Source organism: Actinoplanes sp. NPDC051411 (assembly GCF_040682075.1).
Classification (GTDB): domain Bacteria; phylum Actinomycetota; class Actinomycetes; order Mycobacteriales; family Micromonosporaceae; genus Actinoplanes.
This window is the reverse complement of sequence record NZ_JBFBAD010000035.1, coordinates 1-86947: the sequence shown is the minus strand read 5'-3', so window position 1 is coordinate 86947 and position 86947 is coordinate 1. Positions and strand designations below refer to the sequence as shown.

Annotated in this window: 84 protein-coding genes, 2 tRNA genes and 1 pseudogene; 38 read left to right on the top strand and 49 right to left on the bottom strand. The window is 70.7% G+C overall.

Going from position 1 to position 86947, the window contains the following annotated elements; translation table 11 throughout:
• Window positions 1–73 precede the first annotated feature (73 nt).
• From AB0M88_RS20995 to AB0M88_RS20975, 5 genes are all read right to left on the bottom strand, one after another.
• On the bottom strand, window positions 74–1684 hold the full coding sequence (locus AB0M88_RS20995) for a trypsin-like peptidase domain-containing protein (RefSeq protein WP_364104445.1): 1611 nt from the start codon (window positions 1682–1684) through the stop codon (window positions 74–76).
• A 39-nt stretch (window positions 1685–1723) separates the two neighbouring features.
• Window positions 1724–3298 (bottom strand): HAMP domain-containing sensor histidine kinase, encoded by a 1575-nt coding sequence (locus tag AB0M88_RS20990; RefSeq protein ID WP_364104442.1) that lies wholly within the window; start codon window positions 3296–3298, stop codon window positions 1724–1726.
• A 10-nt stretch (window positions 3299–3308) separates the two neighbouring features.
• The gene (locus AB0M88_RS20985) at window positions 3309–4022 is read right to left on the bottom strand and encodes a response regulator transcription factor (RefSeq protein ID WP_364104439.1); all 714 of its coding nucleotides are present in this window, start codon (window positions 4020–4022) and stop codon (window positions 3309–3311) included.
• A gap of 90 nt (window positions 4023–4112) precedes the next feature.
• A complete protein-coding gene (locus AB0M88_RS20980; RefSeq protein WP_364104436.1) occupies window positions 4113–4820 on the bottom strand; it encodes a lysophospholipid acyltransferase family protein in 708 nt (235 codons plus the stop codon).
• Window positions 4821–4870: 50 nt separating this feature from the next.
• Window positions 4871–5632 (bottom strand): GNAT family N-acyltransferase, encoded by a 762-nt coding sequence (locus AB0M88_RS20975; RefSeq protein WP_364104434.1) that lies wholly within the window; start codon window positions 5630–5632, stop codon window positions 4871–4873.
• A 269-nt stretch (window positions 5633–5901) separates the two neighbouring features.
• Here AB0M88_RS20975 and AB0M88_RS20970 point away from each other — a divergent pair, with 269 nt between their 5' ends.
• From AB0M88_RS20970 to AB0M88_RS20950, 5 genes are all read left to right on the top strand, one after another.
• The gene (locus AB0M88_RS20970; RefSeq protein WP_364104431.1) at window positions 5902–6819 is read left to right on the top strand and encodes an ABC transporter ATP-binding protein; all 918 of its coding nucleotides are present in this window, start codon (window positions 5902–5904) and stop codon (window positions 6817–6819) included.
• Window positions 6816–7622 (top strand): ABC transporter permease, encoded by an 807-nt coding sequence (locus tag AB0M88_RS20965; protein WP_364104428.1) that lies wholly within the window; start codon window positions 6816–6818, stop codon window positions 7620–7622. Before AB0M88_RS20970 ends, AB0M88_RS20965 begins: the two co-directional genes overlap by 4 nt.
• Window positions 7623–7759: 137 nt before the next feature.
• Window positions 7760–11491 (top strand): multifunctional oxoglutarate decarboxylase/oxoglutarate dehydrogenase thiamine pyrophosphate-binding subunit/dihydrolipoyllysine-residue succinyltransferase subunit, encoded by a 3732-nt coding sequence (locus AB0M88_RS20960; RefSeq protein WP_364104467.1) that lies wholly within the window; start codon window positions 7760–7762, stop codon window positions 11489–11491.
• 52 nt (window positions 11492–11543) lie between these two features.
• Window positions 11544–11723: a DUF6104 family protein gene (locus AB0M88_RS20955; RefSeq protein WP_364104425.1), complete on the top strand. Its 180-nt coding sequence runs from the start codon at window positions 11544–11546 to the stop codon at window positions 11721–11723.
• The gene (locus AB0M88_RS20950; protein WP_364104422.1) at window positions 11713–12441 is read left to right on the top strand and encodes an AAA family ATPase; all 729 of its coding nucleotides are present in this window, start codon (window positions 11713–11715) and stop codon (window positions 12439–12441) included. The genes AB0M88_RS20955 and AB0M88_RS20950 overlap by 11 nt, the downstream gene beginning before the upstream one ends.
• Before the next feature lie 37 nt (window positions 12442–12478).
• Here the strand turns inward: AB0M88_RS20950 and AB0M88_RS20945 are convergent, their stop codons facing one another.
• On the bottom strand, window positions 12479–12883 hold the full coding sequence (locus AB0M88_RS20945; RefSeq protein WP_364104419.1) for a hypothetical protein: 405 nt from the start codon (window positions 12881–12883) through the stop codon (window positions 12479–12481).
• Between the two features lie 338 nt (window positions 12884–13221).
• Here AB0M88_RS20945 and pta point away from each other — a divergent pair, with 338 nt between their 5' ends.
• Window positions 13222–15393 (top strand): phosphate acetyltransferase, encoded by a 2172-nt coding sequence (gene pta, locus AB0M88_RS20940; protein WP_364104416.1) that lies wholly within the window; start codon window positions 13222–13224, stop codon window positions 15391–15393.
• A complete protein-coding gene (locus AB0M88_RS20935; protein WP_364104413.1) occupies window positions 15390–16496 on the top strand; it encodes an acetate kinase in 1107 nt (368 codons plus the stop codon). The genes pta and AB0M88_RS20935 overlap by 4 nt, the downstream gene beginning before the upstream one ends.
• Here the strand turns inward: AB0M88_RS20935 and AB0M88_RS20930 are convergent.
• Window positions 16493–16657, bottom strand: a complete 165-nt coding sequence (locus AB0M88_RS20930; protein WP_364104410.1) for a hypothetical protein — start codon at window positions 16655–16657, stop codon at window positions 16493–16495. The two genes, AB0M88_RS20935 and AB0M88_RS20930, sit on opposite strands and share 4 nt — an antisense overlap.
• Before the next feature lie 122 nt (window positions 16658–16779).
• Here AB0M88_RS20930 and AB0M88_RS20925 point away from each other — a divergent pair, with 122 nt between their 5' ends.
• Entirely contained in the window at window positions 16780–17667 is an 888-nt protein-coding gene (locus tag AB0M88_RS20925; RefSeq protein ID WP_364104407.1) for an alpha/beta hydrolase, read from the top strand.
• 805 nt (window positions 17668–18472) lie between these two features.
• Here the strand turns inward: AB0M88_RS20925 and AB0M88_RS20920 are convergent.
• The 3 genes from AB0M88_RS20920 to AB0M88_RS20910 all read right to left on the bottom strand — a co-directional run bounded on the left by AB0M88_RS20920 (window position 18473) and on the right by AB0M88_RS20910 (window position 21210).
• Entirely contained in the window at window positions 18473–19423 is a 951-nt protein-coding gene (locus tag AB0M88_RS20920) for a zinc-binding dehydrogenase (RefSeq protein ID WP_364104404.1), read from the bottom strand.
• Window positions 19424–19529: 106 nt separating this feature from the next.
• The gene (locus AB0M88_RS20915; protein ID WP_364104401.1) at window positions 19530–20759 is read right to left on the bottom strand and encodes an NADP-dependent malic enzyme; all 1230 of its coding nucleotides are present in this window, start codon (window positions 20757–20759) and stop codon (window positions 19530–19532) included.
• Window positions 20760–20880: 121 nt separating this feature from the next.
• Entirely contained in the window at window positions 20881–21210 is a 330-nt protein-coding gene (locus AB0M88_RS20910) for a S26 family signal peptidase (RefSeq protein ID WP_364104464.1), read from the bottom strand.
• Between the two features lie 53 nt (window positions 21211–21263).
• On the opposite strand from AB0M88_RS20910, the gene sodN reads away from it, so the two are divergent.
• Together sodN and AB0M88_RS20900 are read left to right on the top strand one after the other, a co-directional pair.
• Complete coding sequence (gene sodN / locus AB0M88_RS20905; RefSeq protein ID WP_364104398.1) at window positions 21264–21668, top strand: superoxide dismutase, Ni; 405 nt, start codon at window positions 21264–21266, stop codon at window positions 21666–21668.
• A 78-nt stretch (window positions 21669–21746) separates the two neighbouring features.
• Window positions 21747–22139 (top strand): anti-sigma regulatory factor, encoded by a 393-nt coding sequence (locus AB0M88_RS20900; protein WP_364104396.1) that lies wholly within the window; start codon window positions 21747–21749, stop codon window positions 22137–22139.
• On the opposite strand, the gene AB0M88_RS20895 is transcribed toward AB0M88_RS20900, so the two are convergent.
• Both AB0M88_RS20895 and AB0M88_RS20890 read right to left on the bottom strand, forming a co-directional pair.
• Window positions 22136–22831 (bottom strand): FadR/GntR family transcriptional regulator, encoded by a 696-nt coding sequence (locus AB0M88_RS20895; RefSeq protein WP_364104393.1) that lies wholly within the window; start codon window positions 22829–22831, stop codon window positions 22136–22138. The two genes, AB0M88_RS20900 and AB0M88_RS20895, sit on opposite strands and share 4 nt — an antisense overlap.
• A gap of 16 nt (window positions 22832–22847) precedes the next feature.
• Window positions 22848–23243, bottom strand: coding sequence for a hypothetical protein (locus AB0M88_RS20890; protein ID WP_364104390.1), 396 nt, complete (start codon window positions 23241–23243; stop codon window positions 22848–22850).
• A 52-nt stretch (window positions 23244–23295) separates the two neighbouring features.
• On the opposite strand from AB0M88_RS20890, the gene AB0M88_RS20885 reads away from it, so the two are divergent.
• Window positions 23296–24243 (top strand): diacylglycerol kinase family protein, encoded by a 948-nt coding sequence (locus AB0M88_RS20885; RefSeq protein WP_364104387.1) that lies wholly within the window; start codon window positions 23296–23298, stop codon window positions 24241–24243.
• Window positions 24244–24657: 414 nt separating this feature from the next.
• The gene (locus AB0M88_RS20880; protein WP_364104384.1) at window positions 24658–24912 is read left to right on the top strand and encodes a WhiB family transcriptional regulator; all 255 of its coding nucleotides are present in this window, start codon (window positions 24658–24660) and stop codon (window positions 24910–24912) included.
• 550 nt (window positions 24913–25462) lie between these two features.
• On the opposite strand, the pseudogene AB0M88_RS20875 reads toward AB0M88_RS20880, so the two are convergent.
• The 7 genes and pseudogenes from AB0M88_RS20875 to AB0M88_RS20845 form a co-directional block, all read right to left on the bottom strand.
• Window positions 25463–25869 (bottom strand): annotated as a pseudogene (locus AB0M88_RS20875) (transposase); the annotation flags it as partial.
• Window positions 25870–25923: 54 nt separating this feature from the next.
• Complete coding sequence (locus AB0M88_RS20870; protein ID WP_364104381.1) at window positions 25924–26667, bottom strand: CbiX/SirB N-terminal domain-containing protein; 744 nt, start codon at window positions 26665–26667, stop codon at window positions 25924–25926.
• Window positions 26649–27389, bottom strand: coding sequence for a phosphoadenylyl-sulfate reductase (locus AB0M88_RS20865; RefSeq protein ID WP_364104379.1), 741 nt, complete (start codon window positions 27387–27389; stop codon window positions 26649–26651). The genes AB0M88_RS20870 and AB0M88_RS20865 overlap by 19 nt, the downstream gene beginning before the upstream one ends.
• Window positions 27386–27544, bottom strand: a complete 159-nt coding sequence (locus AB0M88_RS20860; RefSeq protein ID WP_364104376.1) for a hypothetical protein — start codon at window positions 27542–27544, stop codon at window positions 27386–27388. The genes AB0M88_RS20865 and AB0M88_RS20860 overlap by 4 nt, the downstream gene beginning before the upstream one ends.
• The gene (locus AB0M88_RS20855) at window positions 27541–29235 is read right to left on the bottom strand and encodes a nitrite/sulfite reductase (protein WP_364104373.1); all 1695 of its coding nucleotides are present in this window, start codon (window positions 29233–29235) and stop codon (window positions 27541–27543) included. The genes AB0M88_RS20860 and AB0M88_RS20855 overlap by 4 nt, the downstream gene beginning before the upstream one ends.
• Before the next feature lie 303 nt (window positions 29236–29538).
• Window positions 29539–31092 carry a histidine kinase N-terminal domain-containing protein gene (locus AB0M88_RS20850; RefSeq protein ID WP_364104370.1) on the bottom strand — a complete coding sequence of 518 codons (1554 nt, stop codon included), beginning with the start codon at window positions 31090–31092 and terminating at the stop codon, window positions 29539–29541.
• A gap of 9 nt (window positions 31093–31101) precedes the next feature.
• Window positions 31102–32139, bottom strand: a complete 1038-nt coding sequence (locus tag AB0M88_RS20845; RefSeq protein WP_364104461.1) for an SIS domain-containing protein — start codon at window positions 32137–32139, stop codon at window positions 31102–31104.
• Between the two features lie 164 nt (window positions 32140–32303).
• Between AB0M88_RS20845 and AB0M88_RS20840 the strand changes: the two genes are divergently transcribed.
• On the top strand, window positions 32304–33845 hold the full coding sequence (locus AB0M88_RS20840; protein ID WP_364104367.1) for a tetratricopeptide repeat protein: 1542 nt from the start codon (window positions 32304–32306) through the stop codon (window positions 33843–33845).
• A gap of 124 nt (window positions 33846–33969) precedes the next feature.
• Here the strand turns inward: AB0M88_RS20840 and AB0M88_RS20835 are convergent, their stop codons facing one another.
• The 6 genes from AB0M88_RS20835 to AB0M88_RS20810 all read right to left on the bottom strand — a co-directional run bounded on the left by AB0M88_RS20835 (window position 33970) and on the right by AB0M88_RS20810 (window position 37513).
• Entirely contained in the window at window positions 33970–34188 is a 219-nt protein-coding gene (locus AB0M88_RS20835; RefSeq protein WP_364104364.1) for a biotin/lipoyl-binding carrier protein, read from the bottom strand.
• A 260-nt stretch (window positions 34189–34448) separates the two neighbouring features.
• Window positions 34449–34739, bottom strand: coding sequence for a mycothiol system anti-sigma-R factor (gene rsrA / locus AB0M88_RS20830; RefSeq protein ID WP_364104361.1), 291 nt, complete (start codon window positions 34737–34739; stop codon window positions 34449–34451).
• Between the two features lie 4 nt (window positions 34740–34743).
• The gene (locus AB0M88_RS20825) at window positions 34744–35544 is read right to left on the bottom strand and encodes a sigma-70 family RNA polymerase sigma factor (RefSeq protein ID WP_364104459.1); all 801 of its coding nucleotides are present in this window, start codon (window positions 35542–35544) and stop codon (window positions 34744–34746) included.
• Window positions 35545–35615: 71 nt separating this feature from the next.
• Complete coding sequence (locus AB0M88_RS20820) at window positions 35616–36239, bottom strand: alpha/beta family hydrolase (protein WP_364104359.1); 624 nt, start codon at window positions 36237–36239, stop codon at window positions 35616–35618.
• A 13-nt stretch (window positions 36240–36252) separates the two neighbouring features.
• Window positions 36253–36648 carry a WhiB family transcriptional regulator gene (locus AB0M88_RS20815; protein ID WP_364104356.1) on the bottom strand — a complete coding sequence of 132 codons (396 nt, stop codon included), beginning with the start codon at window positions 36646–36648 and terminating at the stop codon, window positions 36253–36255.
• A 178-nt stretch (window positions 36649–36826) separates the two neighbouring features.
• Window positions 36827–37513, bottom strand: a complete 687-nt coding sequence (locus AB0M88_RS20810) for an SOS response-associated peptidase (protein ID WP_364104353.1) — start codon at window positions 37511–37513, stop codon at window positions 36827–36829.
• Between the two features lie 85 nt (window positions 37514–37598).
• Here AB0M88_RS20810 and rsgA point away from each other — a divergent pair, with 85 nt between their 5' ends.
• The 5 genes from rsgA to AB0M88_RS20785 all read left to right on the top strand — a co-directional run bounded on the left by rsgA (window position 37599) and on the right by AB0M88_RS20785 (window position 41523).
• Complete coding sequence (gene rsgA, locus AB0M88_RS20805) at window positions 37599–38690, top strand: ribosome small subunit-dependent GTPase A (RefSeq protein ID WP_364104457.1); 1092 nt, start codon at window positions 37599–37601, stop codon at window positions 38688–38690.
• A 26-nt stretch (window positions 38691–38716) separates the two neighbouring features.
• The gene (gene hisN / locus AB0M88_RS20800; protein WP_364104350.1) at window positions 38717–39511 is read left to right on the top strand and encodes a histidinol-phosphatase; all 795 of its coding nucleotides are present in this window, start codon (window positions 38717–38719) and stop codon (window positions 39509–39511) included.
• A 19-nt stretch (window positions 39512–39530) separates the two neighbouring features.
• Window positions 39531–40424 (top strand): hypothetical protein, encoded by an 894-nt coding sequence (locus AB0M88_RS20795; RefSeq protein ID WP_364104347.1) that lies wholly within the window; start codon window positions 39531–39533, stop codon window positions 40422–40424.
• A 181-nt stretch (window positions 40425–40605) separates the two neighbouring features.
• On the top strand, window positions 40606–41361 hold the full coding sequence (locus AB0M88_RS20790) for an ATP-binding protein (RefSeq protein WP_364104344.1): 756 nt from the start codon (window positions 40606–40608) through the stop codon (window positions 41359–41361).
• 9 nt (window positions 41362–41370) lie between these two features.
• Window positions 41371–41523 (top strand): hypothetical protein, encoded by a 153-nt coding sequence (locus AB0M88_RS20785; protein WP_364104341.1) that lies wholly within the window; start codon window positions 41371–41373, stop codon window positions 41521–41523.
• Between the two features lie 21 nt (window positions 41524–41544).
• Here the strand turns inward: AB0M88_RS20785 and AB0M88_RS20780 are convergent, their stop codons facing one another.
• Together AB0M88_RS20780 and AB0M88_RS20775 are read right to left on the bottom strand one after the other, a co-directional pair.
• Entirely contained in the window at window positions 41545–42177 is a 633-nt protein-coding gene (locus AB0M88_RS20780; RefSeq protein ID WP_364104454.1) for a response regulator transcription factor, read from the bottom strand.
• A 26-nt stretch (window positions 42178–42203) separates the two neighbouring features.
• On the bottom strand, window positions 42204–43310 hold the full coding sequence (locus tag AB0M88_RS20775) for a DUF5931 domain-containing protein (RefSeq protein WP_364104338.1): 1107 nt from the start codon (window positions 43308–43310) through the stop codon (window positions 42204–42206).
• 42 nt (window positions 43311–43352) lie between these two features.
• Here AB0M88_RS20775 and AB0M88_RS20770 point away from each other — a divergent pair, with 42 nt between their 5' ends.
• The gene (locus tag AB0M88_RS20770; protein WP_364104451.1) at window positions 43353–43790 is read left to right on the top strand and encodes an ATP-binding protein; all 438 of its coding nucleotides are present in this window, start codon (window positions 43353–43355) and stop codon (window positions 43788–43790) included.
• 77 nt (window positions 43791–43867) lie between these two features.
• Window positions 43868–44737, top strand: coding sequence for a carbohydrate-binding protein (locus AB0M88_RS20765; protein WP_364104335.1), 870 nt, complete (start codon window positions 43868–43870; stop codon window positions 44735–44737).
• Here AB0M88_RS20765 and AB0M88_RS20760 read toward each other — a convergent pair.
• Together AB0M88_RS20760 and AB0M88_RS20755 are read right to left on the bottom strand one after the other, a co-directional pair.
• Window positions 44730–45986: a chitosanase gene (locus AB0M88_RS20760; protein ID WP_364104332.1), complete on the bottom strand. Its 1257-nt coding sequence runs from the start codon at window positions 45984–45986 to the stop codon at window positions 44730–44732. The genes AB0M88_RS20765 and AB0M88_RS20760 overlap by 8 nt on opposite strands.
• 55 nt (window positions 45987–46041) lie before the next feature.
• Window positions 46042–46299 carry a hypothetical protein gene (locus tag AB0M88_RS20755; RefSeq protein WP_364104329.1) on the bottom strand — a complete coding sequence of 86 codons (258 nt, stop codon included), beginning with the start codon at window positions 46297–46299 and terminating at the stop codon, window positions 46042–46044.
• Between the two features lie 83 nt (window positions 46300–46382).
• On the opposite strand from AB0M88_RS20755, the gene malQ reads away from it, so the two are divergent.
• Both malQ and AB0M88_RS20745 read left to right on the top strand, forming a co-directional pair.
• Window positions 46383–48305, top strand: a complete 1923-nt coding sequence (gene malQ, locus AB0M88_RS20750; RefSeq protein WP_364104327.1) for a 4-alpha-glucanotransferase — start codon at window positions 46383–46385, stop codon at window positions 48303–48305.
• The gene (locus AB0M88_RS20745) at window positions 48302–48469 is read left to right on the top strand and encodes an antitoxin (RefSeq protein WP_364104325.1); all 168 of its coding nucleotides are present in this window, start codon (window positions 48302–48304) and stop codon (window positions 48467–48469) included. Before malQ ends, AB0M88_RS20745 begins: the two co-directional genes overlap by 4 nt.
• A 7-nt stretch (window positions 48470–48476) precedes the next feature.
• On the opposite strand, the gene AB0M88_RS20740 is transcribed toward AB0M88_RS20745, so the two are convergent.
• Entirely contained in the window at window positions 48477–48854 is a 378-nt protein-coding gene (locus AB0M88_RS20740) for a hypothetical protein (RefSeq protein WP_364104322.1), read from the bottom strand.
• 112 nt (window positions 48855–48966) lie between these two features.
• On the opposite strand from AB0M88_RS20740, the gene AB0M88_RS20735 reads away from it, so the two are divergent.
• Both AB0M88_RS20735 and AB0M88_RS20730 read left to right on the top strand, forming a co-directional pair.
• Window positions 48967–49791, top strand: coding sequence for a fused MFS/spermidine synthase (locus AB0M88_RS20735; protein ID WP_364104448.1), 825 nt, complete (start codon window positions 48967–48969; stop codon window positions 49789–49791).
• A 166-nt stretch (window positions 49792–49957) separates the two neighbouring features.
• Entirely contained in the window at window positions 49958–51439 is a 1482-nt protein-coding gene (locus AB0M88_RS20730) for a hypothetical protein (protein WP_364104319.1), read from the top strand.
• A 6-nt stretch (window positions 51440–51445) separates the two neighbouring features.
• Here the strand turns inward: AB0M88_RS20730 and AB0M88_RS20725 are convergent, their stop codons facing one another.
• On the bottom strand, window positions 51446–52750 hold the full coding sequence (locus AB0M88_RS20725; protein WP_364104316.1) for a TerC/Alx family metal homeostasis membrane protein: 1305 nt from the start codon (window positions 52748–52750) through the stop codon (window positions 51446–51448).
• A 41-nt stretch (window positions 52751–52791) separates the two neighbouring features.
• Window positions 52792–53532, bottom strand: coding sequence for a pentapeptide repeat-containing protein (locus AB0M88_RS20720; protein ID WP_364104314.1), 741 nt, complete (start codon window positions 53530–53532; stop codon window positions 52792–52794).
• Window positions 53533–53819: 287 nt separating this feature from the next.
• Here AB0M88_RS20720 and AB0M88_RS20715 point away from each other — a divergent pair, with 287 nt between their 5' ends.
• The 4 genes from AB0M88_RS20715 (at window position 53820) to AB0M88_RS20700 (ending at window position 57554) form a co-directional block, all read left to right on the top strand.
• Entirely contained in the window at window positions 53820–54284 is a 465-nt protein-coding gene (locus tag AB0M88_RS20715) for a hypothetical protein (protein ID WP_364104311.1), read from the top strand.
• An 89-nt stretch (window positions 54285–54373) separates the two neighbouring features.
• Window positions 54374–55942: a signal peptidase I gene (locus AB0M88_RS20710; protein ID WP_364104309.1), complete on the top strand. Its 1569-nt coding sequence runs from the start codon at window positions 54374–54376 to the stop codon at window positions 55940–55942.
• A gap of 64 nt (window positions 55943–56006) precedes the next feature.
• On the top strand, window positions 56007–57014 hold the full coding sequence (locus tag AB0M88_RS20705; protein ID WP_364104306.1) for a lamin tail domain-containing protein: 1008 nt from the start codon (window positions 56007–56009) through the stop codon (window positions 57012–57014).
• Between the two features lie 21 nt (window positions 57015–57035).
• Window positions 57036–57554 (top strand): DUF4231 domain-containing protein, encoded by a 519-nt coding sequence (locus tag AB0M88_RS20700; protein ID WP_364104303.1) that lies wholly within the window; start codon window positions 57036–57038, stop codon window positions 57552–57554.
• On the opposite strand, the gene AB0M88_RS20695 is transcribed toward AB0M88_RS20700, so the two are convergent.
• The gene (locus AB0M88_RS20695) at window positions 57506–57973 is read right to left on the bottom strand and encodes a carbonic anhydrase (RefSeq protein ID WP_364104300.1); all 468 of its coding nucleotides are present in this window, start codon (window positions 57971–57973) and stop codon (window positions 57506–57508) included. The two genes, AB0M88_RS20700 and AB0M88_RS20695, sit on opposite strands and share 49 nt — an antisense overlap.
• A gap of 159 nt (window positions 57974–58132) precedes the next feature.
• Here AB0M88_RS20695 and AB0M88_RS20690 point away from each other — a divergent pair, with 159 nt between their 5' ends.
• Window positions 58133–59074 carry a helix-turn-helix domain-containing protein gene (locus tag AB0M88_RS20690; protein WP_364104297.1) on the top strand — a complete coding sequence of 314 codons (942 nt, stop codon included), beginning with the start codon at window positions 58133–58135 and terminating at the stop codon, window positions 59072–59074.
• A gap of 33 nt (window positions 59075–59107) precedes the next feature.
• Here the strand turns inward: AB0M88_RS20690 and AB0M88_RS20685 are convergent, their stop codons facing one another.
• The 6 genes from AB0M88_RS20685 to AB0M88_RS20660 are packed head-to-tail and all read right to left on the bottom strand — an operon-like array spanning window position 59108 to window position 65070.
• The gene (locus AB0M88_RS20685; RefSeq protein ID WP_364104294.1) at window positions 59108–60118 is read right to left on the bottom strand and encodes a phosphotransferase; all 1011 of its coding nucleotides are present in this window, start codon (window positions 60116–60118) and stop codon (window positions 59108–59110) included.
• Between the two features lie 30 nt (window positions 60119–60148).
• Window positions 60149–61204: an ABC transporter substrate-binding protein gene (locus AB0M88_RS20680; RefSeq protein ID WP_364104292.1), complete on the bottom strand. Its 1056-nt coding sequence runs from the start codon at window positions 61202–61204 to the stop codon at window positions 60149–60151.
• Window positions 61201–62271 (bottom strand): ABC transporter permease, encoded by a 1071-nt coding sequence (locus AB0M88_RS20675; RefSeq protein WP_364104289.1) that lies wholly within the window; start codon window positions 62269–62271, stop codon window positions 61201–61203. Before AB0M88_RS20675 ends, AB0M88_RS20680 begins: the two co-directional genes overlap by 4 nt.
• Window positions 62268–63035, bottom strand: coding sequence for an ATP-binding cassette domain-containing protein (locus AB0M88_RS20670; RefSeq protein WP_364104287.1), 768 nt, complete (start codon window positions 63033–63035; stop codon window positions 62268–62270). Before AB0M88_RS20670 ends, AB0M88_RS20675 begins: the two co-directional genes overlap by 4 nt.
• A gap of 17 nt (window positions 63036–63052) precedes the next feature.
• Window positions 63053–64066: a class I mannose-6-phosphate isomerase gene (locus tag AB0M88_RS20665; RefSeq protein ID WP_364104284.1), complete on the bottom strand. Its 1014-nt coding sequence runs from the start codon at window positions 64064–64066 to the stop codon at window positions 63053–63055.
• A complete protein-coding gene (locus AB0M88_RS20660) occupies window positions 64051–65070 on the bottom strand; it encodes a LacI family DNA-binding transcriptional regulator (RefSeq protein WP_364104281.1) in 1020 nt (339 codons plus the stop codon). The genes AB0M88_RS20665 and AB0M88_RS20660 overlap by 16 nt, the downstream gene beginning before the upstream one ends.
• Window positions 65071–65580: 510 nt before the next feature.
• Here AB0M88_RS20660 and AB0M88_RS20655 point away from each other — a divergent pair.
• Window positions 65581–65654: transfer RNA gene (locus AB0M88_RS20655), tRNA-Met, on the top strand.
• A gap of 148 nt (window positions 65655–65802) precedes the next feature.
• Here AB0M88_RS20655 and AB0M88_RS20650 read toward each other — a convergent pair.
• The gene (locus tag AB0M88_RS20650) at window positions 65803–66189 is read right to left on the bottom strand and encodes a VOC family protein (RefSeq protein WP_364104278.1); all 387 of its coding nucleotides are present in this window, start codon (window positions 66187–66189) and stop codon (window positions 65803–65805) included.
• Between the two features lie 229 nt (window positions 66190–66418).
• Between AB0M88_RS20650 and AB0M88_RS20645 the strand changes: the two genes are divergently transcribed.
• The gene (locus AB0M88_RS20645; RefSeq protein ID WP_364104275.1) at window positions 66419–69067 is read left to right on the top strand and encodes a hypothetical protein; all 2649 of its coding nucleotides are present in this window, start codon (window positions 66419–66421) and stop codon (window positions 69065–69067) included.
• A gap of 21 nt (window positions 69068–69088) precedes the next feature.
• Here the strand turns inward: AB0M88_RS20645 and AB0M88_RS20640 are convergent, their stop codons facing one another.
• The 3 genes from AB0M88_RS20640 to AB0M88_RS20630 form a co-directional block, all read right to left on the bottom strand.
• Complete coding sequence (locus AB0M88_RS20640) at window positions 69089–69733, bottom strand: hypothetical protein (RefSeq protein WP_364104272.1); 645 nt, start codon at window positions 69731–69733, stop codon at window positions 69089–69091.
• Window positions 69734–69951: 218 nt separating this feature from the next.
• Window positions 69952–72744 (bottom strand): AAA family ATPase, encoded by a 2793-nt coding sequence (locus AB0M88_RS20635; protein WP_364104269.1) that lies wholly within the window; start codon window positions 72742–72744, stop codon window positions 69952–69954.
• A 99-nt stretch (window positions 72745–72843) separates the two neighbouring features.
• Window positions 72844–73671, bottom strand: a complete 828-nt coding sequence (locus tag AB0M88_RS20630) for an alpha/beta hydrolase (RefSeq protein WP_364104266.1) — start codon at window positions 73669–73671, stop codon at window positions 72844–72846.
• Window positions 73672–73899: 228 nt separating this feature from the next.
• Between AB0M88_RS20630 and AB0M88_RS20625 the strand changes: the two genes are divergently transcribed.
• Complete coding sequence (locus AB0M88_RS20625; protein ID WP_364104263.1) at window positions 73900–74502, top strand: ABATE domain-containing protein; 603 nt, start codon at window positions 73900–73902, stop codon at window positions 74500–74502.
• Between the two features lie 56 nt (window positions 74503–74558).
• Here AB0M88_RS20625 and AB0M88_RS20620 read toward each other — a convergent pair whose 3' ends face one another.
• A complete protein-coding gene (locus AB0M88_RS20620) occupies window positions 74559–75182 on the bottom strand; it encodes an ABATE domain-containing protein (RefSeq protein WP_364104260.1) in 624 nt (207 codons plus the stop codon).
• 120 nt (window positions 75183–75302) lie between these two features.
• Between AB0M88_RS20620 and AB0M88_RS20615 the strand changes: the two genes are divergently transcribed.
• Both AB0M88_RS20615 and AB0M88_RS20610 read left to right on the top strand, forming a co-directional pair.
• Complete coding sequence (locus tag AB0M88_RS20615) at window positions 75303–75467, top strand: hypothetical protein (RefSeq protein WP_364104257.1); 165 nt, start codon at window positions 75303–75305, stop codon at window positions 75465–75467.
• Between the two features lie 44 nt (window positions 75468–75511).
• A complete protein-coding gene (locus AB0M88_RS20610) occupies window positions 75512–76900 on the top strand; it encodes a mercuric reductase (protein ID WP_364104254.1) in 1389 nt (462 codons plus the stop codon).
• 40 nt (window positions 76901–76940) lie between these two features.
• Here the strand turns inward: AB0M88_RS20610 and AB0M88_RS20605 are convergent, their stop codons facing one another.
• Together AB0M88_RS20605 and AB0M88_RS20600 are read right to left on the bottom strand one after the other, a co-directional pair.
• Window positions 76941–77774, bottom strand: coding sequence for a cysteine/serine endopeptidase inhibitor (locus tag AB0M88_RS20605; RefSeq protein WP_364104251.1), 834 nt, complete (start codon window positions 77772–77774; stop codon window positions 76941–76943).
• Window positions 77775–77910: 136 nt separating this feature from the next.
• Window positions 77911–78450: a GNAT family N-acetyltransferase gene (locus tag AB0M88_RS20600; protein WP_364104248.1), complete on the bottom strand. Its 540-nt coding sequence runs from the start codon at window positions 78448–78450 to the stop codon at window positions 77911–77913.
• A gap of 223 nt (window positions 78451–78673) precedes the next feature.
• On the opposite strand from AB0M88_RS20600, the gene AB0M88_RS20595 reads away from it, so the two are divergent.
• Window positions 78674–79858: a DUF1996 domain-containing protein gene (locus AB0M88_RS20595; RefSeq protein WP_364104245.1), complete on the top strand. Its 1185-nt coding sequence runs from the start codon at window positions 78674–78676 to the stop codon at window positions 79856–79858.
• A gap of 74 nt (window positions 79859–79932) precedes the next feature.
• A complete protein-coding gene (locus AB0M88_RS20590; protein ID WP_364104242.1) occupies window positions 79933–81357 on the top strand; it encodes a GGDEF domain-containing protein in 1425 nt (474 codons plus the stop codon).
• A gap of 45 nt (window positions 81358–81402) precedes the next feature.
• Here the strand turns inward: AB0M88_RS20590 and AB0M88_RS20585 are convergent, their stop codons facing one another.
• Window positions 81403–82845, bottom strand: coding sequence for a hypothetical protein (locus AB0M88_RS20585; protein WP_364104239.1), 1443 nt, complete (start codon window positions 82843–82845; stop codon window positions 81403–81405).
• Between the two features lie 97 nt (window positions 82846–82942).
• Window positions 82943–84604, bottom strand: a complete 1662-nt coding sequence (locus AB0M88_RS20580) for a hypothetical protein (protein ID WP_364104236.1) — start codon at window positions 84602–84604, stop codon at window positions 82943–82945.
• A gap of 319 nt (window positions 84605–84923) precedes the next feature.
• Here AB0M88_RS20580 and AB0M88_RS20575 point away from each other — a divergent pair, with 319 nt between their 5' ends.
• On the top strand, window positions 84924–85391 hold the full coding sequence (locus AB0M88_RS20575) for a hypothetical protein (protein ID WP_364104233.1): 468 nt from the start codon (window positions 84924–84926) through the stop codon (window positions 85389–85391).
• 16 nt (window positions 85392–85407) lie between these two features.
• Complete coding sequence (locus AB0M88_RS20570) at window positions 85408–86286, top strand: hypothetical protein (RefSeq protein ID WP_364104230.1); 879 nt, start codon at window positions 85408–85410, stop codon at window positions 86284–86286.
• Between the two features lie 238 nt (window positions 86287–86524).
• Here the strand turns inward: AB0M88_RS20570 and AB0M88_RS20565 are convergent.
• A tRNA-Leu gene (locus AB0M88_RS20565) sits at window positions 86525–86592 on the bottom strand.
• Window positions 86593–86947 lie beyond the last annotated feature (355 nt).

Sequence of the window (86947 nt, the reverse complement as noted above, 5' to 3'; positions counted from 1 at the left end):
CCCGGGCGGGGGGCGGCTCTCCACCCCCCCACTCCCCCCCCCCCCCCCCCGCACCGGGGAGGAGAAGCTTCTACTACTGCGCCTCGGCGAGGGTCACGCTCACCGTCTTCTTGGCGCCGTTGCGAGTGAAGTCGATCGAGATCTTCTGCCCGACCGAGCCGCTCTGGATGGCCGCGACCAGGTCGTCCGACCCGTTGATCGCCTTGCCGTCGACCGCGGTGATCACGTCGCCCTGCTGCAGGCCGGCCTTGGCGGCGGCGCTGCCCGCGGTGACGGTGCTGACCAGCGCCCCGCCGTTCTCCGCGTCGGCCACGCTGACCCCGAGGGCCGGGTGGGCGGGCTGTTTGCCGGCCATCAGGTCCTTGGCGATCGAGGAGGCCTTGTCGCTCGGGATGGCGAAGCCGAGCCCGATGTTGCCGCTGCCCTGGCCCTGGGTGGCGATCGCCGAGTTGATGCCGATGACCTCGCCGTTGGTGTTGACCAGCGCGCCACCGGAGTTGCCCGGGTTGATCGGGGCGTCGGTCTGCAGCAGACCGGACATCGTGTTGCTGCTGCCCTGCTGCTGCTGTTGCTGCTGGCCGCCGCCGAACGGGTCGCCCTGCGGCTGTTGCTGGTCCTCGCTGCTGGACTGGATGGTGCGGTCCTTGGCGCTGATGATGCCGGCGGTGACCGAGCCCTCCAGGCCGAGCGGGCTGCCGATGGCCAGGACGGTGTCGCCGACCTCCATCTTGGCGCTGCTGCCGAAGGTGGCCGCGTGCAGGCCGCTGACGCCGGACGCCTTGACCACGGCCAGGTCGTCGCGCTGGTCGGTGCCGACGATGTCGGCCGTGACCTTCTTGCCGTCGGAGAAGATGACGGTGACCGTCTTGCCCTGGGCGGTCGCCACCACGTGGTTGTTGGTGACGATGTAGCCGTCGGCCGAGAGGATCACGCCGGAGCCCTCGCCCGACTCGGTGGTGATCGAGACGACGCTGTCCTGCACCGAGGTGGCGATCTGGGCGAGCGAGGAGCGGTCGACGACCCGGCTCACCGACGAGTTGCTGGTCTGGATCGCCGGCGAGTCGCCGTTCTTGTCGAAGGCCAGTGCCGTGGCGGCGCCGACCCCACCCGCGGCGAGAGCGATCAGCACGGCCGCGGCGCCGGCCACGAAGATCCGGCGCGGCCGGCCCGGCGCCTGCGGCGTCTGCGTGTCGGTGCCGACCGGATGGGCCCAGGTCGCCGCGGTGCCCTCAACGCCCGGTTGCTGGCTGCCGGGTTGCTGGCCCGCGGAGGCGGCCTGCTGCTGCGACCAGGCCGCATAAGCCGCCTGCGGCCCATATTGCTGCTGGTAGCCGGGGTGCTGGCCGTATTGCGGCTGCTGGTAGGCGCCGTAGCCGGGGTGCTGCCCGTAGGGCATCGGCACCGTCGGGTGCTGCCCGGCGGCCGGCGGCTGCTGCCACGGCGACTGAGGCGGCTGAGGCGACTGAGGCGGTTGGGACGACGGGGGCGACTGGGGCGGCTGAGGCTGCTGACCTTGTTGCTGGTCCCAGCTTCCGACCGAAAGAGGGGCGCCGGGCTGGGAGGCGGTCGGCTGCTCCGACTCTGCCCGCTCCGGGCTGCTGCCCTGCTCCGGGCCGGTGCTCTCCGGGGTGCTGCTTTCCGGGGCGGCGTCCGCGGGTCGCGGGTCGGTCTCGTTCTCGTTCATGTCACCCACCTTGCCCCGTCGTTCTCGAATCGGCCTGTGTTACCCCTGGACGTTTTCTGTGAAGCCTTTATCGGGATTTAGCGTGGGCAAACTGACCCGGAAGGTGGCACCGTGGCCGGGCTCGCTCAGAACCTCCACGCTGCCCTCGTGGGCCGCCACGATGGCCGCCACGATGGCCAGCCCGAGGCCGGTGCCGGTGGCCTCCCGCTCGGTGTGCCGGGTGCGGGCCTCGTCGGCTCGATAGAACCGTTCGAAGACGCGCGCCCGCTGAACGTCGGTCAGGCCTGGGCCGGTGTCGCTGATCTCCACCACCGCGCGGTCGCCCGGTTCGGCGTACAGGCGGAGGGTGACCGACGCCTCGGGCGGCGTGTGCACCAGGGCGTTCGTCATCAGATTACTGATCACCTGCCGGAGGCGGCCGTCATCGCCGTACGCCACCAGGCGCTCCGGCTCGTCGGCGATCTCCAGCCTGATCGTGCGGTCGGGCGCCGTCGCCTCGGCCGCCTGCACCGCGTCGATCGCCAGCACCGGCAGCTCGACCGGCGCCAGGTTGAGCGGCCGCTCGCGGTCGAGCCGGGCCAGCAGCAGGAGGTCTTCCACCAGCAGGCCCATCCGGGCCGCCTCGTCCTCGATCCGGCGCACCAGCTTGGCCACGTCGTCGGGGTTCTGCACCGCACCCTGGCGATAGAGCTCGGCGAAGCCGCGGATGGTGGTCAGCGGCGTGCGCAACTCGTGCGAGGCATCGGCCACGAACTGCCGCATCTTGGCCTCGGACTGGACGGCCCGGCTCTCCGAGAGTCGTGCCGCCTCGGCCGCCTCCATGGCCGCCGCCTCCGACTGCGCCCGGGCGATGAAGGCAGCCTCGATCTGTACGAGCATCGCGTTGAGCGCGCGGGAGAGCCGGCCGAGCTCGGTCATCGGCGGCCCGGTCGGATCGTTTTCCGGGTCGAGGACCCGCTGACTGAGGTCACCGGCCGCGATCCGGGCCGCGGTGCGCTCGATCGCCAGCAGCGGGACCAGGCTCTGCCGCACGACCGCGGCGCCGAGCGACGCCAGTGCGATCAGCACACCGGCCCCGACCAGCACGTCGACCCAGACCAACCGGGTTGTGGCGTCCTCGACGCCGGTCATCCGCTGGCCGACGCGCAGAATCGAGCCGTTGCTCAGGCGCTCGACGAGGACGCGCCACATGTATTTGCCGTCCTGCGACCGGACCGTGTAGGGCGTGTCGAGGTGCTCGTTGATCTCGTCGACGCCCTTGTCGAGCTGGGGCAGGTCCTGATCGGTGAACATCGCGCTGAAGGCGGTCCAGCCGACCCCGCTGACCGAGCGCACGGACACGAGGTAATCCGGCGGCAGGACGGTCGCCAGCACCGAGAACTGGAGCTGGCTGCCGGTCCAGCCGGCGGCCTGCTGCGCATAGGCGTGCAGCTGGTTGTCCATCCGGCCGATCAGGAAGCTGTGCAGCGCGTAGGTGCTCGCCGCGCTGATCAGCGACAGCGCGGCGAAGACCAGGGCCAGCACCGCCGCGACGAGCTTGGTGCGCAACGGCACCCGGCGCAGCTTGGGTTGCTGATTCGCGACGACATGCCGGATCCGCTCGGTGACGGTCACCGAACGCCGCTCACACTGCGGGCTTGCGTAGCACGTAACCCACACCGCGCAGGGTGTGGATCAGGCGGGGCTGAACGTTGTCGACCTTGCGGCGCAGGTAGGAGATGTAGGACTCGACGATGTTGTCGTCGCCGCGGAAGTCGTATTTCCAGACGTGATCCAGTATCTGCGCCTTGGACAGCACCCGATTGGCGTTGAGCATCAGGTAGCGCAGGAGCTTGAACTCGGTCGGCGAGAGCTGCACCCGGTTGCCGGCCCGGTAGACCTCGTGCGTCTCCTCGTCGAGCTCGAGGTCGGCGAAGACCAGCCGGGACGGCTCCTCGTCGCCCTGGGTGGTGCGCCGGAGCACGGCCCGGATGCGGGCGGTGAGCTCCTCGAGGCTGAACGGCTTGGTGACGTAGTCGTCGCCGCCCAGGGTCAGGCCGCGGATCTTGTCGTCGGTGCCGTCGCGGGCGGTCAGGAAGACCACGGGAGTGCGCTGGCCGCCCTCGCGCATCAGCCGGATGACCTCGAAACCGTCGAGGTCGGGAAGCATGACGTCGAGCACGACGAGGTCGGGCGAGGCGTTCTTCGCGGCGCTGACCGCCGCGCTGCCGCTGGTCGCGGTGCTGACGTCGAAGCCGGCGAAACGCAGGCTGGCGGAGAGCAGCTCGAGGATGTTGGCATCGTCCTCGACGACGAGCAGCTTCGCCTCGCTCGGTTTGGACTGGGTCTGGGCGGCCATGGCGCCATTCTTTATCAGCGCACTGCAGGTCCGCTGCACGCCGCCTGAAAGTTTTCTGTGAGAACTATCAGGCGGCGACTCAGCAAAGGCTCAGGCGGCCAGGCGGTATCCGGCGACGCCGAGCGAGGTCTGCGACGCCCGGGCGAGGCCCCGGCGGTCGGCGCCCGGGGCCGGGCGGAGGGCGGGCGCGGTCACCAGCGTGACCGTCAGCGACCGTAGCGCGGCCACTCGGCGTACGGAATCCCAGAGGGTGTCGTCACCGATGAAGGCCGCCGCGGTCGAGTCGTAGTTGATCGACGCGGGAACCACGGGAGCGCCCGCGTCGATCGCGGCCTGGAACATCGCCGGGCGGAACCGGCCCTGGCTGACCCCGCAGAAGGTCGTGCCCTCGGGGAAGACCGCGACCGACCGGCCGGCCCTCAGCGAGGCGGCGACCTCACCGACCGTGCGCGGCAACTCCTTGGGCCGGGCCCGGTTGAGGAAGATCGCGCCGGACAGGCCGGCCAGCTTGCCGATGCCGGGCCAGCCGCCGACCTCGCCCTTGGCCACCAGCCGCACCGGCGAGGTCGCCAGCAGCACCAGGATGTCGAGCCAGGAGACGTGGTTGGCGACGAGCAGGCTGCCGGGCCGCGGGGTGGGGCCGCGACGCTCGACCCGCACACCCATCGCCGCGAGCATGGTGCGGGCCAGGGTCTGCAGCGCGGCGCCGCGCAGCAGCGGCACCAGAACAAAACCCCCGAGGAGTACGCCGGCCAGAGCCGACAACCGCAGCACGGCGAGCCCCGGCGCCGCGGGCACGTCGGCACCGTCGCGGCAGTGCGGTCCGCATCCGGAGACTGGTTGCCACATCATCGCGTCGCTCCCAGGAAGTGGCGGCGGTAGCGGGGGTCGAGCCGGTCCATCGAGAACAGCACGTAGAAGTCGACGCAGTTGAAGTCCTGGTCGTACGCGGGTTCGCCGCAGATCCAGCTGCCGAGTCGCAGGTAGCCCTTGAGCAGCGCGGGCGGCTGGATCTTGGGGTCACCGACCAGCTCGGTGCGCTCCAGCCACGGGTTGCGCGGCTTCACCCGGAGCGCGGGCGGGGACATGTGCTTGTTCTGCACGCGGGCCCAGACGCCGGCCGCGGTCGCGCCGCCGTCGGCCAGCGGCACCGAGGCGCAGCCGCCGAGCCAGCGGACGTTGTTGAGGTGCAGGTAGCGGGCGATCCCGGCCCACATCAGGTTGACCACGGCACCCGAGCGGTGGTCCGGGTGCACGCAGGAGCGCCCGGCCTCGACCAGCTGGTCGCGCAGTGGGCTCAGGCTGCTCAGGTCGAACTCGCTGTCGCCGTAGCGGCGCCCGGCCCGCTGGGCGGCTTTCGGCGAGAGCATCCGGTAGGTGCCGACCACCGCGCCGCTCGCATCGTCGCGCACGATCAGGTGGTCGCAGAAGTCGTCGAACTCGTCCACGTCACGCCCGTCGGCCGCGCCGGTCAGGCGAGCGCCGAGTTCGCCGGCGAAAACGTCGTGCCGCAGCCGTTGTGCGGCTTCGACCTGACGGGCCTCGTCGGCGATGAGCAGGGTGTAGCCGCTGGTGCCGGTGGGGGCGGCGGCGGTCATGAGAACGGCCATGTGACCTGTGTAAGGGCGACAACTTCCGATGGAATGTCAGCTCAGGTGGGTCTATATGGCCGATGGATGAACGGCTTGTGCGCAGGCCGTCTGGACGCCCGTCTATACATTCGTGGCGATTGTTAACAGGGGGCTCCGGCGCGGCCGGGACGGCCGGCGGCTAGTACGTTGATCGCCTCCGCCCGAGAAACCCCGCCCGAGAAGCCCCGACCGAGAAACCCGCCCGAGAACTCCTCCGGCGAATCCCGCCTGGGAAGGGAGCCCCGCCGATGGACCGGCCCTACACCGACGAGATCGTCGTGGATCACCTGACCAAGCAGTACAAGAAGCTCCGCGCGGTCGACGACCTGTCGTTCCGGGTCCGCGCCGGCCGGGTGACCGGCTTCCTCGGCCCCAACGGCGCCGGCAAGACGACCACCCTGCGCATGCTTCTCGGCCTGGTCACGCCGACCGCCGGGTCGGCGACCTTCGGCGCCAACCGCTACTCCGAGCTGGCCGATCCGATCCGCCGGGTGGGCGCCGTGCTCGAGGCGTCGAGCGCCCACCGCGGCCGCACCGCGCGCAACCACCTGCGCATGATCTGCCGCGCGGCCGGCCTGCCCGACAGCCGGGCCGACGAGATGCTGGCCCTGGTCGGCCTCACCCCGGCGGCCAACCGGCGGTTCAAGGGCTATTCGCTGGGCATGAAGCAGCGGCTGGGCATCGCCGCGGCCATGCTCGGCGACCCGAACGTGCTGATCCTCGACGAGCCGGCCAACGGCCTCGACCCCGAGGGCATCCGCTGGATGCGCGACCTGCTCAAGGCGCTGGCCGGCGAGGGCCGTACGGTCCTGGTCTCCAGCCATCTGCTCGGCGAGATGCAGCAGCTGGCCGACGACGTGGTGATCGTGGCGGCCGGCAAGCTGGTCCAGCAGGGGCCGGTCGATGACGTCCTGGGCTCGATGGGCGCGGCCCAGGTGCGGGTCCGCACCCCGCAGCCCGACCAGCTGACCGCCGCGCTGGGCTCGCTCGGTGCCGCGGTCGTCCGGCAGCCCGACGGCTCGCTGCTGGTCACCGGGGCCGACGCGGCCGCGGTCGGGCACGCCGCCTTCACCGCGTCGGTCGAGCTGCACGAGCTGGCCGGCGAGCGCGGCGATCTGGAACAGGTCTTCCTGCAGCTGACGGCCGGAAAGGCGGGCATCCGATGAGGCTGGTCCAAGCCGAGCTGTTCAAGATCCGAACCACCTCGCTGTGGTGGATCATGGCGATCATCCTGGTCCCGCTCTACGCGGCGAGCATCCTGCTGAACTGGCTGGCCGCCAACGTCGGCGGCGCCGCGGCCGGCGACAACGAGCAGGTCCGGGTCTCGCTCGAGCCGGTCAACGTCGCGACCAACCTCTACACCAGTGGTCAGTACTTCGGCATCCTGATCGTCCTACTGCTCTCGGCGATCGTGGTGACCAGCGAGTTCTTCCACCTCACGGCGACCACCACGTTCCTGGTCACCCCGCGCCGCGAGTCGGTGGTCCTGGCCAAGTTCGGCGCCTCGGTCATCGTCGGGCTCGCCGTGTGGGCGTTCACCACCGTGCTCAACCTGATCTTCGCCCCGCTGATCCTGAGGGACCTCGGCCTCGGTGCCCAGCTCGGCGAGCCGGCGGTGTGGCGGGCGGTCGGGCTCAACGCGCTGGCCTACCTGCTGTGGGCCGTGCTCGGCGTCGGCGCCGGAGTGCTCATCCGCAGCCAGATCGCGGCCACGCTGGTGCTCGCGATCACGTACGTGGTCGGCACCCAGGCCGTCGGGATCGTCTTCATCCTGCTCAGCAACAACGTGGCCAAGTGGTTCGAGAAGCTCCAGGTGATCGTCCCGACGACCGCGTCACAGCTGATGGTTTCCGGAACCGAACTGCCCGGTAACCCTCCGCGCTGGGTCGGCGCGGCCGTCCTGATCGCCTACGCGGTGGTCGGCGGAGTGGTCGGTACCATGATCACGAAATCCCGCGACATCAGCTGACCCGGGGTCCGTTTCACACCCGACGTGCGCACGATTCGCGCGTGCGCACGGCGTAGCCTTGTCTCCGAATCCTTCCCGTCCCATGCGACGAAAACCGTCGCGTGCTGACAAAAATGGTGAAAGAGGCGAACACGAAAGTGTCGACCCAGCAGACTTCGCATGAGAACCCACTCGCGGACTTCGGTCCCAACGAGTGGATCGTCGACGAGATGTACCAGCGATACCTGGCCGACCCCACAAGCGTCGACCCGGCCTGGCACGATTTCTTCGCCGACTACAAGCCGGCGATGGCCACGGGTTCGATCGTAACTCCGGACGAGGCCACCGCCGCCAACGCGAAGGCCAGCGCGGCCCGCGCCGGCACCGACGCGCCCGCCGCGTCGACCGTCGCCCCGGTCAAGCCGACCGTGCCGGCCGCGCCGCCGAAGCCTGCTGCCGCCAAGCCCGCCCCGGCCGAGAAGCCGGCCGCCTCCGCCACCAAGCCGTCGGCCAACGGCGCCGCGCCCTCCACCGAGGGCAAAAAGGTCACCACGCTGCGCGGCGTCGCGGCCAAGATCGTGCAAAACATGGACGCCTCGCTGGAGGTGCCCACCGCCACCTCGGTGCGCGCGGTCCCGGCCAAGCTGATGGTCGACAACCGCATCGTCATCAACAACCACCTCGCCCGCGGGCGCGGCGGGAAGGTCAGCTTCACCCACCTCATCGGCTGGGCCATGGTCCGCGCGGTCCGCGCCCACCCCGAGATGAACAACTCGTTCGCCGAGGTCGACGGCAAGCCGGCCCTCGTGCAGCCCGAGCACATCAACCTCGGCATCGCGATCGACCTGGCCAAGAAGGACGGCTCCCGCAGCCTGGTCGTCCCGTCGATCAAAAACTGCGAGAAGATGGACTTCCGGCAGTTCTGGCAGGCCTACGAAGACGTGGTGCGCCGCGCCCGCCGCAACGAGCTGACCATGGACGACTACTCCGGCACCACGATCTCGCTGACCAACCCGGGCGGCATCGGCACGGTCCACTCGATCCCCCGCCTGATGACCGGGCAGTCCGCGATCATCGGGGTCGGCGCGATGGAATACCCGGCGCCCTATTCCGGCATGAGCGACGAGACGCTCACCGACCACGCCGTCTCCAAGGTCACCACGCTGACCAGCACGTACGACCACCGGGTCATCCAGGGCGCGCAGTCCGGCGAGTTCCTCAAGGCGATGCACGAGTTCCTGCTCGGCGACCACGGGTTCTACGACGACATCTTCACCGCGCTGCGCATTCCGTACGAGCCGGTCCGCTGGGTGCGGGACGTGGCGCGGACCTCCGAGGGCCAGATCGACAAGGCCGCGCGGGTCGTCGAGCTCATCCACGCGTACCGCGTGCGTGGCCATCTGATGGCCGACACCGACCCCCTGGAATTCGAGATCCGCCGGCACCCCGACCTCGACGTGCTCCAGCACGGCCTGACCCTCTGGGACCTCGACCGCACCTTCCCGGTCGGCGGTTTCGCCGGCAAGCAGCGCATGAAGCTGCGCGATGTGCTGGGCGTTCTGCGCGACACGTACTGCCGCCGGGTCGGCATCGAATACATGCACATCCAGGGTCCCGAGGAACGCCGGTGGATCCAGGACCGCATCGAGATCAAGTACGCCAAGCCGGACTCCGAGGAGCAGAAGCACGTCCTCAACCGGCTGAATGCGGCCGAGGCGTTCGAAACCTTCCTGCAGACCAAGTTCGTCGGCCAGAAGCGGTTCTCGCTCGAAGGCGCCGAGTCGCTGATCCCGCTGCTCGACGAGGTGCTGAAGGCGTCGGCCGAGGCCGGGCTCGACGAGATGGTCATCGGCATGGCCCACCGCGGCCGGCTCAACGTGCTGGCCAACATCGTCGGCAAGCCGTACGAGAAGATCTTCAACGAGTTCGAGGGTCAGATGGACCCGAAGTCGGCCCACGGCTCCGGCGATGTCAAATACCACCTCGGCCAGACCGGGAAATACACGACGCCGGACGGTGAGAACTCGACGACGGTCAGCGTGGTCGCCAACCCGTCCCACCTGGAGGCGGTCGACCCGGTGCTCGAGGGCATCGTGCGGGCCAAACAGGACCGCCTCGACCTGGGCCTGCACGGATACACGGTGCTGCCGGTGCTGGTGCACGGCGACGCCGCGTTCGCCGGTCAGGGTGTGGTCGCCGAGACGCTCAACCTCTCCCAGCTGCGCGGTTACCGCACCGGCGGCACGGTGCACGTGATCGTCAACAACCAGGTCGGTTTCACCACGGCGCCGGAATACAGCCGCTCCTCGATGTACTCGACCGACGTGGCCCGGATGATCCAGGCGCCGATCTTCCACGTGAACGGCGACGACCCCGAGGCCGTGGTCCGGGTGGCCAAGCTGGCGTTCGAATACCGGCAGGCGTTCAACAAGGACGTCGTGATCGACATGGTCTGCTACCGCCGCCGCGGGCACAACGAGGGCGACGACCCGTCGATGACCAACCCCCGGATGTACGAGATCATCGACACCAAGCGCTCGGTCCGCAAGCTCTACACCGAAGAGCTGATCGGCCGCGGCGACATCACCGTGGACGACGCCCAGGAGCAGCTGCGCGACTACCAGTCCCAGCTCGAGCACGTCTTCAAGGCAACCCGCGACACGGCCGGCACCGCCCCCCGCCGGATCACCATCATCGAGGAGCCCGACCCCCAGGTCGACACGGCCGTCGACGCCTCGGTGGTGCGCGCGGTCGGCCAGGCCCACGTCGAGCTGCCCGAGGGCTTCACCCCGCACAAGCGGGTCCAGCAGCTGCTCGAACGGCGGGCCAAGATGTCGGCCGACGGCGGCATCGACTGGGGCTTCGGCGAACTGGTCGCCTTCGGCTCGCTGCTCAACCAGGGCGTCACCGTCCGGCTCGCCGGTCAGGACTCCCGCCGCGGCACGTTCGTCTCCCGGCACGCCTCGGTGGTCGACAGCAAGACCGGCAAGGACTTCCTGCCGCTGAGCACGCTCGCCACCGGCAACGCCCGGTTCTTCGTCCACGACTCGCTCCTGAGCGAATACGCGGCGATGGGCTTCGAGTACGGCTACTCGGTGGAGAACCCCGACGCGCTCGTGCTCTGGGAGGCCCAGTTCGGCGACTTCGCCAACGGCGCCCAGTCGATCGTCGACGAGTTCATCTCGGCCGGTGAGGTGAAGTGGGGCCAGCAGTCGTCGCTGGTGCTGCTGCTCCCGCACGGCCAGGAAGGTCAGGGCCCCGACCACTCGTCCGGCCGGCCGGAGCGGTTCCTGCAGCTCTGCGCCCAGGACAACATGCGGGTCGCCAACCCGACCACCCCGGCCAACTACTTCCACCTGCTGCGCCGGCAGGCCCTGTCGACCAAGCGCAAGCCGCTGATCGTCTTCTCGCCGAAGTCGCTGCTCCGGCACAAGCTGGCCACCTCGTCGGTCGCCGACTTCACCTCGGGCCGGTTCCAGCCGGTGATGGGCGACGCCGGCGTCAACGGCACGCCGCTCGACGCGAAGGCGGTCAAGCGGGTGCTGCTCTGCTCCGGCAAGGTCTACTACGACCTGTTCCAGGCCCGGGCCGAGCGCGGCCTCACCGACACGGCGATCATCCGGATGGAGCAGATCTACCCGCTTCCGGTGGCCGAGCTCAAGGCGGTGCTGGCCCAGTTCCCCAACGCGGAAGACTTCGCCTGGGTGCAGGAGGAGCCGGCCAACCAGGGTGCCTGGTCGTTCGTCGCGCTCAACCTGCTCGAGCACCTCGAGGGCGTACGCCTCCGGCGGATCTCCCGCCCGGCCGCCGCCGCCCCGGCGGTCGGCTCGGCCAAGATGCACGAGGCCGAGCAGGCCGCGCTGGTCGAGGCGTCCCTTCCCCGTCCGTAATTTTGTTTGAAAGGGGGCGCTCCGGCGCCCCCTTTTCCATGCTGGAGGGTTCGTGTACTTCACCGATCGTGGCATCGAGGAACTGGTCGACCGGCGCGGCGAGGAGACCGTGACGCTGGAATGGCTGGGCTCGCAACTCCGCACCTTCGTCGACCTCAACCCGGAGTTCGAGACCCCGATCGAGCGCCTCGCCACCTGGCTGGCCCGCGCCGACGAGGACGATGAGGAATAGGCCGGATCGACCCATCCGCCGGGTCGATCTCGACCCGGCGACGTCGTTCGACCGCTCGGCGTGGTGGTCGCGCATTCCGGCCGTACGCGCGGTGCTCGACCACGGCCTCAACCTGCCCGCGGGCGTGACCTTCCTCGTCGGCGAGAACGGCTCCGGCAAGTCCACCCTGATCGAGGGCCTGGCCGCGGCGATCGGCCTCAACCCGGAGGGCGGCTCGCGCGGCGCCCGATACTCGACGCGCCCCTCCGAGTCGCCGCTGGGTGACCTCTTGCGGGTGACCCGGGGCGTGGGCGGCCGCGGCCACTCCTACTTCCTGCGGGCCGAAACCATGCACGGCCTCTACACGTACCTCGAGGACCTTCCCGGCAGCCCGGACCGCGACCTGCACGACCGCAGCCACGGCGAAGGCTTCCTGGAGGTGCTCGACCGCAAGTTGGGCGGCCCCGGCTTCTACCTGATGGACGAGCCGGAGGCACCCCTCTCCTTCGTCTCCACCCTGAGCCTGGTCGCCCGGCTGGCCGACCTGCGCGCGGCCGGCGCCCAGCTGGTCATAGCGACCCACTCCCCAATGCTGACCGCCCTGCCCGGCGCGACGATCCTCGAACTGGGCGACTTCGGCATCCGTAAGGCCCCGTGGGAGCAGCTCACGATCGTCGCCAACTGGCGCCGCTTTCTGGCCGATCCCCCGACCTATCTGGGCCCGCTCCTCAAACCCTGAGGGGGCAGGAGCCGCCAGACCCCTGCCCCCGGCTTCCTCAGTCGATCGCGACCCGGGCGCTGGGCACCACAGGTTCGCCGCGGCCGGTGAGCGCCCGCAAAACCAGGTCCACCTTCTCGTCCATCGCGGTCACCTTCACTTCGAGCCCGACAAACCGCCGCTCGAACTTTTCATCCATCGCGGTGATCTTCTGGTCGAGCACCGTGACCTTCTCGTCGACACCGGCGACCTTCTGGTCGATCCGGTTGAGGGCCCGGCTGTGCGACTCCAGGATCTGATCGTGCCGCTCCAGAGCCTTGGTGTGCGTCTCAAGCGTCCTCAGGACGCCCTTGGTGGTCTCGACGAGCTTGCTCAGGTCTCGGTCCACCACCTCGGCGAAACCCTCGTGAAGTCTCGCCTTGTGTTCGACCCACTTGAGCCGTTCCTCCAGCGTCCTGTTCACAGAATCTCCATGTCCTCGAACCGAAAACCGGAGCCAGCCGGCCACTCCCGCCTTCGGACGATCCATTGTCCCTTGCCTAGTAGACATAGGTCAACCGCCGTTACCCGAGCGGCTCCGGGGCCAGGAGCCGGACCAGCTGGTCGAGCTTCACCTCGATGTCGACGAGCTTTTCGTCCAGCTGCCGACACTCCATGGCGCCTCCCTCGTTTCCGGGCGACCTGTCCGCCCCGAGCCCAGAAAGCTAGCCGTCGCGAACTTCTACTGACAAGCGACTAGTTGGCACACGTCATCAAGCCGACGGGCGGGCGCCGTTCATCCGGGGTCGGTAGGTTGAGGGCGTGGCACGAAGCGTCTACGTCGCCGGGCTCGGCCCGAGCGTCGGCAAGGGGACAGTCGCGCTCGGTCTCGTCGAGCTGCTGTCCCGCCAGGTGGCCCGGATCGGCGTCTTCCGCCCGCTGATCGCCCGTGGCGACGACCCGTCGACCGCCCGCGGCGACGACCCGCTGATCGCCCGCGGCGACGACCCGTCGACCGCCGGCGGCGACCCGCTGCTCAGCCTGCTGACCGCGCGCTACCCGGTGACCGGCGGCCACGGCGTGACCGCCGCCGAGGCGTCCGCCCTGGTCGCCGACGGGCGGTGGGAGGAGCTGATCGGGCGGATCGTCGAGCGCTACCGCGAGCTCGAACGGCAGTGCGGCTCGGTCGTCGTGATCGGCAGCGACTTCGCCGCCGGGCCGGCCGACGGGCACGACGAGATGCCGCGCGAGCTCGGGTTCAACGCACGGCTGGCGACCGAGTTCGGCAGCCTGGTGATCCCGGTCGTCAGCGGGGAGGGCCGCACCGCCGAGTCGCTGACCGCCGCCGCCCGCAGCGCCTACCACTCGCTCGTCGACCTCAACGCGACTGTGCTGGCGGTGGTCGCTAACCGCGTACCGGAAAGCGCCCGCCGCCGGGTGGAGACGGCCGACGACGTACCGGGAAGTGCCGGGAGCCGGCCGGCGACCGATCTGCCGGTCCCGTTCTGGGTGATTCCGGAGGTCGCCGCCGTGGCGGCGCCGACCGTCGCCGAGGTGGCCAAGGCCCTCGACGCCACCGTGATCACCGGAGGGGACGGCACCGACCGCGACGTGCTCGACTACGTGGTCGGCGCCGCGCACGTGCCGGCCGTGCTCGACCACCTGACCGACGGGGCGCTGCTGATCACCCCCGGCGACCGGGCCGACCTGCTGGTCGCGGCCAGCGCGGCCCACGCGGCGGGGCAGGTCACGCTGGCCGGGCTGGTGCTGACGCTGGGCGAGCGGCCCGACGAGCGGGCGGTGAAGCTGATCGAACGGCTCAACACCGGGCTGGCCATGCTGGTCGTCGAGTCCGACAGCTACCACACGATCGCCGCCGCGGGCCGCATCGAGGCCCGGCTGAGCGTCGGCACCCCGCGCAAGGTCGAGGCGGCGCTCGGCGCGTTCGAGGACGGCGTGGACACCGCCGAGCTGACCCGGCTGCTCGACGTGAGCCGGTCGAGCCGGGTGACGCCGCTGATGTTCGAGAACGACCTGATCGACAAGGCCCGGGCCGACCGGCGCCACCTGGTGCTGCCGGAGGGCGCCGAGGAGCGCATCCTGCGGGCCACCGAGACGCTGCTGCGCCGGGGCGTGGCCGACCTGACCCTGCTCGGCGACCCGGCCGAGATCAGCCGGCGGGCCCGCGAGCTGGGGGTCAACATCGGCGGCGCCCGGCTGGTCGACCCGGAGCGCAGCGAGTGGCGCGACGATTTCGCCGAGCGTTACGCCGAGTTGCGCAAGCACCGCGGGGTCACGCTCGACCTGGCGTACGACGTGGTCCGCGACGTCAACTACTTCGGCACCATGATGGTCGCCGCCGGGCTGGCCGACGGGATGGTGTCGGGCGCCGACCACACGACGGCGGCCACGATCCGCCCCGCCTTCGAGATCATCAAGACGGTGCCGGGGCTGTCGGTGGCCTCCAGCGTCTTCTTCATGCTGCTCGCCGACCGGGTGCTGGTCTACGGCGACTGCGCGGTCAACCCCGACCCCGACGCGGCCCAGCTGGCCGACATCGCGCTCTCCTCGGCCCGCACCGCGGCTGCTTTCGGGCTCGAGCCGCGGGTGGCCATGCTGTCCTATTCGACCGGCAGGTCGGGCTCGGGAGCCGACGTCGAGAAGGTCGCGGCGGCCACCGCACTGGTCCGCGAGCGGCGGCCCGACCTGCCGGTCGAGGGCCCGATCCAGTACGACGCGGCGATCGACCCGGCGGTCGCGGCGACCAAGCTGCCGCAGAGCGCGGTCGCCGGCAAGGCCACCGTCTTCGTGTTTCCCGACCTCAACACCGGCAACAACACCTACAAGGCGGTCCAGCGATCGGCCGGCGCGGTCGCGGTCGGCCCGGTCATGCAGGGGCTGCGGCGGCCGGTCAACGACCTGTCCCGCGGCGCGACGGTGAAGGACATCGTGAACACAGTGGCGATCACCGCGATCCAGGCGGCCGTGAAATGAGCCGGGTGCTGGTCATCAACTGCGGCTCCTCCTCCCTCAAATACCGGCTGTTCGACGGCGACGAGACCAAGGCCAAGGGCCTGATCGAGCGCATCGGCGAGGAGGGCGGCGACGCCCCCAGCCACTCGACCGCACTGCGGCAGATCATGGACTCGATCGACCTGACCGGGCTGGCCGCGGTCGGCCACCGCGTGGTGCACGGCGGCCCCCGGTTCAGCGAGCCGGCGGTCATCGACGACGACGTGGTGTCCGACATCGTGGCGCTGGCGCCGCTCGCCCCGCTGCACAACCCGCCCGCCCTGAGCGGAATCGCGGTGGCCCGCCGGATGCTTCCCGACGTGCCGCAGGTCGCGGTCTTCGACACCGCCTTCCACGCCACGATCCCGCCCGAGGGCGTCACCTGGGCGATCGACCGGAAGCTGGCCGAGCGCTGGCAGATCCGGCGCTACGGCTTCCACGGCACCTCCCATGCGTACGTCGCCCGCGAGACCACGCGGCTCCTCGGAAAGAGCACCGCCAACGTGATCACCCTGCACCTGGGCAACGGGGCGAGCGCCTGCGCGGTCGAGGGCGGCCGCAGCGTGGCCACCTCGATGGGCCTGTCGCCCCAGGGCGGCCTGGTGATGGGCACCCGCAGCGGCGACATCGACCCGACCGTGGTCTTCCACCTGCACCGGGTCGCCGGCCTGCCGCTCGACGAGATCGAGGACACGCTGACCCGCCACGCCGGCCTGATCGGCCTGACCGGCGAGAACGATCTACGGGCCGTGCTTCAGCGGCGGCAGGGCGGCGACCCGGCGGCAAAGCTCGCCTTCGACGTCTATTGCCGGCGGATCCGCGAATATGTGGGCGCCTACCTGGCGGTGCTCGGCCGGGTCGACGCGATCACCTTCACCGCCGGCGTGGGCGAGAACTCCCCGGCCGTCCGGGCAGCGTCGCTGGCCGGGCTGGAGAGCCTGGGCATAGTGGTCGACCCGGAACGCAACCAGCGGGCCGAGCGGGTCATCTCGCCCGACGGCATGCCGATCGCGGTCTGCGTGGTGCCGACGGACGAGGAACTGGAGATCGCCAACCAGTCCCGGGCGGCCCTGCGGAGCAGCTAGCTGACCAGGAAAAGGATGAGGCCGATCAGGACGACGGCCACCACGATGCCGCCGACGATCAGCGGGGTCTTGGATGCGGCCGGAGCCTCCGGCGCGGGAATCTCGGTGAAGGCACGAAACGCCTCGGTGTTGCCACTCGGGTCGACGCGGTTGTCAGACATGGCCACGACCATAGCGAAGACATGCCCGCAAGAGCACATCGGCGATCACGTCTACCAGCGCAAACACCCCCGGTCCGGTGAATTCACCCCTTCGTGGGAGTGTTCGGCCGTAGCGTCGCATCATGGTGACCCGGCGGCGAATCGGTGCGGCACTGGCCATGCTCCTGGCCCTCGCCGGCTGCTCCGGCCCGGCTTCTCCGCCACCGCCGGCGGCAACGGAAAACCCTCCGGCCACGACCTTTCCGGTCGGCGTGCGCATTCTGCGTCTTCACCGAGGTTCCGTACGCCCATTGCCCACGCTCGTCCTCTACCCGGCCGCACCGTGGACGCTCGCCGGAACCGGCACACCGGCCGACCAACCCGCCACCGGCCGTTTCCCGCTGGTCGTCTTCAGCCACGGACTCAAGGGCTCACCGGAGCGCTACCAGGCGGCACTCACCGGCTGGGCGGCCGCCGGCTTCGTGGTGGTAGCCCCGACCTTCCCGCACACCAGCCTGTACGCACCCCACTTCCGGCGCTCCGACATCACACACCAGCCGGACGACGTACGCTACGTCGTCGCCCAGATCCGCCGCCTCGACGCGACGCCGGCCGACCCACTGGCCGGCCACATCGACACCACCCGGATCGCCGCGATCGGCCACTCGGCCGGCGGCTACACCACGATGGGCCTCTTCACCGCCGGCCACGACCCGAGCCTCAAAGCCGGAGTGGTCATGGCTGGCTGGCTGGCGCCGGGCGCCTTCGCCGGCCCACCGGCCACCATGCTCTTCCTGCAGGGCACAGCCGACCCGATCGTGCCGGCCGCCCGCAGCCGAGCGGCCTTCAACCGGGTGCCGTGGCCCAAGGCCTACCTGCTGCTGCGCCACAACTCGCACACCACCTACCTGCAGCCAGGCCAGATCGGCTACAACTTGATGGAGTCAACAGTCATCGACTTCCTCCGCTGGACCCTCAACGGCGACCAGGCCGCCCGCGCCCGCCTCCCCCACGGCACCACCGCCCGCTGACCCACCACTGTCCGTTAAGCCGCCACACCGAGCCTCTTTAAGCCGCCACACCGAGCCTCCCACCCCGCCAAACCGCGTCGCGCCGCCCGGCCGAGCCAGACCGCCCACACCGCGACACCGCCAAGCCGGCCTGCGCCGAGTCGCATTGAGCCAGGTCGAACCGGGCCAGATCGAGCCGCACCGGGCCGGGCACGGACGAACCGAGCGGGCCGAACCGGGCCACGCCGGGCCAGACCGGACCGGGCTGAGCCCGCCCCAAGCCAGACACGCCGAGCCAGACCGAACCGGGCTGAGCCGGGCGGAGCCGGACCAAGCCGAGCCAAGCCAAACCGAATCGGGCTGAGCCGGACCGGGCCGCGCTTCGCGCAGTCCGCTCAGCCGGGCCGGTCTCCGCCGGGCCGGTTCGCTCGTAGATTCAAATCGAACCTCACAGCCTTGCCAACTCGAACCGCACTGCCAAGCTAGACCGCACCGCCGCGTGCCCAGGCCGGCTGCAGCGTCAAGCCGAGGCCACCGCAGAGTCAAGCCGAGCCGCACTGCCGAGCCAGCCCACATCGCACCGCGTCGCGGGGTCGATCGCAGCGTGACGCCGAGCCGCTCTGTGCCCGCATCGCCGAGCCAGGCCACATGGCACCGTACTGCGCCGCCGAGCCGATCGCAGGGTGACGCCGAGCCGCGCTATGGCCGCGTCGCCGAGCCAGGCCGCACCGCACGGCGCCGCGTTGCCGCATCGCCCACTTCATGCCGCCGCACCGCCCGGCCGCACCGCCGCGCGGCGGTGAGCGTCCGCGCGGGGTTGGGCGTGTCAGTGCAGGAAGTCGATGGCGACCTTGCCGAAGATATCGCCTGACTCGAGCTTGGCGAACGCGTCGGCCACCGCGGTGAAGCCGTACGTCGAGTCGATCGTCGGCCGCACGTCTCGGGCCACCATGAGGTCGAGCAGTGCGACCAGGTCGTCGCGGGTGCCCATGGTGCTGCCCAGCACGTCGAGGCGCATCGCGAACAGGCGGCGGAGGTCGACCGTGGCCAGGTGGCCGCCGGTTGCCCCGCACACCACGATGCGGGCGCCCGGCGCGCTGCATTTCATCGAGTGGTCGAAGGTCGGGGCGCCCACCGACTCGATGACCACGTCGACGCGTTCGGGCAGGCGGGCGCCGGCCTCGACCGCGGTTGCCCCCAGCTCGGCTATGCGTTCGCGCTTGGTGGCGTCGCGGCTGGTCGCGTACACCCGCTTGCCCATCGCGACCGCGAGCGCGACCGCCGCGGTCGCCACCCCGCCGCCCGCGCCCTGCACGAGGACCGCCGACGCCTCGTCGACCCGGCCGCGGGTGGTCAGCATGTGGAAGGCGGTGAGCCAGGCCGTCGGCAGGCAGGCCGCGTCGAGGAATGACACGCCGGAGGGCTTGGGCACCAGGTTTTCGCGTGGGACGGCGACCCGTTCGGCCAGTGTGCCCGGGAAGTGTTCGGAGAGCAGGGAGAGGCCGCGCGGGTCGTCGGGGTCGGCGACGACCGGGAAGATCACGACCTCGTTGCCCTGGTCGTCGACTCCGGCGGCGTCGCAGCCGAGGATCATCGGCAGGCGGTCGGGGCGCAGGCCGACGCCGCGCAGGGACCAGAGGTCGTGCTGATTGAGCGAGGCCGCCCGCACGTCGACGAGCGCCCACTCGTCGGGCGGGGTGGGCTCGGGGAACTCGCCCACGGTGAGGGCCTGGAGTGGGTGGTCGGGGTCGGCCTTGCTGGCGTAGGCGGCGCGCATAGGACGACCCTAGTGGCCGCGCCGACGGCCGGCAGGTGACTGTGGACAACTCACGGCGTACGGAAAACGCCGCCGGCAGCGAGCCGGCGGCGTCTCAGAGGGTCTTTCAGAGAGTGACGGAAACCGGAGATGTGGCCGGGCGCGCCCGCCGGGCCACTCCGTCACGGATGGCTGCCGCGACGACCGCGGAAGCGACCGCCGGGGCCACCCGCGGGTCGAGGGGCGACGGCACGATCGCGGTGGGGCGCAGGTCGTCGGCGACCACTCCGGCGATCGCCTCGGCCGCCGCCACCTTCATGCCCTCGGTGATCGTGCTGGCGCCGCAGTCGAGGGCCCCGCGGAAGATGCCGGGGAAGGCCAGCACGTTGTTGATCTGGTTGGGGAAGTCGCTGCGGCCGGTCGCGACGATGGCCGCGTATTTGTGCGCGATCGCCGGCGGGACCTCGGGGGTCGGGTTGGCCAGGGCGAAGATGACGCCGTCCGGTGCCATCTGGGACACCGCGCTCTCGGCGATCGCCCCGCCGGACACGCCGATCAGCACGTCGGCGCCGATGAGGGCCTCGGCGATGCCGCCGGTGCGCCCCGAGATGTTGGTCGCCGCCGCCAGCTCGGCCTTGATCGGGGTGAGGTCGCCGCGCTCGGCGTGGATGATGCCGCGGGAGTCGCAGACGATGACGTTGGCGCCCTCGACTCCGGCCGCGATCAGCGCCTGGGTGATCGCCACCCCGGCCGCGCCGGCCCCGCTGATGACCACCCGCAGGTCGCCGAGCCGCCGGCCGAGCAGCTTGGCCGCGTTGCGCAGCGCGGCCAGCGTGACCACCGCGGTGCCGTGCTGGTCGTCGTGGAAGACCGGGATGTCGAGGGCGGCGTCGAGGCGGCGCTCGATCTCGAAGCAGCGGGGGGCGCTGATGTCTTCGAGGTTGATGCCGCCGAACGAGGGGGCCAGCGCCTTGACGGTCGCGATGATGGCCTCGGTGTCCTGGGTGTCGAGGCAGATCGGGATGGAGTCGACCCCGCCGAACTGCTTGAACAGGATCGACTTGCCTTCCATGACCGGCATGGCGGCCTTGGGCCCGATGTTGCCGAGGCCGAGCACGGCCGAGCCGTCGGTGATCACGGCGACCGTGTTGGCGGTCCAGGTGTAGTCGGCGTAGAGCGCGGGGTCTTCGGCGATGGCCTCGCAGACGCGGGCCACGCCGGGGGTGTACGCCAGGGACAGGTCGTCGCGGCTGGCCAGCGGGACCGTCGGCGCGATCGCCATCTTGCCGTGTTTGTGCAGCTCGAAGACGGGGTCGGCGGCCAGGGCGGGATCGAGTTCGAAACTGAAGAAAGACATGGTGACTCCACGGGGCATCGGTCGTCGGCGTTGACTGGGGCACCCGTCCCGGTTCGGATCGCGAGTAGGCGCCGAGCGGGCGGTGCGATGCGGGGATCACCCGAAGAAGTGTTGCGGGACACTAACTTAGCCGACCTGGCTTCGGGTAGTAGCGAATTAACACTCGGCCGATGACATCGGCCACCCCGTACGCTCGCGAGTCGTCCTCGATCAGCGTGTTGTCGCCCTGGATCCACCAGCCGCCGTCCTGGGGCCGGACCGCCCGCTTGACCACCAGCAGTTCGGGGCGCGTACGGAAGCGCGCCACCACGATGTCACCGCTCCTTACCCGCGCGCCTCGCGACACCAGCAGCGCGTCGCCGGACCGCAACGTGGGCACCATGGATGGGCCCTGCACCAGGACCAGTTGCCACTTCACCGCATCCGTCCTCCGTCGCGTTACGCCCGAGATGTAAGGGGTAGTGTCAACCGCGGATCATCGCAAACTCTTATGGAGGAGTCCTGATGCGACTTCCGCGTTTCCTCACCCCGAGCACCGTGGTCAGCGCCCACTGCGACCTGCCCTGCGGTGTGTACGACCCGGCCCAGGCCCGGATCGAGGCTGAGTCGGTTAAGGCCATCCAGGAGAAGTACCAGGCGAACCAGGATCCCGAGTTCCGCACCCGGGCCGTCCTGATCAAGGAGCAGCGCGCCGAGCTGGTCAAGCACCACCTCTGGGTGCTGTGGACCGACTACTTCAAGGCCCCGCACTTCGAGAAGTACCCCAACCTGCACCAGCTGTTCAACGAGGCCACCAAGCTGGCCGGTGCCGCCGGTGCCAAGGGTTCGATGGACCCGGCCGTCGGCGATCAGCTCCTCTCCAAGATCGAGGAGATCTCCAAGATCTTCTGGGAGACCAAGCAGGCCTGATGGCTGGTAACGGCCGGCGCCTTCAGGCGTCGGCCGTTGTCGTCTCCGCTAGGCTCTCCCCGTTGGGAGGATGGCACTGTGACTCAGCTGACGCAATCGGACGACGTCGTACTCCTCACGGTGCCCGCCGACGGTGGCTACCTCGGTGTGCTCCGCACCGCGACCGCCGGCCTCGCCGCGCGGCTGCACTTCGCCCTCGACGAGATCGAGGATCTGCGCATCGCGGTCGACGAGGCGTGCGCCATGCTGCTGGCGATTGCCACCCCGCGAGCTGAGCTCGAGTGCCGCTTCGCGGTCACCGACGATGCGCTGACCGTCGAGGTCTCGGTCGCGACCGTGCGCGGCGCCCGTCTGCCGGCCGAGTCGTCCTTCGCGTGGAAGGTGCTGACCGCGCTGACCACCTCGGCGTCGGCCGAGGCGACCGGCCAGAGCGCGACGATCCGGTTGCTGACCCGCCGGACGGAGAGCTAGCGGCGAGCCACCTCGACCACATAGTCGAGGTGCCGGCTCGAACACTTGGTCGCGCCCTCGGCGTCGCCCGCGCAGAGCAGGTCGAGCAACTGCCGGTGGTCGGCGTCGATCCGCCGCCAGTAGTCGGCGGGCAGGCTCTCGGTGACCGCCTCGCCGTACGAGGCGTGATAGATCGGCCGCCCCACCAGCTCGAACAGCGGGTTGCCACTCGCCTTGACCACCGCCATGTGGAAGGCGGCGTGGGCCAGCATCATCGTGTCGAGGTCGTCGATCAGCGGGTCGAAGAACGTCCCGCGGATCTCCAACAGGTGCTCCTCGGTGCGCCGCGCCGCCGCCAGCCCGGCCGCCGGCACCTCGAAGGCGCGGCGCAGCTCGAGCAGGTCGGCCAGTCCGATCCCGGGCGTGTTGGTGAGCAGCGTGAAGCCGGTGGACAGCCCGTCACCGATCTGCTCGGCGTCGGGATGGGCCACGAAGCTGCCGCCGGTCACCCCGCGCGTGGTGACGATCAGGTGCTGGCTGGCCAGCAGTCGCAGGGCCTCACGCACCGTGCTGCGGCTCACCCCCGTCTTGACGCACAACTCGGGCTCGGGCGGGAGGCGTTCCCCAGGCTGAAGGCGTCCCGACGTGATGTCGGCCCGAAGCTCGTCGGCCAACAATTGGTACGCGGGTGGACGCACCGTAGATCCGGTCACGTCAACAGGGTAGGCCTTAATCGACGCCGAGGGCCCTGGTACTTGGAGGAAGTACGATCAGCAACCCGGTCAATACTCCCAGCGCCATCATCACGACGCCCAGCCAGAGTGGATGCACCTGGATCAGGAAGCCGCCGGCCGCGATGACGAACAGCTGGACGACGATGGCCGGCCCGCGGGCACCGGCCTGGAGCCGGCCGAGCGCGCGCGCGACATAGAAGACCGAGACCGCGGCGAGAGCGGCCAGCACGGTGAGCGCCACCGCCACCCCGATCTGCACGTCGCCGCTGGTCAGGTCGAGGATCACGAGGTAGACGGTGAGCCCGGCCAGCGCGGCGCATTGTAGGTAGAGAAGGCGCACCGCCCACAACAGCGTCGTGGGTTTGTCAACGACAGCTTTCTCACCGGTCACTGCTGCACCATACCGACAGCTCCGAGGCGCTCAGCCGGGTACAGTGCCGCCCATGCGAGCGTTACTGGTGGTTAACCCCAGAGCCACCACCACCAGCGAGCGCAGCCGAGACGTGCTGGTCCGGGCCCTGCGCTCCGCGGTCGAACTGACGGTGGAATACACCACGCGGCGCGGCCACGCGGCCGGTCTCGCCCGCGCGGCGGCGGAGAGCGGCATCGATGTCGTGGTGACCCTGGGCGGCGACGGCACGGTCAACGAGGCGGTCAACGGGCTGATGACCGCGCCGACCGCGCTCGCTCCCCTGTCCGGCCCGCGGGCCCAGCGGCTGCCCGCGCTCGCCGTGGTGCCCGGCGGCTCGACCAACGTCTTCGCCCGCGCGCTCGGCCTGCCCCGCGACTGGGCCGACGGCACCAGCGTGATCCTCGACGGGCTGCGCGACGGCCGGCACCGGGTGATCGGGCTGGGCCGGGCCGACGACCGCTACTTCACCTTCGCCGCCGGGGTCGGGCTCGACGCCGCCGTCGTGCGCCGGGTCGAGCAGGCCCGGCTCCGCGGCCGCACCTCGACCCCCGCGCTCTACTTCCGGTCGATCGCGGGCCAGTTCCTCACCGGCGACGACCGCAACTCGCCACCGCTGTCGATCGAGCGGCCGGGGGAGCCGGCCGAGCTCGAGCTGGGCACGGTGATCGTGCAAAACACCGCACCCTGGACCTATCTGGGCGACCGCGCGATCAACCCGAGCCCGCAGGCCTCCTTCGACCGCGGCCTCGACGTGCTGGCGCTGCGCAAGCTCGCCATGATCAATACCAGCCGCACGATGGCTCAGCTCGCCGCCGGCCGCGCCCCGCAGGGCAAGCAGGTGCTCCAGTTGCACGATCAGGCCGAGTTCACCGTCGTGGCGAGCCGGCCCCAGGCGTTCCAGCTCGACGGGGACTATCTCGGAGAGCGACAGAAGGTGCACTTCGTGTCCGTTCCCGAAGCGCTGCGTGTGATCTGCTGATTACGGGGTACGAAGATTCGGTCGTCGCTCACGATCCGTTACAGAAAGACGGGCAAAAGGGCGGCGAAGGGACCGAGACCGTACTACATTGATGAGTGCGTTCGTCGACCGGCTCTGGCAACCCGCACAGAACCGGACAAAGGGACCGTGAGCCAGCTCACCCGCCCGGAGAAACTTCCGGCGCTACCCTTGACATCGCGAGAGTTCGTGAAAGCATTCACAAGCGATAAGAAGTAACCCGTTGCTGCTTGTGCGCGTTCCTAAAACAGAAGCGCCGAACAGCACCGGAGCAACATAAAAGCTTGCTGACGCACCGGCGAGCCGGCGGGCCCTCCCCGCCCGGCCACCACGCGCATGCATAGGTAAACCGCACCGCAATTCATTACCCCATCCGAAACAAGGAGTGTTGCCGCCATGGACTGGCGCCACGATGCGATCTGCCGCGACGAGGACCCGGAGCTGTTCTTCCCGATCGGGACGTCCGGCCCCGCGCTCCTGCAGGTCGAGCAGGCCAAGGCCGTGTGCCGGCGGTGCCCCGTGACCTCCGATTGCCTCGCGTGGGCACTCGAATCGGGTCAGGACGCCGGCGTCTGGGGCGGGATGAGCGAAGACGAACGACGCGCCGTGAAGCGTCGTGGCGGCCTCCGGGTCGGCGCTCCTACCGCCTGAATCAATCCCCTCACAGCATTTGCGCCCCGGGCCGATCGGCACCGGGGCGTCTTGCTGTTTCCACTCGATTACCCAGCGCTCCGATTCCGGTCCGCGCGAATACGATCACGTTCGGTGCTTCCCCGATTCCCGAAATGATCTCGAAATCGCGCGCTCCGAACCATTAGTCCGCAATCCCTCACCCTCCGCAGTGGACGCCCTCCGGGGTATGCGACCGTCGATTGCCCGGTAACTCTCCGCAACAGGGCTTGTCCGGTCGATCACGCGGGTGGCGATGGCTGACCTCGGCGCGACGCGCCCGCATCCCGGTGTTGAACGTCGGCGTGGCTCGGCCGGCATCAGACGCCGGCTGGACCCTTGCAGCTGCGCGTGATCGACAGGACAGACCTGGATGTCGTGGCGGGGATGGGGTACGGACCGTCGCTCACGCCGAGGGCCCGCCCGGGGCGAGCAGGGCGCTGGCGCGCCCAGAACGCTCACCCCGAACGGGCGACCTGAGTGAGCGGTTGCGCCCAACCCCGCGCGGGCCCACATCGACCGCCGGTGAGGTCGGCCGCTGACGCGGACGTCCTGCCCCGGGCCTGGCTACCCGGACCTGTCGAGCAACGGGATCAGCTGGCGGCTGTCCGCAGCCTGCCCCGGCGTGATCCGGGTGGGCAGCGACCGACCCCGACCGTCGGCACCGGTATGGATTTTCGTGGTCAAGCCGCCGCGGGAACGTCCGATCCCTTCGCGTGCCCGTGTCTCCGGCTGAACCTGCGGTGGGCGCTCTGCCACGGGCCGTAGCGTTCGGGCAGGCCACACCAGGGCGAGCCGGCGCGTTTGACCCAGCAGATCGCGTTGATGACCTGACGATGATCCACCGCGGCCGGGCTGTGCCGGCAGCATGACTGCCAACCCAGCCCATTCGTCATTGCTCACATCACCACGGGCCGCACATCGCCCAACGACCGTCATCCATGATCACTACGCATGATCCGCGAGACAGAACCTAGCCCGCCCCGGCGCGGCTCAGGCGGCCGGCGCGAGCGGGCGGCGTACGGCGGCATCGACCCGGGCCGTGACCAGGCGCACCAGATCGGGCGCGTCGCCCAGCGGCTCGGCGACCGCGACCGCCCCGGCCTCGCGGGCCGACCGCACCGCGTTGTCGTAGAGCAGCCCCGGCGCCAGGAAGTAGGCGGCCACCCCGACCCGGCGGGCGCCCGCGGCCCTCAGACGGCTCACAGCCTCCCCGGCGGCCGGCGGGGCAGCCGAGGCATAGGCGACGGTGCACGGCAGGCGCAAACGGGCGCTCAGGGCGTTTGCCGCGTCTTCGACGGTCGACCGGGCGGCCGCGTCGCGGGTGCCGGCCGCGGCGAGCACGACGGCGTCGAGGTCCGCGTCCGGCAGCCGCCGCACCAGACCCTCGATCAGATGGGGCGAGACCGGCGCCGAGACCGACGGGCCCAGCACCGGCGCCAGCGACACCGACAACGGCAGGGAGGCGGCCTCGGACAGCACCGCCGGCATGTCGACCCGCCCGTGGTAGGCCGACGTCAGCAGAAGTGGCACCACGACCGCCCGCCGCACCGGCAACGCGGCCAGCACGTCGACCGGGCGGGGGCCGGCGTGGTCGAGATAGCCCGCCCGGACAGCCCACGACGGGTGAGCCCGACCGACCGCCCGGGCCAGCGCTGACGTGGCGACGGCCGCGCGCGGGTCACGGCTGCCGTGCGCGACCAGGACGACGCCGAGGTTCAGACGTGCAGGCCGCATTCGGTCTTCTCGAACATGGCCCAGCGTCCGGCCCGCGGGTCTTCCCCGGCCTTGGTGCGCCGGGTGCACGGCCAGCAGCCGATCGACCCGTAGCCCTTCTTGAACAGCTCGTTGACCGGCACGTTCCAGCGCGAGATGTAGCGGTCGACGTCGGCCTGGCTCCAGGCCGCGATCGGGTTGACCTTGACCTTGCCCTTCTTGGCGTCGAAGGCCACGACCGGCGTGTTGGCGCGGGTCGGCGACTCGTCGCGGCGCAGGCCGGTGGCCCAGGCGTCGTAGTCGGCCAGGGCGCGCTCGAGCGGCTCGACCTTGCGCATGAAGCAGCACTCGTCGGGGCTGCGGGCGAACAGCCGGGGACCGTACTCGCCGTCCTGCTGGCCGACCGTCATGCGCGGGCGGATCGACTTGACGTTGACGTTCATGGTCGCGGCGACCGTGTCGCGCACCTTGAGCGTCTCCGGGAAGTGCAGCCCGGTGTCGAGGAAGACCACGTCGACGCCGGGCGCGACGCGGGAGAACAGGTGGGCGACGACGGCGTCGGCCATCGAGCTGGTGACGCAGAAGCGTGCGCCGAAGGTGTCGGTCGCCCACTTGGCGATCTCTTCGGCCGGGGCACCTTCGAGGGCGGCCGCGGCGTCGCGGGCCAGCTTCTCGAAAGGCGAGGTGATCGGGGCCCCACCCAGGGTTATCAGCCCTAGGTTGGCGGCGGTCACGATAGTCATCGGTTCACTCCCTTGGACAGCAACCCGTTGAACTTGACCGTGAAGACTCGGGCGCAGGCGTGGCACTCCCAGGCCCCGTGCGATGCCTCGTTGGGGTAGAGGTCCTCTTCCCCGCAGTAGGGGCAGTAGAGCGGCGTGGACCGGGCGTCGCTCATTTCAGTAGCTCTTCGTCGGCCCGTAGGACCCAGGTCGCGAACGTCTCGTCCCGCGACGTGCGTCCGTCCAGGTAGTGCTGGGCGAGGCGCTCGACGTACCCCGGAAGCTCCTCCGCGGTGGCCTTGAGCCCGCGCAGCTTGCGCCCGAAGCCGGCGGTCTGGCCCTGGGCCATGCCCAGGCCGCCGCCGAGGTGCACCTGGAAGCCTTCGACCTGCTCGCCATGGGAATTCATAACCAGCTGGCCTTTGAGCCCGATGTCGGCGACCTGTGTGCGGGCACAGGCATTGGGGCAGCCGTTGATGTGGATCGAGATGTCGGCGTCGAACTCGCGCATGCGCTCCTCGAGCCGCGCCACGAGCTCCTCGCCGAGGGCCTTGGTCTCGACGATGGCGAGCTTGCAGTATTCGATGCCGGTGCAGGCCATGGTGCCGCGGCGCCAGGCCGACGGACGGGCTTCCAGCCCGATGCCCCGGAGGGCTTCGACGAACGGTTCGACCTTGTCGTCTTCGACGTCAAGGACCAGAAGCTTCTGGTACGGCGTGAGCCGCACCCGCCCCGACCCGACCGTCTCGACGAGGTCCGCGAGTTTGCCCAGTTGCGTCCCGCTCGTGCGGCCGACGATCGGCGCCGCACCGACGTAGTTACGGCCGTCGGTCTGCTTGTGCACCCCGATGTGGTCGATCGGCTTCGCGGGGAGTGCGGGCGCCGGACCGTCGATCATCGCGCGACCGAGGTATTCCTTCTCGAGGACCTCGCGGAACTTGGCCACGCCCCAGTCGGCGAGCAGGAACTTCAGCCGGGCCCGGTTGCGCAGGCGCCGGTAGCCGTAGTCGCGGAAGATCCCGACGACGCCCTCCCAGACCTCCGGGATCTCGTCGAGCGGCACCCAGACGCCGAGCCGTTCGGCCAGGCGCGGGTTGGTCGACAGGCCGCCGCCGACCCACAAGTCGAAGCCGGGCCCGTGGGTGGGGTGCTCGACGCCGATCAGCGCGATGTCGTTCGCCTCGTACGGCACGTCGGCCAGCCAGGCGATCGAGGTCTTGAACTTGCGCGGCAGGTTGGAGTAGCGCGGGTCGCCGATGTAGCGCTTGAGGATCTCGTCGAGGGCCGGCGTCGGGTCGATCACCTCGTCGGGCGAGACGCCGGCGACCGGGCTGCCGAGCACGACGCGGGGGCAGTCGCCGCACGCCTCGGTGGTCTGCAGGCCGACCGACTCGAGCCGCCGCCAGATCTCCGGCACGTCCTCGATGCGGATCCAGTGGAGCTGAATGTTCTGCCGGTCGGTGATGTCGGCCGAGTCGCGGCCGAACTCGGACGAGATGCCGGCGATGACCCGCAGCTGCTCCAGCGTGAGCTCGCCGCCGTCCACACGCACCCGAAGCATGAAGTATTCGTCTTCGAGCTCGTGCGGCTCGAGGACCGCCGTGCGACCGCCGTCGATGCCGGCCCGCCGCTGGGTGTAGAGGCCCCACCAGCGGAAACGGCCGCGCAGGTCGGCCGGGTCGATCGAGGCGAACCCGCCGTGGGCGTAGATGTTCTCGATGCGCGCCCGGACGTTGAGGGGGTTGTCGTCCTTTTTGGTGCGCTCGTTAGGGTTGAGCGGCTCTCGGTGTCCGAGCGCCCACTGGCCTTCGCCGCGCGCCTTGCGGGGGCGGGCGGTCGGCGTTGCTGGGGTGCTGCTGGGCGCCATAACGGCGGTCCTCCGGGTTTCGTGGGCGCGTTATAACGCTCACGGCCACTGGGAGGCTCGTGACATCAATGTCAGGAGAGGCCGGCGCGTCATCCGCGCCCGAAAGAGAAATCGGGCGTCGTCAGGAAGCCGGACACATGGCGCTGCGGACACGGCCGTAGTCGACGTGGCGGCGGGCCACGAAGCGGCGGTCAACTGCAGCGGTCATGCGGCTAGCCTCTCACGGCATGCCCTTCTCGGCCAGTGCGGTCCAGATTCCGGGAGTGTGCTAGCCGTCACCACCGGTTCACAACCGCGCAACAACTATCGCTTGCCGAGCGGCACCACGAGCACGGCCTCGGTGCCGCCGACCGCCCGGTTGCGCAGCTCGATGGTTCCGCGCAGCTCACCGGTCGCCAGCGCGCGCACGATCTGCAGGCCGAGCCGCCCGTTCGAGTCGGCCACGAAGCCTTCGGGCAGCCCCTGCCCGTTGTCGGCCACCGTGACGTGCAACTGCTTGCGGAACCGGTGCGCCGAGACGACGACCTCGCCGACCTCCTCTCGCGGGGTGTCGAGCGCCACCGGCTCGTCCTCGTCCGGCGCCGGGAAGCCGTGCTCGACCGCGTTGATCAGCAGCTCGTTGAGCACCATCACCAGCGACGTGGCGATCTCGGCCGGCAGCACCCCGAACGTGCCCTCGCGCCGCATCTTGACCGTGAAGTTGGTCGCCGCCACCTCGGTCGCCGCCGACGCGACCCGGTCGACGATGCCGTCGAACTCGACCGCCTCCTCGCTCGACATCGAGAGCGTCTCGTGCACCAGCGCGATCGAGGCGACCCGGCGCACCGACTCCTGCAGCGCCATCCGGGCCTCGGGCAGGTCGACCCGGCGGGCCTGCAGGCGCAGCAGCGCGGCCACGGTCTGCAGGTTGTTCTTCACGCGGTGGTGGATCTCGCGGATCGTCGCGTCCTTGGTCATCAGGGCACGGTCGCGGCGGCGGACCTCGGTGACGTCGCGGACCAGCACCAGCGCGCCGATCGGCACGCCGGCCGGCATCAGCGGCAGCGCCCGGGTGAGCACGGTCGCGCCACGGGCGTCGACCTCCTGGCGGGGCGGCGACTCGCCGCGGAGCGAGGCCAGGATGCGTTCGGCCGCGTCGGTGCCCTCGAGCGGGTCGGCGGCCAGCCGGCTGGTCAGGCCGGAGAGCTCCTCGCCGACCAGGTGGGCGTTGAACCCGAGACGGCGATAGGCCGACTGGGCGTTCGGGCTGGCGTAGGTCACCTTGCCGCTGCCGTCGAGCCGGATCAGCCCGTCGCCGACCCGCGGCGCCGAGGTGGTCTCGCCCGGGTGCCGGGGCGGCGGGAACGTGCCGTCGGCGACCATCTGGGCCAGGTCGTCGGCGGTCGTGAGGTAGTTGAGCTCGAGCTGGCTCGGCGTCCGCGCGGTGGACAGGTTGGTGTCCCGCCCGATCACCGCGATCACCTCGGTCGGACACTCGTCGCGGTCGGTCTCGTCGCGCAGCCGCACGGGGATCGCCTCGTGCCGGGCCGGGGTGTCGCCGTACCAGACCGGGTCGCCCTCCCGCCAGATGCGCTCCTGGGTGAACGCGATGTCGAGGTGGGCCACCTCGGGACCGCCGACGATCTTGCCGACCTGGTCGTCCTGGTAGGCGGTCGGGGCGGTCGTCGGCCGCACCTGGGCCACGCAGAGGAACCGCCGCGGCTGCCCGTCCTCGCCCCGCACCGGCACCCACATCAGCAGGTCGGCGAAGGAGAGGTCGGACAGCAGCTGCCAGTCGCCGGCGAGCCGGTGCAGGTGGTCGATATCGGCTTCGCCGAGGCCCGTGTGCTCCTCGACCAGATCCCGCAGGGTAGACACCCCACCAGCCTAGAGAGTGGTCGTGACCTTCTTGAGGCCGCGCGGGGCGTCCGGGTCCTCGCCGCGGGCCAGCGCCAGCGCGAGGGCGAGCCGCTGGAGCGGCAGGATGTCGAGCAGCGGGCCGTACCGCTCGTCGACGCCCGGCACCGCGAGCCGCCCGGAGGCACCCGGCACGTCGGTGGCTCCGATCGTGACCACGTCGGCGCGGCGCTCGGTGCCGAGCCGGTCGACGACGTCGCGCATCGCCCGGCCGCCGGGGCCGTCGCCGACCACGGCCAGCACCGGCACGTCGGGGTCGGTCATGGCGAGCGGGCCGTGCAGCAGGTCGGCCCCGCTGAACGAGAGCGCCGGCAGGTACGACGTCTCCATCAGCTTCAGCGCCGTCTCGCGCGCGGTCGGGTAGGCGTATCCCCGCCCGGTCGTGACCATCCGGGAGGCGAACCGGTAACGCTGGGCCAGGTCGTCGGCCGCCGTGTCGCGCAGCGTGTCCTCGGCCAGCTCGGGCAGCTTGTCGAGCGCCGCCCGCTCGTCGGCCGGCAGCTGCCCGTCGCCCGCGCGCACGCCCTCGATCAGCATCAGCAGCGCGAGCAGCTCGGCCGTGTACGTCTTCGTCGCCGCGACCGCCCGCTCGTGCCCTGCCGTGACGTCGATCGACAGCTCGGCCGCCAGCGCCAGCGGCGACGACGGGTTGTTGGTGACGGCCAGGGTCAGGCCGCCCTGTTCGCGGGCCACCTGGAGCACCCCGGTGAGGTCGGGCGAGCCGCCGCTCTGGCTGACCCCGATGACCAGCGTGCCGGCGAAGTCGGGCCGGGCGCCGTAGAGCGTGATCGCGCTCGGCGAGGCGCTGGCCACCGGCAGCCCGAGACGGATCTCACTGAGGTAGGCGCCGTAGAGGGCGGCGTGATCGGAGGTGCCGCGCGCCACGAAGAGGACGTTGCGGGGCTTGCGCCGGGCGACCTCGGCCGCCACCTCGGCGATCGCGGTGCTGCTGGCGGGCGCGAGCAGCCGGGCGAATCCGCCCGGTTGTTCCGCGATGTCCGCCGCCATTCCCTGACCTCGCTGCGTCACTTCTTCCTCCCCAGTTGACCTGTTGTCCGCGCAATCCGTGCGCAGTCTTGCAAGAAACAGTTTATAGAAGCAAGGTTTCGCGCACTACTGCGCATCCAGCCGGTACTGACAGAAGTGGTCTTTTTCCCCTACTGTTCTCCCTCGTGGAAGCACGCCGCGCCGCCGACCGCGCGCTTGAGCAGGCAAGATCAGCCCTGCTCAGCGGAGAGCTGCAGCATGCCGCAGATCACCTGGCCGGAGCACTCGCCCACGCACCCACCCTGCCGGAAACCCACGAGCTGCTCAGCCGCCTCGCCGCCCGCGCCGACGGCGGCCTCGAGCTCTTCCCGCTCGCCCAGCACTCGTCGGTCGGCCGCCTGGTCGCCCGGGCCCACCTGCTGGCCGCCGCCGGCCGGCCGGAAGACGGCCTGCCGCTGCTCGCCGCGGCCAGCGGCCACTCACCGGCCGCCGACTGGGCCGGCGTGCCCTGGGTCGGCGAGCCCGCGCTCGGCGTGCGCATCGAGCCCGGCGTGCTGGTCCACGTCGTGATGCGGCTGTGCACCTCGGTCGGCGACCCGGCACCCGCGCCGGTGATCACCGCGCTGCAGCCCTATCTCACCGTCGTGCGCCACGCGATCGCCGCCCACCCCGAGCACGCGATGCTGCTCGGCGCCGGCTCCGCCCTGGCCCGCCGGCTGGGCGAGACCGCGCTCGCCGTCGAGTGGGCGGCGCGCGGCGCGCGGGCCCGGCCGACCAAGCTGGCCGAGATCTGGCTGGGCTATGCGTTCCGCAGCGCCGGCCGCCTGCCCGAGGCGCTGGCCGCCCTGCGCCGGGCCGTCGCGCACGACCCCGACGACCTCTCGGTCTATGCCGACATCGCGGGCACCCTGGCCGACCACGGCCGGCTCGACGACGCCCTGGCCTGGGTCGACCGCGCGCTGACCCGCGACCCCGACTACGACTGCGTCGTGCACACCGGGGCCCGCCTGCGCTTCAAGTCCGATGGCGACATCGGCCACCTGGTCGAGCTGGCCGACTTCATCCGCGACCACCCCGACGAGTCGCACGAGCACACCGATCTCGCCGACTGCTGCCGCGACATCCCCTGGCTCGGCGGGGCCCCCGCGGCGGCGCCCCTGCCGCGAGGCTCGGTGCCGCCGGCCACGGCCGGCGATCCCTCACCCGACGCCGTACGCCGTTTGCGCCGCGTGGCGACCCTGAGCTGGGGCCATCCGCCGGCGGCCTACGACGCGGCCGTGCACCTGATGCTGCTGCAGCCGCTCGATCTGCTGTCGCTGCTCGCCCACCCGCCGGCCGACGTGGCGGCGGCCGAGATCTGGGCCTGCCTCGGCCTGCTCCACCACGGCGTCGACGAGCCCTGGCTCGAGTCGACCCGCCGGCGCCTGCTGCTCGACCTGCTCGCCGGCGGCCTCGACCGGGTGACCGAGGCCGCGCTGTTCGCCCTGATCGTCTCGGCCTGGATCGACCCGGCCGCCCGCGACGACGTCGCCGAGGTGGTCACCGGCCGGCTGGCCGAGGTCGCTTCCCGCCCCGGCGCCCGCTCGGTGGCCGAACTGGCGCTGGCGACCCCCGGCCTCGGCCCGGAGACGCGCGCGGCCGCCCTCGCCATGACCCGGATCCCGGCCATCCCGCGCCAGCGCGGCCGCACCCGCACCCGGCTGCTCCTGCGCTGGCGGCGCGATTAAGCGCGGCACGCGACGCGCAGGGCTCACGGCGTACGGAAAGGCTCACGGCGTACGGAAAAGAGCGCGGCGAGAAGCCGTGCCGCGGGCGCGGCAGAGAGCCCCGGGGAAGGCCCGCGCCGCGGGCTCAGGCGTCGATGACGGCGATCAGGTCGCCCTCCTGGACGACGTCGCCCTCGTTGACCGCGAGCTGGGAGACCGTGCCGTCGGTCTCGGCCACCACCGGGATCTCCATCTTCATCGACTCGAGGATCACCAGGGTGTCGCCCTCGGCCACCGTGTCGCCGGTCGAGGCCACGACCTTCCACACATTGGCCACCATCTCGGCCCGGATTTCGTCGGACATCCCGGACGCCTCCTTGAGTCACCGCTCGTCGGTCGACGCCATCAAATCATGGATCCGTCGCGGGTGAGTCGCGCCCGGCCGTCTACCATCGGCGTTCGGAAACGTGTCAGGAACAGGAGCTCACGACATGGCGAAGAAGTCGCGCAAGAAGAAGGCCCGCAAGAAGAGCGCCGCCAACCACGGCAAGCGCCCCAACAGCTGAGGGCACACATACGAAAGCCCCGGCTGCCATGGGCGGCCGGGGCTTCGTGTTCACCAGATCAGGGCAGGTATTCGCGGGTTTCCACCTGCACCTCGAGCTGGTCGAGCTTGACCCGCAGGCGCTCGCGCAGTTCGAGCGGCGCGGTCTCGTCACCGCAGCAGCGGGCGACCAGCGCCTTCACCTCGTGCTCGATGCCGTACTCCTCGAGGCAGCCGGAGCAGTCGTCCAGGTGCTTCTTGATCAGCGCTCGCCGGTCCTCGCTGCACTCGAGGTCGAGGTAGAGGTAGACCTCGCTGATCACGACGCTGCAATCGGTGTCGTGTTCGTGTTCGTCGCCGTTGGTTCCCACTTTTTCAGGCCTCCTGCGGTTCCGACGCGGTGCGGGTGATCCCGCGGTCGGCGGCGTACTGCTCGAGCAGCTTGCGAAGGTTGCGCCGCCCCCGGTGCAGGCGCGACATGACGGTGCCGATGGGCGTGCCCATGATGTCGGCGATCTCCTTGTAGGAGAAGCCCTCGACATCAGCGAGATAGACCGCGAGGCGGAAGTCTTCCGGCAGCGACTGCAGGGCTTCCTTGATGTCGCTGTCGGGCAGCCGGTCGAGCGCCTCGGTCTCGGCCGAGCGCAGGCCGACCGAGGTGTGCGACTCCGACGAGGCCAGCTGCCAGTCGGTGATCTCCTCGGTGGGCGCCTGGACGGGCTGGCGCTGCTTCTTGCGGTACGAGTTGATGTACGTGTTCGTCAGGATGCGGTAGAGCCACGCCTTGAGGTTCGTCCCCTCTTCGAACTGGTGAAACGCGGAGTACGCCTTCAGGAACGTCTCCTGCACCAGATCTTCGGCGTCGGCCGGGTTACGCGTCATGCGCAGACCCGCCGCATACAACTGATCCACGAACGGCAACGCGTCGCGTTCGAAACGCGCTCGGCGTTCCTCCGTCCGTTCTGTCTGCGCCACCCTGTGTTCTCCCCTCGACCGACCCGCCGAGGATACGGGTAGTGCCCCAGTCGTCGCGTCGAAAACCGCGGGTGTGCTGACACTCACCGATGGGATGGCGGGTTCGGGCTGTACCGCGGGCCACTCGGGGGCGCTCAACAGGTCACGCACCTGGGCCACCCTCCGGCCGTCGCGTTCGACGAACTCGGTTCCGGCTCGCACCACACCAACCCCTTCCGAGGGACAAAAACTCTCCGGGTGGTGTAACCGCGAACGCGCAAGTTGCATTCCGATCAGGTCGCCCAGCCGTGCCTCCGCAGCCACGCCACGGCCAGCTCGGCCGTACCTTTCACGTCTTTTCGCAGGTCGTGCGTCGCGCCGGGCCGAACGGCCACCTCACGCCGCGGGCCGGGCGACGGCACGCCGAAAGGATCACGGTCGCCGTTGAGGACCAGCGTCGGCACGTCGTCGGGCAACTCGCCGGCCCGGCTCTTCTCCGGGCGGCCCGGTGGGTGCAGCGGGAAGGCCAGGCAGAGAACCCCCGCGGCGCCGAGGGCGGTCGCGGTGCGGCACGCGACCCGCGCTCCGCTCGACCGGCCTCCGACGATCAAAGGCCGATCGCGTACGCCGAGGTGACCGACGATCGCCGTCCACGCCTCGTCGAGTTGCGCGGCCGGGGCGGGGGCCTTGCGGCCGGCGACGCGGTAGGGCTGGGTCGCGAGCACGACGCGTACGCCGGAAGGTGTCGCCGCATCGCGCAGCGCGAGGATGTCGGGGGCGTCGACGCCTCCGCCCGCACCGTGGCCGACGACCAGCACGCTGACGGCGGGGCCGGCGGGATCCGCGACCCGGATCCACGCCGGCCCGCGCGGTGTCGCTATCTCTTGATCGGGGCCCGGCCCGTCGAACTCAGTCACAGCCCCTATGTAATCAGCGCGTCATCGGCATCAGTGTCAGTAGACGGCGTTCTTCCTCGTCCGGGTCGTCGTCGACCGCCTCGCCGTCCGGCTTGACGCGTTCGCGCCAGGCCACGAGCATGGCTCGCCGCTCGCGGGGCGTCGTGCCGCCCCAGACCCCGTGACAGTCGCCCACCTGCAGCGCCCAGACCAGGCACGGCCCTTTGACGTCGCAGGTGCCGCAGAGCGCGACCGCGCCCTCGGACGGCTCGTTGGGAGCCGGGAAGAACGTCTCCGGGTCGACGCTGCGGCAGGCGCCGCGGGTCCGCCAGGCTTCGTCACTCCGGCGTTCCTCGATTGCTGCAAGCAGACGCGAGTCCGAGCGCGCGATGGCTACCTCATGTGGACGCGGCATGCGAGCACGTGTCATCAGCCCACCTCCCCCGTGGGACCGGTGTTGCGCGTGGTAGCCCGTCCGCACCGTGCAGGACCGGCACCACTCCGGCGCTGGTTTGTATCGCACGGTACAAGATCAGAACAAGGGGCTTATCAATCTAGAAATAAAGTTGCTTGTTCAGAACGCGCTCATAGCCAGACAAAACTATGCATTAGAAAAGAGTTTCGGAAACTCGCTCGACCGGCGGCTCGAGCAGGTGCGGCCCGTTGTTGCGGACGTTGCCGACATCGGGGCGGACCGCCCGCACGTCGATCGCCTCGAGCTCGGACCCGGTCATCGGCCGCAGCCGCGCGGCCGGATCGCCGCCGCCGGCCAGCCAGTCGTCCCACCGCTCGCCGGGCAGGATCAGCGGCATGCGGTCGTGCACCCGGGCCAGGCCACCGGCCGCCGCGGTCGTGATGATCGTGCAGGTCAGCAGGGAATCGGGGCCCCAGACGGACCAAAGGCCGCCGAAAGCCAGCGGGCGGCCGTCGAGCGGGCTCATATAGAAGGCCTGCCGCTGCTTGCCGTCACGCACCCACTCGAACCAGCCGTCGGCCGGGATCAGGCAGCGGCGCTTGGCGAAGGACGGCGCGAAGGCCGGCGAGGTCGCGACGGTCTCCGACCGGGCGTTGATCATGCGGGCGCCGGCGCGCGGATCGGTCGCCCACGGCGGCACCAGGCCCCAGCGGGCCGAGTCGACCACCCGGGCGGCGCGGCTCCGCGACACGCGGACGACCGGGACCGGGTCGGTGGGCGCGACGTTCCAACTCGGCCCCGGGGTCTCGGCGACGCTCACGGCGTCGAACAGGAGACTGAGGTCGGCGTCGTTTCGGGTCGTCGCGTACCGGCCGCACATGGTTGGCAACGGTACGCCCTGCCAAGCGGTCCCGCGGGGCACGACGTAGCGTGTACAAGGGAAAGCGAGAAGCGAGGAGCGGGCGCTGCCAGGTCGCAAGCGGGAGTACGACGAAGACGACGTACGGATCCGGCCGGGCCGTTCGTCGCGCCCACGCACCCGGACCCGGCCCAAGCACGACGACGCCATCGAGGCCCTGGTGATCGCGGTCGACCGTGGCCGGTACGGCTGCGTGCTCGCCGACGGCACCCCCGACAGCACGCTCATCACCGCGATGCGCGCCCGCGAGCTCGGCCGTAAGTCGGTCGTGGTCGGTGACCGGGTGGCCCTGGTCGGCGACGTCTCGGGCGACGACGGCGCGCTGGCCCGCATCGTCCGGATCGCCGAGCGCACCTCGGTGCTGCGCCGCACGGCCGACGACGACGACACGACACCCGAGGGCCGGCTCGAACGGGTCGTGGTCGCCAACGCCGACCAGCTGGTGATCGTCAGCGCGCTGGCCGACCCGCCGCCCCGCACCGGCTTCATCGACCGGTGCCTGGTCGCGGCGTACGACGCCGACATCGAGCCGCTGCTCTGCCTGACCAAGGCCGACCTGGCCGGCCCCGAGACGGTGATCGGCTACTACGCCGAGCTCGACCTGCCCTACGTGCTGATCAAGCCGGACAGCGACCTCACCGAGCTGCGCGAGCGCCTGGCCGGTCAGATCTCGGTGCTCGTCGGCCACTCCGGCGTCGGCAAGTCCACGCTGGTCAACCGCCTGGTCCCGGACGCGCTGCGGGCGGTCGGCGTGGTCAGCGCGATCGGCAAGGGCCGGCACACCTCGACCAGCGCGGTCGCGCTCCGGCTGCCTCCGGTCGGCCGATCCCGTAAGGACCCGGGCTGGATCATCGACACCCCGGGCATCCGCAGCTTCGGGCTGGCCCACGTGAGCGCCGAGAGCCTGCTGCACGGCTTCCCCGACCTGGTCGAGGGCACGCTGGAGGACCAGCCCAACTGCGGGCACGCCGGGAACGACGCCGACTGCCGCCTCGACGCGTGGGTCGCGGCGGGCCATGCCGACCCGCGCCGACTGGCCTCCTACCGCCGCCTGCTCGCCTCCCGGGCCGGTGAGCTGGACGTCCGCGGCAACACCGAGGACGGCGACGAGCTGGTGGCCCCGCCGACACCGGGCTGACACCTTCGATCCGCTAGCGTGCGGGCATGGCTGGCTACTCGGACGATCTCGCCCTTGCCCATCTGCTCGCCGACACGGCCGACTCGATCTCGATGGCCCGGTTCCGGGCCGGCGATCTGAAGGTCCAGTCCAAGCCTGACCTCACCCCGGTCTCCGATGCCGACACGGCCGTCGAGCAGGCGATACGGGCGACCCTCGCGCGGGCCCGGCCCCGCGATTCGGTGCTCGGCGAGGAGTTCGGGCGGTCCGAGGCGGCGGCCGGGCCGGGCAGCCGGCACTGGGTGATCGACCCGATCGACGGCACGAAGAACTTCGTCCGCGGGGTGCCGATCTGGGGCACGCTGATCGCCCTGCTCGAGGGGGACACCCCGGTCGCGGGACTGGTCTCGGCGCCCGCCCTCGGCCGGCGGTGGTGGGGCGCGACCGGGCTCGGGGCGTACGCCGGAAAGCATCAGCACGCGGCGAGCCGCATCGGGGTCTCCGGGGTTCGGCGGCTGGCCGACGCGAGCTTCTGCTATTCGAGCCTGACCGGGTGGGCCGAGCTCGGGAAGACCCAGGCGGTCGTCGACCTGTCGCTGGCCGCCTGGCGCAGCCGGGCCTACGGGGACTTCTACGGCTACATGCTGCTCGCCGAGGGCGCGCTCGACGTGATGATCGAGGCCGAGCTGTCGTTGTGGGACGTGGCCGCGCTCATCCCGATCATCCAGGAGGCGGGCGGCAAGATCACCGATCTCGGTGGGCGACCGGCCGGTGACAAGACGTCCTCGATCGCGACGAACGGTCTGCTGCACGAGACGGTCCTGACCGCGCTCACCCGCTGACAGGTCTATCGTGCGTCTCGTGGTGTCATCCGGCTGGATCTTCCTCGCCGCCATGATCATGGCGTACGGGGTCGCCAACCTGCTCCAGTCGCGGGCCGCGACCCGCACCACGATGCACCACACCTTCGACCCCGGCCTGCTGTTGCGCCTGGCCGGCCAGCGGTGCTACCTGGCCGGCATCGGCTTCCAGACGCTCGGGTTCATCCTCGCCTTTCTGGCCCGTCGCGACCTTCCGCTGTTCCTGGTGCAGGCCAGCGTCGCCGCCGGGCTCGGCGTCACCGTGCTGCTCGGCGTGGTCGTGCTGAAGTGGAGCCTGCCCACGGCCGAGCTGGCGCTGCTGGGCCTGCTGCTGGCCGGCATCTGCGCCCTGGTGCTGTCGGCTCAACCGGCGCATTCGCGCCGGATCGGGCCCGGGATGGTGGTCGCGCTCGCCGTGTCGGTCCTGGTGATCGCCGGGCTGGGCTATTTTTCCGTACGCCTGCACGGCGCGCTCGGCTCGGTCGTGCTCGGCTCGCTGGCCGGCATCGACTTCTCGGCCGCCGCGATCGCCGCCCGGCCGCTGACCAACGCCCACACCGTCGCCGGCTTCCTCACCAACCCGCTGCTCTATCTGGTGCTCGTGCACTCGCTGGTCGGTCAGCTGCTGCTCGGCTTGGCCATGCAGCGCGGCTCGACGACCGCCGCGGTCGCCGCGATGGACGCCGCCGGCGCGGTGCCGGCCGCGATCGTCGGCCTGCTGGTGCTCGGCGACCGCATCGAGCCGGGACTCGGCTGGCTGGCCGCGCTCGGCTTCGTTGTCACGCTCGGCGCGGTGATCGGCCTGACCCGCTATGCGGAACCGCAGCACCACCACGCGACCACGCCCGCCCGGCACCCCGGCCCGCGCCTGCGCACCGCGACGACCGGCCGCTGAGCCACTCGCCGCTTCCCAGGCATGGGAACGCCCGTTCGGGGTACATCCAGGCAATGCTCGCCATGCGCTTATGTCCCGATTAGGGCCTCTCCTGGGCAGACAGCGGCGTGAGAATGCCAGGCCCCGGCTCTCGCCTCGCCGAAATGCGAACGGGGGACGCGTTATGCACAATGGAGCGATCATGCCCAGCGAGGTACGGCACCGGGTCGCCACCGATCAGGCATTTCCGCTGGTCCGACTGGCCGGGGTGCTCAGTGCGGACACAGCGGCCGAAACGCGGTCGGCACTGCTCGACGTGCTCGCCGGCCAGCCCGAGGCGGTCGTCGTCGACGTCGCCGACCTCGACCTGGCCGACCCGGCGGCCGCCGGGACGCTCCGCGACCTGCGCGAGGAGACCGCCGACTGGCCCGCGGCCCGGCTCGCCCTGTCCGACCCGCACGACGCCGGCCGCTGGCGGGACACCGGCTGGCCGGTCTGGCCGAGCCCGTCCGCGGCGCTCGACTCGCTCGGCGACCCGAACCGCGACGACCGGCTGGCGCTGACGCTGGAGCCGGCGGTGGGCGCGGCGCGCCGTTCACGCGAGACGATCACCGAGGCGTGCGAGCGGTGGGACCGCTCCGACCTGGCCGGGTCGGCCTGCATCGTGGTCACCGAGATGGTCAACAACGTGGTCGCCCACGCGCGGACGTCGATGGTCGTGCTGCTGGCCGTACGCAACGGCGGCCTGGCCGTCGCGGTGCGGGACGAGTCGCCCCGGGTGCCGTCGTTCACCGGGGCACCGGCGCCGACCGCGTACGGCGGGCGCGGCACGTTGCTGATCGACACGGTGGCGACCCGGTGGGGCAGCCTCCCGCTGGCCCACGGGAAGGTCGTGTGGGCGCTGCTGGGCCCGGGCAAGGACGGCGATGATGGGGATGACCGCCAAAATATGAGGTAATTTCCGATTATGGACGACGACACTCCCCCGGCATTCGACGCCGACGCGTGGGGTGCCAGTCCGAGCTGGGACCCGCTCGCCGAGCGATCCCTCTACGACGACGACCTCGACGACGAGGAACAGGTGCCGCTGGCCCGCTCGCTCGTCGCGGCCCCGGACTAGCCAGTCCGGATGCGGCCCGGGCTAGTCGTCGAGGCCCTGCTCGATCGCGTAGCGGGTGAGCTCGACCCGGTTGTGCAGTTGGAGCTTGCCGAGCGTGTTCTGCACGTGGTTTTGCACCGTGCGGTGGCTCAGCACCAGCCGCTCGGCGATCTGCCGGTAGGACAGCCCCTTGGCGACCAGGCGCAGCACCTCGGTCTCGCGCTCGGTCAGCTTCGGCGTGATCGCGTCGGACCCGGACGGCTCGACCGCCAGCCGGCGGAACTCGCCCAGCACCAGCCCGGCCAGGCCCGGCGTGAAGACGGTGTCGCCGGCCGCGGTGCGGGCCACCGCGTCGAGGAACTCGGTCAGGCCGGCCGACTTGAGCAGGTAGCCGGTGGCGCCCGCCTTCACCGCGTCGAGCACGTCGCGCTGTTCGCCGCTGGCCGAGAGCATGAGGATGCGGATCTCGCCGAGGGCCTCGCGCAGCCCGTTGATCACCTCGACGCCGGAGACGTCGGGCAGCTGGAGGTCGAGCACGACCACGTCGGGGCGGGCCGCCGCGGCGATGCGGACGGCCTGCCGGCCCTCGCCGACACTGGCGACCACGGCGTAGCCGGCCGCGGCGAGGTCACGGCTCACGCCCTCGCGCCACATCGGGTGGTCGTCGACCACCATCACGCGTACGGGAGTCGTCACGGCAGTCACGATATCGGCACCACCATCTCGACTTCGGCCCCGGCGCCCGGCGGCGACGTGATGTGAACCCGGCCGCCGAGCGCGGCGACCCGGCCGCGGATCGACTGGGCGACGCCGAGCCGGCCCTGGGACGCGGCCTGCTCGAGGCGTTCGGCCGGGATGCCGTCGCCGTCGTCCCGCACGGTCACGGTGACCGCGCCCGGTTCCTGCTCGACCAGCACGTAGGCCTTCGTGCCGGGCGGGCAGTGCCGGGTCACGTTGTCGAGGGCGGCGGCGACCGCGGCCGCGAGTTCGTGGGCCGTGCGCTCGGGAAGGCGTACGGGATCGGCCGGGCCGGCCACCGAGACCTCGGCCGACGCCCGCGGCCGAAGCAGGCCCATCAGGTCGGCCTCGCCGGCCTGATCGGGCCGGGCGGGAGGCTGGCTCGCCACCATGTTGCGCAGCGCGGCCTCCTGTTCGCCGGCCAGCCGGGCCAGCTCGCCCGCCTCGCCGTCGAGGCCGGCGCCCCGCCGCCGGACCAGCGCGAGCACCTGCAGCACCGAGTCGTGGATGTCGCGGGCCAGGCGCTCGCGTTCGCGGGTCGACGCCTCCAGCTCGATCGCCCGCTGCAGCCGCCGGTGCGAGGACTCGACGACCCGCACCAGATAGCCGACCGCGATCGCGGCCAGCAGCATCAGCACCGAACCCGTGAACGCCGCCTGGTCGTAGTGCGCCCGCACGACCAGATCGGTGGCTCCCATCGCGGCCGCCGCCGCGATGCCACCCCGCCGCCCGGCGAACACCGCCCAGGCCAGCACCGGAGCGACGTGCCAGGCGACGGCGAGGGTGGGCCGCCCCTGCTCGAGCGCGGGCCGGCCGACGATCCACACGCTGCTCGCCAGCGCGGCCATGGTGATCAGCTGGTCGGCGATCAGCAGCGGTGCCCGGCGGCGGGCCGGATAGGCGTAGGCGTACGTCGTGGTGAGGGTCCAGGCGGCCATCAGCGCGAGGGCCGGCCAGGCCAGCATCGGCCGCTGGTAGTGCTCGAAATTGCGGATGATCAAGATCGTGGTGTAGGCCAGCGCGGCGATGCGGTAGACCGCGATAGCTCGCCAGAGCGGGGCCTGCGCCATGCTTTGAGGCTCCCACAGCGGGGAACCGGACGCGGCCCCGCTCTGCGGGAAGATCGGCGGTCGCCTACCGTCGAACGCATCGGCGATGACGTTCTCCTCCACGAAGCGTTCGACCACAGCACGATCACCGCGCTGCGGCACGCCGTCGCGTCCCGGGCCGGTGAGGCCGGACTGGGCGCCGACCGGCTGGACGACTTCGTGGTGGCGGTCAACGAGCTGCTCACCAACGCGGTGCGGCACGGCGGAGGCGGCGGCCGGCTCACGCTGCTGCACACCGGCGACCGTGTGGTGTGCGAAGTCACCGACAACGGTCCGGGCCTCCCGGCGCCGCTCGACGGGCCGGTGCGACCGTCGGCCGATCAGCCCGGCGGCTGGGGCCTCTGGCTGGCCGAAGAGCTGACCGACACCTTCGAGCTGGTCACCGGGGCCGGCGGGACAACGGTCCGGGTCAGCAGCCGCACTTCCTTAAGAGAGCCTTAAGAGCGCCCCTCCGATCTTGCAACGTGAGCGGCTCTCGTGAATGGTGTGCCTCGCTGTGAATTAGCTAGGGGGTCCCGGTGCACCAGGCACGTCATCGGACGGGCGGATCGAAGTGGTCGATCCGGCCTCGCTCGCTGGCCGCACTCGCCGTCGCCACCGCCGGACTGGCCGCCTCGATCTGGCTGCCCGGGCGCAACGACGCCGCATCCGCCTCGGTCTCCCACCCGGCCTTCGCCGACGACTTCGCCGGCACCCGGGGCTCCGCCCTCGACCTCGCCAAGTGGAGCCTCGACGGCGACCCCGGCAACAGCGTGCAGGACGGCGACGGCGACCTCGTGGTCACCCGGCTGCTGCGCACCCGGCAGGCGTTCGGCCAGAAGTACGGCCACGCCGAGGCCCGCATCGAGGCCAGCCGCGAGACCGGCGCGTGGCGGGCGTTCAGCGTGCTCGACCGCTACGGGCGCCTCATCCCGGGCCGGCTCCAGACGCTGCGCGGCGGCATCGACCCGACCGACGGCGACGGCTTCCACACGTACGCGATCGACTGGTCCCCCAAGGCGATCGTGTGGTCGGTCGACGGGCACCCCTCGCTGCGGCTGCTGCCCGACAACGCGCCCGACGGCATCGTGCTGGTGCTCAACCTGGCCACCGACGGCGCCGACCCGGTCCGCATGATCGTCGACTTCGTGCACGTCTCGGTCTTCGGCCGCCCCGGCCGGCTACCCTCCGAGCCCCCCAGCGAGTCGCCGTCGGTGAGCCCGTCCCCCACCCCGACCCCGAGTCGGACGACCGCCCCCGCGGCCGCGCCGTGGAAGCCGTTCACCGACTACAAAGCCGGTGACCTGGTCACCTTCGGCGGCTCGACGTACAAGGTGAAGGAAGCGCACACCTCGCTGCCGGACTGGAAGCCGCCGGCCGTGCCCAACCTCTTCCAGAAGGTCAGCTAGGGCTGATCCGGTAGCTGTCGCCGTAGACCTTCCAGGACAGCGGCGTCATCAGGTCGAGATTGCCCACGGCGAGGAACCGGCGCTGCGCGGTGTCGACCCGGGTGGTATCGCTGTGCGCCTCCTCGGTGCGCATCGCGGCGACCCGGGCGTCCAGGAACGCACCCAGATAGGTGATCTCGTCGCCGCCCTGGGCCGGCAGCGGCGCCTTCCGCATCGCGGCGGCCCGGATCCCGCGCAGCCCCGAGACACCGTGCATGACCGCGGCGTCGTAGTAGGCGAACTGCCCGAGCGCCCGCAGCCCGTCCTGCGCGGCCAGGCGCACCGCCGGCTGGAAGTACACCTGGTCACGCTCGTCCTCCTGCACCTTCTGGAAGACCGGGTCGGTGGCCGCCGCCCTCCAGGCGACCGGGAACCCCGGATCGAGCCCGGCGTGCGAGTCCGAGCCGTCCACCCGGCGCAGGGCCGGGAGGTACGCCGCGAGCACGTTCCGCGGCTCGCGCCGGGTGTACTCCTGGACGACCTCGAGCATGTCCGACGTGCCGGAGCAGAAGCCGATGATCCCGCCGGTGTAGCCGCGCCCGTCGTGGATGTCCTCGATGTAGCCGAACTCCCGGCGCCAGTTCAGCGTCGAGTTCTCGGCGCTCGCGACCAGTTCGAGCGCGGTCTCCTTCTTGCCGGTGCTCTCCAGGCCCGCGCTCTCCAGGCCGGCGCTCTCTAGACCTGCGGCGGCGCCGGGCAGGCTCTCGGTCACGTTCGCGGTCGAGCCGGCCGGCCCGTAGACCCGGAGATCCCACAGCGAGTAGCCGCCGGTCGCCCGGCCGCGCTGGGTGGCCAGCACCCGCAGGTACCGCCCGTGGCCGTCGAGCCTCACGAGGTCGTCGGTGCCGCCGTTGCCCGACCGGGTGGTGAACAGGGTGGTCCAGCTCGCGCCGTCGTCCGAGGTCTGCACCCGATACGTCCGGGCGTACGCGCTCTCCCAGCGCAGCCGCACCCGGTCGACCGCACGCACGGCGCCCAGGTCGACGCGCAGCCACTGCGTGCCCGCCCCGTCCGCACTGGCCCAGCGGGTGTCGCCGGCCGCGTCGGTCGCGTCGCCGGCCGCCCACCGCGGGCCGAGCACCGACGAGGCGGTCGCCGGGCGGTCGCGCGAGAGCAGCACCTCGTCACTGGCGTGAGCGGCGGCGGCCGAGACCGCGAGCGGCACGCAGAGCACCACGGCCACGCCGCCGAGCACGAATTTGGTCGGCACACTCCCACGCTAGGGCGGCGACGACCGGGCCCGTGGAGCGTTTCGCCGGAAAAACCTACTCCGGGCGACGGCGGCCCCGGCGCACCAGCAGGATCACGAGCAGGATCGCGGCCACCACGAACAGGCAGCACAGGCCGCCCAGGAGCCCCACGAACCCGAACCCGCCGCGGCGCCGCCGGTAGCGCACCGCCTCGGTCGCCACGTCGGCGACGCCGTTGCTCGCCGCCCAGGCATGCACGGGGACGACCAGCGTGAGCGTCAGGCCGGTCACGGCCGCGGCAACCCGCGACCACCACTTCATCACTGCGGACATCACTCCATCCTGAATCAGGCAAGCAAGGATGACCCGTCGTCGGGCAGGGTATGAGCAGCAGGGACAACGTGAGAGGGGTGCGGATGGACGCCGATCTGGTGGCATTGGCCGAGGCCAACGGGGTGGCCACCTGGTACGAGGACTGGCACCGCGAGCGCAGGGACGTCGCGCCCGAGTCGGTGGTCGCCGTCCTGGGCCTGCTCGGCGTGGACGCCACCTCCCCGGCGGCGATCGCCTCGGCGCTGGCCCAGCGGCGGGAGCAGGACCAGCCCGGCACCGTGGTGGTGCGCGAAGGCTCGGGGCGGCCGCTGACCGGCCCGGGAGTGATCACGCTCGAGGACGGTTCCTCGCGGGAGGTCACCGAGGTTCCCGGCGATCTCCCGCTGGGCTATCACACGCTGCGGGTCGGCGACCGCGCGAGCACGCTGATCGTGGTACCCGAGTCGCTGCCCGAGGCGCCGCCGAGCTGGGGCTGGATGCTCCAGCTGTACGCGCTGCACTCGGACCGCTCGTGGGGCATGGGCGACCTCGGCGACCTGCAGGACTTCCTGCCGTCGGCCGGATCGCCGGGGCTGATCCTGCTCAACCCGCTGCACGCGATCACGCCGACGCTGCCGGTGGCCGCCTCGCCCTATTCGCCGTCCAGCCGGCGGTTCGCCAACCCGCTCTACCTGCGAATCTCCGACACCCCGGAATACCGGCGGGCCGATCCGGCCCTGCGCGAGCAGGTCGACGCGCTCCGGCCTTCACCGGGCGACTTGATCGACTACAGCGCGGTCTGGCAGGCGAAACGGGCGGCGCTCGAGCTGCTGTGGCCGCTGGCCGGGGAGATCGACCTGGAATCCGACCCGGGACTCGCCGACTTCGCCCGGTTCTGCGCGCTCGCCGAACGGTTCGGCCCGAACTGGACCGAGTGGCCGGAGCACTACCGCCGCCCCGACTCGGCGGCCGTCCGGGCGTACGAGAGTGAGCGGGTGGCCTTCCACGCCTGGCTGCAGCGTCTGCTGACCGAGCAGCTCGCCGCCGCGAACGCGGCGGCGAGGGAGGCCGGCATGCCGGTCGGCATCGTCCACGACCTGGCCGTCGGCATCGACCCGAATGGGGCCGACGGCTGGCTGCTGCAGGACGTGCTGGCCGCCGGCGTGCACACCGGCGCCCCGCCGGACGCGTTCAACCAGCTCGGGCAGGACTGGGGGCTCGCCGCCTGGCGTCCCGACCAGCTGATCGAGACCGGGTACGCGGCTTACCGCGACATGCTGCGGCGCATCTTCCAGCGGGCCGGCGGTCTGCGGGTCGACCACGTGGCCGGCCTGTGGCGGCTGTGGTGGGTGCCGCCGGGCATGGGACCGGCCGAGGGCACCTACGTGCACTACGACCCCGAGGCGATGCTCGGCATCCTGGCCCTGGAGGCGACCCGGGCCGGCGCGGTGGTGATCGGCGAGGACCTCGGCACGGTGCAGAAGGCCGTGACCGAGACGCTGGAACGGATGAACATGCTCGGTTCGGCGGTTCTCTGGTTCACCCGGGTCTGGGAGGCTGAGGGGCAGCCGTTCATCGCCGCCGCCGACTATCCCCGCAACGCGCTGGCCAGCGTCTCGACCCACGACCTGCCGACCGCGGCCGGGTTCCTGACCGGGGAGCAGGTGCGGGTGCGGGCCCGGCTGGGTCAGCTCGCGGGGACGGTCGAGGAGGAGACGGCGGCGGCCGACAAGGATCGGGCCGCCCTGCTCGCGCTTCTGCGAAAGGACGGTCTGATCACCGACGACAGCAGCACCGACGAGATCATCCTGGCGATGCACGAGTTCCTGGCCCGCACGCCGTGCCGGTTCGTCACCGCCTCGCTGTACGACGTGCTCGGCGAGATCGACCAGCCCAACCTGCCCGGCACGACCGACCAATATCCGAACTGGCGCCTGCCGCTGCGGGCCGACCTGGCGGAGATCGCCAAGGATCCCCGCATCGCCCGGACGGCCGCGGTGCTCAGCGCTCGAAAGGTGGCGGGATGAGCTTCCTCGACAAGGCCAAGGACTTCATCGACAAGCACGAGGAGCAGGTCGACAAGGCCCTCGACAAGGTCGGTGACGTGGTCGACAAGAAGACCGACCACAAATACTCGTCACAGATCGACAAGGCCGTCGACGAGGCCCAGAAACGGACCGGGGAGGCCTAGGCCTGCCCTAGACGGCCAACGGCTCCGGGCCGGCGTCGTCGTCGACCGCGAACAGCATCGGGTGCAGGGGCAGGAAGACGTCGCGCTGGCGGCACAGCGTCGGGGGCAGCAGGGACGAGCGGTGTCCCGGGTGCTCGCCGCAGTGCCGCATGGCGCGGGTGACCGCGTCGGCGTGGTGACGGCCTCCGCCGTACTCGCCGCAGTGCGCGCAGTCCCAGCGCCAGAAGGCCGGGCCGTCCTCGGATTCGTACCGCCGGATCCGCAGCGGCGGGCCGGCCTCCTGCTGGGCGGCGGCCAGGATCGCGGGCATCTGGCCGGCCGGTGGTGGTTCCAGGGCGCGGCGCGGCGGCTCGCCGATGAGGTGCGCCAGCACATTGCTCGTCACGGTGGTCAGTGTGACCCGCCCTGAACTGCCCATATGGGAGTTTCGCGAAAAATATCCCCGAAACTGGTACAGGCATACTTACCGGGTGGCACAGCGCAGGCGGTCCGAACGCATGATCGAGACGGTCGCCTCCGGCGTGGCCGAACTGGTGCCCGACCCCGACCGCGCCACCGCCTTCACGCTGCTGCTCGACGGCGCGCCGCAGTCCCACGTCGACCTGGCCGACCCGACCCATCTCGAGTTCGAATACGTGCGCCGGATCGCCGCGGCGATCGACCTGAGCGCTCCGCCCGGCGAACCGCTGCGCGTGCTCCACCTGGGCGGCGGCGCGCTCACCCTGCCCCGCTACGTCGCGGCCACCCGGCCCGGCTCGGCCCAGCGGGTGGTCGAGATCGACGGGCCGCTGGTCGAACTCGTCCGACGGCAGCTTCCGCTGCCGGCCAAGGCAGCTATCCGCGTACGCGTCGACGACGCCCGAGCGGCCGTCGAAGGCATGCGCGAGGCCGGATACGACCTGGTCGTCCTCGACGTCTTCGCCGGCGCCCGCACCCCGGCCCACCTCGCCTCGGTCGAGTTCATCCGATCCGTCGCCCGGGTGCTCGCCCCGGCCGGCCGGCTGATCGCCAACATCGCCGACGGGCCGCCCTTCAAACACGCCCGGGCCCAGGTCGCCACGATCCGTTCGGTGCTGCCCGAGGCGTGCCTGGTCGCCGACGCGGCGGTGCTGCGCGGGCGCCGATTCGGCAACCTGGTCGTGCTGGCCGGCCGCACCCCGCCGCCGATCGCCGAGCTGTCCCGGCGGGCGGCCGGCGACTGGTTCCCGGGCCGGCTCGAGACCGACCTCGACCGATTCGCGGCCGGAGCGGCGGTCGTCACGGACAGTGTCGCGGTCGCCTCACCGAACCCGCCCGAGGGCCTGTTCAGTAACCGACGGTGATCCGAATCAACCCAAACGTTCAAGTAATTCGGCCCTGTCGTGTACTAGTCAGGAAATCCGGTGTGATTCCGCCGCGCCGACTTGTCCCCGTCGATGACGCACGGTTGTAATCGACACCAGGCCGGGAATCTGGGACTCGGCCGCCAACCCGGGGAGATGGCGCGACGTGCCCGACATGTTCTTCCTGTCCGCTTCGGGCCCCGAGCCGGTCCGCAGCCTGCAGGAGTCGCTCGGCACCGAGCGCATCCTCTGGACCGGGCGCTGCGCGGTCGCCGAGTACGCGTTCGGCGAGCCCGCCTCGCTTCCCCGCTGGACCCTCCCCGAGGAGACCGGCGTCGCCGTCACCGAGACCCGGGTCGTGTTCGTCGACCCGGCGGGCCGGGCCGGCGGCGAACTGCACTGGCTGTGGCCGCAGCACCTGCGCGTGCAGCCGGGCAACCGCGACACCGGGCGCTCGGCCACCGTCACCCAGATTCAGCTGGTGTGCAACGGGCCCGCAGGCGCGTTCCCGGCGCTCGTGTTCGCGGGCGGCGACCTGGCGACGGTCGGCGACGCCGACCGGCTGGCCAACATGCTGCGCCAGTCGATCGCCCGGTTCCGGGTCGAGCACTCGGGCGAACTGGGGCTGGCGGCGCCGCAGGCCCGCATGCTGTCGCGGCTGGTGATCGGGCCGGAATTCAACAACTACCAGGGCGGCGAGGGGCAGACGGTCTCGCTGCTCGGCTCGTTGACGGTCGAGGGGCCGATCAGCACCGGCGTCACCGGGCCGACGCTCGAGGTCGAGTCGATCTCCTCGGTGCCGGTCGTCGACGCGGCGGGCTGGGAGCAGGAGCCGTTCCTCGACGAGCACATGTCCGGCGGGCAGCCCGGCTTTGACGCTTACGCCGCCTATGCGGGCGGTCCAGGCGGCTACGCGGGCAGCCAGAGCACCCACGCGGGTGACCAGATCGCCTACGTGGGTGAGCAGAGCGCCTACGTGGGTGAGCAGAGCGCCTACGTGGGTGAGCAGAGTGCCTACGCAGGTGAGCAGAGCGCCTACGCAAGTGAGCAGGCCGCTCACGTGGGTGAGCCGGCCTCTTACCCGGGCGGCCCGGATGGTCAGCCGGCCGAGCCCGGCGGTTACGACGGGACCCTGCAGCGCGCCTACCCGGGCGAGCACGGCGGCTACCCGGCCGAGCATGCCGGCCACGCGGGTGCGCAAGGCGGTTACCCGGTCGAGCAGGGCGGCTACGCCGTCGAGCAGCACGCCGGATACGACGAGCCGCATCCCTACGCGGACTACCAGCCGGCACCGGTGCCCGCGCCCCACCCCTTCCCGGCGCCGCACCCGCTCCCGGCCGCGCCGCCCGCCCGCACGCCCCAACCGGAGTACACCGACCTGGCCTCACGCGCCGCCGACCTGGCCGCCCGGGTGGCCAGCCTGGTCTCGGCCAACGCGGGCGCCGAGCAGTCCCTCGAGCGCTACGAGACGCAGACCACCAACCTGTCGTCGTTCCTCGCCGAGGGCGACCACGGTCTCCCGGCCGACGAGCGGGCCGAGTCGGCGCGGCGCACGGCGGCCCGCTTCGCCGGGAACTCGGCCCGGGCCCGCGCCACCGGCCAGCGCCCGGTCGGCGACGACCAGGGCACGCGTCACCGCAACGACTGAACCCGGTCAGCCTTCAGACGGGCGTGCGCGCTTCTCCGGCGTACGCCCGCGGGCGTCAGCCACCACCTGGGGTGCCGTGCCCACCGGGCGCCGTCGCCCGGCCCGGCCCTTCGTGACCGCCTCGCCGGCGGCGAAGCACGTGCCCTCGGCCACCCGCCGCTCGTGGACCGTGTGGGCGCGGTGGATGAGATCTATCAGCTCGTCTTCCGAGCGCACCTGCTCGCGGTAGCGGTCGGGCAGCGACTTGAGGTGCTCCTCCTCGACCAGCAGGCGGTGGAAGATCGCGTCGCAGTAGGCCGGGTCGGTCTCGATGTCGAGGAACTCCAGGGCGTGCCGGCGGGCGGCCGCCGTGTACATCTGGGCGCGGCCCTTCGCGCTCAGCAGCGACACCACGACGGTGATGAGCAGCACCGACACGATGATCGTCAGGGACAGCCCGGTGGAGATCTCGAAGACGTGGATCGGGTGGCCGCCGTTGAGGAACGGCACGTTGTTTTCGTGCATGGAGTGCAGGACCAGCTTGACGCCGATCAGCGCCAGGATCGCGGCCAGGCCGTAGGAGAGGTAGACCAGACGGTCGAGCAACCCGTCGATCAGGAAGTAGAGCTGGCGCAGGCCGAGCAGGGAGAACGCGGTCGCGGTGAAGACCAGGTAGACGTTCTGGGTGAGGCCGAAGATCGCCGGGATCGAGTCGAGCGCGAACAGGATGTCGGTGCCGCCGATCGCCACCATGACCAGCAGCATCGGGGTCATCACGCGCCGGCCGTCCTGCTGGGTGAAGAGCTTGTCGCCGTCGTAGACGTCGGAGGTGCGCAGCACCCGCCGGGCCAGCCGGATGATGATGTTGTCGGGGCTCTCCTCCTCGCCGCTCGCCTGCTGACGCAGCAGGTTGCCCGCGGTGACCAGCAGAATCAGCCCGAACAGGTAGAACACCCAGGCGAACGAGTCGATCAGCGCGGCGCCGAGCAGGATGAACCCGGTGCGCGCGATCAGCGACACCGCGATGCCGACGAGCAGCACCTTCTGCTGGTCGGCGCGGGGCACCTTGAAGCTGCTGAGCAGCAGCAGGAACACGAACAGGTTGTCGACCGAGAGGGCTTCCTCGGTGACGTAGCCGGCGAAATATTGAGTGCCCATCGCGCCGCCGCCGAAGACCACGACACCCAACCCGAACAGAATCGCGATCGACACGTAGATCGCGGTCCACCGCGCCGCCTCGCCGATGCTCGGCACGTGCGCGCGCCGGACATGGAAGAAGTAGTCGAAAAGCAGCAGACCGACGATGCCGAGAACGGTCAGCAGCCAAACCATTCTCACATCCTAGGGGTGGCGGGACCGGCTGACGCCTTCCGTCACACCACAGCGGCGCGCAACTGGGCCTCGGTCAGGAACAGCGCCCCGGTCAGATCGGCCCCCCGCAGGTCGGCGCCCCGCAGATCGGCCCCGGTGAAATCGGCCCGCCGCAGGTCAGCGCCCCGCAGATCGGCTCCGATGAGCAGCGCCCCGCGCAGGCTCGCCGCACGAAGATCGGCTCCCCGCATCCGCCGCCCGATCAGGTTGGCACCCCGGTGATCCTTCTGACCCTTGGCCCGGGCCTTCGCCCGGGCCAGCTCGCTCGCCTGCTGCAGGAGAGGGTTGATCTTCCTCCGGTACGCGTCCAGATCGAGCCGTTTCACCGCGGCCGCCGCGCCCCCCGCCAGCCGGTCGGTCTCCTCCCGCGCGTCGCGCAGCATCGGGTGCAGCTCCGCCGCCTCGTCGAGCTTGAGCGCCTCGGTGAGCAACCACATCAGCTCGTGCAGCTGCCGCACGATCGGCAGCAGGGCCAGCATGTCGGGCGCTTCCCGCCAACTGCGGCCCCCGAACGTCTCCTGGGTGATCCGCTGCCCGGCCCCGAAACAGTCGAAGACGACACAGCCGTGAAAACCCTTGGCATCGAGCCGGTCGTGGATCGTGCACGTCGTTCCGTCGAGGTTGGGGCAGGGCCGGCCGGGCGCTTTGTCGATGGCAAAGTCTGACGTTTTAGCAAAGGCCGGAGCCACACAGCAGAGGCCGGCGCAGCTCGCGCAGTCGGCTTCGAGTACCCGTTCGCCCACCTGACCCACTCTCTCAGACGCCTTCGTCGTCGATGTCCGGGGTGGGCGTGCCGGGGCTCACGGGGCCGCGGCGGACCCGGGGTAACGCGTGTGTCGAGCCCACAGGAATTTGCCAGGAAAACCCCCGCCAAACGTTCACCTGGATCACCCTCTCGGCCGATTCATCAGTTGTCCGAGGCGGGCACGGAAGGCCGCCGAAACAAAGTACGAGCCCGGCGGAGCCGGGCTTCAGCCAGGGGCCGACCGGTCGATGGCTACCGAACAGGGAGAACGATCCTATGCGCAGCATGAGCATGCTTCAGCTCCTCGGCGGTGTCGCCGTCGCCGGTGCCGTCGCCGCCGGCAGTACCGCTCTGACCGGCTCCGGCCTGTCGATGACGCCGAGCGCCAACCAGTTCGTCGGTGGCTCCATCGATCAGAACATCACCGGCGCGAACGTGGACACCATCGTGTACCACTACACCGACACCACGAAGACGCAGGTCGACTACCTCACGGTCACCCTCACCGGCGCGGCCAGCAAAGCATTGACGATGTCGGCCACCGGCACCGGCTTCGGCGCTTCCGGCGCGACCAAGTGGCTGTGCGACGACGGCACCACCACTCCGACGGGCAGCGGCTCGGTCCCGATCCTGACCGGAGCGGCCGGCGCGGCGAGCACCAACAGCGTTGTCTGCACCGCGACGGACAACGCCGGTAGCCCGACCGGCTACTTCGCCGGCATGACCAAGCTGACCGTCGCGGTTGCCTAATCCACCGCCGCGGCTGCTTCCGGGTGTCAGGCTCTAGGTAAGGCGCCAACCCAGGGGATCTCATCCGCGCAAATGTCCGCGCTTTCACCGTGGCCGCCATCCTTGTGATGGCGGCCATTGGCGCGTGGGCGCTCATGACCGAGCGGATCTCGTATGTCGTCACGAGCGGCGTCAGCATGAATCCGGTCTATTACCAGGGCGACCTGGTCTTCGTCCGCAAGGCCGATTCGTACCATATAGGCGAGATTGTTGCTTACCATGGTTCCGTCCCGGGGCAGAAGGTGCTGCACCGCATCATCGGTGGCAACAGCAGTTCGGGGTTCGTCTTCAAGGGGGACAACAACCAGTCGACCGACCCGCTGAGACCCGCCGGCGACCAGCTGATCGGCCACGCGGCCCTCCTCGTGCCGAATGGCGGCTACTGGCTGAAGCCGCTGTTGGGCCCGACCGGCCTGGGAATGATCGGCTTTTTGTTCGTCGGCAGCGGGACCGCGGTGGCTCGAAACCGCCGCGAGGTTCCTCGGGGCCGCCGCAAGAAGAAAGTGAAGGCCATGTCGCGCCAAGGAGGCTCGTTGACGGCCGCAGCCGCGATCCTGAATTTGATCAAGCGGCTGCCACCCGTCCTGCGGGCCGCGGCCGCCGTCGTGGCTCTCGTGGCCGTCATCGGGCTCGTTCTCGGTGTGCTGGGTTGGATGAAACCCCCCTACCAGACCCGGAAGGTCGCACACGGCCCGCAGCGGTCGATGACCTACTCGTATTCGGCGAAGGTGCCGAGGTCGGCCGCCTACGACGGCACGACCGTGGCCTCCCCCGACCCGATCTTCCGCCGGCTCGCCAGCCGGATCGACCTTCATGTCGCCTACTCCGGGCCGGCGGGCACGTTCGGTCTCACCGCCCGGCTCACGAACGGAACCGGCTGGCACACCTCGATGCAACTGGTGAAGGACACGGCCTTTACCGGGACGTCCTACCGGGCGACCGTTCCCCTGGATCTGGCCGCGCTGACCGCCCGCTCCGATGCGGCGTCGCAGGCGATCGGCGCCTCGAAGGCCGGCGCCGTCAGCGTCGAACTGAATGCGCACGTGAAATCGAGCGGCCTGGGCACCCTCCAGGCGCCGCTGAATCTCCAGATCGACGCGATGCAGATGGTGCTCGGCAACGGCGCGAACTTGACGACCGGCGGTTCCGCCGACGCCACAACCATCACGGTGGCTCGCGAGCTCAGGGTCTTCAGCTGGTCGGTCATGAACGCCGCCCAGGCCCGATCCTATGCGTTGCTCCTGCTGATCATCGCGGCCTTGGGCGCCTTCGGCATCTTCTTCGTCATTCGTCGCAACACCGTCGTCCGCACCCGCGCCGAGATCGAGCGTCGTTACCCTCAGTTGCTCGTTCACGTGGAGCCGATGGCGTCGCCGCCCGGGAAGCCGGTCGTCAACGTCGACAACTTTCCCGCGCTGGTCAAGCTCGCCGAGCGCTACGGCCAGATGATTCTCACGTGGCGCCGCCCCGACGCCGACGATTTCGTCGTTCGGGACGAGGGGATCACCTACCGATATCGGGTTCCACTGGACGAACCGACCCTGCAGAACGTCGAACTGATCGACCGGCCGCCCGGCGCCGGCACCCACCGCCGAAGGGCCGCCTCCGAGGTGTCCTGACGGTCATCAAAACAAGCCCTACCAGCCATCACTACGCAGAGTCAGCAGAACCTAGGCTGCCCGGATGATCAAGAAGCTGGTTGCCGCGGCCGCTGCGGCCGGGGCCACGGCGGCGCTCGCCCTGGGCTCGCCGTCTTTTGCCGCTACCGCGCCCACGCTGGCCGGACCCGACGCCCGCATCGGTTACGGGCCGGTCGAGTTGAGTGGGACCGCCGCGCCGGGTGCGTCCGTGCAGTTGTATGAGACGGCGATCGTCTTCGACGACCTGGAGCCGGCCGACGACTGGGCGAACGGGGGCGGCCCGGTGACCGCCACCGCCGACTCGGGTGGGCACTGGCGGTTGCAGCGGATTCTGGACTCCGGCTTCTACTTCCAGGTCGAGTCGGAGGGCGTACGGTCCAACAAGCTGACCGTCCGCATCCAGCAGAATCCGGTCCTGACCCTCACGTCGACCAGCGCGAACACCGTGTCGGCCCACGTCGAGGCCTCCCCGGGCGAACCGACCCTGGCGGCGCAGGTCCAGGTCAACCTGAGCGGCGGTTGGACGACCATCGCGGCTGGCGAGATCGGCGCGGACGGCACGTTCGACGGGACCGCCCGGAATGTTCCGGCCGGCTCGCACGCCTTCCGGGCGTACGTCGGCGCCGACCCGTCGAACGGCGTGCTCGCCGGTTACTCGGCCGCCCGCAACCTGACCGTGGCCGGAACCTCCGCGCCGGCGAAACCGACCGGCAGCGTCCAGTTCACCAAGATCCAATACAGGGCGAAGAGCCTGAACGCCGAGTGGGTCCTCGTCACCAACAACACCGGGGCGACGGTGGACCTCAGGAGCTGGACCATCCGCGACGCCACCAACCACGTCTACACCTTCACGTCGACCTACCGCCTCAGCAGCAAAGGCGCGGTCTACGTGCACACCGGCAAGGGCACCAACAGCAGTGCCCACCGCTACTGGGGCCGTACCGGCTACATCTGGAACGACGGCGGCGACACCGCCATCCTCCGGGACGCCAAGGGCAAGACCGTCGACACCTGCAAGTGGGGTGCCGGGAGCGGGGTGACCGTCTGCTGATCGAACCGGCACACTGTCTCGATGAAATTGCGTGGCGGGGGCCGCGGGCCCGACCTGGCCGAGCTCGATCAACGGATGACCGAAGCCGACCTGGAGGACCGCGCCCTCGTGCACGCGGCCGCGCAGACCGGCTACTACCTGCGCCACATGCGTCGCAACCGCTACCGCTACACCATTCTCGAGGGCGGATCGCTGCTGCTGGGAAGCGCGGCGACTGTCCTCGCCGCACTGTCCGCACCGGCCTGGGCGACCGCCGTCGTGGCCGCCACGGTCACCTTCCTGGCCGGCATGCGGCGGGTCTTCAACTGGCACGCCGACTGGCTCGCCAACTCCGAGGCGTGGTCGCGCGCCTCGGCCATGCTCACGCAATATCGGCTGGTGCCGCCGGCCGAGCGCACGCCGGAACGTCAGCGCGAGCTCGTACGCGACATCGACGACCTGGTCGTGGAGCAGACCCAGGGCTGGGGAAGGCGGCGCCGCGAGCTGTTGAGTCAGGAGACCCTGGGCGCCTCTGCGACCACGCCGGTCGCCAGGTCGTAGACGTAGCCGGCGATCGCGACCTCGTCCGGGATCCCCGGCGCCGCGCGCAGCCGCTCCACATCGGTGCGGGCCGTGCTCGCCGGGTCGAGCACCGCGGTGTCGGCCAGGTCGCGTTCGGAGGCGCCGATCCGCGCGGCGAAGTCGTTCCGCAGGTCGTCGTCGGCCAGCAGGGCTGAGCCGCAATCGGTGTGGTGCACGATCGCCACCTCGAACCACGGCCCCTCCGGCGTCTTGCTGCGCACCAGGTGGGCGATGTAGGCGACGTCCCGGGCGACCGCGGGCGTCACCCGGCCGCCGATGTCGCGCTGCACGATCGCGTCGCCCAGCCGCAGTCCGAGGAAGGCCGCCGGGTCGACGCGCGGGTCGATGCAGGTGATCACGTAGAGCCCGGTGCGTGGATGGAACGGGATCGACGGCACGTCGAATCGTGCGGGCGTCGACGCGTACGTCCGGTTGCGCTCGAGAAGCGCATCGATCTTCCCATCAAAGGGCCCCGATCTGTAGGCATGCGTCGATCGTCGGCCGTGGGCCGATCAGCGAACAGTGGCAGTACTGCCGCCGACCGATAGCATCGCGCCATGGCCCGTCACCGCCTCGTCGTGCTGCTGCTCGAGCAGGTTCTGCCGCTCGACTTCGCCATCCCGATGCACCTCTTCGCCCGCGAGGCGCCGGAGTTCTACCAGGTCAGCACCGCCACGATCGACGGCTCGCCGGTCGGCATGGCCGGCGGCACGAGCCTGGTGCCCGACGGCGACCTGCGCCTGCTGCCCGCCGCCGAGACGGTCATGGTCCCGGGCTGGGGCGGTGCCGCGACGACCCGCCTCGACGACGTGACGCTCGGGGCGCTGCGGGCCGCGGCCGGGCGCGGCAGCCGGCTCGTCTCGATCTGCTCGGGCGCGTTCGCGCTGGCCCAGGCCGGCCTGCTCGACGGCCGCACGGTCACCACCCACTGGTCGCTCGCCGGCGAACTGGCCCGGCAGTTCCCGGCCGTGACCGTCGACGCGTCGCGGCTCTTCATCGCCCAGGACACGATCTTGACGTCGGGCGGGGTCACCTCGGGCGTCGACCTCTGCCTGCACATGCTGCGCGAGGACGTCGGCCCGTCGGTCGCCAACCACGTGGCCCGCCGGATCGTGATGGCTCCCCGCGACGGCGGCCAGGCCCAGTTCGCCGAGGCAGCGCCGATTCCGCCGGCCGACGACGCGCTCGCCGCCGCCCAGCAGTGGATGCTCTCGGCGCTCGACCGGCCGATCACGGTGGCCCAGATGGCGGCCCGGGCCCACATGTCACCGCGCACCTTCCACCGGCGGTTCCAGGCCGGCACGTCGCGCACCCCGCTCGCCTGGCTGCACGAGCAGCGGATCGCCCGCACCAAGGAGCTCCTGGAGACCACCGATCTGCCGGTCGAGGAGATCGGCCGGCGGGTCGGCCTGGGTACCCCGGCCAACCTGCGGGCACATTTCCGCCGGGCGACGAGCATCTCGCCGGTCCGGCACCGCCGCCTGTTCGGCCGGCGCTGACGCCGTCGCGCTCTTTCCCGTACGCCGTAAGCCCTACCCCGACCGCAGAGCCGCGTCGAACTCGTCGCGGTGCACGGTCCACCAGCGCAGCACCTCCGACGAGCGGCGCAGGAGGTGGTCGCAGGCCGGGTCGCCGAGATCGTAGTGCCGGCGCAGAAAATAGGTGTCGGTCGCGAGGCTCCACCAGCGCCGGTGCGCCGCGTCGACCAGCGCGTCGTCGCCGATGGTGAACCGGCGGCGGTAACCCTCGGCGAAGGCGGCGACCCTCGTCCGGTCGCCGATCTCGAACATGATGGTCGCGGTCCGCACGACCTCCCGACCGTACGGCCGCACCCCGAGCCGGTCCCAGTCGAGCACCCCGCTGACCGTGTCCCGGTCGAAGAGCAGGTTGAGGTCGGTGAGGTCGCCGTGCGTCCACCCGGCCGGCCGCACGTCGGGGTCGTCGGGCGGTCTCAGGTCGCCGATCTCGTCGAGCAGCCGCAACCGCCACCCGATCTCTGCCCCGGCGAAGAGGTCGAAGCCGTCCCGCCCGGCCGCCGCGATCCGGCCGAGCCGCGCCAGATCGGCCCGAGCGTCGTCGACCGTCCGCGGCCGGTCGGCCAACGGCGCCAACCCGGCCACCGCCGCGGCCGGCCCGGCTTTTGTTTTTGGCTCGTCCGCGGTCAGGCGGGCTTCCACCCCTGGCATCGCCTCGGCCACTCCGATGTGGATCCGGCCGACCAGGTCGCCGAGGGCCCGGCAGGCGGCCGGGCTCAGCTCGCTGCCCAACCGGTGCCGGCCCGGCATCCACCGGGCCACCAGGTAGTAGTGGCCGTCGACCTCGGCCCCCACCACCTCGGGCACCGGTAGGCCCCGGGCCGCGAGCACCGGCAACAGCCACTGCTGCCGGCGACCGGCGGCCGGGGCCGCGTCACGCAGTTGCTTGACCGCGAACACCCCGGCCGTGGTGGTCAGGCGCCAGTTCGGATTCATCAGGCCCTCGGTGATCGGCGCGCAGTCGATCACCTCGCCCAGCCCGAACCGGGAGGCCACCGCGGTCAGCACACCTCACATGATGACCGCGGCGGCCCACCGTCAGCAGGAGGACTTGTAGAGCGCGTCCTTCTGGTCACCGTTCATGTTCTGCGCGGTGACGATCGAGAAGCCGGTCTGCACCGACTTCGTGATCTGGCCGCCGTCGAGTGCCGCCACCGCCTCGCCGAGGCCGACCGTGCCGATGTAGCCCGGCTGCTGCGCGACGATCGCCTGCACGGTGCCGTTCTGCAGCGCCTTCACCTGGTCGGGGCCGGCGTCGAAGCCGACCACGTTGACCTTGCCCTTCTTGCCCGCCTGCTGGATGCCGGTGGCCGAGCCCTGGGCGGAGAAGATGTTGGCCGCGAAGACGCCGACGATGTCGGGGTCCTTCTGCAGGGCCGCGGTGACCAGCTGGGCCGCCGTGGCCGGGTCGTTGTGCGAGTACTGCACGCCGACGTACTTGTATTTGCTGTCCGCCGCGGCCGCGTCGGAGAAGCCCTTGACCCGGGCGTCGGTGGTGGACACCCCGGGGTCGACCGAGATCGCCAGCACCTTGCCGCCCTGCGGGGCCAGCTGCTTGATCGCGTCGAAGGCCGCCTTGCCGCCGCCGATGTTGTCCGAGGCGATCGCCGACACCGCGTACGACGGGTCCTGGGTCGTGGTGTCGACCAGCACGATCTTCGTACCGGCCGCAGCCGCCGCGGCCAGCGGCGCCTGCATCGCCTTCACGTCCGTCGGCGCGATGAGGATCGCGTCGGGTTTGGCGTTGACCGCCGAGTCGAAGATCGGCTTCTGCAGGGCCGGGTCGAACTTCTGGGGGCCCTGGGTGTTGACGGTGACGCCGAGCTTCTGCGCCTCGGCCTGGATGCCGCACTGCATGGTGATGTAGAACGGGTCACCCTCGACGCCCTGAATGAAGGTGATCTTGTAGGGCTTCTTCGCCTTGTCGGGCAGCGGGACGTCGGCCGTGGCCGAGGTGGAGGGTGGGGCGCTGACCACGACCTGGCCGCCGCCGCCCGCGTTCGAGTCGGTGGGTTTGGTCGAGGAGCATCCGGCCGCGACAAGCGCGACCGTGCTGCCGAGAGAAACGATGCCGAGAAGGTTGCGCCGGTTCATACCTGCTTACTTCCTTCCATCTGTCGAGGGGACTCCCGAGGTGTTTCCTTGGGGCGAGAAGATCTGCGGGCGCCGCGCTGGGCCGCCGCGCGGCGGGTCTGGTCGACGTAGACCGCGGCGATCAGCACCGCGCCGACCGCCACGCCCTGCCAGAACGGGTCGACGCCGATGATCACGAAGCCGGACTGCAGGACGGCCGGGATGAACAGGCCGACGATCGTGCCGAACATCGAGCCGTAGCCGCCGAAGATCGAGGTGCCGCCGATCACGACGGCGGCGATGACGTTGAGGTTGGTGAGCGACTGGCCGCCGATCGTGGTGGTGCCGAACTGGGCCAGGTACATCACCGCGCCGATCCCGCCGAGAATGCCGGTCAGCAGGTAGACGTACATGAGGTGGCGGTCGACCCGGATGCCGACCCGGCGGGCCGCCTCCTGGTTGCTGCCGATGGCGTACGTGTGGCGGCCGAAGCGGGTGCGGTGCAGCGCGACCCCGCCGATGATCACGATGATCAGGGCCAGCAGGGGTAGCGCGGGCAGGCCGATGAACCTCGTGTAGATGCCGAAGTCGGTCAGCGAGGTCGCGTCGACCGAGATGTTGACGCCCTTGCTCAGCACGTACGCCAGCCCGAGCGCGGCCGACAGCGTGCCCAGCGTGACGATCAGGGCCGGGATCTTGGCGTACGAGATCAGGAAGCCGTTGAGCCAGCCCCAGACCGCGCCGGCGACCATCGCCGAGACGATCCCGACGATCACCACCCCGGCGCCGTCGCCGCCCATCGCCGCCATCAGCTTGGCCGAGATGACCGAGGCGAAGACCAGCACCGAGCCGATCGACAGGTCGATGCCCGAGGTGATGATCACGAACGTCATGCCGACGCCGAGCACCGCCAGCACGGCCAGGTTCTGGCTGATCAGGGAGAAGTTGTCGCCGGACAGGAAGCGGTTGCCGCCGGCGATCGAGAAGAAGGCGACGATCACGACCAGGACGGCGAGGATCCACACCGCCTGGGTTTCTCCGAGGCGCCGCCAGATGGACGGCGACTCGTCGACGAATTCGGTGCTCATGTCGCACTCTCCGAACTGAAGTCGAGCGCCCCGGTCATCGCGCCGACCAGCTGCTCCACGTTGGTCTCGTTGCCGCGATAGGTCGCGACGCGCTTGCCGAGCCGCATCACCTGGATGCGGTCGGCGATCTCCAGCACCTCGGGCATCGAGTGCGAGATGAACACCACCGCGATGCCACGGTCGCGCACCCGTTTGATCGAGTCGAGGACGTTGCGGGTCTGTACCACACCCAGCGCGGCGGTCGGCTCGTCGAGGAAGACGACCTTGCTGGCCCAGGCGATGGCCCGGGCGATCGCGATCTGCTGCCGCTGCCCGCCCGACATCGACCCGACCGGGGCGTTGAGCGCCCGGACCGTACCGCCGAGCTCGTCCAGACCCTCCCGGGTCTGGTCCCGCATGGCCTTGTTGTCCATGAAGCCGAGCCGGCCGAGCAGGCCACGGGCCGGAATCTCCCGGCCGAGGAACATGTTCTGGGCCGGGTTGAGGTGGGGCGCCAGGGCGAGATCCTGGTGGACCACCTCGATGCCGAGCCGGCTCGCCTCGGCCGGCGAATCGAGCACGACCGGCCGGCCCTCGAACTCGATCGTGCCGGCGTCGAGGGCCAGGTTGCCGGAGAGTGCCTTGACCAGAGTGGACTTCCCGGCCCCGTTGTCGCCGATCAGAGCGACGACTTCACCGAGCTCGATATCGAAATCGGCGCCGCCGAGCGCCATCACGTGGCCGAACGACCGGTACAGGCCCTCGGCTCTGAGAACTGCTGTCATTCTGCCTCCACACCCTTCTAGGAGATTTCAGGCCAGTCGGTGCCTGGGCGGCACAGCGCCACGCGTACGGAACCCTGAAGGGACCAGTCCCCCAGCCCGTCGGGAATCGCATAGATCTCGCCCTTTTCGATGGCCTGCCCGGCCAAGGTCCCGGTTCCGGAAAGGACGACCGCGACGGCGAAGCCGTGCGGAACGGTGATCGGCTCGGCGCCGGCCGGCGCGGCGAGATCAAAGCGGAAGTACGCGTCAGCCGCCGCCGGAAGCCCGCGTTGAAGCCGGCCGCTCGTGGCCGCCGGATCCACGTGGTGCCGGAGAGCGGCCAGCGCCTCCGGGCCGGTCGCACGATGGTTGACCGCGCCCAGCACGGTGTCGAAGCCCAGCCCGAGATGCGAGTCCTCGCGGCCGGCCGTGGTCACCGACCATTCGAGCAGGATCGAGAAGTCGGTCGGCTCCTGCACTTCGACCAGGAAGACCCCGGCCCCGGTGGCGTGCGCCTCGCCGGCCGGCACCAGGACGCCGTCGCCCGGCCGCACCGAGATCTTGTTCATGTGGTCGAGCAGCCAGTCCGAATCCTGGGCGTCGACCCGCTTGGCCAGCTCGGCCGGATCGACGTCGGCGCGGAACCCGACCCAGACCGACGGATCGTCGCCCCGCACCTCGAGGATGTGCCAGGCCTCGGTCTTGCCGTAGCAGGAATGCAGGTGTTCCCGGGCGAACGGCCTCGTCGGGTGGACATGCACCGGGAGCCGCTGACCGGCGTCGAGGAGTTTGACCAGAAGCCCGACGTCGGTCCCCCGGTCCGGCGCGCCCGTCCACCCGGCGGGATCCGCCGCCACCAGGTCGCCGAAGAGCGACCCGTCGGCCAGCCGGCTCGGGCCGTCAGCCGGCCGGCCGGCCACGTGCACGGTCGCCGCCAGCCACTCCTCCGGGCTGCGCTCGGACGGCGCCGGCACCCCGCGGAAGGCGGCGATCCGCTCCCCGCCCCGGTAGAAGTGGTCGACGATGTTCGGCGGCATCAGGACTGGACGCATTGCAACTCTCCGGATCCACGTTGGACAAGCTCGGTCGGCAGAAGAACCTCGGCCGGGGTCAGCGGCGTGCCGCGGATGCGGGTGAGCAGGCGGTCGACGGCGACCGTCGCGATCCGGGCCGGGTCGTGGTCGACCACGGTCACGCCGGGTCGCAACGTGTCGGAGAGTTCGAAATCACCGAAGCTGATCAGCGCCACGTCGGCGCCGCGGCCCGCCCGGTGGAGTGCCCGGACCACGCCGAGGCTGGTGCGGGCGTTCGACGAGAAGATCGCGGTCGGCGGGTCCTCCCGTCCCAGCAACCCGGCGACCGCGGTTTCGCTGTCCTTCAGGGCGGACAGAACGATCTCGGGGGCTCCGGCCTTCGTCATCGCATCGGAGTAGCCCTCGCGCCGGTGCAGGGTCGTCGGCAGCTCGGAATAGTCACCGAGGAAGGCGATCCGGCGGTGGCCGTACGCCAGCAGGTGCTCGATCGCCGCCCGGGTGTCGCCCCGGTCGTCGACGCCGACGAGGTCGAGGCCCGAGCCCGGCCAGCCGCGGTCGACCAGCACGGCCGGGATGTCGCCGAGGGCGGCCGTGAAATAGTCGTGGTCACCCGTGGTCGGGGCGACCAGCAGGCCGCGCACGTTCTCGCGGGCCATGCGGAGCACCTGCTCCCGCTCGCGGAGCGGATCACGCCAGGTCGAGGCGACCTGGGTGCTGAAACCGGCGGCCATCGCGTCGACCTCGACGACCGAGACCAGCGAGGCGAAGAACGGGTCGGCAATCGAGTCGACGATCACCCCGATCGTGGTCGAACTGCCGGTGACCAGGGAGCGGGCGGCGGCGTTCACGACGTAGCCGAGATCCTGAACGGCGTCGAGGACCAGGCGGCGGGTCTTGGCGGAGACGCCGGGCGACTGGTTGACGACCCGGGACACGGTTTTGATCGAGACTCCGGCGACCCGGGCCACGTCGTACACGGTCGGCCGGCCGGCGCCGGCAGCTCCCTCGGGTACGTCGTTCATCTCGTGCTCTTCTCGTAAAGAGCTGGAAACAACTCCGTTCCCGGGGAGTCTGCGCTCGGACTGACAGCGCTGTCAATGATCAATCCATTTCGATCTTGAGATTCGGCTTCGCCCTGCTCGTTCGTTATGACAACGTTGTCGTTTTGGGCCTGACCATCCGCTCTTCGCCGGCCCACCCCACGTCGGGCCGAGGCCGACCGGCGCCCGTGGGGCCGAAGCCGACCCGGCGCTCGTGGGGCCGAAGGCCGACCCGGCGCTCGTCGAGCCGAAGGCAACCCGGCGCTCGTCGAGCCGAAGGCAACCCGGCGCTCGTCGAGCCGAAGGCAACCCGGCGCTCGTCGAGCCGAGGGCAACCCGGCGCTCGCGGCCGATCGCCGGCGTCGTCGCGCTGGGCACCGGTTCGCCGCGTTCGCCCGGGAGCCGTCGCACCCCTCCGCCGGGTGCCCGGATCCGGCTCACCCTCCCCCGGGTGAAGGCGGCACCGGGCGCAGGGTAAGCTTAAGAAGCCGACGCGGGGTGGAGCAGCTCGGTAGCTCGCTGGGCTCATAACCCAGAGGTCGCAGGTTCAAATCCTGTCCCCGCTACAAAGAAGTGCAGGTCAAAGGCCGTTTACCCCTTCGGGTGAACGGCCTTTCTGCACTCCGTGGTCGCGGATCTGGTCGGCACCGTCCTCGGCGAGACGGACTTGGCGCTTGATGGCCCACAGCCGCCAGATCGCGGCCCGGGCCTGTCCTAGAGCGACTGGACGATTTGAATCGGATTCCCGTCGGGGTCCGCCGTCCACGCGATCAGCAGCCGCCCGAGCCACACGTGCGGGCCCTTGATCGGCGGTGAACCCAGCGCGACGACGTGCTCATAAGCGGCAGCGGTGTCGGAGGTCCAGAGGACGACGGCGGTGTGCTGCACGCCCGAGACCGGGTCGAGCCCGTGGTCGTCGCGGGTGGAGTCCACCGAGGAGAAGCCGATCTTGTAGCCGTCGAGGGTCAGGTCGACGTGGATCGGTTCTCCCTCGGCGGGCACCCGGAAGGCCTCGGTGAATCCGAGTTTCTCGTAGAACTGGGTGATCCGGGTGACGTCGTCGCTGAAGAGGATCAGCTGTGGCTCCTGAAACATCCCCATGCCAGGACCCTACTGGGATCCTCGATCCGGCAGGCTCCGGCGTGCTCGCTGACGGCCGCGATTGGCGTGACGCTCGACTTGCGCCGCGGACGCCGATGTCATTGATCAGCAGGGGCTCCGATTGACGAAAGATGGGATGTTTGGAGGCTCCTCCCTTGCGATGACCGTCTGATACCAGTATGAAACTGAGAACACCTCCGATGAATCCCGCCGTCCCCAGGGAGTTCTCGTGAACAGTGCCCGTGCCCTCGCCGCAGCACTCCTCGCCGCGGCGGGCTCGTTGATCGCGGCTTCCGCGGCCGATGCCGCGACGGCGATCACCCTGTACGCCTCGCCCGCCGGCAGTGGCTCGGCGTGCACCCAGGCCGCGCCGTGTTCGCCGGCCGGAGCGCAGAACGCCGTTCGGTCGCTGGCCCCGGCCACCAGCGGCGCCGACGTGACGGTGCTGATGCAGGACGGGACCTATCGCCTGTCGGCCACGTGGTCGTTCGGGCCCGCGGATTCGGGGAGCGCCGGACATCCGGTGGTCTGGCAGGCGGCTCCGGGCGCCCATCCGGTGATCTCCGGGGCGTCCCGGGTCACCGAGTGGACTCAGGTCGGCACGTCGGGGGTGTGGTCGGCCCCGGCGCCGGCGGGGAGCGCCACCCGCCAGCTTTATGTCAACGGTTCCGCGGCCCCGGTCGCGATGGCGAGCCCGGCGGCGCTCGGGTTCTCCGGGGCGTGGACCGGCACGTCGACCGGCTATTCGATCGGCGGTGACAGCGCCGCCGCCGCGTGGTTCGGCGCGCTGACCGCCGCCCAGGTCGCGGGCGTGGAGTTCGACTATCCGGGCGGGAACGGGCCGTGGACCGAGTCGAGGTGCCGGGTGGCGAGCTACTCGGCCGCCGCGAAGACGTTGACGATGACCCAGCCGTGCTGGACCGACACGACCGCGCGGGCACCGTTCAGCCAGGGCAGCGGCGGGCTGCCGTCGATGTCGACCGGAACGAAGCCGGCGCGGCTGGAGAACGCGCGGGTGCTGCTGCACCCCGGGCAATGGTTCCTGGACCCGGCCGCGAACACCCTGTACTACCAGCCCGCGGCCGGCCAGCAGATGACCGCCCTCGACGTGGAGCTGCCCCGGTTGGAGTCCCTGCTCCGAGGGGCGGGGACGCTGCGGACTCCGCTGCACGACGTGACCTTCCGCGGTCTGCAGTTCTCGTACGCCACCTGGAACGGGCCGTCCAGTCCGTCCGGATTCGCCGACGTGCAGAGCAACCTGCGCATCACCGAGGCGAACAACCAGGGCTTGTGTACGTTCTCGTCGCCGGCCGGCACATGTCCGTGGGGTGCGCTGACGCAGCCGCCGGCCAATGTGGCGTTCAGCGCGGCAAACAACGTCACGCTGTCCGGGAACCGGTTCGCCGAGCTCGGCGGCGCCGGGCTGAGCGTGATGTACGGCTCGGCGAACACGCTCATCCAGGGCAACGAGTTCACCGACATCGCGTCGACGGCCATCCTGCTCGGCTGCACCTATGACCCGCTGCCCACCGACCCGGCCGAGTCCGCCGGGATCAAGCAGCACTGCACGCCGAATCCTTCGGAGGTCAGCGGCGACACGATCGGGGCCAACGAGATCCTGACCGGCACCACCGTGGCCGACAACAGCATCCACCACATCGGAACGAACTATTCGTCCGCGTGCGGCATCACCCTGCTGTTCTCCCGCGGCACCACGATCACCCACAACGATCTGTACGACCTTCCGTACACCGGTATCACCGCCGGCGTCATCCAGGGGCACGTCGATCAGGCCGGCACGCCACAGAACTCGACCAACATCAACGCGGACAACGCGATCAGCGACAACGTCTTCCACGACTTCCTGTCGGTGCGCAGCGACGGCGGTGCGATCTACGCGGAGGGCCATCAGGCCCGGTACGTCTACCAGGGCGACGGCACGACCATCGACCCGGTCCAGACGCTGGCCCACGGGTTGCAGGTGACCGGGAACGTCGCCTACCGCAGCCCGAACACCAACTTCACCTACTACGACGACGCCGGCGCGGAGTGGATCAACTGGCAGGGCAACGTGGCGTTCGGCGCGGGCTCGGCCTCGCAGGGCGGGTGCAGCCCGACCGGCCATTTCTGGATCACCGGCAACTACTTCTCGAACAGCACCCAGTCCTACCCCTGTGCGGCGCCGATCGACACCCATGCCAGCGGCAACACCGTCATCTCGGCCACGCCGGGGCCGGGCGTCGTCCCCGACAACCTGTTGGCGGCGGCCGGCGTACGGCCGGCGTTCTCGGCCCTGGCCGTCGCGGCCGGGCCGAAGATCTACTACGCGTCGCCGACCACCAGCCAGACCACGCAGGTGCTCATCGGCGGTGAGGGATTCAGCCCAAGCACCCCGGTCTACCTCGGCACCACCCCGGTCAATGGCGTCCAGCACCTGTCCGGCGGCTTCCTGATCGTGCCGGTGCCGGCCGGGACCCCGTCCGGCACGATCTCGGTCGGGGCGCCGGCCAACGGAAATCGGCTCAACGACACCGAGCCGGCGATCACCTACAGCGGGTTCAGCTACGCGGCGAACCGGGGCCTGGGCGACTACCTCGATGACATCCGCTACGCCACGGCGAATGGATCGACGGCGACGCTGGCCTTCACCGGCACGACCGTCCAGGTGTTCGGCGAGCAGTACACCGACCAGGGCAACATCGGTGTCCGCATCGACGGCGGCACCCAGCAGACCGTCAATACCGTGCCCGCCGACGGCCAGCGGCACACCAACGTCGCGGTGTTCTCCGCCGCCGGGCTCGCCGCCGGCAGCCACACCATCGTCGTCACCAAGCTCTCCGGGCAGTACGCCACCCTGGACGGCTTCCAAACCCCGTAAGCCGGCAGCACGCCGGCCCGGTCAGGCCAGCAGAACCTCGCGCAGTTCGCGGCCCGGGTTGATGCTGCTGACCACGCGCGGCGCGTTGGGGTCGTAGACGTCGATGGTGTTGTTGCGGCGCATCAGTTCCCGGACGGGCGGTGGGAGAGGCGGCTCCTTACCCATCGCCATGCGCAGGTTCCGCGCGGTGGTGATCAGCCCGCTGGCCAGCGCGACGCCGTCGGTGTCGACCCGGACGTTGGCGAACTCCCAGCCCACGATGGTCAGGTCGAGAATCTCGAACAGGTGGGCCAGCAGCGGATCCCGGTCGGTCGCCTGCTTCGCGTGGGCGCCGATCACCCGGACGGCCGCGGCGACGTGGATGTAGGGAAACAGTCCGCAGGGCAGGCTGAACAGTGGCCACCGCAGGTCCGGCTGGGCGTCCCGCCACAGCGGGCGGTAGTTGCCGCGGTCCACGACGAACTGGTAGCCGACGCTGCGGGAGAGAGCGGCAGCCAGTCCCTGGACCTCCCGATGGGCCGACTCGGCGAACTCGTCCACGATGCCGGCCGCCGCCTCGACGCCGTCCGGGCCGGTCAGCACCTCGGCGACCGCGTCGGCCTGCTGGTGGAACGATCCCGCCTGACGCATGCCGAAGCGCTGCCGGACATCGTCGATGATCGCCATCTGCCGGTCCGTGTTCCGTCGAACGAGCTGCTCGGCCGGTTTACGCCGAAACCACCGCATGTCGCCTCGTCTCGCCACCGTCGCCCCGAACGCGGCCATGCTAATCGAGCGGGATCGGGTGTTCCCGGCCGGTCCGGGCAAAGATGAGCGGCCTGGTGGACGGAGGTCCTCGGTCAAGTGGCGACGGGCTTTGTTCGGCCGGCCGGCGGTGGTCGCGGTCAATCCGCGCTCGTGACGCCCACCTGGTTTACCGCGGCGGCGAGGCGGATCCGGGAGTTGACGCCCAGCTTGGCGTAGGTCGCCCGTAGGTGCGTGGCCACCGTGTTGGGCGAGAGGGTCAGCTCGGCGGCGGCGGAGCGGTTCGAGTGGCCTTCGGCGATGAGGCGCGCCACCTTGCGTTCCATTGTGGTCAGTGCCGCCCATCCGGTTTCCTGGCGCGGATGGGCCGGGGGCCGCCTCCGGCGGCGCAGGCCGACCTGGTGGAGGGTGTGCAGCACACTTGCCGCGCCCGCGTCGGCGCCCAGCTCCTCATAGCGGGCGAGGGCCCGTTCGAGGCTGCCGACCGCCTCGGCCCGGCCGTCGGCCGTGACCAGCCCGGCCCGGCCCGCCTCCTCCTCGGCCAGAGCGAGCAGCAGGTCGCGTCCACCGGCCGTGAGCAGGTCGACGGCCCGCTGCGGGTGCCCGCTCAGCAGCCCGTGGGCCAGGGCGGCGGCACCCGCCGGCCCGGCGGCGCCCGGGTGCCGGGCGGCCAGCCGGTCCAGCCGTTCGGCCACTTCGGCCAATCGTTCCAGGTTGCCGCGCCGATGGGCGATCACCGCGTGCCGGGCGAGCACCTCGTCCCACCAGGGCATCTCGGCGGCGCGGGGTGACTGAAGGGCCGCCGGGGCGCCCTCCTGGTCGTCGATGAGGCCGGTCAGGACCGGCAGTTCGGTGCCGGCCCGGGCCGCTTCCGCCATCTGCTTGCGCGCCTCGCCGAGCGACCCGCGGGCCAGCGCGACGAAGGCGAGGATCGCCCGCACCCGGCCCACGAACGCGTGGTCGGCGAAGTCGGCCGCCAGATGCAGCGCCTGCTCGGCGTCCTGCCGTGCCTCGTTCAGGCGACCGGCTCCGAGTTGCAGGTCGGCGCGGAGCCACGCGTACTCGATGGCGTGCCAGGAATCGGCATGCCGGGCCGATGCCAATGCCGCGAAAGCGGCGTCGAGGTCGAATCGGGCGGTCGCCGCGATTTCTCGGATCTCCAGCTGGGCCAGGTCGGGGGCGCCGGTTTCGTCGGATGCCGTCCCGCCGATCTCGCGGGCCCGCCGGAAGTGGGCCGCGGCCTCGGCATAACGCCCGCCGCTCAAGGCCGTCTCGGCCCGGCCGACCGCCGCAAGCGCGGCGGCCACGGCATCTGCGGCCTCACTCTGACCGGCCCACCCCGCCTCGGCGCCTACGGCATCGGCGCGCTCACCCTCGCCGGTCCGGCCAGGCGCGGCGCCTACGGCTTCTGCGGACTCACCATCCCGGCCAACTTCGGCGGCCACGGCATCGGCGGGCTCACCCTCGCCGGTCCGGCCGGCGGCGCCGTCGGTTACGGCCAGGGCCACGTACGCCGTCAGCCGCGCCCGCAACGCCGGCGCCGCACCGGCGGTTTTCGGGTCGGCGGCGCGGCGGCCGAGTTCGGATCGGTTGCCGGCCGCCCACAGCCGTGGCGCCAACAGAAGCTGCACGAGTGCCGCCTGATCCGCCGAGGCCGGGCGGTCGCGCAGGATCTCGTCGGCGAAGTCGCGGGCCTGCGCGTGCTGGTGGGCGACGGTCAGCACGCGTACGACGTCGCGGCCGAACTCCGGTGAGCGTGAGCGGTCGTCGGCGACCAGGGCGTCCGCCTGCCGGATGAAGGTCACCGACGTGATCGACATGGTGGCCAGCAGATCGAGAGCCGCGGTGCGCAGCACGTCGGCCGCCTCGTGGTCGCCCTCGGCGGCGGTGGCCAGGATGTGCGGGGCCGCTTCGGCCGCCCCGCGGCCGGTTGCCACGCAGTGGTCGGCGAAGGAGCGGTGCATCGACCAGCGGGCCGACGGCGGGATGCCGTCGTAGACCGCCTGGCGGAGAAGGTCGTGGCGGAACGACAGCCATCGTCCGTCGTCGGTGAGCATGCCGAGGGCGATGGCCTCGGCCAGTGCGTCCGCGTACGCCGTCGGCGGCTCACCGCCCAGCTGTGCGGCGTCGCCGAGCCGGAACCGGCCGCCCAGCACCGCCCCGGCCCGCAGCAGGGCCAGGCATTCCGGTGAGGCCGCCGCCAGCCGTCGCCGGACCGCTTCGACCAGCCCGCCGGGGGTGCCGTCCTCGAGGATCTGGGTGACCAGGAACGGGTTGCCGCCGGCCGTGGCGAGCCGCTGGGCCAGGCCCGCGTCGGCCGGGTGGCCGAGCCGGTCGGCGGCGATGTCGAGAACCGCGTCGCCGGCCAGTGGCGCCAAATCGATGCGGTGCACCGGCAGCACACCCTCGACCGCTTCGGTCACCGCGTCGGCCGGGCGGTGGGCCTGGTTGCGGGCGGCCAGCAGCCAGCACATCCGGCTGCCGGCCAGCCGGGCGGTGAGCAGCCGCAGTACGAACACGCTGAGCGGATCGGACCACTGGAAGTCGTCCACGACCACCAGCAGCGGTTCGGTGTCGGACCGGGCCGACAGCAGCGCGGCCAGCCGCTCGGCCAGCCACAGCGGCTGGTCGTTGAGCGCCGCCAGCGAGAGGAAGTCATCGCTGCCGACCAGGGGCCGGGGGCCGGACCGCAGTGCGGGGCCGAGCGACGACAGCGGGGCGAGCCGGTCGCCGTCGCGGGCGGTGGCGGCGCCCACGGCGTATCCGAGGCGGCCGGCCTGCTCGACGACGGCGTGCACCAGCGCGGTCTTGCCGATGCCGGGCTCGCCGTGCACCACCAGGACGGAAGGATCGCCGTCGCGGGCCGCCCGCAGGGCGCGCAGGGCGGCGGCGACCTCCTCCGACCGCCCCCGCAACGCGGCCCGCTGGTTCACTCCCCGATCCTAGCCACCCCCGGGGGCGGCCGACCCGGGCCGAGTCCCCGGCCTCACCACGTGCCTCGCATCCGCTCCGGGGTGCGAGGCACGTCGGGCTCAGCGGCCTCGGGCCGCCTGCTCCAGGACCTGGGCGACGGCGTCCGGGTGGGTCACCGGCACGTCGTGCGCGGAGCGGATCTCGACCGTGTGCGCGCCGGCCCGCTTCGCCATGAAGCGCTCCGCCGCGGGCGGGATCCCCTTGTCCTGCGTCGCGACGATCGCGTAGGCCGGGATCGAGGAGGGCGCGGTGTGCGCCGCCGGCTCGGCCAGCGCCGCGGCGTCGACCGGGCGCTGCGTGGCGGCGCCGACGGCGGCGTCGGCCACCGACCGGTCGCCGGCGAACAGAGCCCGGTACGACTCGGGCTTCACGTAAAGGTCGGTGCCGCCCGGGTAGGCCTGCGCGACGGTGGTGTCGGGGCCGAGGAGGCTGCCCGGGAACTGCGCGTCCAGCTGACCGGCGCTCTCGCCGGCCCGCGGCTCGAACGCGGCGATGTAGACCGTGGCCTTCGTCTGAGTCGGCCGCTGGGAGGCGACCTCATTGACGATCATGCCACCGTAGGAGTGGCCGCCCAGCACGACCGGGCCCTTGATCGAATCCACGATGCTCTCGACGTAGGCGGAGTCCGAGGCGACGCCGCGCAGCGGGACCGCCGGAACCACGACCGGGTATCCGTCGTGCTGGAGCCGGCGGGTGACCCCCTGCCACGCCGACCCGTCCTCGAACGCGCCGTACACCAGCACGATCGTCGGCTTGGCCGGGCTGTGCGAGGTCGTGGCCGCCTCCGCCATACCGGCCACGCCGAGCCCGGCGGCCAGGGCCCCGACGGCGATACCGGCCACCACTGCACGCCGCTTCCGGATCGAACCACGCGTCTTGCTGCTCATGACTTCCTCTCTCGCTACCGGGCCCATGCCCGGTGGCGAGTTACAGCCAACCGCGAGCCGGGACGAGCGGGATCCCGCGAAGACAGGAGATCGAAACGGCCACGAAGGTCCTCGGCCGGGCATCTCCGGGCGCCCCCTCACCCGAACAGGTGAGTTTGTAGCCCGGCCCGTGCGCCGGCACTCGCTCCTAACGGAATCTAGGCCATTTATCCGTGATAAGTTTGCGGAATGCCGGAGGAGAGCACCCCGCGAGCCTGGGTTCTGCCGGACGAGCCGACCCCGATTCGCCTGATGAGCACCGTCTGGGCCGACACCGCCGGCATCCATGACGACCTCGGGTCGGCGGCCGACCTCGAACAGTGGCTGGATGCGGTGGGCGCGCCACGCGCCGGCGCGCGCGCCACCGATGAGGATCTGGCCGCGGCGGTCCGATTTCGCGACGCGGTCCGCCGGCTGGCCGCCCACGCGACCGGTGACCAGCGGATCGGGGCCCGGTCGGCGATCGCCGATCTCGACGAGGCCGTCTCCGCACTGAACGCGGCGGCCGCCTCCCAGCCCGCCCCTCGGATCGCCCTCCGCGGCGACGGCTTCGCGCGGGTCGAGCCCGAGCCCGGATCCGGCGTGAGTGCCGGCCTGGCCGCGGTCGCCGACGAGACGATCACGCTTCTCACCGAGGGCGCGAGCGGGCTGCGCGCCTGTTACGCCCCCGGCTGCGTTCTGTATTTCGTGAAGAGCCATCCCCGGCGCGAGTGGTGCTCGGTCGCCTGTGGCAACCGCGCCCGCGCCGTCCGGCACTACGACAAGGTCCGCGTCCGGCGAGGCGACGCGTAACCCGTGCCGCTGCCGCCCACGGGCCGGCCGGAGTCAGCGCGACCGGACGCCGGCCGTCAGGAAGGACGGCCCGGGCGGTGGCGCCGATAGTGGCGGGCGACCCGGGCCCGGTTCCCGCACGCCGGCGAGCACCACTCCCGGCGCCCGTGGTCCTTGGCGAAGAAGAGCAGGCAGTTCGGTGCCAGGCAGGGACGCAGCGACTCACGCGCGGGGCCGGTGAACAGTTCGACGCCCTGATGGGCGATCAGCGCCACGGCGAGCCCGGCCGGGCCGGTTGTCCGGTGGAGGCGGGCCGGCTGCCCACCGTCCGGCCAGACGAGCTCGGGCCGGGTCTGCGCGAGCGCGTTGAGCGTGGCGATCGCCTCGGGCCGGGTCAGTTCGGGCGCGGTGACCGGCGGCCGGGGATCGGCGGTTGCTTCGGCGGCCAGCCGGCGTAGCGCGTCACGCAGCTCGCGCAACGGCCCGGCGGCCGGCCGCAGCGCCTCGCCGGCCGACCCGGGGGCCACTCCCGCCTCGGCCGCGATCCGGTCGGCGACCGCCCGCAGCCAGGCCGCCGCCTCGTCGTCGTCGGCCAGCGCGTCGTGGATGGCGTCGCCGGTGACGGTGAGGGTGTTCATCAGCTCGACCGGGAGCGCCTCCCCTAGCAGGGTCGCGCTGGTGGTGACCGCCTCGCCGCTCATACCGACCACGATAACGAGGCTAATGGATGACGACAAGGAAACCATTTGACACCGCGGCTTCGGGGCGCCATAGTGGCTAATGGAAGATACGGTACTATCCATTAGGAAGAGGTCCAGGACATGGCGATCTTCAAGAAGGACACCGGCAACGCGGTGCCCACCCCACCACCCACCAGGCGGGCCACACTGATGGGACCGCCCGACGCGGGCACGGTCGTACCCCTGATGGGGGCGCCCGACGCCGGCGACGTCACCCCGCTGATGGGGCCGCCGGACGCCATCTGAACGACCGAACCCATCCACATCAACCCAGAAGAGGCGACAGGACCATGACGGAGACCACCGGCGAGCAGTACGACGCGATCGTGATCGGAACCAGTCAGGGCGGCCGTTTCCTGCCGCTCGAACTGGCCCAGGCGGGCAAGAGGGTGGCACTCGTCGAGCGCGACCAGCTCGGCGGTGCCTGCGTCAACACCGGGTGCACGCCGACCAAGACGATGGTCGCCAGCGCGCGACTGGCCTACCAGGCGCGCCGCGGCGCCGAGTACGGCGTGCGCACGGGTGCGGTGTCGGTGGACCTGGCCGCGGTGCGCGAGCGGAAGCGGGCGATGGTCGCCGGCGCGCGCGAAAACTACGCGAGCCGCCTGTCCCAGGACGGACTCGACCTGATCGCCGGCGAGGCCCACTTCACCGGGCCGAACACCGTCGAGGTCGCCCTCAAGGACGGCGGGACGCGGCAGCTCAGCGCGCCGGTCATCGTCCTCGACACGGGCGGCCGCTCCAAGCCGCTGGCGATCGCCGGCGCGGACGACGTCCCCGTGCTCTATTCGACGACCGTCATGGAGCTCGATCAGCAGCCGGAGCACCTGGTCATCCTCGGCGGCGGCTACATCGGCCTGGAGTTCGGGCAGATGTTCCGCCGCTTCGGCAGCGAGGTCACCATCATCCAGAGCGCCGCCCGCCTGCTCATGCAGGAGGACGAGGACGTCTCCGACGAGGTCGCCGCGATCCTGCGCGACGAGGGCATCACGATCCTGACCTCGGCGACGCCGGTCCGGGTCGAGCCGGCCGGCGACGGCGTACGGCTGACCGTGCGGACCGAGGACGGCGAGCGGCAGATCGAGGGCTCGCACCTGCTGTCGGCGATCGGCCGCGTCCCCAACACCGAGGCGCTCACCGTCGACGCGGCCGGCATCCGGCTCGACCACCAGGGCTTCGTCGAGGTCGACGAGCACCTCCAGACCAGCGTCCCCGGGGTCTACGCGATGGGCGACGTGCGGAGCGGGCCGGCCTTCACCCACGCCTCCTACGACGACTACCGCATCCTGCACGCGAACCTGATCGGCGGGCAGAAGGCGAGCACCCGCGACCGGGTCGTGCCGTACGCCGTCTTCATCGACCCGCAGCTCGGCCGGGTCGGCCTGAGCGAACGCGAGGCCCGGGCCCAGGGCCGGGCGATCCGGGTGGCGAAGCTGCCGATGGGCGCCGTCGTGCGGGCCATCGAGACCGGAGAGACGCGCGGCTTCATGAAGGCCGTCATCGACGCCGACAGCGGCCAGATCCTCGGCGCTGCCGTCCTCGGCCTCGAGGGTGGCGAGATCATGAGCATCATCCAGGTCGCCATGCTCGGCAAGCTGACCTACACCGCGATGGCCGACGCGATCTTCACCCACCCGCTGCTGGCCGAGGGCCTCAACAGCCTCTTCGGCTCGTTCTAGGCCCGACCGGGCCCTTGCCCGCGCGGGCAGGGGCTTTTGGTCACGCCGGGACGTTCCACTTCTGATTGGCGGCGCCCGTGCAGGTCCAGAGCTGCACCGTGGTGAAATCGGCGGACGTGTTTCCGGTCAGGTCGAGACATTTATCGGCCTGCGGATTCACCAGGTCACGAGCACTGGTATAGACCCATTGCTGCGCGGCGGTGTCATTGCAGTCGTAGATCTGAACCCGGGTGCCGTTCGTCGTGCCGCTGCCGGCGACGTCCATGCATTTTCCGCCGGTGCGAATGCTGCCGTCGGCCGCCATTGTCCACTGCTGGGTCGAGGAGCCGACGCAGGAGTAGAGGTCGATCGCCGTACCGTTGGCGGTGGCGCCGCCGGCGGCGCCGATGCACTTTCCGGCCAGCCCGGTGATCGGCCCGGTCCGGCCCGCCGGAGGCGGGGTGGTTCCGCCGCCGTCGCCGCCGCCGACAAACTGCCAGGTCACATTCAGTACGCCCGGGGTCGTCGCCGGATCGGTCGAGGCGAACTGGCCGAACGCCGCCTGGCTGAGGTCGATGTGCGTGGCGTCGCAGGACGGGCACTTGTCCTTGACCGGCACCGTGATGGTCCGGCCGTTGTAGGTCACCTGCACCGAGACGCCGGTGCAGAGCGGGTCGGCATTCGGGTTGGCCGTGGTGAACCACTGATAGGACACGGCGACCAGCATCTCGGTCGCGGCGTTGATCGGGGTGCCGCAGGCACCGAACCCGGCGTCGTTGTAATAGGTCGCGATGCCGACCTGATTTTGACCGAACGGAATAGCGGCCGCGGCAGCGCCGGCAAAAGCCAGAACTGCCGTCATGCCCGCGGCGACGGCGAGGGCAGCCTTTCGCACGGAAAGCAAGGGGGCTCCTTCTTGGTATAGATGGCCAAGAATATGTAAAGAGCCTATACCGTTTTCTCACCGAGGGTCAACGAGGGCGTGCGATCGGTGACGGACATCGAACAACCCCGGCCGGCAGTTTCGGTGCTTACTCCCCGGCCAGTGCCCTGGCCGTCGGCCAGACCATGCGGAACGTGTACGGATCACCGTTCACCGGGATCCCCGGCGGGCGGCAGGGACACCGTTCGGCCTGCCTGGCCCCGCGCGCCCGGTAGAAGGCCTGGGCCGCCGTGTTCTGCTCCAGCACCCAGAGGTAGACCTCCTCGCGGTCGGCACCGGCCAGTACGGCCCGGCCGCCCTCGCGAACCAGGGTGGTCCCGAGGCCGGTGCGGTGGAGATCGGCCCGCACGTGCAGGTTGTCGATCAGGCTGCCCCAGCGCGGATCGTCGTCGAACACGACGTGGATGAAGCCGGCCAGCCCCCAGGCGTCCTCGGCCAGCAGGGTCGCGCCGGGACCGGGATCAGCCAGGCGCCCGGCCCAGACCCGCAGCCGATCGGCCTCGACGTCCCCGTCGAGGAACGAGTCGGCGTACGCACCCCGGTAGTGCCGCCGCCAGCTGTCAGCGTGGAGGAGCGCAATCGAATCGGCATCGTCCGGCCCGGCTTCCCGCAGTGCATAAGTCCCCATGCTCCCAATCTGCCCGGTCCGGCCGGACGACGGGAAGCACTGCCCGGCTAACGGAATCCTCGGGTGGACTTGAGCCCGAAGACCGGAACATGAGCCGAAAATCGCCGGGAAAACTGTTATCGCCCATAGGTCTTTAGAAGCTTCTTAAGGGCTTAGGAGCACACCCGGAAACGTGCCTACGCTGCTCGCCGTCTGGTCGCCTTTCTTCCGGTAGGAGCGTTCCGTGTCGTACACCCCGCCGCCCGATCCCGACGGCAGCCCGCCGGCGGGCCCGCGACCGAAGCGGGGTCGTGCCGTCCTCTGGGGCAGCCTGGCCGTCGCGGCGCTGGCGGTCACGACGGCCGTGATCCACCTGACCGGCGGCGGATCGGCCGCGCCCGCGCCGACCGCGAACGCGGCGCAGGCCGTGGCCGTCACGCCGCTCATGTCAGCCCCGGCATCGGGTCCGGCGAGCGGGAAGCCGCCGGCCAAGCCCACGAAAACCACCCGGACGACCACCCCGGCACCGCCGCCCACCGCGGGCTGGATCCCGGTCGACCAGGCGGCCTGGCAGAAGCAGGTGGCCGCCTACCAGGCGCGCAAGGTCGACCCGGTTCCGGCCGGCGTGGCCACCGTCCCGGAGTTCCGGGCCGACTGCACCTACAGCCACCGGCTGGCCGACGACCCGATCGTCCTCCCCGGGCTGCCCGGCGCCTCCCACATGCACTCGTTCTTCGGCAACAAGGCGGTCGACGCCGACACCACGGCCGGTGACCTGACCAGGTTCACCGCCACCACCTGCAAGCCGGTGCTCGACCACTCGTCGTACTGGGTGCCGACGCTCTACGACGCCGCCACCGGGAAGCCCGTCGAGCCGACCGGATTCCGGGTCTACTACCGCTCGATCCGCAACAACTCGACCGGCGTGATGCCGATCCCGACCGGCCTGCGCATGATCGCCGGCGACGCGAAGAAGAAGGTGCCGACGCCGCGCGGCGCGCAGGGGCAGTTCTACTGCGCCTTCTACGGCCCGGGCGACCTCGACGGCGTCGCGCGCAGCGGGAACGGCAACTGGCCGGTCTGCGACCCCAAGAGCTACGCCACGCTGCACTACATGCTGCAGTTCCCGGACTGCTGGGACGGCAAGCACCTGGACAGCCCCGACCACAAGGCGCACGTCGCGTACGGCACCGACCGGGGCTGCCCGGCCGGCCACCCGGTGCGGATCCCGTCGCTCACCTTCGACATCACGTACGGCGTGAAGGGCAGCTCGCAGGGCTACTACCTATCGTCCGACCCGGCCGGCCGTACGGCGTCCTCGATGCACGGCGACGCGTTCCTGATGTGGGATGCCGACGCGATGAACAAGCGCACCGAGGACTGCGTCCGGCAGCGCCGCCAGTGCGACGACGACGGCTACGAACACTAGGCCCAGGTTGCGGTTCGGGTGCTTTTCGGTTCCCGGACGCAGGATGAGGGCCGAGCGTCCGATGGGAACCGGCCGTGACGGTCGACGCGGGCAGAAGAAGGTTGGTCCTGAGTGCGTACGTGCTCGTGGCGACCGTCGGCGCGATCATCACCGTGCTGCTCCCGCCCACGCTGCGCCCGTTCGGCTACCTGCTGGTCGGCGCCAGCTCGCTCGTCCCGTCGTGGGTCGGGCTGCGGCCGGTTCCCGGACGGGACCGGGTCGCCCCGGTCCTCGTCTTCGGCGGGCTGCTGGTGATCAACGTGGGCAGCCTGTTCGGGGCCGTCCAGATCGACTTCACCGCCAGCCGAAGTCAGGCCAGCCTGCTGTTCATCATGGGCGGGGCGCTCGGGTTGCTGCTGGCCGCGCTGCGACTGGTGTGGATGCGGGGGCGCGGCGACATCGGCGGCGTGCTCGACGCCGCGGTCATCGGGATCGGCCTGGTCGGTCTGCTCTGGACCCTGGTGCTGCACAGGGCGCTGGTGGCGACCGGACTTCCGGCCGGCCAGCAGGCGGCGACGCTGTTCATGCTGCTGTGCCTGACGGGCTCGCTCGGCGCGCTCATCCGGGTCGAGCTGATCAGCGAGCGGCCGGTCGTCGCGCTGCGGGCGTTCATCGTCATCCTCGTGCTGTCGCTGATCGCCAACCTGGGCCAGACCCTCGCGCACACCACGACCGTCCTGGTGCGGCCGGCGTGGTCGGACGCGGTCTACCTGATCGCGTACGCCGTGACCGGCGCCGCGGTCGCCGACCCGTCGATCGACGCCGCGCTGCGGTCCGGGCCACCGGTCCGGGACCGGCTCACCACCGCCCGCCTGATCTTCCTCGGCGCCGCCATCGGGATCACGCCGATCGCCGCCGCGGTCGAGCAGCTGACCGGCCAGACCGTCGACATGGTCCTGCTGGCGATCGAGACGTCGGTGGTCCTGCCCCTGGTCATGGTCCGGATCGGTGCCCTGTCGTCCCAGCGCGAACGCGCCGAGCGGGCCTTCGCCCACCAGGCCGCCCACGACGCCCTGACCGGCCTGCCCAACCGGTCCCAGCTGCTGGACCGGCTGGAAACCACGCTGGCCGACCCGGCCGCCACCCCCACGGTCCTGTTCTGCGACCTCGACGGCTTCAAGTCGGTCAACGACCGCCTGGGCCACCAGGCCGGCGACAGCCTGCTCCAGCAGGTCTCGGCCCGCCTGCTCGCCTGCATCCGCCCCACCGACACCGTGGCCCGCTACGGCGGCGACGAGTTCGTCATCCTGTGCCCGGACGGCGCCGACGGCCTGCCCGACCGCATCGAGCGCGCCTTGGACGAGCCCTTCCTGGTCGCCGGCGAGGCGGCCACGGTCGGCGTCAGCGTCGGCGTGGTGCGGGCAACCCCGGGCATGGACGCCGATACGGTCCTGCGTCACGCCGACGACGCGATGTACGCCGCCAAGTCGGCCCGCCGCGAGCCGGCGCCCCTGTGCTGACGGCGGACCGCCGGCACCGGACCGCCGGCATCGGGGCGCCCGCGGTCAGCCGACCTCGAAGGTGATGCCGGCCGGCGCCGACAGCGTGCCGTCGTTGTATTCGGCCTGGACCTGCACCGTGCCCGTCCCACTGAGGGCCGGCCTGTACTCCAGATCGGTGACGCCGCCGCTGTTCGGATCGACCGGGGTGACGTGCTCCGGGCCGCCGTCGACGCTCCAGTGGTAGGCGACGGTGACCGGCGACAGATCGTTCAGCACCGAGAAGAATCCCCACTCGCCGGCCCCGTCACCGAATTCGGCGAACACCTCGATCCGGGGGTCGAGCGACGTGTATTCGTAGTCGCGGGCATCGGACACCACACCGGCGGCATCGACGCTGGACACCGTCAGGCTGTGCTGGCCGGTGTCCGGGATGACGGTGATCGAGGCCGTGCCGTCCGGGCCGGCCGCCACCGGATGCGGGCCGTCCCCATCCACTGTGTACTGGTAGCTCACGACGTTCGGCACCTTCGGCGTGAAGGTGAAGGTCGTCGGCTCGGTCGCGACGGGCTGCGTCTGACCGTACGCCGAGACCACGCTGACCTGCGGCATGTCGGTGACGGTGACGGTCGCCGTGACCGCCTTCGACCGGGTGCCCCCGGCCAGCACGGTCTGCGCGGTGAACAGGGCGTCACCGGCATGCGACGGCGTTACCTGAACGGTCACGGCCGCACCGCTGACCGACTGCTGCGGCCCGCCGTCGAAGCTGTAGACGAACCCGGTGGCCTGGCTGGCGCCGTTCGACAGCGTGACCGCCACCGGCTCGCCGACCTCATGGGTGCCGGCCGCCGGCTCGATGCCCGGACGCGGATCCTGAATCCTGACCCACTCGTCGTACCGGGCCGACTGCGCACCGGCCGCGGTCACCGACTGGACGAACAGCTCGTACTTGGCCGAGACGTCGGCGGGAGGCGTCCAGGAAACCTTCGCCGTCCCGTCGTGCCGGGCACGGACCTCCTGCGCACCACCGTCGTTGATCCACCAGTAGTACTTCACGACTCCGCGGGCATGCGGCGTGAACGTGAACGTGCCGGTGGTCCCCACGAGCGGCGTCACGTCCGGGTTCAGAAACTCGTCCGACGACACCCCCGGAACGTCGCTGACGTCAACGGTCTGCGTCGACTCCCCGACCAGCCGCCTGCCGGCATACGCCCGGGCGGTCACGTCGGCCGGCCCCGCCGCGGGAAAGACGATGTTCCCCGCCGCGGCTCCGTCCTTGGCCGGCACCGCGGCCGCGCGCCCGCCGGCCACCGCGTAGTCGAACGACGTGACGCCGGCCGCCTCCGACGTCAGCGAGATCCGGCTGGGCAGCCCGACCCCGGCGACGGCAACGGAAAACGACGGCGGCTCCGAGGCCGCCCGTGGCGCGCCCAACGCCGCCTCACTGGACCCGGCCAGAGCCAACACGCCGGCGAACACAGCGCCGGCCACTTTGCTGAGATGGTGCACGAATCTCTCCCCGTTTCCCCGCCCGGGCAGGGGCGCCCAGGCGAAGGGCGACGGAGCCTAACACCCTCCAAACCGGGCCCACACCACGGCTCTGGGCCTAACCCCGGAGAAAAGCGCCCGATTCGACGACGTCGAACACCAGGCTGGCGGCATTCGCGGCGGCGAGCTGCTGAGCGTCCGGGTTCTTGCCGAACCCCCAGTCGCAGATTCCCTTCACCACGATGCATTCGACGAACTCGCGTACGGTGGCCGCGCGCACCGCCGCGCCCTCCATCTCGCCGCCCTCGGCGTCCGGAAAGGACGCCTTCATCCAGGCGCGAAGCGAGGCCGAGTCGACCAGTACGTCCCACGAGAGCAACAGGCCGCGCCAGACCTTGAACGCCGCCGGGTCCTCCGCGGCGACGAACCGCTCGAACAGGCGATGCCCCGCGGCGACCACCTCTCCCCGCTGGCGAACCTCGGTCTCGCCCACCCGCATGTTGAGCGTCTGGAGCCGCAGACCGACGATGACGTCGCCGAGGCTCTGCTTCTCCTCCCGCAGCCCGAAGCAGATACCGAGCATGATCACGAACTGCGGCTTCCAGTTGGCGATCAGCTCCGGCAGGCTGTAGGCGGTCGACACCGGACTGGTCACCCCCGGCCCCACCCGGGCCAGGAGCACGTCGGCACCCCCGATCACCCCGAGCCGGAACACCGGATGGCCGGCCGAGTAGTCCACCGCGTCGCGGGTTGCTCGCGCCCGGCGGAGCGCGGCCTCCAACTCGACGTCCGTCGCGACCAGGAGCAGCACCCGGTCGCGGCCGAGGGCGGCCGCCATCAGGGCCGCATGGGCCTCCTGGCGCGTACGCAGGTACCGCACGAAATAGCGCGCGCAGGCCACCGCCATGAGAAGTGTCGTGGGGAGCGTGACGACGGCGACCAGCAGGCCGGTCAGACGCGCGTAGCCCGTTCCCGGCACCAGATCCGGCGGGTTCTGAAACAGCACCCGATAGCCGATCCACTCGAACGCCGTCGACCACGAAGCCGGCCGGTTGCCGCAACGAGAGCCACAGGCGGCGCTTTCCCAGCCCGCCACCAGATAGGACGCCGACGCGAGCAGCAACGCCATGACGGCCAGATAGACGAAAAAGAAAGCTCCGCTTTCCACCACACGATGCGTACGCGGCGGAAGCCGACGGGGAAGACGCACACTGACCTCCGGCTCTTCGTGCTCCACGGGAAGCGCGTCGGCCCATTTCGCAACAACGGCCCGCATGTGCCGGGTGGTGATGCCCTTACGCGGGCAGGCCAGCGCGACGTCCGGGCCGGCCAGTGCGTTCAGCCGCGCCGCGACCTCGTTGAGCAGCAGCGCCGGCCGGCTGCCGTCCTCGTGATGGCACAGCACCATGGCCCACTGCTCGTACGGAAGCTGCTCGGCGGCCACCTGATCGGGCCGGGGAGCCTCCCGGACCAGTGACCGCAGCCCCCGTACCGCCGGCGTGACCTGGTCGGTCAGAACTCCCAGCACGTAGACCAGCAGCAGAACCGAGAGATAGACAGCCGGTGGCTGCCCGAACACCCGGCACAGCACTGCGACGACCACCGCGGCGACAAAGAAGACCGCAAGCCCGGCCACCATCACAACGACGTACCACTGACGGTCGACCCAGCGCAGCGGCCCGAACCCGGGCCCCCGATCGGCCGGCCGCCGCAGCACCGCGAACGAGCCCACGCCCCGCCAGATCAGCCGCCCGTCCCGCTCCGCCCGGTAGATCTGCACCGAAACCGGCGCCCGCCCCCGAAAGAGCCCTTCCCGCCGGGGCCGCAGCAGGTCGACCGCATCCCTGCCGCACTCCGCTCCCCGCACAGCCCGAGCCGCTGCCCAACAGCCCCGAACCCCCACCCCCACAGCCCACAACGTACCCGCCGCCACCACGGGCGAGGAGCTGGCCGAGTGGGATGACCGTCCCGGCACGACAGGCCAGACGGGTCGGAACTCGGATCCCTTTTCAGCCTGTTTCGGCCTCCCCCGAACCTTCTGGCAAGTGACTTCCGTCGATGCGATGCTGCTCGAAGCCAAGCAATAGAACGGAGGAGAAATGGTTCGAAGATTCGCGAGTTTTCCGCGTCGGGCCGCGGTCGTCGCCATCGCGTTTTTGACGTTCGGCGGGATTGCCACCGTGTCGGCCGCGCCGGCCCAAGCCGACAAGATCGACAAGTGGTCCTCGTGGTGGCAGCCCTGCAAGAAAATGTGTCTGTATTACAGCCAAGGCCTGAAGGGCGGATGCTGGTCGTCCAACAACGTCTACGACGGTGAAGACCTCAGCTCCGAGCTGTTCGACGCGTGCTCGGGCACGGGAAGCGCCGGGGTGAATCAAGGCGTTGCCGGCAATGCGGCATCCATGGGCAACGGCACTACGAACTGCAACGTGACCGCGTGGTACTACCCGGGTTGGATCGGGTACAGCGACGCCGACGAGAACTGGCTGCATCCCGGCTGGGCGGGAAACCTGACCTCCCGACTCCGGAACAACGAATATTCGATCGAAATGGATAACTGTACGTGAAATCCGGGGTGTCGGCGTGATGCGATTCAAATGTGCGGTATTGATCGTTGCCATGCTGGTGGTCGGTGGTTGCGGCGGACATCGCACAGATCCGCCGGCACCCGTCCCGGTTCCGATCGCGACCGGCATGGCCTCTCTGCACTATCCTCTGGACGGCTATCGGTTGAGCGCGCGCCAGCAGTCGGAGGAGGACTATCTCTACTTGAGGCTCGAGCGCGAGTGCATGCGCCGACTCGGATTCGACTTCCTGTCCGACCTGACCAGCCAGATCGACAAGCGGGTCGCGACCAAGGACGAGATAGCGTCCCGTCGCTATGGAATCACTGATCTCTCGGTCGCCCGGACGGCGGGTTACGGCCTGTCGGCAGCCGCCGCCGGTTCACATGAACCCCAATCACGCGACGATTTACCGCCGGCCGAGCGAGCCGTACTGATCGGCACGGCGAAAAACGGTCCCATCGGAGGCTGCGCCGGGGAGGCCAGCCGTCAGCTCGACCTGGACCATAAAACGCCGGCAAATGCGCGAACGGTCAACGATATGACCGCGGAAGCGTTTAAGCGAACACAGTCCGACCCTCGGGTGCAAGCGGTCTTCGCCACCTGGTCACATTGCATGTCGGCCATGGGGTTCACGTACGCCAATCCCATCGTGGCCGCCGGAGACCCGCGTTGGCACAAAGAATCCGCATCGCCGGGTGAGCTCGAACTCGCGACCGCAAAGGCCGACATCATGTGCAAGGTCAACACGAACCTGATCGGTGTCGAATATGCCGCGGAGGCGGATTGGCAGAACGTCGAGATCAGCCAGAACGCCGGCGCGTTGGAGAAAATCAGCCGATCAGTGGCCGCCCGAGGTGCGGAACTGGCAAAGCTGATGCACCAGATGCCGGCATGACACTCGCGGGTCGCCCCCGCCCCCCGCGCTCCTCTCGGTCAGGGAAACACCGGCGGCGCGAAACAAACCATGAACAGCAGCGCGGGCACGAGGTCGAGGCTGTTGGGGATGGTCCACCGCCGCGCTCCTCTCCGAAGGCGTCAGCACGCTGGCGCCCCGCCGGGAACCTACGACCGCGGAGTACGCGAAAGCCCTCCACCCGGAAGGGCGAAGGGCTTTCGACGTGCACCTTCTTTGTAGCGGGGACAGGATTTGAACCTGCGACCTCTGGGTTATGAGCCCAGCCTAGCGTTCATCGCATCCCGCACCCGATCGACGTTTCCGCAGGTCAGAGTTGATTTTTCGAGATACATCAGGGCGCTTCATGATGCCTCATCTTGGGCCGTGTGCGACCACAGTGCGACCACAACGATCTTGCCGATGTCGATTGAGCGATCTACGTCACGGGAATTGAAGGCCGTGGGGCCAAGAGATTTGGGGCTTTTTGAGGGGCGAAGTTCGCCTTCCAGGAGAGGGGTGACGTGGACGGTCTTGGAAGCGCAACGGGGCACTGGCGGGCGCTACGGGGCAGATTCAGACAGTCGAAGCATTTACCTCTACGAGTTCGGCGAATATCTCGGAGGGCTTCTTCCAATTATGGATCTTACGGGGCCGGTCATTG

Coding starts and splice junctions, on each gene's coding strand:
- AB0M88_RS20660 (WP_364104281.1), bottom strand. CDS start 65,070: ATGAACGACGTACCCGAGGGAGCTGCCGGCGCCGGCCGGCCGACCGTG.
- AB0M88_RS20715 (WP_364104311.1), top strand. CDS start 53,820: ATGAGCATGCTTCAGCTCCTCGGCGGTGTCGCCGTCGCCGGTGCCGTC.
- AB0M88_RS20665 (WP_364104284.1), bottom strand. CDS start 64,066: ATGCGTCCAGTCCTGATGCCGCCGAACATCGTCGACCACTTCTACCGG.
- AB0M88_RS20965 (WP_364104428.1), top strand. CDS start 6,816: ATGAGGCTGGTCCAAGCCGAGCTGTTCAAGATCCGAACCACCTCGCTG.
- AB0M88_RS20675 (WP_364104289.1), bottom strand. CDS start 62,271: ATGAGCACCGAATTCGTCGACGAGTCGCCGTCCATCTGGCGGCGCCTC.
- AB0M88_RS20610 (WP_364104254.1), top strand. CDS start 75,512: ATGACGGAGACCACCGGCGAGCAGTACGACGCGATCGTGATCGGAACC.
- AB0M88_RS20725 (WP_364104316.1), bottom strand. CDS start 52,750: ATGGTTTGGCTGCTGACCGTTCTCGGCATCGTCGGTCTGCTGCTTTTC.
- AB0M88_RS20885 (WP_364104387.1), top strand. CDS start 23,296: ATGCGAGCGTTACTGGTGGTTAACCCCAGAGCCACCACCACCAGCGAG.
- AB0M88_RS20705 (WP_364104306.1), top strand. CDS start 56,007: ATGATCAAGAAGCTGGTTGCCGCGGCCGCTGCGGCCGGGGCCACGGCG.
- AB0M88_RS20855 (WP_364104373.1), bottom strand. CDS start 29,235: ATGGCGCCCAGCAGCACCCCAGCAACGCCGACCGCCCGCCCCCGCAAG.
- AB0M88_RS20780 (WP_364104454.1), bottom strand. CDS start 42,177: ATGGTGGTCGACGACCACCCGATGTGGCGCGAGGGCGTGAGCCGTGAC.
- AB0M88_RS20835 (WP_364104364.1), bottom strand. CDS start 34,188: ATGTCCGACGAAATCCGGGCCGAGATGGTGGCCAATGTGTGGAAGGTC.
- AB0M88_RS20995 (WP_364104445.1), bottom strand. CDS start 1,684: ATGAACGAGAACGAGACCGACCCGCGACCCGCGGACGCCGCCCCGGAA.
- AB0M88_RS20625 (WP_364104263.1), top strand. CDS start 73,900: ATGCCGGAGGAGAGCACCCCGCGAGCCTGGGTTCTGCCGGACGAGCCG.
- AB0M88_RS20865 (WP_364104379.1), bottom strand. CDS start 27,389: ATGACTATCGTGACCGCCGCCAACCTAGGGCTGATAACCCTGGGTGGG.
- AB0M88_RS20620 (WP_364104260.1), bottom strand. CDS start 75,182: ATGAGCGGCGAGGCGGTCACCACCAGCGCGACCCTGCTAGGGGAGGCG.
- AB0M88_RS20880 (WP_364104384.1), top strand. CDS start 24,658: ATGGACTGGCGCCACGATGCGATCTGCCGCGACGAGGACCCGGAGCTG.
- AB0M88_RS20775 (WP_364104338.1), bottom strand. CDS start 43,310: ATGGCGCAGGCCCCGCTCTGGCGAGCTATCGCGGTCTACCGCATCGCC.
- AB0M88_RS20670 (WP_364104287.1), bottom strand. CDS start 63,035: ATGACAGCAGTTCTCAGAGCCGAGGGCCTGTACCGGTCGTTCGGCCAC.
- AB0M88_RS20985 (WP_364104439.1), bottom strand. CDS start 4,022: ATGGCCGCCCAGACCCAGTCCAAACCGAGCGAGGCGAAGCTGCTCGTC.
- AB0M88_RS20630 (WP_364104266.1), bottom strand. CDS start 73,671: ATGAGCAGCAAGACGCGTGGTTCGATCCGGAAGCGGCGTGCAGTGGTG.
- AB0M88_RS20870 (WP_364104381.1), bottom strand. CDS start 26,667: ATGCGGCCTGCACGTCTGAACCTCGGCGTCGTCCTGGTCGCGCACGGC.
- AB0M88_RS20575 (WP_364104233.1), top strand. CDS start 84,924: ATGGTTCGAAGATTCGCGAGTTTTCCGCGTCGGGCCGCGGTCGTCGCC.
- AB0M88_RS20935 (WP_364104413.1), top strand. CDS start 15,390: ATGAGCCGGGTGCTGGTCATCAACTGCGGCTCCTCCTCCCTCAAATAC.
- AB0M88_RS20815 (WP_364104356.1), bottom strand. CDS start 36,648: ATGACACGTGCTCGCATGCCGCGTCCACATGAGGTAGCCATCGCGCGC.
- AB0M88_RS20975 (WP_364104434.1), bottom strand. CDS start 5,632: ATGGCCGTTCTCATGACCGCCGCCGCCCCCACCGGCACCAGCGGCTAC.
- sodN (WP_364104398.1), top strand. CDS start 21,264: ATGCGACTTCCGCGTTTCCTCACCCCGAGCACCGTGGTCAGCGCCCAC.
- AB0M88_RS20920 (WP_364104404.1), bottom strand. CDS start 19,423: ATGCGCGCCGCCTACGCCAGCAAGGCCGACCCCGACCACCCACTCCAG.
- AB0M88_RS20600 (WP_364104248.1), bottom strand. CDS start 78,450: ATGGGGACTTATGCACTGCGGGAAGCCGGGCCGGACGATGCCGATTCG.
- malQ (WP_364104327.1), top strand. CDS start 46,383: ATGGACGCCGATCTGGTGGCATTGGCCGAGGCCAACGGGGTGGCCACC.
- AB0M88_RS20640 (WP_364104272.1), bottom strand. CDS start 69,733: ATGGCGATCATCGACGATGTCCGGCAGCGCTTCGGCATGCGTCAGGCG.
- AB0M88_RS20735 (WP_364104448.1), top strand. CDS start 48,967: ATGATCGAGACGGTCGCCTCCGGCGTGGCCGAACTGGTGCCCGACCCC.
- AB0M88_RS20860 (WP_364104376.1), bottom strand. CDS start 27,544: ATGAGCGACGCCCGGTCCACGCCGCTCTACTGCCCCTACTGCGGGGAA.
- AB0M88_RS20915 (WP_364104401.1), bottom strand. CDS start 20,759: ATGTCTTTCTTCAGTTTCGAACTCGATCCCGCCCTGGCCGCCGACCCC.
- AB0M88_RS20680 (WP_364104292.1), bottom strand. CDS start 61,204: ATGAACCGGCGCAACCTTCTCGGCATCGTTTCTCTCGGCAGCACGGTC.
- AB0M88_RS20700 (WP_364104303.1), top strand. CDS start 57,036: ATGAAATTGCGTGGCGGGGGCCGCGGGCCCGACCTGGCCGAGCTCGAT.
- AB0M88_RS20615 (WP_364104257.1), top strand. CDS start 75,303: ATGGCGATCTTCAAGAAGGACACCGGCAACGCGGTGCCCACCCCACCA.
- AB0M88_RS20950 (WP_364104422.1), top strand. CDS start 11,713: ATGAGGAATAGGCCGGATCGACCCATCCGCCGGGTCGATCTCGACCCG.
- AB0M88_RS20810 (WP_364104353.1), bottom strand. CDS start 37,513: ATGTGCGGCCGGTACGCGACGACCCGAAACGACGCCGACCTCAGTCTC.
- AB0M88_RS20845 (WP_364104461.1), bottom strand. CDS start 32,139: ATGGCGGCGGACATCGCGGAACAACCGGGCGGATTCGCCCGGCTGCTC.
- AB0M88_RS20790 (WP_364104344.1), top strand. CDS start 40,606: ATGCCCAGCGAGGTACGGCACCGGGTCGCCACCGATCAGGCATTTCCG.
- AB0M88_RS20650 (WP_364104278.1), bottom strand. CDS start 66,189: ATGGGGATGTTTCAGGAGCCACAGCTGATCCTCTTCAGCGACGACGTC.
- AB0M88_RS20930 (WP_364104410.1), bottom strand. CDS start 16,657: ATGTCTGACAACCGCGTCGACCCGAGTGGCAACACCGAGGCGTTTCGT.
- AB0M88_RS20745 (WP_364104325.1), top strand. CDS start 48,302: ATGAGCTTCCTCGACAAGGCCAAGGACTTCATCGACAAGCACGAGGAG.
- AB0M88_RS20690 (WP_364104297.1), top strand. CDS start 58,133: ATGGCCCGTCACCGCCTCGTCGTGCTGCTGCTCGAGCAGGTTCTGCCG.
- AB0M88_RS20755 (WP_364104329.1), bottom strand. CDS start 46,299: ATGTCCGCAGTGATGAAGTGGTGGTCGCGGGTTGCCGCGGCCGTGACC.
- AB0M88_RS20970 (WP_364104431.1), top strand. CDS start 5,902: ATGGACCGGCCCTACACCGACGAGATCGTCGTGGATCACCTGACCAAG.
- AB0M88_RS20925 (WP_364104407.1), top strand. CDS start 16,780: ATGGTGACCCGGCGGCGAATCGGTGCGGCACTGGCCATGCTCCTGGCC.
- hisN (WP_364104350.1), top strand. CDS start 38,717: ATGGCTGGCTACTCGGACGATCTCGCCCTTGCCCATCTGCTCGCCGAC.
- AB0M88_RS20785 (WP_364104341.1), top strand. CDS start 41,371: ATGGACGACGACACTCCCCCGGCATTCGACGCCGACGCGTGGGGTGCC.